101 protein-coding genes, 1 pseudogene, 1 riboswitch and 1 other annotated feature (2 of these 104 running past the window's edge) are annotated in these 115,343 nt (G+C 35.7%); of the genes and pseudogenes, 90 read left to right on the top strand and 12 right to left on the bottom strand.

What is annotated here, in order from left to right; all coding sequences use genetic code 11:
- The 30 genes and pseudogenes from tig to LQE94_RS04570 all read left to right on the top strand — a co-directional run.
- On the top strand, nucleotides 1-19 hold the 3' portion of the coding sequence (tig, locus tag LQE94_RS04710) for a trigger factor (RefSeq protein ID WP_022075569.1). It extends 1,268 nt beyond the left edge of the window; only the last 19 of its 1,287 coding nucleotides appear in the window; the start codon falls outside the window, past its left edge; its stop codon occupies nucleotides 17-19.
- A 31-nt stretch (nucleotides 20-50) separates the two neighbouring features.
- Nucleotides 51-632, top strand: coding sequence for an ATP-dependent Clp endopeptidase proteolytic subunit ClpP (gene clpP, locus LQE94_RS04705; protein WP_022075568.1), 582 nt, complete (start codon nucleotides 51-53; stop codon nucleotides 630-632).
- Nucleotides 633-662: 30 nt separating this feature from the next.
- A complete protein-coding gene (gene clpX, locus LQE94_RS04700) occupies nucleotides 663-1,934 on the top strand; it encodes an ATP-dependent Clp protease ATP-binding subunit ClpX (protein ID WP_117989267.1) in 1,272 nt (423 codons plus the stop codon).
- A 198-nt stretch (nucleotides 1,935-2,132) separates the two neighbouring features.
- Complete coding sequence (gene lon / locus LQE94_RS04695) at nucleotides 2,133-4,445, top strand: endopeptidase La (RefSeq protein WP_240577137.1); 2,313 nt, start codon at nucleotides 2,133-2,135, stop codon at nucleotides 4,443-4,445.
- Nucleotides 4,446-4,471: 26 nt separating this feature from the next.
- Entirely contained in the window at nucleotides 4,472-5,080 is a 609-nt protein-coding gene (gene yihA, locus LQE94_RS04690; RefSeq protein WP_118723541.1) for a ribosome biogenesis GTP-binding protein YihA/YsxC, read from the top strand.
- 65 nt (nucleotides 5,081-5,145) lie between these two features.
- On the top strand, nucleotides 5,146-6,276 hold the full coding sequence (gene ytvI / locus LQE94_RS04685; protein ID WP_240577136.1) for a sporulation integral membrane protein YtvI: 1,131 nt from the start codon (nucleotides 5,146-5,148) through the stop codon (nucleotides 6,274-6,276).
- A 74-nt stretch (nucleotides 6,277-6,350) separates the two neighbouring features.
- Nucleotides 6,351-6,716 carry a BMC domain-containing protein gene (locus tag LQE94_RS04680; protein ID WP_022075563.1) on the top strand — a complete coding sequence of 122 codons (366 nt, stop codon included), beginning with the start codon at nucleotides 6,351-6,353 and terminating at the stop codon, nucleotides 6,714-6,716.
- A gap of 11 nt (nucleotides 6,717-6,727) precedes the next feature.
- Nucleotides 6,728-7,156: a BMC domain-containing protein gene (locus LQE94_RS04675; RefSeq protein WP_022075562.1), complete on the top strand. Its 429-nt coding sequence runs from the start codon at nucleotides 6,728-6,730 to the stop codon at nucleotides 7,154-7,156.
- Nucleotides 7,157-7,181: 25 nt separating this feature from the next.
- Nucleotides 7,182-7,703, top strand: a complete 522-nt coding sequence (locus tag LQE94_RS04670; protein WP_022075561.1) for a EutP/PduV family microcompartment system protein — start codon at nucleotides 7,182-7,184, stop codon at nucleotides 7,701-7,703.
- A 53-nt stretch (nucleotides 7,704-7,756) separates the two neighbouring features.
- Nucleotides 7,757-8,512 carry a DNA alkylation repair protein gene (locus LQE94_RS04665; protein WP_330638866.1) on the top strand — a complete coding sequence of 252 codons (756 nt, stop codon included), beginning with the start codon at nucleotides 7,757-7,759 and terminating at the stop codon, nucleotides 8,510-8,512.
- A gap of 176 nt (nucleotides 8,513-8,688) precedes the next feature.
- Entirely contained in the window at nucleotides 8,689-9,450 is a 762-nt protein-coding gene (locus LQE94_RS04660) for an SDR family NAD(P)-dependent oxidoreductase (protein ID WP_118737362.1), read from the top strand.
- Nucleotides 9,451-9,599: 149 nt separating this feature from the next.
- The gene (locus LQE94_RS04655) at nucleotides 9,600-11,111 is read left to right on the top strand and encodes a CoA-transferase (protein WP_240577135.1); all 1,512 of its coding nucleotides are present in this window, start codon (nucleotides 9,600-9,602) and stop codon (nucleotides 11,109-11,111) included.
- A 512-nt stretch (nucleotides 11,112-11,623) separates the two neighbouring features.
- Entirely contained in the window at nucleotides 11,624-12,127 is a 504-nt protein-coding gene (gene rhuM, locus LQE94_RS04650; RefSeq protein WP_330638865.1) for a RhuM family protein, read from the top strand.
- An 88-nt stretch (nucleotides 12,128-12,215) separates the two neighbouring features.
- Nucleotides 12,216-12,425, top strand: a pseudogene (locus tag LQE94_RS04645) (DEAD/DEAH box helicase family protein); the annotation flags it as partial.
- Between the two features lie 467 nt (nucleotides 12,426-12,892).
- Nucleotides 12,893-14,662 carry an AIPR family protein gene (locus LQE94_RS04640; protein ID WP_240577134.1) on the top strand — a complete coding sequence of 590 codons (1,770 nt, stop codon included), beginning with the start codon at nucleotides 12,893-12,895 and terminating at the stop codon, nucleotides 14,660-14,662.
- Between the two features lie 130 nt (nucleotides 14,663-14,792).
- Nucleotides 14,793-15,620, top strand: a complete 828-nt coding sequence (locus LQE94_RS04635) for a ParA family protein (RefSeq protein WP_240577133.1) — start codon at nucleotides 14,793-14,795, stop codon at nucleotides 15,618-15,620.
- Nucleotides 15,574-16,509 (top strand): ParB/RepB/Spo0J family partition protein, encoded by a 936-nt coding sequence (locus LQE94_RS04630; RefSeq protein WP_240577132.1) that lies wholly within the window; start codon nucleotides 15,574-15,576, stop codon nucleotides 16,507-16,509. Before LQE94_RS04635 ends, LQE94_RS04630 begins: the two co-directional genes overlap by 47 nt.
- A 265-nt stretch (nucleotides 16,510-16,774) precedes the next feature.
- Nucleotides 16,775-19,843 carry a VaFE repeat-containing surface-anchored protein gene (locus tag LQE94_RS04625; RefSeq protein ID WP_240577131.1) on the top strand — a complete coding sequence of 1,023 codons (3,069 nt, stop codon included), beginning with the start codon at nucleotides 16,775-16,777 and terminating at the stop codon, nucleotides 19,841-19,843.
- A complete protein-coding gene (locus LQE94_RS04620) occupies nucleotides 19,815-20,129 on the top strand; it encodes a hypothetical protein (protein ID WP_330638863.1) in 315 nt (104 codons plus the stop codon). Before LQE94_RS04625 ends, LQE94_RS04620 begins: the two co-directional genes overlap by 29 nt.
- Nucleotides 20,113-20,238, top strand: a complete 126-nt coding sequence (locus tag LQE94_RS16190; protein ID WP_276312695.1) for a hypothetical protein — start codon at nucleotides 20,113-20,115, stop codon at nucleotides 20,236-20,238. The genes LQE94_RS04620 and LQE94_RS16190 overlap by 17 nt, the downstream gene beginning before the upstream one ends.
- Nucleotides 20,228-20,701, top strand: a complete 474-nt coding sequence (locus tag LQE94_RS04615; RefSeq protein WP_240577130.1) for a JAB domain-containing protein — start codon at nucleotides 20,228-20,230, stop codon at nucleotides 20,699-20,701. Before LQE94_RS16190 ends, LQE94_RS04615 begins: the two co-directional genes overlap by 11 nt.
- A gap of 231 nt (nucleotides 20,702-20,932) precedes the next feature.
- The gene (locus LQE94_RS04610; RefSeq protein WP_240577129.1) at nucleotides 20,933-22,288 is read left to right on the top strand and encodes an AAA family ATPase; all 1,356 of its coding nucleotides are present in this window, start codon (nucleotides 20,933-20,935) and stop codon (nucleotides 22,286-22,288) included.
- Nucleotides 22,289-22,290: 2 nt separating this feature from the next.
- A complete protein-coding gene (locus LQE94_RS04605; RefSeq protein WP_055290367.1) occupies nucleotides 22,291-22,992 on the top strand; it encodes an RloB family protein in 702 nt (233 codons plus the stop codon).
- 36 nt (nucleotides 22,993-23,028) lie between these two features.
- Nucleotides 23,029-24,621 carry a KAP family NTPase gene (locus LQE94_RS04600; protein ID WP_240577128.1) on the top strand — a complete coding sequence of 531 codons (1,593 nt, stop codon included), beginning with the start codon at nucleotides 23,029-23,031 and terminating at the stop codon, nucleotides 24,619-24,621.
- A 340-nt stretch (nucleotides 24,622-24,961) separates the two neighbouring features.
- A complete protein-coding gene (locus LQE94_RS04595; RefSeq protein ID WP_240577127.1) occupies nucleotides 24,962-27,073 on the top strand; it encodes a penicillin-binding transpeptidase domain-containing protein in 2,112 nt (703 codons plus the stop codon).
- The gene (locus LQE94_RS04590) at nucleotides 27,063-27,257 is read left to right on the top strand and encodes a hypothetical protein (RefSeq protein WP_226866039.1); all 195 of its coding nucleotides are present in this window, start codon (nucleotides 27,063-27,065) and stop codon (nucleotides 27,255-27,257) included. Before LQE94_RS04595 ends, LQE94_RS04590 begins: the two co-directional genes overlap by 11 nt.
- The gene (locus LQE94_RS04585; RefSeq protein WP_028087876.1) at nucleotides 27,254-27,463 is read left to right on the top strand and encodes a DUF6070 family protein; all 210 of its coding nucleotides are present in this window, start codon (nucleotides 27,254-27,256) and stop codon (nucleotides 27,461-27,463) included. The genes LQE94_RS04590 and LQE94_RS04585 overlap by 4 nt, the downstream gene beginning before the upstream one ends.
- A gap of 55 nt (nucleotides 27,464-27,518) precedes the next feature.
- Nucleotides 27,519-28,358: a hypothetical protein gene (locus tag LQE94_RS04580; RefSeq protein WP_021740685.1), complete on the top strand. Its 840-nt coding sequence runs from the start codon at nucleotides 27,519-27,521 to the stop codon at nucleotides 28,356-28,358.
- 197 nt (nucleotides 28,359-28,555) lie between these two features.
- The gene (locus LQE94_RS04575) at nucleotides 28,556-29,794 is read left to right on the top strand and encodes a DUF6070 family protein (protein WP_240577126.1); all 1,239 of its coding nucleotides are present in this window, start codon (nucleotides 28,556-28,558) and stop codon (nucleotides 29,792-29,794) included.
- Between the two features lie 8 nt (nucleotides 29,795-29,802).
- A complete protein-coding gene (locus LQE94_RS04570) occupies nucleotides 29,803-31,035 on the top strand; it encodes a DUF6070 family protein (RefSeq protein ID WP_240577125.1) in 1,233 nt (410 codons plus the stop codon).
- A 64-nt stretch (nucleotides 31,036-31,099) separates the two neighbouring features.
- On the opposite strand, the gene LQE94_RS04565 is transcribed toward LQE94_RS04570, so the two are convergent.
- Together LQE94_RS04565 and LQE94_RS04560 are read right to left on the bottom strand one after the other, a co-directional pair.
- Nucleotides 31,100-32,899 (bottom strand): BlaR1 family beta-lactam sensor/signal transducer, encoded by a 1,800-nt coding sequence (locus LQE94_RS04565; protein ID WP_240577124.1) that lies wholly within the window; start codon nucleotides 32,897-32,899, stop codon nucleotides 31,100-31,102.
- Between the two features lie 18 nt (nucleotides 32,900-32,917).
- Entirely contained in the window at nucleotides 32,918-33,286 is a 369-nt protein-coding gene (locus tag LQE94_RS04560) for a BlaI/MecI/CopY family transcriptional regulator (protein ID WP_240577123.1), read from the bottom strand.
- Nucleotides 33,287-33,516: 230 nt separating this feature from the next.
- On the opposite strand from LQE94_RS04560, the gene uvrB reads away from it, so the two are divergent.
- The 12 genes from uvrB to LQE94_RS04500 all read left to right on the top strand — a co-directional run bounded on the left by uvrB (nucleotide 33,517) and on the right by LQE94_RS04500 (nucleotide 48,024).
- Complete coding sequence (uvrB, locus tag LQE94_RS04555; protein WP_240577122.1) at nucleotides 33,517-35,505, top strand: excinuclease ABC subunit UvrB; 1,989 nt, start codon at nucleotides 33,517-33,519, stop codon at nucleotides 35,503-35,505.
- A gap of 19 nt (nucleotides 35,506-35,524) precedes the next feature.
- Nucleotides 35,525-38,374 (top strand): excinuclease ABC subunit UvrA, encoded by a 2,850-nt coding sequence (uvrA, locus tag LQE94_RS04550; RefSeq protein ID WP_240577121.1) that lies wholly within the window; start codon nucleotides 35,525-35,527, stop codon nucleotides 38,372-38,374.
- 88 nt (nucleotides 38,375-38,462) lie between these two features.
- Nucleotides 38,463-39,452: a rod shape-determining protein gene (locus tag LQE94_RS04545; RefSeq protein ID WP_022075950.1), complete on the top strand. Its 990-nt coding sequence runs from the start codon at nucleotides 38,463-38,465 to the stop codon at nucleotides 39,450-39,452.
- Between the two features lie 19 nt (nucleotides 39,453-39,471).
- Nucleotides 39,472-41,682, top strand: coding sequence for an SF1B family DNA helicase RecD2 (recD2, locus tag LQE94_RS04540; RefSeq protein WP_240577145.1), 2,211 nt, complete (start codon nucleotides 39,472-39,474; stop codon nucleotides 41,680-41,682).
- Nucleotides 41,676-42,371, top strand: coding sequence for a ComF family protein (locus LQE94_RS04535; protein WP_334301594.1), 696 nt, complete (start codon nucleotides 41,676-41,678; stop codon nucleotides 42,369-42,371). Before recD2 ends, LQE94_RS04535 begins: the two co-directional genes overlap by 7 nt.
- Before the next feature lie 55 nt (nucleotides 42,372-42,426).
- Complete coding sequence (locus LQE94_RS04530) at nucleotides 42,427-42,819, top strand: hypothetical protein (RefSeq protein WP_240577120.1); 393 nt, start codon at nucleotides 42,427-42,429, stop codon at nucleotides 42,817-42,819.
- 3 nt (nucleotides 42,820-42,822) lie between these two features.
- Nucleotides 42,823-43,902, top strand: a complete 1,080-nt coding sequence (locus tag LQE94_RS04525; RefSeq protein WP_240577119.1) for a hypothetical protein — start codon at nucleotides 42,823-42,825, stop codon at nucleotides 43,900-43,902.
- A 33-nt stretch (nucleotides 43,903-43,935) separates the two neighbouring features.
- Entirely contained in the window at nucleotides 43,936-44,808 is an 873-nt protein-coding gene (gene cdaA, locus LQE94_RS04520; protein WP_240577118.1) for a diadenylate cyclase CdaA, read from the top strand.
- A complete protein-coding gene (locus LQE94_RS04515; protein ID WP_240577117.1) occupies nucleotides 44,795-46,120 on the top strand; it encodes a CdaR family protein in 1,326 nt (441 codons plus the stop codon). The genes cdaA and LQE94_RS04515 overlap by 14 nt, the downstream gene beginning before the upstream one ends.
- 35 nt (nucleotides 46,121-46,155) lie before the next feature.
- Nucleotides 46,156-46,431, top strand: a complete 276-nt coding sequence (locus tag LQE94_RS04510; protein WP_118723561.1) for an HPr family phosphocarrier protein — start codon at nucleotides 46,156-46,158, stop codon at nucleotides 46,429-46,431.
- Between the two features lie 49 nt (nucleotides 46,432-46,480).
- Nucleotides 46,481-47,389 (top strand): nucleotidyltransferase family protein, encoded by a 909-nt coding sequence (locus LQE94_RS04505; RefSeq protein WP_240577116.1) that lies wholly within the window; start codon nucleotides 46,481-46,483, stop codon nucleotides 47,387-47,389.
- A gap of 23 nt (nucleotides 47,390-47,412) precedes the next feature.
- The gene (locus LQE94_RS04500) at nucleotides 47,413-48,024 is read left to right on the top strand and encodes a GerMN domain-containing protein (protein WP_022075941.1); all 612 of its coding nucleotides are present in this window, start codon (nucleotides 47,413-47,415) and stop codon (nucleotides 48,022-48,024) included.
- An 89-nt stretch (nucleotides 48,025-48,113) separates the two neighbouring features.
- Here LQE94_RS04500 and LQE94_RS04495 read toward each other — a convergent pair whose 3' ends face one another.
- Nucleotides 48,114-49,094 (bottom strand): glycosyltransferase family 2 protein, encoded by a 981-nt coding sequence (locus tag LQE94_RS04495; RefSeq protein ID WP_240577115.1) that lies wholly within the window; start codon nucleotides 49,092-49,094, stop codon nucleotides 48,114-48,116.
- A 260-nt stretch (nucleotides 49,095-49,354) separates the two neighbouring features.
- Between LQE94_RS04495 and LQE94_RS04490 the strand changes: the two genes are divergently transcribed.
- The 5 genes from LQE94_RS04490 to LQE94_RS04470 all read left to right on the top strand — a co-directional run bounded on the left by LQE94_RS04490 (nucleotide 49,355) and on the right by LQE94_RS04470 (nucleotide 56,056).
- Nucleotides 49,355-50,758, top strand: a complete 1,404-nt coding sequence (locus LQE94_RS04490; protein ID WP_240577114.1) for an undecaprenyl-phosphate glucose phosphotransferase — start codon at nucleotides 49,355-49,357, stop codon at nucleotides 50,756-50,758.
- A 62-nt stretch (nucleotides 50,759-50,820) separates the two neighbouring features.
- Nucleotides 50,821-51,744: a glycosyltransferase gene (locus LQE94_RS04485; RefSeq protein ID WP_240577113.1), complete on the top strand. Its 924-nt coding sequence runs from the start codon at nucleotides 50,821-50,823 to the stop codon at nucleotides 51,742-51,744.
- A gap of 67 nt (nucleotides 51,745-51,811) precedes the next feature.
- Nucleotides 51,812-53,158 carry an LCP family glycopolymer transferase gene (locus LQE94_RS04480; protein ID WP_240577112.1) on the top strand — a complete coding sequence of 449 codons (1,347 nt, stop codon included), beginning with the start codon at nucleotides 51,812-51,814 and terminating at the stop codon, nucleotides 53,156-53,158.
- A 40-nt stretch (nucleotides 53,159-53,198) separates the two neighbouring features.
- The gene (locus LQE94_RS04475; protein ID WP_240577111.1) at nucleotides 53,199-54,590 is read left to right on the top strand and encodes a cohesin domain-containing protein; all 1,392 of its coding nucleotides are present in this window, start codon (nucleotides 53,199-53,201) and stop codon (nucleotides 54,588-54,590) included.
- 182 nt (nucleotides 54,591-54,772) lie between these two features.
- A complete protein-coding gene (locus LQE94_RS04470) occupies nucleotides 54,773-56,056 on the top strand; it encodes a S1C family serine protease (protein ID WP_240577110.1) in 1,284 nt (427 codons plus the stop codon).
- An 81-nt stretch (nucleotides 56,057-56,137) separates the two neighbouring features.
- Here LQE94_RS04470 and LQE94_RS04465 read toward each other — a convergent pair whose 3' ends face one another.
- The 4 genes from LQE94_RS04465 to glf all read right to left on the bottom strand — a co-directional run bounded on the left by LQE94_RS04465 (nucleotide 56,138) and on the right by glf (nucleotide 58,448).
- Nucleotides 56,138-56,731 (bottom strand): manganese catalase family protein, encoded by a 594-nt coding sequence (locus tag LQE94_RS04465; protein WP_022075934.1) that lies wholly within the window; start codon nucleotides 56,729-56,731, stop codon nucleotides 56,138-56,140.
- Nucleotides 56,732-57,001 (bottom strand): spore coat protein CotJB, encoded by a 270-nt coding sequence (locus LQE94_RS04460; protein ID WP_022075933.1) that lies wholly within the window; start codon nucleotides 56,999-57,001, stop codon nucleotides 56,732-56,734.
- Complete coding sequence (locus LQE94_RS04455; protein ID WP_240577109.1) at nucleotides 56,998-57,249, bottom strand: spore coat associated protein CotJA; 252 nt, start codon at nucleotides 57,247-57,249, stop codon at nucleotides 56,998-57,000. The genes LQE94_RS04460 and LQE94_RS04455 overlap by 4 nt, the downstream gene beginning before the upstream one ends.
- Nucleotides 57,250-57,341: 92 nt before the next feature.
- The gene (glf, locus tag LQE94_RS04450) at nucleotides 57,342-58,448 is read right to left on the bottom strand and encodes a UDP-galactopyranose mutase (protein WP_240577108.1); all 1,107 of its coding nucleotides are present in this window, start codon (nucleotides 58,446-58,448) and stop codon (nucleotides 57,342-57,344) included.
- A gap of 165 nt (nucleotides 58,449-58,613) precedes the next feature.
- On the opposite strand from glf, the gene LQE94_RS04445 reads away from it, so the two are divergent.
- From LQE94_RS04445 to folK, 20 genes are all read left to right on the top strand, one after another.
- Nucleotides 58,614-59,903 carry an O-antigen ligase family protein gene (locus tag LQE94_RS04445; RefSeq protein ID WP_240577107.1) on the top strand — a complete coding sequence of 430 codons (1,290 nt, stop codon included), beginning with the start codon at nucleotides 58,614-58,616 and terminating at the stop codon, nucleotides 59,901-59,903.
- Nucleotides 59,900-61,066 carry a cobalt-precorrin-5B (C(1))-methyltransferase CbiD gene (cbiD, locus tag LQE94_RS04440; RefSeq protein WP_240577106.1) on the top strand — a complete coding sequence of 389 codons (1,167 nt, stop codon included), beginning with the start codon at nucleotides 59,900-59,902 and terminating at the stop codon, nucleotides 61,064-61,066. Before LQE94_RS04445 ends, cbiD begins: the two co-directional genes overlap by 4 nt.
- Nucleotides 61,063-61,812 carry a precorrin-2 C(20)-methyltransferase gene (gene cobI / locus LQE94_RS04435; protein WP_240577105.1) on the top strand — a complete coding sequence of 250 codons (750 nt, stop codon included), beginning with the start codon at nucleotides 61,063-61,065 and terminating at the stop codon, nucleotides 61,810-61,812. Before cbiD ends, cobI begins: the two co-directional genes overlap by 4 nt.
- Before the next feature lie 13 nt (nucleotides 61,813-61,825).
- Nucleotides 61,826-62,587 (top strand): precorrin-4 C(11)-methyltransferase, encoded by a 762-nt coding sequence (gene cobM, locus LQE94_RS04430; protein WP_240577104.1) that lies wholly within the window; start codon nucleotides 61,826-61,828, stop codon nucleotides 62,585-62,587.
- A gap of 3 nt (nucleotides 62,588-62,590) precedes the next feature.
- Nucleotides 62,591-63,325: a precorrin-3B C(17)-methyltransferase gene (gene cobJ, locus LQE94_RS04425; protein ID WP_022075926.1), complete on the top strand. Its 735-nt coding sequence runs from the start codon at nucleotides 62,591-62,593 to the stop codon at nucleotides 63,323-63,325.
- Nucleotides 63,326-63,336: 11 nt separating this feature from the next.
- Complete coding sequence (cbiT, locus tag LQE94_RS04420; protein WP_240577103.1) at nucleotides 63,337-64,572, top strand: precorrin-6Y C5,15-methyltransferase (decarboxylating) subunit CbiT; 1,236 nt, start codon at nucleotides 63,337-63,339, stop codon at nucleotides 64,570-64,572.
- Nucleotides 64,573-64,580: 8 nt separating this feature from the next.
- The gene (locus LQE94_RS04415) at nucleotides 64,581-65,984 is read left to right on the top strand and encodes a cobyrinate a,c-diamide synthase (RefSeq protein ID WP_240577102.1); all 1,404 of its coding nucleotides are present in this window, start codon (nucleotides 64,581-64,583) and stop codon (nucleotides 65,982-65,984) included.
- A 22-nt stretch (nucleotides 65,985-66,006) separates the two neighbouring features.
- Nucleotides 66,007-67,074, top strand: coding sequence for a nicotinate-nucleotide--dimethylbenzimidazole phosphoribosyltransferase (gene cobT / locus LQE94_RS04410; RefSeq protein ID WP_240577101.1), 1,068 nt, complete (start codon nucleotides 66,007-66,009; stop codon nucleotides 67,072-67,074).
- A gap of 2 nt (nucleotides 67,075-67,076) precedes the next feature.
- On the top strand, nucleotides 67,077-67,850 hold the full coding sequence (locus LQE94_RS04405; RefSeq protein ID WP_240577100.1) for an adenosylcobinamide-GDP ribazoletransferase: 774 nt from the start codon (nucleotides 67,077-67,079) through the stop codon (nucleotides 67,848-67,850).
- Between the two features lie 11 nt (nucleotides 67,851-67,861).
- Entirely contained in the window at nucleotides 67,862-68,473 is a 612-nt protein-coding gene (locus tag LQE94_RS04400; RefSeq protein WP_022075921.1) for a histidine phosphatase family protein, read from the top strand.
- Nucleotides 68,470-69,432, top strand: coding sequence for an adenosylcobinamide-phosphate synthase CbiB (gene cbiB, locus LQE94_RS04395; protein WP_240577099.1), 963 nt, complete (start codon nucleotides 68,470-68,472; stop codon nucleotides 69,430-69,432). The genes LQE94_RS04400 and cbiB overlap by 4 nt, the downstream gene beginning before the upstream one ends.
- A 67-nt stretch (nucleotides 69,433-69,499) precedes the next feature.
- Nucleotides 69,500-70,570, top strand: coding sequence for a threonine-phosphate decarboxylase CobD (gene cobD, locus LQE94_RS04390; RefSeq protein WP_240577098.1), 1,071 nt, complete (start codon nucleotides 69,500-69,502; stop codon nucleotides 70,568-70,570).
- Nucleotides 70,552-72,057, top strand: a complete 1,506-nt coding sequence (locus LQE94_RS04385; protein ID WP_240577097.1) for a cobyric acid synthase — start codon at nucleotides 70,552-70,554, stop codon at nucleotides 72,055-72,057. Before cobD ends, LQE94_RS04385 begins: the two co-directional genes overlap by 19 nt.
- A gap of 65 nt (nucleotides 72,058-72,122) precedes the next feature.
- Nucleotides 72,123-73,127, top strand: coding sequence for a bifunctional adenosylcobinamide kinase/adenosylcobinamide-phosphate guanylyltransferase (locus tag LQE94_RS04380; RefSeq protein ID WP_240577096.1), 1,005 nt, complete (start codon nucleotides 72,123-72,125; stop codon nucleotides 73,125-73,127).
- Nucleotides 73,128-73,150: 23 nt separating this feature from the next.
- Nucleotides 73,151-73,792, top strand: a complete 642-nt coding sequence (locus LQE94_RS04375; protein WP_186865635.1) for a precorrin-8X methylmutase — start codon at nucleotides 73,151-73,153, stop codon at nucleotides 73,790-73,792.
- Nucleotides 73,793-73,906: 114 nt separating this feature from the next.
- A complete protein-coding gene (locus LQE94_RS04370; protein WP_118723582.1) occupies nucleotides 73,907-75,289 on the top strand; it encodes a bifunctional folylpolyglutamate synthase/dihydrofolate synthase in 1,383 nt (460 codons plus the stop codon).
- A gap of 10 nt (nucleotides 75,290-75,299) precedes the next feature.
- A complete protein-coding gene (gene folE, locus LQE94_RS04365; RefSeq protein ID WP_022075300.1) occupies nucleotides 75,300-75,854 on the top strand; it encodes a GTP cyclohydrolase I FolE in 555 nt (184 codons plus the stop codon).
- A gap of 9 nt (nucleotides 75,855-75,863) precedes the next feature.
- On the top strand, nucleotides 75,864-76,391 hold the full coding sequence (locus LQE94_RS04360) for an HD domain-containing protein (RefSeq protein ID WP_022075301.1): 528 nt from the start codon (nucleotides 75,864-75,866) through the stop codon (nucleotides 76,389-76,391).
- Nucleotides 76,388-77,206, top strand: coding sequence for a dihydropteroate synthase (gene folP, locus LQE94_RS04355; protein WP_240577095.1), 819 nt, complete (start codon nucleotides 76,388-76,390; stop codon nucleotides 77,204-77,206). Before LQE94_RS04360 ends, folP begins: the two co-directional genes overlap by 4 nt.
- A gap of 250 nt (nucleotides 77,207-77,456) precedes the next feature.
- Entirely contained in the window at nucleotides 77,457-78,275 is an 819-nt protein-coding gene (gene folK / locus LQE94_RS04350) for a 2-amino-4-hydroxy-6-hydroxymethyldihydropteridine diphosphokinase (RefSeq protein ID WP_118723798.1), read from the top strand.
- 106 nt (nucleotides 78,276-78,381) lie between these two features.
- Here the strand turns inward: folK and aroA are convergent, their stop codons facing one another.
- Together aroA and LQE94_RS04340 are read right to left on the bottom strand one after the other, a co-directional pair.
- A complete protein-coding gene (aroA, locus tag LQE94_RS04345) occupies nucleotides 78,382-79,674 on the bottom strand; it encodes a 3-phosphoshikimate 1-carboxyvinyltransferase (RefSeq protein ID WP_118723585.1) in 1,293 nt (430 codons plus the stop codon).
- A 19-nt stretch (nucleotides 79,675-79,693) separates the two neighbouring features.
- The gene (locus LQE94_RS04340; protein ID WP_118723586.1) at nucleotides 79,694-80,791 is read right to left on the bottom strand and encodes a prephenate dehydrogenase; all 1,098 of its coding nucleotides are present in this window, start codon (nucleotides 80,789-80,791) and stop codon (nucleotides 79,694-79,696) included.
- A gap of 229 nt (nucleotides 80,792-81,020) precedes the next feature.
- On the opposite strand from LQE94_RS04340, the gene LQE94_RS04335 reads away from it, so the two are divergent.
- The 4 genes from LQE94_RS04335 to LQE94_RS04320 all read left to right on the top strand — a co-directional run bounded on the left by LQE94_RS04335 (nucleotide 81,021) and on the right by LQE94_RS04320 (nucleotide 87,768).
- On the top strand, nucleotides 81,021-83,096 hold the full coding sequence (locus tag LQE94_RS04335) for an elongation factor G (RefSeq protein WP_240577094.1): 2,076 nt from the start codon (nucleotides 81,021-81,023) through the stop codon (nucleotides 83,094-83,096).
- Between the two features lie 213 nt (nucleotides 83,097-83,309).
- Nucleotides 83,310-84,668, top strand: coding sequence for a Trk system potassium transporter TrkA (gene trkA / locus LQE94_RS04330; RefSeq protein ID WP_240577093.1), 1,359 nt, complete (start codon nucleotides 83,310-83,312; stop codon nucleotides 84,666-84,668).
- An 8-nt stretch (nucleotides 84,669-84,676) separates the two neighbouring features.
- Nucleotides 84,677-86,122 (top strand): TrkH family potassium uptake protein, encoded by a 1,446-nt coding sequence (locus LQE94_RS04325; RefSeq protein ID WP_022075097.1) that lies wholly within the window; start codon nucleotides 84,677-84,679, stop codon nucleotides 86,120-86,122.
- Between the two features lie 47 nt (nucleotides 86,123-86,169).
- Complete coding sequence (locus LQE94_RS04320; protein ID WP_240577092.1) at nucleotides 86,170-87,768, top strand: CvpA family protein; 1,599 nt, start codon at nucleotides 86,170-86,172, stop codon at nucleotides 87,766-87,768.
- A 97-nt stretch (nucleotides 87,769-87,865) separates the two neighbouring features.
- Here LQE94_RS04320 and LQE94_RS04315 read toward each other — a convergent pair whose 3' ends face one another.
- Nucleotides 87,866-88,288: a hypothetical protein gene (locus LQE94_RS04315; protein ID WP_022075099.1), complete on the bottom strand. Its 423-nt coding sequence runs from the start codon at nucleotides 88,286-88,288 to the stop codon at nucleotides 87,866-87,868.
- 167 nt (nucleotides 88,289-88,455) lie between these two features.
- A riboswitch (glycine riboswitch) is annotated at nucleotides 88,456-88,562 on the top strand.
- A 2-nt stretch (nucleotides 88,563-88,564) separates the two neighbouring features.
- Here LQE94_RS04315 and LQE94_RS04310 point away from each other — a divergent pair.
- The 4 genes from LQE94_RS04310 to LQE94_RS04295 all read left to right on the top strand — a co-directional run bounded on the left by LQE94_RS04310 (nucleotide 88,565) and on the right by LQE94_RS04295 (nucleotide 96,443).
- Nucleotides 88,565-89,968, top strand: coding sequence for an alanine/glycine:cation symporter family protein (locus LQE94_RS04310; protein ID WP_240577091.1), 1,404 nt, complete (start codon nucleotides 88,565-88,567; stop codon nucleotides 89,966-89,968).
- Between the two features lie 51 nt (nucleotides 89,969-90,019).
- Nucleotides 90,020-90,255, top strand: a binding site (T-box leader).
- A gap of 48 nt (nucleotides 90,256-90,303) precedes the next feature.
- Nucleotides 90,304-92,736, top strand: coding sequence for a leucine--tRNA ligase (gene leuS, locus LQE94_RS04305; protein WP_276312694.1), 2,433 nt, complete (start codon nucleotides 90,304-90,306; stop codon nucleotides 92,734-92,736).
- 244 nt (nucleotides 92,737-92,980) lie between these two features.
- On the top strand, nucleotides 92,981-94,267 hold the full coding sequence (locus LQE94_RS04300) for a hypothetical protein (RefSeq protein ID WP_022075102.1): 1,287 nt from the start codon (nucleotides 92,981-92,983) through the stop codon (nucleotides 94,265-94,267).
- Nucleotides 94,268-94,601: 334 nt separating this feature from the next.
- Nucleotides 94,602-96,443, top strand: a complete 1,842-nt coding sequence (locus LQE94_RS04295; protein WP_240577090.1) for a DUF975 family protein — start codon at nucleotides 94,602-94,604, stop codon at nucleotides 96,441-96,443.
- A gap of 18 nt (nucleotides 96,444-96,461) precedes the next feature.
- Here the strand turns inward: LQE94_RS04295 and LQE94_RS04290 are convergent, their stop codons facing one another.
- Nucleotides 96,462-97,031, bottom strand: a complete 570-nt coding sequence (locus LQE94_RS04290; RefSeq protein WP_240577089.1) for a TetR/AcrR family transcriptional regulator C-terminal domain-containing protein — start codon at nucleotides 97,029-97,031, stop codon at nucleotides 96,462-96,464.
- A gap of 280 nt (nucleotides 97,032-97,311) precedes the next feature.
- On the opposite strand from LQE94_RS04290, the gene LQE94_RS04285 reads away from it, so the two are divergent.
- Together LQE94_RS04285 and LQE94_RS04280 are read left to right on the top strand one after the other, a co-directional pair.
- Nucleotides 97,312-97,887: a manganese efflux pump MntP gene (locus LQE94_RS04285; protein ID WP_022075966.1), complete on the top strand. Its 576-nt coding sequence runs from the start codon at nucleotides 97,312-97,314 to the stop codon at nucleotides 97,885-97,887.
- A 58-nt stretch (nucleotides 97,888-97,945) separates the two neighbouring features.
- Nucleotides 97,946-99,319: a radical SAM protein gene (locus LQE94_RS04280; RefSeq protein ID WP_022075967.1), complete on the top strand. Its 1,374-nt coding sequence runs from the start codon at nucleotides 97,946-97,948 to the stop codon at nucleotides 99,317-99,319.
- 91 nt (nucleotides 99,320-99,410) lie between these two features.
- Here the strand turns inward: LQE94_RS04280 and LQE94_RS04275 are convergent, their stop codons facing one another.
- The gene (locus tag LQE94_RS04275; protein ID WP_118737227.1) at nucleotides 99,411-100,637 is read right to left on the bottom strand and encodes an argininosuccinate synthase; all 1,227 of its coding nucleotides are present in this window, start codon (nucleotides 100,635-100,637) and stop codon (nucleotides 99,411-99,413) included.
- A 260-nt stretch (nucleotides 100,638-100,897) separates the two neighbouring features.
- Here LQE94_RS04275 and LQE94_RS04270 point away from each other — a divergent pair, with 260 nt between their 5' ends.
- The 13 genes from LQE94_RS04270 to LQE94_RS04210 form a co-directional block, all read left to right on the top strand.
- Nucleotides 100,898-103,618, top strand: coding sequence for a translation factor GTPase family protein (locus tag LQE94_RS04270; protein WP_240577088.1), 2,721 nt, complete (start codon nucleotides 100,898-100,900; stop codon nucleotides 103,616-103,618).
- Nucleotides 103,619-103,750: 132 nt separating this feature from the next.
- Nucleotides 103,751-104,731, top strand: a complete 981-nt coding sequence (gene proB, locus LQE94_RS04265; protein ID WP_240577087.1) for a glutamate 5-kinase — start codon at nucleotides 103,751-103,753, stop codon at nucleotides 104,729-104,731.
- Nucleotides 104,703-105,953 (top strand): glutamate-5-semialdehyde dehydrogenase, encoded by a 1,251-nt coding sequence (locus LQE94_RS04260; RefSeq protein ID WP_240577086.1) that lies wholly within the window; start codon nucleotides 104,703-104,705, stop codon nucleotides 105,951-105,953. The genes proB and LQE94_RS04260 overlap by 29 nt, the downstream gene beginning before the upstream one ends.
- A gap of 210 nt (nucleotides 105,954-106,163) precedes the next feature.
- Nucleotides 106,164-107,204: an N-acetyl-gamma-glutamyl-phosphate reductase gene (gene argC / locus LQE94_RS04255; RefSeq protein WP_118723606.1), complete on the top strand. Its 1,041-nt coding sequence runs from the start codon at nucleotides 106,164-106,166 to the stop codon at nucleotides 107,202-107,204.
- Nucleotides 107,205-107,215: 11 nt separating this feature from the next.
- Nucleotides 107,216-107,665, top strand: coding sequence for a GNAT family N-acetyltransferase (locus tag LQE94_RS04250; protein ID WP_240577085.1), 450 nt, complete (start codon nucleotides 107,216-107,218; stop codon nucleotides 107,663-107,665).
- A 28-nt stretch (nucleotides 107,666-107,693) separates the two neighbouring features.
- Nucleotides 107,694-108,917, top strand: a complete 1,224-nt coding sequence (gene argJ, locus LQE94_RS04245) for a bifunctional glutamate N-acetyltransferase/amino-acid acetyltransferase ArgJ (RefSeq protein ID WP_240577084.1) — start codon at nucleotides 107,694-107,696, stop codon at nucleotides 108,915-108,917.
- A gap of 16 nt (nucleotides 108,918-108,933) precedes the next feature.
- The gene (gene argB / locus LQE94_RS04240; protein WP_240577083.1) at nucleotides 108,934-109,836 is read left to right on the top strand and encodes an acetylglutamate kinase; all 903 of its coding nucleotides are present in this window, start codon (nucleotides 108,934-108,936) and stop codon (nucleotides 109,834-109,836) included.
- A complete protein-coding gene (locus tag LQE94_RS04235; RefSeq protein ID WP_240577082.1) occupies nucleotides 109,823-111,004 on the top strand; it encodes an aspartate aminotransferase family protein in 1,182 nt (393 codons plus the stop codon). Before argB ends, LQE94_RS04235 begins: the two co-directional genes overlap by 14 nt.
- Nucleotides 111,005-111,070: 66 nt before the next feature.
- Nucleotides 111,071-111,502, top strand: a complete 432-nt coding sequence (locus LQE94_RS04230) for a DMT family transporter (RefSeq protein WP_022075977.1) — start codon at nucleotides 111,071-111,073, stop codon at nucleotides 111,500-111,502.
- Nucleotides 111,503-111,594: 92 nt separating this feature from the next.
- Entirely contained in the window at nucleotides 111,595-112,221 is a 627-nt protein-coding gene (locus LQE94_RS04225; protein ID WP_240577081.1) for a helix-hairpin-helix domain-containing protein, read from the top strand.
- Nucleotides 112,222-112,298: 77 nt separating this feature from the next.
- Nucleotides 112,299-112,988 carry a response regulator transcription factor gene (locus tag LQE94_RS04220; RefSeq protein WP_022075979.1) on the top strand — a complete coding sequence of 230 codons (690 nt, stop codon included), beginning with the start codon at nucleotides 112,299-112,301 and terminating at the stop codon, nucleotides 112,986-112,988.
- Nucleotides 112,918-114,420, top strand: a complete 1,503-nt coding sequence (locus LQE94_RS04215; RefSeq protein ID WP_330638847.1) for a sensor histidine kinase — start codon at nucleotides 112,918-112,920, stop codon at nucleotides 114,418-114,420. The genes LQE94_RS04220 and LQE94_RS04215 overlap by 71 nt, the downstream gene beginning before the upstream one ends.
- Before the next feature lie 29 nt (nucleotides 114,421-114,449).
- A protein-coding gene (locus tag LQE94_RS04210; protein ID WP_240577080.1) for a GerMN domain-containing protein crosses the window boundary here: on the top strand, nucleotides 114,450-115,343 show its 5' portion. 36 nt of this gene lie beyond the right edge of the window; 894 of the gene's 930 nt are visible here — the first part of the coding sequence; its start codon is at nucleotides 114,450-114,452; the stop codon falls past the right edge of the window.

Here is a 115,343-nt window from a genome sequence, read left to right as displayed (position 1 = left end):
TGCATCAGTAGAAGGCTAAGATGCGAATATAGAAGGGAGCTGACAGTCTTATGAGTTTAGTACCATATGTCATTGAACAGACAAGCCGAGGAGAACGCTCCTACGACATCTATTCTAGACTGTTAAAAGATAGAATTATCTTTTTGGGAGAAGAAGTAACAGATGTGTCTGCAAATATTATTGTGGCACAGCTTCTTTTCCTGGAAGCAGATGATCCAAATAAAGACATCCAGCTGTATATCAACAGTCCAGGTGGATCTGTGACAGCCGGGATGGCAATTTATGATACAATGCAGTATATCAAATGTGATGTATCTACAGTATGTATCGGCATGGCTGCAAGTATGGGTTCATTTCTTCTTTCAGGAGGTACAAAAGGAAAACGTTTTGCACTTCCAAATGCAGAGATTATGATCCATCAGCCATCAGGCGGAGCGCAGGGACAGGCAACAGAGATTCAGATTGCCGCAGAACATATTTTGCGCACACGTCAGAAATTAAATGAGATTTTGGCAGCCAATACAGGACAGCCTTTAGAAGTTATCCAGAAAGATACAGAAAGAGATAACTTTATGTCTGCACAGGCAGCGAAAGAATATGGATTAATTGATGAAGTAATTGCAAATCACTAAGAAGTGAGTGCAATATGAGGTGAGAGTAGTATGGCAGGAAAAATCGGTGATGATACAGTCAGATGTTCTTTCTGTAATAAAACACAGAACCAGGTACGCAAGTTAATTGCAGGTCCAAATGGCTCCTACATCTGTGATGAGTGTGTTGAAGTTTGTTCTGAGATTATCGAAGAAGAATTTGAATATGAAGAGAGAAACAGATTCTCTGATATTAATCTTTTAACACCGGAAGAAATTAAGGCGTTTTTGGATGATTATGTAATCGGTCAGGATGAGGCGAAAAAAGTGCTGGCAGTATCTGTTTATAATCATTATAAGAGGATTATGGCAGGTCAGGATTTAGGAGTAGAACTTCAAAAGAGTAATATTTTAATGCTTGGACCAACTGGGTGTGGAAAGACACTTCTTGCACAGACCCTTGCAAAAATATTAAATGTTCCATTTGCAATAGCAGACGCAACTGCATTGACAGAGGCCGGATATGTTGGAGAAGATGTTGAGAATATTCTTCTCAAAGTCATTCAGGCAGCGGATGGAGATATTGAGCGTGCAGAGCATGGAATTATTTATATCGATGAGATTGATAAGATTACAAGGAAATCTGAAAATCCGTCAATTACCCGAGATGTATCGGGAGAGGGAGTACAGCAGGCACTCTTAAAGATTATTGAAGGAACAGTTGCTTCTGTACCACCACAGGGAGGAAGAAAACATCCTCATCAGGAATTGATTCAGATTGATACTACAAATATACTTTTTATTTGTGGCGGAGCATTTGAAGGAATTGAGAAGATCATTGAGACTCGTCTGGATAAAAAATCTATTGGATTTAATGCAGAGATTGCATTACAGCACGAATACGATGTAGATGTCTTGTTGAAGCAGATTTTACCGCAGGATTTAACAAAGTTTGGTTTAATTCCAGAATTGGTAGGTAGATTACCAATTACAGTTTCATTAGATATGCTTGATCAGAAAGCATTGGTTCGTATTATGACAGAACCGAAGAATTCTATTGTTAAACAGTATCAGAAATTACTGGAGCTGGATGGCGTGAATTTGGAATTTGATCGTGAGGCTCTGAATGCAATTGCGGAAACATCAATGGCTAGAAAAACAGGAGCCAGAGGTCTGCGTGCAATTATGGAAGATATTATGATGGATACAATGTTTAAAGTTCCATCAGATGAAACCATTAAAGAATGCAGAATCACAAAAGATGTTGTTAATGGGAAAAGCAAGCCGTTGTATCAACGTGACGGAGAAGAGCGTCAGTCATTTTTGACATCTGAAAGTGCATAATATTGTTGCTTGTAAGGTGATTCTGGCAACAACAGATGAATCAGAATTTAGCAGCTTGACTGCAAAAAGATAACGAGAGGCGGGTAACTAGGTGAATACTGGGTATCCGCTTTCTTTTTATATAGATGAGAGTTATAATAAATACGAAAATTAACCAGATACTGGTTTATAAATAGAGATACATAAGGAGATATTAAGATGGCAGAACAAAGATTAAATCTTCCTATGGTACCCCTTCGAGGGCTTACCATTATGCCGGAAATGATAGTACATTTTGATGTGAGCAGAGAAAGCTCTATCGCAGCTGTACAGGAGGCAATGGCAGAGGAACAGAAAATTTTTCTGGTTTCACAAAAAAGTATAGAGACAGAGAAGCCGACGCAAGAAGACGTATTTGAAATAGGTACAATTGCAACAGTAAAACAAATTATGAAATTACCAAAGCAAATAATGCGTGTTCTTGTAGAAGGAGAAGTGAGGGGCCGTTTGATAAATATGAGTGATGATGCACCTTATTTACAGGCGGAAGTAGAAATAATAGAAGATGACGAAGCTATGCCTGAAACTTTGGATGATCAGGCTATGTTACGAGGATTGAAAGATATTTTCGTAGAATACGCAGCAAAGAATGGTAAATTTTCAAAAGAATCCATCGGAGAAATATTAGAGATTCAAGATGTAAAAAAACTGGTGGATGAGATTGCTGCAAATGTTCCATTGCCATATATGGAGCTTCAGGACATTTTAAATCAAACAGAGTTTGAGCAACGTTATGAGACGCTTTGTTTTAAGCTTGTAAACGAAATACAGATTATTGCGATTAAAGATGAGATACGCACAAAAGTAAAAGAACGTGTAGATAAGCATCAGCGCGAGTATATTTTAAGAGAACAATTAAAGTTGATCAGAGAAGAACTTGGCGAAGATTCCACAATTTCAGACGCGGAAGAATTTGAATCAGCAACGAAGAAATTGAATGCACCGAAAGAAGTGAAAGAAAAATTATTTAAAGAAATCAAAAGATTCAAAAGCTCTATGAATTCTCCGGCAGAAATTGGTGTTATACGCACATATATTGAAACACTGTTGGAAATGCCGTGGAATAAGACAGTGAAAGAAAATACTGATTTGGCCTATGCGGAAAAAATATTAGATACAGATCATTATGGACTTGAACAAGTAAAGGAAAGAGTATTAGAGTTTCTGGCGGTGCGGACATTGACAAAAAAAGGTGAAAGCCCGATACTTTGTTTGGTTGGACCTCCGGGAACCGGAAAGACTTCCATTGCAAGATCACTTGCAAGAGCACTTCAGAAACCTTATGTGCGGATTTCACTTGGGGGTGTTCGTGATGAGGCAGAAATCCGTGGTCATCGAAGAACTTATGTTGGAGCAATGCCTGGTAGAATTGCGAACGGTTTAAAAACTGCAGGTGTCAAAAATCCGGTTATGTTGCTGGATGAAATTGATAAAGTCAGTTCAGACTATAAAGGAGATACATTTTCTGCATTACTTGAAGTATTAGATAGCGAGCAGAATAGTAAATTCCAGGATCATTACATGGAAGTGCCATTGGATTTGTCAGAAGTACTGTTTATTGCTACGGCAAACTCACTTCAGACGATTCCACGTCCATTGTTAGACAGAATGGAAATTATTGAAATCAGCAGCTATACAGAGAACGAAAAACTTCATATTGCGGAAGAACATTTGATTCCTAAACAGTTAGAGAAACATGGATTGACCTCAGATACATTATCAATCAGTAAACGAGCAATCTGGAAGATTGCTGAAAATTATACAAAGGAAGCCGGAGTCAGACAGATGGAGCGAGAAATCGGCAACATTTGCAGAAAGACGGCGAAAGAACTTCTGACGACGGATAAAAAGAAAATATCTGTAACAGAGAAGAATCTGCATAAATACCTTGGAAAAGAGAAGTATAAATATCAGATGGTTAATCCGGCAGATGAAGTAGGTATCGTGCGAGGACTTGCATGGACCAGTGTTGGGGGCGATACACTTCAAATAGAAGTAAATGTAATGCCTGGAAAAGGAGAAATTGCATTAACAGGACAGCTTGGAGATGTAATGAAAGAATCGGCTGGGGCAGGAATCAGTTATATTCGTTCAGTCAGTGAAAAATACGAGATTACAGCAGATTTCTTTGAAAAACACGATATTCATGTACATATTCCGGAAGGAGCAGTGCCAAAAGACGGTCCTTCAGCGGGAATTACAATGGCAACAGCTATTTTATCTGCAATTACAGCAAGAAAGGTACGTGCAGATCTGGCAATGACAGGAGAAATCACCTTAAGGGGAAGAGTACTTCCAATTGGTGGACTGAAAGAAAAACTACTTGCTGCAAAGAATGCCGGAATTAAGACTGTGCTTGTTCCAAAAGAAAATCAAGTGGATGTGGAGGAACTAAGTTCTGAAATAACAAAAGGCTTAGAAATTATTCCGGTAGAATCTATGGATGAAGTTTTGAAAGAAGCATTGGTGTAAAACAGAAAATGATATAGGAGAACGTTATGGTAATTAAAAATATTAACCTGGAAACAGTATGTGGTATTACAAGTAAACTCCCGGAAAATGAACTGCCAGAAATTGCATTTGCAGGTAAATCAAATGTTGGTAAATCTTCCTTGATCAATGCGTTAATGAACAGAAAATCTTATGCAAGAATTTCTGCAACGCCAGGAAAAACGCAGACGATTAATTTTTATAATATCAATGAAGAAATGTATCTTGTAGACCTTCCGGGATATGGTTATGCGAAGGTTTCCGAGAAAGACAAAATCGAATGGGGAAAATTAATTGAAAGATATCTTCATGGTTCAAAACAGTTAAGAGCAGTATTTTTGTTGATAGATATCCGTCATGACCCATCTGCAAATGATAAGATGATGTATGATTGGATTGTCGAACAGGGATTTGAACCGATTATTATTGCCACAAAGTTAGATAAATTGAAAAGAAGTCAGGTTCAGAAACATGTGAAAATGGTAAAGACGGGATTGAATTTAGTTCCGGGAACAAAGATTATTCCATTTTCTTCTGTAACAAAACAAGGTCGGGATGAAATTTGGGAACTTGTGGAGACAGAATATCTTGGCAACGAGGATGAGACGGAGGAATAAGATAAACTAATATAGCAACATGGGGCAGATAATAGCAGATTATGAAAACGAGGTGACGTGTCTGTATGGAAAAGAAACGCCCGTATTGGCAAGTAGCAGTAAGCTTATTATTTAGCATATTAGCGACGGTTGCATTTATATTTATTGGAGTAAAAGCCGTTTTGTTTTTTATGCCATTTGTAGTTGGATGGTGCATTGCATCGATTGCGGTGCCGGTAGTAAATTGGCTTGAAAAGAAATTTAATATAGTAAAAAAATTGGGATCCGCATTAGTTGTAATCGTGGTTATTGCGATTATTGTAGCCATATTTTATTTTGCAATCAGCAGATTGATACTTGAAATTGGAGATTTGATACAAAACGTACCTGACCTGTATAGTCAGTTAGAAAACGGATTGCGCCAGATAGGAGGAACCTTATCAGGTTTATTTTCACGCCTTCCGGAAAGCGTGCAGGATGGTTGGAATACAGCGATAGTGAATCTGGATCAGATGATGGGGGATTTAGTGAAAAAAGCAAGCGAACCAACAATGGAAGCAGCAGGAAATTTCGCTAAAAAATTACCTTCATATGTGATATACTTAATTATGGCATTGATGTCTTCATATTTTTTTACCGTACAGCGTGAAGATGTGATACAATGGTTGTGTAAGATTGCACCGCCATCGGTAGAGAAGAGGATGAAACTGGTTATGGATAATCTGCGATATGCAGTAGGAGGATATTTTAAAGCCCAGTTTAAAATAATGGGGATTGTATTCTTAATATTAGCTGTTGGTTTTGCAATGCTTCGGATTAATTATTTTGTTCTTGTTGCATTTTTTATAGCATTTTTGGATTTCCTTCCATTCTTCGGAACAGGAACAGCGATGATTCCATGGGCAGTGTATAAATTCTTTATGGGTAATTATACAATGGCTATTATGTTAATCGTAATTTATGCGATTACTCAGGTATCCAGACAATTATTACAGCCCAAGTTGGTAGCAGACAGTGTCGGGCTTAATCCTCTGGTCACATTGATTTTATTGTATATCGGATATCGTGTGAGCAGCGTGATTGGAATGATCGTTGCAGTGCCAATCGGAATGGTTATAATCAATATGTGTCAGGCAGGTGCGTTTGATTACATTTTTGATGATGTGAAGATTTTAGTAGAAGGTATATTGGGGCTTCGAGAAGAATCAAATAAATAAACATTTAACTTGCAAAACAGCAATTAGATAGAAGATGTGTATGAAAGAAACTTAAGAAGGAGAGGTACAAAGAGATGGCAAATGAGCATGAAGAACAGATTCGTATCGTACAGGAAACTGTATGTGGAAAGGAAATTACATTTGCACATGTGATGGGAGGCCCGTCACCAATTATTTATCAGAAATTAGGATTGAATCCACAGGTGGATTATCGTTCATCTGCAATTGGAATTATGAATATGACACCACCGGAGTCTGCAGTTATTGCATCAGATATCGCAGTAAAAAGTGGAAATGTATATCTGGGATTTGCAGATCGTTTTACCGGGACTTTGATCATTACCGGAGAAATTTCTGATGTGACATCAGCATTGACAGAAATTGTAGATTATTTTAGAGATTCTCTTGGATATGTAGTCTGCAATATTACAAAGAGATAGGAAGTGCAGCAATGGCTCGAATGACAAAAGAGGAACTGTTAGAAAAATTGTTCCATGATGATTATCAAGATTTAAAAGGAAAACGGCTTCGCATGACACGTGTTCGTGTTCCGGGAAGAGAAGTTTGTATGGCGCATGTCTTAAATCCGGCAGATCCATGCATTTATCATAATCTTGGCTTACATATCGGGGTGCATCAAGGTGAAGATCATAATGGAGAGACAATAGGGCTTCTTCGATTTACACCATGGGAAGCTGTTGTAGTGGCTGCTGATGTGGCAATGAAGAGTGCACATGTTGAAATCGGGTTTATGGATCGATTTTGTGGGACATTAATCCTGCTCGGCCGTTTATCAGAAGTAGAGACTGCGGTAGGGGAAGTTGTCCGCTTTTTTAAAGAAGAGTTAGGCTTTGCAGCTTGCGAAGTATACCGAAGCTAAAAGAGTAAGAGAATCAGGTGAAAAGATGAAAAAAATATTTTTAATGGGTAGAAGTGAAGCAGGAAAAACCTCTTTGACACAGGCATTGAAGGGGGAAGAACTTCACTATATTAAAACACAATATACGAACACAGAAGATGACACGATTGATTCTCCGGGAGAGTATGCAGAGTCAAAGCATTTTAGTGTAGGATTGGCATGTTTTTCATTTGAAGCAGATGTAATCGCAATGGTACAAGCTGCGGATGAGCCGTTTAATTTGTTTGGACCAGGAGGCCGCTCTTTTATCCAACGTCCATTAATCGGAATTATTACAAAAGTTGACTCACCATATGCAAACATTCCTATGGTAAGACAATGGATGGAAAATGCCGGATGCGAGCGGATTTTTGAAGTAAATAATGTAACTCGTGAGGGAATCAGAGAATTGATGGAATATCTGGAAGATGATTTACCAAAACTGACTTTGGAGCAGGCAAAGTTTAAGCAACATCTTGGGTTAAATGAATGGGATGAACTGCCGGAAGGTGTAGAATATCCAGAATAGTAAAAAGATAATCTATTAGAAAGTAATAACACTTTTTAATAGGTTATTTTTCTATGAAAAAATGTGAAAAGAAGGTAAAAAATTTGGAACAGGAATGGGTAATTAAAGAAGTGGAAGAGCAACTCTTTGAGATGCAGGATTTAAAGTACAGGGATTTCCATGCAGGACTGATGCCGAATATTGATAAGAACCGAATCATAGGAGTGAGAACTCCGCAGTTACGGACATTTGCAAAAGAATATGGAAAAACGGAAGAAGCAAAAGAATTTTTAAAGGTACTTCCACATCAATATTATGAAGAGAATAATTTGCATGGATTATTGATAGAGCAAATCAAAGAATATGATAGTGCTCTGGATGAATTAGAATATTTTCTGCCATATATAGATAATTGGGCAACGTGCGATATGCTTGCAATGAAAGTTGTCAGGAAACATTTGGATATATTTATAAAGAAAATCTATCAGTGGCTTGAATCAGAACATACATATACAATTCGATTTGCTATCGGTATGTTGATGAGATATTATCTTGAGGACACATTCCGGATAGAATATGCCAGGAAGGTTGCAGAAATTCGTTCAGAAGAATATTACGTAAATATGATGCGTGCATGGTATTTTGCTACAGCATTGGCAAAGCAGTATGAACAGGTGATTCCGTTTCTAGAGGAAAGACAACTGGATGTGTGGACGCATAACAAAACAATACAAAAGAGCAGAGAGAGTTATCGGATAACTCCCAAGCAGAAAGAATATTTAAAAACGTTGAAAATAGATCAAAGAGAGCCTTTGTCCCCATGTAAATAAAATTTGCATTTTTTCATCGAAATTGTGTAAAACAAATTTATAAAAGTGCAGTATTTATTAGGCGATTGGTGAAAATCTATAAATAGAATATCAAATTCAAGAAAAATCTATTGCATAATACACAAAAAATGTTATAATTGTCCTATTGAGTATTGTACGTATAGGAGGATTTTGAGATGAAACAGTTAAATGAAAAAGTGGCTATCGTAACAGGAGCCGGACAGGGAATTGGAAAAGGAATTGCACTTTGTCTTGCAAAGAGAGGAGTAAAGATTGTTGCAACAGGACGACGTCTTGAACCAATCGAGCAGACAATCGCTGAGATTAAAGAACTTGGTGGAGAAGGCTTCGCTATGTCTTGTGACTCAGCAGATAGAGCAAGAGTAGAAGAAGTTGTTAAAGCAGCAGCTGATACATATGGAACAGTAGATGTTATTGTAAACAATGCACAGGCAATCGTTCCATCGGCTTCAGTTGAAGATACTACATATGATAATATGCTTAAAGCCTGGGAAAGTGGTGTGATTGGTTCTCTTAACTATATGCAGGCAGCATTTCCTTATATGAAAGAACAGCACGAAGGAAGAGTGATCAACTTTGCTTCGGCAACAGGTATGTTTGGTATAGCAGGACAGTTAGCGTACGGCTCTAATAAAGAAGCATTACGAGGTATGACTAAGATTGCAGCAAAAGAATGGGGACAGTATGGAATCTGTGTAAATATCGTACTTCCAGGAGCAGAATCACCGGCAGCAAAAGCATGGGCTGAGAAATTTCCGGAGGAGTATGCAAAACAGGTAAACTTAAACCCTATGAAACGTTTTGGAGATCCTGAAACTGATATTGCTCCAGTCATTGCATTTCTGGCAGGACCAGATTCATGCTATTATTCAGGTCAGAGCGTAATTATTGATGGTGCAAATTCAATTATGCCATAATTCAATTACATTATAGAGTATAACAAAAAAGCTCACAGCTGGTTGCAGATAATCAGTCGTGAGCTTTTCTTGTTAATTTATGATGATTGATTTCCTGAGATAGTGTATAATGAACGATAAGAATATTTGGGATAAGGAGAAATTACATCATGTATGAAATAATGACTGCCGATGAGGCAATCCGGCTGATTCGGGACGGAGACTGTATCTGCGTGAATTCATTTGTTGGAATAGAGAATCCAATTGAACTTCACGAGGCAATTTATAGAAGATATCAGAAGATGCAGTCACCAACACATCTGACAATGATTTCCAGTGCTGGATTTGGTGTCTGGGATGATGAACATAATGCAGAAGGGTATATCAGAGAAGGTGCCGTAGACAAGCTTATTTGCGGGCATTTTGGGGCAATGTTAAGTACAAAAAAACTCGTTTTAGAAGACCGGTTTGAAGCATATAATTTGCCACTCGGATGTATTTCACACGCTATTCGCGCTCAGGCAGGCGGGCTTCCTGGCGCACTCTCAAAAGTTGGTCTGGATATTTTTGTGGATCCAAGAAAAGAAGGCCCTGGAATCAACAGAATTTCAATTGATGATTCGTTGGTTAAGCATGTGCAAGTGGATGGGGAGGAATTCCTTTATTATAAATTACCAAAGATTAATATTGCATTGATCAAAGGAACAGCAGCAGACAGAAAGGGAAATATCACCTTTGATGATATGTTTATGTCTGGTGATGCGCTGTCTATTTGTCAGGCAGTTAAGGCAAATCGTGGAAAGGTAATTGTTCAGGTAGATCGTTTGGTTGATACTCCGTCACGACCGAGAAATGCAATTATTCCGGGATGTCTGGTAGATGCAATTGTTGTAGTAGAACCAGAAACAAGAAATGAAGCCTATACAGCATTAACCGGAAGCTTTGAGATTCCATATGAAGAATGGAATACATGGAGTGAACGTTTGGATTCAGTTTCAGTGAAGCAGTCAAAGAACAATACAGTAGCGAATATAATCGGAAAACGTGCATCAAAGGAATTGCGAGTGGATGATATTGTAAATATTGGAATCGGAATTCCGGAGATGGTTTCCCGTTTTGCAAGAAAGAGCGGGATGCTTGACATGGTGACATTGACAGTTGAGTCAGGAGGAATCGGCGGATTTCCGGTTTCCGGTGAGGCGTTTGGGGCAATGATCGGTGCGGCATCTGTCTATGATATGGCAAACCAATTCGATCTTTATGACAATGGCGGATTGGACGTCTGCTTTATGGGTGCTCTTGAAGTAGATAAAGAAGGAAATGTGAATGCACATCGTGGACCGGGAGCATTTGCAGGAATCGGCGGCTTTGCGAATATCACATCTAAGACACCGACGGTTGTTTTCTGTTTTAGTTTTACTGCAAAAGGACTTGAGGTTTCACAGACAAAAGGAATTGTAACGGTTGAGAAGGAAGGAACAATTTCTAAATTCGTGGATCAAGTCAAGAGTATCAGTTTTTCAGCCAGACGTGCAATTGAAAATGGTCAGAAGGTGCTTTACGTGACAGAACGCTGTGTATTTCGCCTGACACCGAAGGGACTGAAACTGATAGAGGTTTATCCGGGAATTGATGTGCAGAAAGATATTCTGGATCTTCTGCCATTTGAGGTGGAAGTGTAGGTGCATTGTTATATCCATAAGGGTGATGCCCAGATGCGGAAACTCGGACTATGTGGGAATCGTGGAGAAATGTGAAGGAGGAACGACTATATTCTACATTCAGGAAGGGGTTGCGACTATGTGTAGATTAATGGAAGATATGAGAAATGAGACTGCGAGAGAAGAACGAATAGCAAGGGCACAGCGATTATTGAAGTTAGGAAAACTGTCATAAGAAGAGATTGCAGAAAAAGCAGTACTGACAGTAGAAGAAGTCTAAATCTACATAGCCGGATGGTTTCCAATAAAGGAATCATCTGGCTATTTCCATACAGCCTGATGAAAAATAGAATAGTAGTGAAAGAAAAAGTACAAACAACAATCGAACATTTGTACTTTTTTCTTGCCTTCCTCTATATACTTTTAAAAATTTCTTTGATATAATAGGGACTGTTAATACTGTTTAATCTGGAAAAATCAGTTTTCGCACAGGCGATTGCAGTGCTTGTGAAAGGTTTCAAGGAAGGCAACCAATGTCAGACTTATTTGATTGCACAACAGATAATATTTCTTTACATTTAAAAAATATATACAAAGAAGAATTGGATGAAAATGCAACTACCGAGTTATTCTCGATAGTTCAAAATGAGGGACAGCGTAATGTTAAAAGAAAAGTAAAATGTTATAATTTGGATGCGATTATAGCTGTTGGATATCGAGTTAATTCTAAGAAAGCTACACGTTTTCGGCAGTGGTCTACCAAAACATTAAAAGAATATATTACCAAGGGGTTTGTGCTGAACGATGATATGCTTAAAAATGGGAAGCCTTTTGGAAAAGATTATTTTGATGAATTATTAGAACGTATTCGTGAGATTAGGGCAAGTGAGAGAAGAGTTTATCAAAAAATTACTGATGTTTTCGAACAATGTAGTTACGATTATGATAAAAATAGTGATATTACAAAGAATTTTTATGCTTTTGTTCAAAATAAATTGCATTTTGCAGTTACAGGAAAGACGGCTGCAGATTTCTGAATTTGATCGCGAAGTAGAGAAATATCTTAGAGGTTAGGAAAAAAAGAATGTTGTCCAGAAGTAGAAAATATAAAGGAGAGAATCTATAATGGATCATTTTGAATTAGTATCAGAATATAAACCAACAGGAGACCAGCCACAGGCAATCAAAGAACTAGTCGAAGGTTTTAAAGAAGGCAATCAGTGTCAGATATTGCTTGGCGTCACCGGATCTGGTAAGACATTTACGATGGCGAATGTCATCCAACAATTGAATAAACCAACGCTGATCATAGCACACAATAAGACACTGGCTGCGTAGCTTTATGGGGAATTTAAAGAGTTCTTTCCAAATAACGCAGTGGAATACTTTGTCTCCTAGCATGAGAAAGTCACAAAACGGGTAGTATTTTGTGGTATGTGGGTGGTTGAACATCCAGATGTTGTGGAAGCGGTAGTGGTGAGAGTATAGGTGAAAAGCGGGTGGATGAAGAGGTTTTGTGACTTTTCATCGCCTGCTTTTTTGTTAAAGAATTTGAAAAAATTAGTGTATAAGAGTTGAATAGTATAATTAAAATAAAGAAAAATTGATTTGATAGAAACGGTCTAGGATAAACAAAAGTTTGAATCACATTTTTGATTTGAGAGCGGTACAATTTTCGAATATTTTTATTATTATGGAAAAATTTGTTGATTGATGAAATGAAAATGGAGGGTTATAATAAAAAGAGAAATAGAACCAATATAGATTGTATTGGATGAACTCTTAAAACAGGAGGATGAAATATGGCATTAAATAAAGTATTAGAAGGAATGCTTAATGATTTTAAAAAAGATTTTTTACTTGAGATACCAGAGATTTCCAAACAATTTGAATATTTGGTAAATTATCTGGTTGTTTCTAAATTTCATCCAGATGCTTTTAGTGATAAAGGTGATTTGGAAAGAGTGGTTGTAGATGAGAAGGGACAATTTGGATTAGATGCTATTGCATTTATTGTAAATGGAAACCTTGTATTAGGAAAAGATGATATTTCAATATATGCTAAATCAAAAAAACTGGATGTGGATATACTATTTATCCAAACAAAAACTGAAGAGAAGTGCGACACAGGTAATTTGTTAAAAACTATTCAGGCTACAAAAAATTTTCTTGAAAATTTTGAGGCAATAACAGAAAAAAATTCAAATGTATTAAATGCAAAAGAAATTTATGATGAACTGTTTAAATATGAAAATTTTAGACTTTGTACCAGTCAGTCACCCAAATGTCATATTTTTTATGTTACTGCAGCAAATGAGTGGGATGGAGGTTTGGTTAAAAGCATTTGTGAATCAAATGAAAAAGAATTATCTTCAAGTATGAAAGATATAAAAAGTGTAGATATTCAGGTTTTAGGAAGAGAATATGTTATGGAGACTTATAGTGAAGTTAAAAATAACATTACTGTTCAGATTAACTTAAAAAATAGTATAACATTGGATAAGATTGAAGGGGTAAAAGAGGCATATATAGGATATTTAACAGGCAATGATTACTTAAAAATTATTTGTGATAATACAGGAGATCTTAGAAGACGTATATTTTATGAAAATGTTAGAGATTATCAGGGTACTGAAAATAATGTTAATAAGGAAATTAGGAGCACTATTGCTAATGAAAATACAAGAGGGCAATTTATTCTATTAAATAATGGAGTGACCATAATAACGAAATCGGTGACGTCATTAGGTGCAAATATGTATGAATTAGCAGATTTTCAAATTGTAAATGGATGTCAAACAAGTAATGAGATTTTTAATTGTAAGGAATTTGCTTCAGATATATTAGTACCAGTGAAAATCATATATACTACAGATAGTGATATTATAAGTAGTATTGTAAAAGCAACTAATAGGCAAAGTCCTGTACCAGAAGAAGCATTTATAGCATTAGGAAAATATCATAAAGAACTTCAATTGCTGTTTAGTGAATATTCAAAAGAGATGCCTATAGAAATGTTTTATGAGAGACGTTCCGGGGAAGAAGATGATATTAAAGAAAAGCAAGGAAGTTATCAAGTTGTGACATTACATGGAATGGTAAGAGCTTTTGAAAGTGTATATTGTCAAAATCCTAATGTAGTGTTTGGTACTAATCCTGCTAATATTTTGAAGAGTAAAAAAGAAAAAATATTTTGTAAGGATCATAAACCAGAGGTGTATTATTTGGCATCATACTTATTTGTTAAGTTTGTCAATATGCAACAAAAAGGTAAATTTTCAAAGCATGATTATACATTAAGATTTTATATAATTATGATAGTAAGAGTTCTGATGGTTGGATCATTAAATGTACCGGAGTTAAGTAGCTCCGCAATGGGAAAAGAAAATAAGAAAATGTTAAAATTATTAAAGGGTGATGTGGATTCTTATTTTATTGAAGCAAAGGAAATACTGGTAGATCTTTTAAATCAGCAGGAATATGCAGAGAAAAAGCAATATGATGTATTAAGAAGTGCTGAATTTTGCAGGAAAACAAAGACACGGTTAAAAGAAATAATAGAAAATCAATAATTGTGAAAAAATATTACATAGCCGATTGGTTCACCAAGAATCCGTCGGCTTTTTTCATGCTCATTTTTATACATAGCCAGTCCTGTAAAAAGGATTGGCTATTAAATTTTTCGAGGAAGGAGGAAACCATATGACCAAGTGTAAAGTAATCGCCCTTGCAAATCAGAAGGGAGGAACAGCAAAGACCACAACAACATTAAATCTAGGAATTGGTCTTGCACATCAAGGGCGGAAAGTATTATTGGTTGATGCTGATCCGCAGGGGGATTTAACAACTGCATTGGGGTGGACAAATGCAGACAGTCTTCCTATTACATTGGAAACACAAATGAAAAAGATATTACAAGACGAACCGTTTGTGTATAATGAAGGCATTTTGCACCATAAAGAAGGAGTAGATATTATTCCGACCAACATTGAATTATCGGGAATGGAAATCTCATTGGTAAATGCCATGAGCAGAGAGCAGACTTTAAAGCTGTATCTGGCAGATTTGAAAAAGGATTATGATTATATACTGATTGATTGTATGCCTAGTTTGGGAATGTTGACCATCAATGCATTAGCTGCCGCAGACAGTGTAATTGTTCCAGTGCAGGCTCATTATCTTCCACTAAAGGGCATGACACAGTTAATGAAAACAATCGGTAAGGTACAAAGACAGCTAAATCCTAATCTGAAGATTGATGGAGTCTTACTGACGCTTGCAGATATGCGGACAAAGCTTGCAAGAACAACAGAGGATAGCCTAAGAGAAAATTACGGGAAACATATCCGAATTTTCAAAACGGTTATTCCAGTGGCTATCACAGCGGCAGAAAGCAGTGCAGCAGGACAGAGCATTTATGAGTATGACAAGAATGGAACTGTTGCAAAGGCGTATGCAGAATTTACGAGGGAGGTGATTCAGTGTGGCGAAAAGCAAAGAAATAAACATGAATCTTCCCTCAGCCGATGACCTTTTTACCACGCAGGAAGAAAGAGACCAGAAGAATCAGGAGCATGTAAAAAATATTTCTGTTTATGAAATCAGTGATTTTCCGAATCATCCATTTAAAGTAAAAATGGATGATAAAATGGTGGAGACCATTGAAAGTATTCGAGAACATGGTGTATTGGTTCCTGCTCTTGTCAGAGAGAAGCCAACAGGTGGGTATGAAATGATTTCTGGACACCGTAGAAAAATGGCAAGTGAACTGGCAGGGTTAGAAAATATACCTTGTATTGTAAGAAATCTCAGTGATGACGAAGCAGTTATTGTCATGGTTGACAGCAATCTTCAAAGGGAAGAAATATTACCATCAGAAAAAGCATTTGCTTACAAAATGAAGTTAGATGTCATGAAAAGACAGGGACAAAGAACTGATTTAACTTCGTCGCCACTGGCGACAAAGTTGAAAGGAAAACGTTCTGATGAATTATTGGGTGAGGAGGTTGGAGAAAGTAAAGACCAAATCAGAAGATATATTCGATTAACCTACTTGATACCGGAAATTCTTGAAATGGTCGATAACAAGAAAATTGCCATGCGTCCGGCGGTGGAGCTGTCTTATTTGCCAAAAGAAGAACAGGAGATATTGTACGATACCATGGAATCGGAAGATTGCACTCCAAGTCATGCACAGGCAATCAAAATCCGCAAATTTTCAGCAGAGGGCAGGTTGAATGAAGATGTTTTGCTGTCGATTATGTCAGAAGAGAAGCCAAATCAGGTAGAGCAGTGGAAAATCCCGAAGAACCGACTGAAAAAATACTTTCCATCGGGAACTACACAGCAGAAAATGGAAGAAACCATTATCAAAGCACTGGAATTATACCGGAAACGGGAAAAAAGCAGGGAACGATAGGCATTTTGACACCAAGGGAAAAGTCTACCCGTTGGTGGTCAATGAGAAATCAGCCTTTTTCTGTTTTCCCCTCCCCACACCTTACCCCTTTGGTTTACCAGCAGATTACCAGCCGAAAAGACAATAAGGAGCCGGGAACCTCTTCTCTTTCGGCAGGTCAGAGATTCCCATACCCTGCATGACAGCAGGGAGCAAACAGCATAAAGCAACAACAGGCGTTCCAGATGGACGTCTTTTTTGATTGAAAAGAAAGGAATTGTAGAAAATGAAGAAGATATGGAAACGAGTGTGTACAGGACTTCTTACCCTGACCACGATTTTAACTGCATTACCGACTACATCGGCTTACGCAGCAGAAACACAGTATTGGACAGAGTCCTCAGAGCGAGTCGGATATATTGAACATGTGATGAATGATGGAACCATTCATTCGACATTCAATGAAGGTCACATGAAAGTGGAGGGCGAAACAGCCTATTGTGTAGATATTAACACCGGATTTAAAAATGGGTATAAAATCAGACACGATGCGAGTTCCAGTATGAGTGCTGCACAGATTGAAGATGTGGCATTGTCGCTGGAGTATGTAAAGCAGTATAGGGGCAGTCACAGTAACCTAAATGCGAATCAGGGATATCTGCTGGAACAGTGTGTAGTATGGCAGAGACTCAGTGAACAGTTGGGCTGGAAGTGTGATAATGTCCGAGCTGCATATTCTGAGATTTCACAGGATATTCAGAATGAAGTGTATGCAGGAGCGAGAGCATTTGTACAGGCAAACAAAGGTCGCTATAAATGTGGCGGATATATCTATACTGGTGAAGGACAGGATCTTGGACAGTTTTGGGCAGAACTGAATGTCGGAAATGCGAAGGTAAAAAAGACAACTGCAAATGAGATTGTCACAAATGGAAATGCGATGTATTCCATTGTTGGAGCAACCTTTGGCATATTTTTAGACCAGAATTGTAGTAATCAGATTGGAACACTTACAACAAATGAAAATGGCGATACGAATGAAGTTGAAGTGACTGCAGGGATTGTTTATATCAAAGAGCTTTCTGCACCGAAAGGATATAAGCTGGATACGACAGTACGCAGTCTGAAAGTTGAAGCCGGAAAGACAGCCGTATTAAATGTTTCCGATGTTCCGAAAGTAACAGAGACATTGGTAGATCTGTTCAAGATTGATATGGAAACAGGAAAAGCAACCGCACAGGGAAATGCAGCACTGTCAGGAGCAGAGTTTACCTGGCATTATTATGACGGATTTTATACAAAAGATAACTTACCAGAGAAAGCAACACGTACCTGGGTTACAAAAACGGTGGCAGAAAAGAGCAGTGACGGAAGTATTCATTATGTGACAAAACTGTCAGATGCTTACAAAGTATCGGGAGATGCATTTTACATTCAGAATGAAAAAAGCGTATTACCACTTGGAACACTGACTGTTGAGGAGACAAAAGCACCAGACGGATATTTACTGGACGGAGCTTATATGCAGGCAGGAGACAGTACAGAACAGATAAAAGGAATGTATCTGACACAGATCACAGAGGACGGAGAACTTGCAGTTCTTTCCGGAAGCAACCAGTATTCCGTATCTGACCAGGTAATCCGAGGTGGTGTGAAGATTCAGAAACGTGATTTAGAGACAAAAGATACCAAAGCACAGGGAAGTGCCACATTAAAAGATACTGCATTTGCAATTATTTCTTTGAACGAAAATTCGGTTCTGGTAGAAGGAAAACTGTACAAAAAAAATGAGACAGTTAAGACAATTCAGACAGGGATTGACGGAGTAGCAACAACATCGGCAGATTTACTTCCATATGGTAAATACAAACTGGAGGAAACAAAAGCACCGGAAGGATATCTGACAGACGGTGCAAAAGAGATTGAATTTTCGATTACGGAAAATGGAAAAATCGTAGATTTAACAGACGAAAGCCATTCCATTTACAACCAGATTAAACGTGGAGATCTGGAAGGCGTAAAGATTGGAGCAGGTACACATAAGAGACTTGCAAATGTTCCTTTTAAGATTACCAGTAAAACAACCGGAGAGAGCCATATCGTAGTGACAGATAAAAATGGTCAGTTTTCAACAGCTTCCGATTGGGCATCTCATAAGAGAAATACAAATACCGGGAAATCCAGTGAGGACGGAATCTGGTTCGGAACTTCTGAGCCGGACGACAGCAAAGGTGCATTACTTTATGACACTTATGAGATTGAGGAGTTAGCTTGTGAATCCAACAAAGGTATGAAATTGATTCCAGCATTTGAAGTTGTTGTCAGCAGAAATAAAGTAACAATCGACCTTGGAACACTGACCGATGAGTATGAAAAAGAGATTACTATTCATACAACAGCAACGGATAAAGAAACGGGCGAAAAAATAATTGTTGCAGGAAAGAAAGTAACGATTGTAGATACGGTTACTCTGGACGGTCTGGAAGAAGGAAGAAAATATCAGTTAAAAGGCTGGCAGATGCTGAAAGAGGAAAATGCAGAACTGCTCATTGATGGAAAGCGTGTGGAGAGTGCTTACACTTTTGTTGCTGACAGCGAGAAAATGAAAGTAGAGATTTCTTATACGTTTGATGCATCAGAACTTGGTGGACAGAATCTGGTTACATTTGAAGAATTATATGACCTGAAGAGTCCGGAAGAACCTGTAAAAGTTGCAGAGCATAAAGACATTGACGATGAAGGTCAGACTGTTCTGATTACGGAGCGAAAGATTTCGATTCATACCACAGCAACTGATAAGAATGGCAAGAAAGAAATCGAAGCCGGAAAAGATCTGACGATTGTGGATACGGTTACTTTAGAAGGACTGGAAATCGGTACGAACTACAAGTTGTCTGGTTGGCAGATGGTTAAGGCAGAAAATGCAAAGCTGCTCATTGATGGCAAAGAAGTTACCAATGATTATGAATTTACAGCGGACAAGGAAAACATGGAAGTGCAGATTGAGTTTACTTTCGATGGCAGCACTCTTGGAGGAAAGCCGTTTGTAACCTTTGAAGAACTGTATGATATGACAAATCCGGAAGAACCGAAAAAGGTAACAGAGCATAAGGACATCAACGATGAAGGTCAGACTGTAACCATCAAAGAAGTACCGGAAACACCAACCCCAGAGACACCGGGTACTACTACAAAGACCAGTAACCCTCCGAAAACAGGAGATACGGAAAAGGTAGCTTTATGGATAGCCATTCTGGTATTGTCAGCAGCCGGAATCACCGGAGTTCGTATCTGGAATAAAAAGAAACAGGTTAAGCAATTAGGAATTGAAGAAAAGAAAGAAGGGGAGGAGTAAAACAAAGGGCGGCGATAAGCTGCCCTTTGATGATGAAATGGGAAAAAATCAGAAAGCAGTAAAAGTATTACAGCGTTTATTTGATGCTGGGTATGGAACGGAAAAAGAGATTGTCAATATGGCGATGGATGAAATGCTTGCTTTGCCGGGAGTGAATGTAGCAGATCTGTGCATTATCAGTGAGATGCAGAAAAGCATTAAGGCAAACAAAGTGATAAGCTATTTGTCAGGGAAAAAAGAAGTAAAGGAAGAAACGAAAGGAGCAGATTATGGTGGAACAACCTAAATATTTGGAAATGACATTATCACAATTGAAAGCATATGTGGAATCTTCAGAGAGTAATATTTTTTTGGTTGTAGAATTTCCAAAAGGAGATCAGAAGGATGGAGAATGAATTGGAAGTTGTGAATATCCGTCTGGTAAAAGAGCCGTCTCTTTATAGTGAGCAGACGTTGGACAGTCCACAGGCTGTTGTAGAATTGATGGCGAAGGAGTTATCGCAATATGACAGAGAAGTATTTTGCATCCTGAATATGAAAAATAATGGACAGGTAATCAATATGAATCTGGTCAGTGTTGGAACAATCAATGCATCTTTGGTAATTCCCAGAGAAGTTTTTAAGAGCAGTATTCTGGCAAATACTTCTGCAATCATTGGACTTCATAATCATCCCAGTGGCAATGTGAAACCGTCAAAAGAGGATATGATTGTTACGAGAAAGCTGCAGAAGTGCGGACAGCTACTGGGGATAGAATTGCTGGATCATATCATTGTCGGTGGAACTAATGGAAAGATGCTCAGCTTCCGAGAAGAAAAGATGTTGAATGTGACAGGAAGGACGGACTGGGAGAGATAGAAGAAAAAAGAATTAGAAGTTTTTATTTATTGTAATATTTCATGTAGCGGCATTAGTAAAATAGTGTCGCTACAAAAAGCTGACTTATACATTGATATTATATGCATAACTCAAAATAAAATTGTTAAAAATAGAAAAAGAAACAATATATAACGAAAAAATCTCTAAATAAGAAATTCACATTGACTGAGAGAAGAGTAAAACATATAATAAAGGTGGAGGTGTATAAGAATGTTAGTAAAAGTAAGTGTTGAAAATTTTAAATCTTTTGATAAAGCAGCAGAGCTGACAATGATTTCCTCAAATAAAATACGAACAAATGCAAATCACAGGTTAAAGATAAAAAGTACTCAGTTATTAAAATATGCAGTAGTTTATGGAGCAAATGCATCTGGAAAGACCAATTTGGCATTGTTCTTTAAATTTTTTAAAGATAGTGTCTGCAATGGTATTCCGATAGAAGCTACACAGATGTTTTGTAAGAATCGGAAGGAGAATAAGGAACGAGAAAGTAGTTTTGAAATTCAGATTACTGTAGGTGACAAATTTTATGCCTATGGTTTTTCTGCAGTTTTAAGCAGACGAAAAGTAACCGGAGAATGGTTATATGAATTATATCAGAATGGTTCAGCAAAATGTCTTTTTGAACGAGAAGGAAGCAAACGTCCGGTGTTAAATGATGGCATTACGCTGACAAACACAGAAAAAAATAAATTTGAAACCTATGCAGATGATTTTGAAGGAAATGAAACATCTTTGTTCCTGACAGAAATGAATCGCGGGAAAAAATATAGCACACAATCTAAATTATTGTTCTTCCGGGATGTATATGATTGGATTCAGAATCATATTTCGATTATCACACCGGATACGCCATTGATTGATTTGGAATATTATTATGATGATAATTCGCTGAAGCTGATTAACAAATTGATCAAAACATTTGATACGGGTATCAGTCAGGTGAAAATTGAAGAAATTACATTGGATGAGTTATCAAATGCATTGCCAAAATCAGTATTTGATAAGATGATGCAGCATGTAAAAAATAGAATGGAAGAGCAGGAAGAACCATCATTCAGAATGACGATGAGGTCGAAGGAAACTTTCTTTAATATCGAAGTTGAAGGACATTCTGAACCGAAGGTCACAACAATCCGGTTGCATCATAATAAGTCATTTTATGAGTTCGGTTTTGATGAAGAGTCTGATGGAACAAGAAGATTATTCGATTTGATGGATATGCTGTTGAATAAACGAGAAGATGTTCTTTATGTTGTGGATGAATTAGAGAGAAGCTTACATCCGAAGCTGACAGAACGATTTTTGCAATTGTTTATGCAGCTACATGATGAGCAGCGTATGCAGCTATTGTTCACTACACATGAATCATCCATTATGGATCAGGCTATTTTCAGAAGGGATGAAATCTGGTTTGTAGAACGTAATGCAGAAAATGCAAGCTCTATTTATTCCCTAGATCGTTTCAAGGAGAGGTATGATAAGGTGTTGAGCAAGGCATATCTGGAAGGAAGATATGGTGCGATACCGGTATTTTCAACATTCGACTTTAGAGAGGAGGAGTAGCCTTGGCTCCAGTAAGAAGTTATACGAATTGGAATAGCAGAACTACAGATGAAGAAGAACAGATTGAGCCTTATCGTAAGTACTTTTTCATATGTGAGGGTGCAAATACTGAAACATGGTATTTCAAAAAGTTAATTGATATCCGAAAAGAGTTAAATATTCATCCATTGATTGATATCCGGTTACTTGAAAAAACAGAGGGAGACAGGGACATTTCATTTCCAAGACGTTTGATTGAATTTGCAGAAAATCAGAAAGAAAATCCGGAAATAGCGTTTGATAAAGAACGTGATAAGATGATTGTTGTATTTGATGGAGATATTTTTGAAGAAAAAGTACTTGATTATGATGAACTAGTAGCAGAAGGTGAAAAGAATAATATATTAGCGGTTAGCAATCCAGCATTTGAATTGTTCTTGCTGTTACATTATGAAAATTCATATGAAGATGATATTGAGCCGAATGCTGAACAGATTATCCAGAATGAAAAAGATGGACATCAGACATTTATCTATAAGTTGTTACTTGCCAGAACAGGAATCAATCCCAAAAAGAATTCTGCAATTGGAGAACTGGCGAAGAATATAGAGATTGCTATTGAGCAGGAAAAGAAAATCAATGAGGATATTCATCAGTGTAAGGGACAGATTACATGTAATATTGGTCGGATTATTGATGATATTCGGAATGATGATGGAAAATAAGTTGTTAGATGAAAAATAGGGGTGGAAAGATACAGTATGAAAGCAGATAATATAAAAAATATAATCAGTGACATAGATCATCTACCGTATAGAGCAATTTTATTTGATGGAACATGGGGAATTGGAAAATCTTATGCGGTAAATGAGGCATTAGAAGCAAATCCCAATGTTTGTAAAATATCAATGTTTGGTTTGAAAGACACTAGGCAAATATATCATGAAGCTTTATTTCAATTGGCTTTAAAGAATAATATTGGTGGGAAAATAGGTGAAATAGCTAATAATATTTTAGATGGCGCATCAAAAATCTGGGATAAAGTTGGTCAGGCAAAGGAAGCAGTACAAAGTATAGTCAATGAAAGAGAAATGTTTCTATTATTGTCAAAAGAGTTTACTTCTGTTCATATTATTGTAATAGATGACTTGGAAAGAATGAGTGATGACATAAATTTGGAAGATATATTTGGAATTATAGAAGAACTCAAGCAATGTAATTATGTAAAAGTTATTGTGATTGCGAATACAGATGAAATACAATCGGACAAAAAAGTTGTATTTGAAAAGTATAATGAAAAGGTCATTGAAAGAATATATCATATTACAGAACGTGCAGAGAAAGTGACATGGAGTAAAATGAATATCCATGCAGACTTTGTTGAAAAATTCTTGGAAATCCATAAAGTCAAAAATTTACGGACGCTCGAAAAGGCGCAACGTTTTTTTGAAGATGTAAAATTGTTTTGTAATAGTGACATGAGTGAGCAATTTAAAGAAGAATTAAGGTTAATATGCTTTGCTGTTGTTGTGGAGAGTATAGAAAACTTGTACTATAAAGAAATTGATTCTGATAATACTAATACTGATTCTGTAGAAAAAATGACAAATACGATTGGAAATATGCTTCAGCATAGAATTGGCAGATATCTTTATGGAATAAAGTGTAGTACAAATTTGGTAGAAATGATACTGAAATATTATGAGGAAGGGGTACTAAATGAAGAACAATTGGAGGCTGAATACAAGTTATTTCTTAATTCAGGAGATAAGCCTAACTATTATAAGTCAGATGAGGAAATAAGGAGTGTATTACCTATTTTAAGAGAGAAAATGCTTGAAGCAAAGAGTTTAGCAGAATTAAATGAATTTGCAGATGCGTATGTTGTTTGGAGTGATGTTTTAGAGGAAAATAATGAAAGTGTTTTATCAGAATATAGAAATATTTTAGAAGAAATGCTGGAAAAAACTGTCTTAGATGGAAAAGAGGAAATGCTATCGTATTCATATGATTTGTTTCACATGTCAGCGGAAAAGATAAAAAGAATATATCAAGAAGAAAATAAAGAGATGATGAAATTTTTAATAGAGACATATGTGGGATATTTGAAAAAAACAACTCATGGGAAAAAGGCTTATGATTATTCATATAAACTTAGAAATAATTTTGATAGTAGTTATTATCATGATATTATCATATCAGAGATAGACAATTTGTATAATAGAATTTCTTTTCCAGTAGACAATGTGGATGAAGATAGATATCATACGTGTTATAATATTATGTATGTTTTGTATCATTCGGATGCTGAAAAATTCTTGCAGTATTGTAAAAAAAATAAAAGAAGATTGTGATCATATGTCAAGACATAGAATAGAAGTTTTGGTCGAAGAAATAGTGAAAAAATAGAAATAAAATCTACATAGCCAGATGGTTCCAACTCAAGGAATCACCTGGTTATTTTCATGCCCGGATATTATCCCCAATAATATTAATCTAAGGCAAGAAAGGAATTCAGAAGATAAAGAATTATTAAAATCGTATGGATTTGTTAATGGTGAAGATTTGATTTAATATAAAAGTCAAAAAATTATGTAAGTAAGTATTCTTTTAAAACATAATATTTTACTTGACTTTTAAATATTACAGGTGTAAGATTTTGAAAAATAAAATAATTAGAAGAAAGGGGTATCTATGAAAAGAAAACGGAAAAAGCAAAACACCCAAAAATCTTACATTTGTAAGATTTTTGGGCTGATAGTAGCTATAACAGTAATTGCTGTTTCAGGAGGTGTTTTATTAAAAAGGACGATAACGGAATCACCAGAAGACACACTTATGGAATATATGAACCATATTGAAAAAAAGGAATATGAAGTAATGTATACTATGATAGATTCAGATAAAAAAGTTTATCTGACAAAAGAAGAATACATACAACGAAATTCTAAGATATACGAAGGAATAGAGGTCAGTGACATTAAAATCAGTCATATAGCTGTGAAAGAGAAAAAAGCAGATACAGTTACGCTTTCGTATGAAACATCATGTAATACAATTGCCGGAACAATACAATTTGACAATATGGCGGAACTGAAGAAGACGAAACAGGGATATAAATTAGTATGGCAGGATAGCCTGATTTTTCCAGATTTAGAGAGTGATGATAAAATAAGTGTTACTACATCAAAAGCGGAGAGAGGAGAAATATTAGACCGAGATGGTAAAATGCTTGCAGGAAAAGGAGTAGCAACATCAGTTGGCATTATACCGGGAAAGCTGGAAGACAGGAATGTATCTATTGAAAAAATAGCGGAGTTATTAGAGATAGATGTAGAAACAATAAATAACAAACTCACAGCAAAGTGGGTAAAAGAAGATTCTTTTGTACCAATTGAAACTATTCCGAAAGTAGAAGAAATAGATTTAATGAAAATACAGCCAGAAGAAAAGACACTTGAGGAGCAGGATTGCCAGAATAAACTTTTGGAAATTCCAGGGGTTATGCTATCAGATGTGGAAGTTAGAACCTATGAGTTAGGGGAGGCAGCAGCTCATTTAATTGGTTATGTACAGTCTGTAACAGCAGAAGATTTAGAAAATCATCCAGGGGAAGGATATTCAACAGAAAGTGTAATCGGAAGATCTGGGGTGGAAAAGTTATACGAAAAGCAATTAAAAGGAAAAGATGGTTGTGATATAAAGATTTTGGATAGTGATGGGGAAGTAAAAGAGGTTCTTGCAAGTATTTTTAAAGAAGATGGTATGGATATAAGATTAACGATAGATTCCGATTTGCAAAAATCATTATACGAGCAGTTTAAAGAAGATCCGGGGTGTTCTGTCGCAATGAATCCTTATACGGGAGAAGTATTGGCTTTGGTAAGTACCCCATCTTATGATAATAATGAATTTATACGGGGCTTATCATCAGAGAAATGGACATCATTGAACGAAGATGAAAAGAAACCATTATATAATCGTTTTCGTCAAGTATGGTGTCCTGGCTCAACATTTAAACCAGTTGTGGCAGGAATTGGGTTGAAAACGGGAAGCATAGATCCAAAAGAAGATTTTGGAAATGAAGGTTTGGCATGGCAGAAAGATTCGTCTTGGGGATCTTATCAAGTGACAACACTTCATGAATATGAACCGGTTATTATGAAAAATGCAATTATCTATTCTGATAATATTTATTTTGCAAAGGCAGCTCTTAAAATTGGTAGTGAGAATTTTATGAATACTTTAAATGAAATAGGATTTAATCAGAATATGCCGTTTGAGATTGCGATGCAGGAATCAACATATTCCAATACAGATAAAATAGAAACAGAAATACAATTGGCAGATAGTGGTTATGGGCAAGGGCAGATTCTTGTAAATCCATTACATCTGGCAAGTATTTATACTTCATTTTTAAATGAAGGGAATATGATAAAACCGTATTTGAAATACAAAGAAGAAGCATCTGGTGAAACATGGATAGAAAATGCGTTTAGCGAAGAAAATGTAGAAGAAATTATGCAAGGGGTGGAAGGTGTTGTAAATGATCCGGAAGGAACCGGATATGCTGCACATCGTGACGATATTTTGCTTGCTGGAAAAACAGGGACAGCCGAGTTGAAGGCAACGAAAGAAGATACTTCTGGCAAAGAAATCGGGTGGTTTTCGGTGTTTACGGCAGATAAAAGCGTGGACAAACCAATTCTTCTTATCAGTATGGTTGAGAATGTGAAAGGAATCGGTGGAAGTGGTTATGTTGTTAAAAAGGATGCAACCGTATTGGAGGAATATTTTGAAAAATAAAAAAATTTTTACGGGGAATTATTACATATGTAAGAAATTTGCGATGATATTGATAGTTCTTATTGTTTTTACAGGGTGCGGACAAAATCGAATTACGGAAAAAGAAGAAAAGAAAGAAACCGTAGAATCTGAAATGAATGCAGAAGTAAAAAAACAGCGCAAACTTTTCGGTCTGTTTATATGAAGGAGAAGTCGGAGTTAAATACATTAAAGGTGAAAAGAAAAATTATCAATTGTCTGGAAGAAAAAGGATATGCGGCAGTAGATTGTGATAATCAGATTGATATGGTCAATCGTGAAAAAGTGGAAGATTTTTGCAAAACAGCGGAGAAAGAAGAACAGGCAGCAGTAGATATTGTACAACCGAACAGAGATTCGCTACAATATTAATTTATGTATAATTATGTTGTAGGTACAAAAATAGTGTGACAGCGAGGTAGAGAAAATGGAAGAGCAGATAAAAAAGATTTATGAAAAGCAGAAAAATGGACGCATCAGGATGATACGGAATGTGCTGTTGATTTATGCAGCATTGATTTGTGTGGTGAGTATTTTCAAAGGAAATCCGTTCCCGCATCAGGAGACAGTACTCTTTTTCGATGTGAAGCAGCCGGGCTGGGTCACGACAGATCCCTGGCTTCTGTGGATTTGCGTGGTGGTTGATCTGATTGCAGGTATATTCATTTTAATCAGGGACATTCTCAGAGATTTTTCAAAAATTGACCGGATTCTGTCACAGCAATGTGATGCAGAAAAATATTCAGAAATGCTGGAAGAGTTGGTAAAGTACGGAAAGAGCTTGGATTATCATGGATTTCAAAAAAGTGTCATGCTGATAGCTGAGTCTAAATATGTAGTTGCACTGATCATAAATGGGCAGTTGCAGAAGGCAGAAGAGTATATAAAGAATGAATGGGAAGGAAAAAGAGAGGGACGTTCCTGGCAGCAGGTCATGACGAATCTCGAACTGTCGAAGAAATATCAGGAGAAAGATGCGGCAGGTTATTCGGCTACATTAGAAAAAGCAGGGAAAGTATTTCAAAAGAATCCACTGTTTATGGCAAAAAATTTGATGCTGAAAGGTGAAGATGAGGCAGCAGTAAGATTACTGGAAAATGATACGGAAAAGCTGCCTTATTATGAGGTTACACGCAGATTCCTGCTGGGAGTATGTTACTACCGAATCGGAAAAGAAGAGCAGGGAAAAGAATGTATGGAATATGTAATTGGGCATGGAAATACGTTGAAGTGCAAAGAAGAAGCGGAAAAATATGTAACAGTGTAAGTAAGGATGTTCTTTAAAATGACAGGGTAACAAAAATGGAGAAGATATAGAGGATGGTAATAAAATAGGATATATCGCACATAAAGATGGTGAATCTGGAGTATACAATTCCTGAAAATAGACTTGGTTTTTAAATATTACAAGTGTAAGATTTAAGGAACAAAAAAATTAGAAGAAAGGAATCGGTGGAAGTGGTTATGTTGTTAAAAAAGATGCAACAGTATTGGATGAGTATTTTGAAGGATAAAAAAATTTTTATGGGGAATTATTACATATGTAAGATATTTGCGATGATATTGATAGTTCTTATTGTTTTTACAGGGTGCGGACAAAATCGAATTACGGAAAAAGAAGAAAAGAAAGAAACCGTAGAATCTGAAATGAATGCAGAAGTAAAAAAAACAGCACAAACTTTTCGGTTTGTTTATATGAAGGAGAAGTCGGAGTTAAATACATTAAAGGTGAAAAGAAAAATTATCAATTGTCTGGAAGAAAAAGGATATGCGGCAGTAGATTGTGATAATCAGATTGATATGGTCAATCGTGAAAAAGTAGAAGATTTTTGCAAAGCAGCAGAGAAAGAAGAACAGGCAGCAGTAGATATTGTTGTTGTATTTGATGAAGGGGAAATTATACAATATCATTTAGAGTCAATGAATGGAAAGATAAATGTTCGATTATGTCAGGTTAAATGGAAGGATAATAGCCCACAGGCTAATTATTATGATGAATATGAAGCATATGAGTGGAAATATACAGAAAAAGGATACTTGTTTCTGGAGGAATATCACCCACCGGGATTTGATGGAGCACCGGGTGAAACTGGATTCAGAGTGCAGCCATTAGATAAAACATGCCGAGAATTGAATCGAAAATATGTTATGCCGTTGGGGTATGCACTTAATAATCTGTTGATTACAAATTGGGATAACCAGAATTATACGGAACTTGATTTTTATGATCTTTATGAAAAAATGTATTATATGAAATATGGAAAGCAAGTTCCATATGAAGCAAATTATGGTGGAGCAGAATATGAAGTTCCAAAAGATGAGTTTGAAGAGGTTATAAAGACCTATTTACCATTTAGTAATAGCGAGATTGAAAAAGGAACTTTTTATAACTCTGATAATAGAACTTTTAGATACAGACCGCGAGGGTTATATGATTGTGAATTCCCATATGAGCCATATCCGGAAGTTATCTCATATGAAAAATTACAAGATGGAACATTAAAACTTACGATAGAAGCAGTATGGGAAATCAGAATGTTAGATCAGGCAATCACCAGTGAATTGATGATAAAACCTATGGAAGACGGAAGTTTCCAGTATTTATCAAATAAGGTAATCAGGTCAGATCAAAATGCAAATGCAGGGTGGTATATGCCAAGGTTAACAGAAGAAGAGTGGGAAGAGAATTACAGTAATAATTAGGGGGCAATATGAAAAGAAAAAGTATTTTGTTAGTACTTTGTATAGGAATGATTCTGACTTCCTGTGAAAGTAAGATATCGTTAAACAGCACAGATGGAAAAAATGAGAAGAATCAGAAAAACACTATCATGGAAAATCTGGATAAGGGATATAATCTACCAATCGATGGAGACAAGAAAAAGGAAGTTGTGACCGATTGTAAAGAAATTATGGGCATTATCCGAGACATTTATTCTGAATATAATGGAATACAAGAAGTAGATCAGAACACTGCTGAGCAAATGATGAATCGGATGAAAGAAATTATCAAACAAAATGGGAATCCGGTCATTGGTTCCGATCATTATTCTGTTATGGATAATTACCAGAAGATGGAACAATTTTTAAAATCTGCAGAACAAGAAGAAAAAGGAAGTGTAATTTTATATGAAGCAGATACAGATGGTGGAATTACTAGAAAAGAATATAGTTATGATGGAAAAGAAATGAGTGTGATGTCTGCAAAAATGATCTGGAGTGAGGATACAGAGCCTGTACTTACATACATATCGCTATCAAAAATAAAAGAATGGGCATATACTGAAAATGGGAATTTCTGTTATGAATTATGCGTACCTGAACCACCGGAAGTGACAGAGATTGTAGATGGAAGTTGTATTATCCGGGTAAAGCCTTTGAGTGAGGAGTGTCGGGAATATTCAAAAAAATATGTGAGTACGTTCGGCTATCAGGGAAACAATCTGTTATGTTCAAACTGGAATGCGGGGGATATGCAGGGGTTGGATTATAATGGACTTTATGAATATTTTTATCAAATGAAATATGGAGAAAAATTTACTGCAGAAAAAGAGGTTGTGGGAATTCCAGCAGAAGAGTTCGAAAATGTAATTATGACATATCTTCCTGTTACAAAAGAAGAATTGAAAGAATGGGCGGTCTACGATGAACAAAGTAATATGTTTATCTGGGAACGATTGGGATGTGGTAATTATTCACCAACACATTTTGGCTTGTCTTTACCGGAAGTAACAGAAGTCAGGCACAATGAAGATGGAACCATTGTTTTGACAATTCATGCAGTATGTGATTCTGTTGTATGTAATGATGCTGTTATTACACACGAACTTACGATGAAAATTCAGGATGATGGAACGATTCAGTATGTTGGAAATAGGATTTTAGATAATGGTATTGATAATATACCGAGGTATCAGTACCGGTTAGGTAATTTGCAGAATTGATCAGTAGAGAAGAAATAAATAAAGAGAACTGATAACGGGAAATTATGCTATCAGTTCTCTTTATTTATTTCCAAATACCAAGATTAGAAAGTACAGATTCTGTTATTTCGGTAGCCTGACTTCCAGTTGCACCAGAAGAGGATTGAATATTTGTTGCGAAGTAGTAAGTATTATTCGCTGTTTCAATGTATCCGATAAACCAGCCATTGACATCTTTACCATTGACACGCCCGGTTCCTGTTTTCCCGTAAAGAGAACCGGAAGAAGTAGTGGAAAGCAGCAAGGCTTTTTTTACTGCCTGGATATTTTTACTGTCAAAATGAAAATTATTTTGATAGAAATCCTGTAACAATTCCACCTGTTCTATGGGTGATATCTTCAGAGAGAAATCTGTCCAATAGAGATTTAGATTTGTTCCAGTATTCTGATTCCCATAGTTTATTGTCTGTAAAAATGTTCTTACGGCTTCAAAACCTGCCTGTGAATCAATCACCTGAAAATACCAGTTTACGGAATTATGTATAGCCGAGGTTAAATCTTGATCGGCTTCCCATGAATTAAAGGGATATGGCTCTCCATTCCATGTGAAAGTGGAATGTTCTGGTGTAATAATTCCAGATTCCAAGCCAAGTAATGCATCATATATTTTATAAGTCGAATTCGGTGATACACGTGTGGAAGCATGATCCATATTATAAATATTCCATCTATCAGCAGACTGATCATATAAAACAAAACTTCCGGTGTAGTCCCCAAAATTGGAAGAAAGATTTAGCTGAGTAATATTCTTTTCGGTTGTGTCAAAATGATACCCAGTCTGATCAGAAGCATAAACAGAAAGTATGGGAATGCATCCAATGATGATAGTAGAGACGAATATGCATATAAGATATCCACGAATTTTTTGTTTAAAAGTAGGTTGGTGGAATGATGCAATATTTAAAATGCGTCCTTTTAACTGTTTTATATTTTCACTGATTCCCATAGTAAGAGGAAATGGAGACAGAGCTATTGTTTCGGCAAAGTTAATCAGTGTATTTCCATATGACTTGTATTCTGTTTCTTTCAATAATTGTAATACAGCACTGTCGCAGGCAAGTTCCCGTTCCTGCCGTATTCTTTTTAGAAAATACCAGATTAGGGGATTGAACCAGTAGAAAACATTTACTGTATTTATCAAATATCCAATTAGAATATCTTTATGCTTGTAGTGCTGCAGTTCATGAAGAAGCATATATCGAATATCAGTTGCGCTTATAGTTCCAGCGTTAAAATCTGAAATCAAGTGAATTGGAAGATAAATGCGAGGATGCAGGAAACCAGCCAAAACAGGAGATTTCAAAAATGCTGTACTATAAATCGGAATGGTATGCTTGCTGTTCACTTCGTTTAAACATTCTATATAAAGAGCGTTTAGTTCTTCATTTTGAAGAGGTAAAGCAGAACTATGTAAGGCTTTTACTTGTTTTACTGAGCGGTAGAGAAGAAAAAACATTATGAATATACCGATACTCCAGAAAAATACAAGTAATGTGTGAATAAAAGTTGGTATTTGGGTGCTGACAGAGACAGCAAAATCATTTATTTTATCCAAATTATAACCATTACCAGAAAGAAAAGTGGTTTGAATGTCACCATTGGTACTTGAACTGGCTGTCAGCAAATGTCTCCACGATATAGAAGATGGGGCAGAGTTTATCGGTAAAAAGGGAACAATTAGAACGGCAAGAAATATAATCGAAAGATTATATTGCATACGTGCGGATAATTGCCTTTGCAATAAATTTTTTAATCCCAGTAAACTACCTAAAAAAATACAAATGATGGCATTACAGAGTAAAAATCGAAAACTAAAATATATCAAAATATGCTCCTCCCATGGTTAATGATTGGAAAGAAGATTCCGTAAGCTGGCAATGTCTTCTTCAGACAATTTATCATCCTCAATGTAAGAGGCAAGCATAGAAGTGATATTACCATTATAATATCGCTTTAAAAAAGAATTACTTTCCTGCTGAATATATTCGTCTTCCTTGACCAATGGAGTATAGACAAAAACCCGGCTTTGTTTTTCGTAGGTTAGTGCTTTTTTAGAAACGAGACGTTTAATCAATGTCTGAATTGTTTTAGGACTCCAACGGGAAATTTGTACTAATTTTTCAGTAATTTCATTGGTGCTGATTGGTGCGTATTTCCAAACGATTTTCATAACTTCAAATTCAGCTTCTGAAATTTGAGGCAGATTGCTCATGTGATATTCCTCCAAATCTTACAAATGTAATAAAAATATTATATATCTTAAAAGGTTATTCTGTCAACGCGAGAGTGAACAGCAACACAAATACAAAAGTACAGTACAGAACAAACATTCGGTTTTGTTCTGTACTTTTTTTATATTGAATGATATACTAGACAAGTAACAATACTAGAAATAATATTACTACATTCCAAAATAAATTAGATTCAATCAGGAGAAATCATATGGATCATTTTGAATTAGTATCAGAATATAAACCAACAGGAGACCAGCCACAGGCAATCAAAGAACTAGTCGAAGGTTTTAAAGAAGGCAATCAGTGTCAGACATTGCTTGGCGTCACCGGATCTGGTAAGACATTTACGATGGCGAATGTCATCCAACAATTGAATAAACCAACGCTGATCATAGCACACAATAAGACACTGGCTGCGCAGCTTTATGGGGAATTTCAAGAGTTCTTTCCAAATAACGCAGTGGAATATTTTGTCTCCTATTATGACTACTATCAACCAGAAGCTTATGTTCCGTCTTCAGATACTTATATTGCTAAAGATTCAGCAATTAATGATGAGATAGATAAATTGCGTTTATCCGCAACAATGGCACTGACAGAACGAAGAGATGTTATTATAGTAGCCAGTGTTTCTTGTATTTATGGTCTTGGTAGTCCATTAGATTATCAGAATATGGTTATTTCATTGCGTCCGGGCATGGAGAAGGACAGAGATGAATTGATTTCAAAATTAATAGAAATTCAGTACAATCGTAATGATATGGATTTTCATAGAGGTACATTTCGTGTCAGAGGAGATGTTGTGGAAGTGATACCGGCTAATGCTGAAAGCACTGCTATCAGAGTGGAATTTTTTGGAGATGAAATTGATAGAATTGTTGAAGTTGATGTTTTAACCGGTGAAATTAAGGGCGAATTAAAACATGCTGCAATTTTCCCGGCTTCACATTATGTTGTTGATAAGGAAAACATAAAACGTGCTGTAGGTGCGATTGAAGATGAATTGGAAGAACGTGTGAAGGAATTCAAACGCCAAGATAAATTATTGGAGGCACAGCGTATAGCAGAGCGTACAAATTTTGATGTTGAAATGTTAAAAGAAACAGGTTTTTGTTCCGGTATTGAAAATTATTCCAGACATTTATCCGGATTGCAACCGGGGCAGCCTCCATATACATTGATTGATTATTTCCCGGACGATTTTATTATGATGATTGACGAATCACATAAGACAGTTCCGCAAATAGCGGGGATGTATCATGGAGATCAGTCAAGAAAGACAACGTTGGTTGATTATGGATTCCGTCTGCCTTCTGCTAAAGATAACAGACCTCTCAATTTTGAGGAGTTTGAAAGCAAGGTGAATCAAGTGCTGTTTGTCTCAGCTACGCCTGGTGTGTATGAGGAAGAACATGAATTATTACGTGCTCAGCAGGTGATCCGTCCAACAGGTCTTCTAGATCCTGAGGTTGAAGTGCGGCCGGTTGAGGGACAGATAGATGATTTGCTAGGTGAGATTAACAAAGAAGTTGCGAAAAAGAACAAAGTATTAATCACAACATTGACGAAAAGAATGGCAGAAGACTTAACAGACTATTTAAGAGAAGTCGGTGTACGTGTAAAATATTTACATTCCGATATTGATACATTAGAACGAACAGAGATTATACGTGATATGCGTATGGATGTTTTTGACGTATTGGTCGGGATTAATTTGCTGAGAGAAGGATTAGATATTCCGGAGATTACACTTGTTGCAATTTTAGATGCAGATAAGGAAGGCTTTTTGAGATCAGAGACTTCGTTGATACAGACGATAGGACGTGCGGCGAGAAATGCAGAAGGTCATGTTATTATGTATGCTGATACGGTGACCGATTCTATGAGAATGGCAATAGAAGAAACAAAAAGACGTCGAGAAATTCAGATGAAATATAATGAGGAAAATGGAATCACACCTCAGACAATTAAAAAAGCAGTTCGAGATTTGATCAGCATTTCTAAGAAAGTGGATACTTCAGAATTGCAGATGGAGAAAGATCCAGAATCTATGAGCAAAGAGGAACTGGAGAAATTAATCGGAAGTATTACAAAGAAGATGAAAAAAGCAGCAGCAGAATTGAATTTTGAACTTGCAGCAGAGTTGCGAGATAAACTTATAGAGTTAAAAAAAGCATTCAATGAGATAGATGATTAATGATGGTAGGAGACAGAATATGGGTAAAAAGATGGACGCCAGACAGTATATTAAAATTCGAGGCGCAAAAGAGAATAATTTAAAAAATATTGATGTAGATATTCCGAGAAATGAGCTTGTTGTATTGACTGGTTTGAGTGGATCGGGTAAATCTTCTCTTGCATTTGATACGATTTATGCAGAGGGACAACGTAGATATATGGAGTCTTTGTCATCTTACGCACGTCAGTTCTTAGGACAGATGGAAAAACCGGATGTAGAAAGTATCGAAGGCTTATCCCCTGCTATTTCAATTGATCAGAAATCTACAAACCATAATCCACGCTCTACAGTTGGAACAGTGACAGAAATTTATGATTATTTTCGACTTTTGTATGCAAGAATCGGGATTCCACATTGTCCAAAATGTGGAAAAGAGATAAAAAAGCAGTCAGTAGATGAGATGGCAGATCAGATTATGGCGTTGCCGGAGAAAACGAAAATTCAGTTATTGGCACCGGTTGTAAGAGGACGTAAAGGGACACATACAAAATTATTTGAACGTGCAAAAAAAAGCGGATATGTCCGTGTCCGTGTTGATGGTAATATGTATGAATTATCAGAAGATATAGTCTTAGATAAAAATATAAAACACAATATTGAAATTATAGTAGACCGTCTTGTTGTAAAACCGGGTATTGAAAAGCGGCTGACAGATTCGATTGAAAATGTGTTAAACTTGGCAGAAGGTTTATTGGTTGTAGATATCATTGACGGTGAAACAATGAATTTTAGTCAGAGTTTTTCGTGTCCGGATTGTGGGATAAGTATAGAAGAAATCGAGCCAAGAAGTTTTTCTTTTAATAATCCATTTGGGGCATGTCCGGCTTGCTTTGGACTTGGATATAAGATGGAGTTTTCGGAAGAATTGATGATTCCTGACCCTTCACTTAGTATTAATGAAGGGGCGATTACAGTAATGGGATGGCAGTCATGCGCAGATAAGAATAGTTTTACGAATGCAATTCTTGTCGCATTATGTAAAGAATATGATTTTGATTTAGATACACCATTCGACAAATATCCAAAGAAGATTCATGATATTCTAATCTACGGCACCAATGGAAAAACTATAAAAGTATACTATAAAGGTCAGCGAGGAGAGGGAATTTATGATGTTGCATTTGAAGGTTTAATAAAGAGTGTTGAGAGAAGATACCGTGAAACACATTCTGAAAACAGTAAAGCAGAATATGAAACATTTATGAATATTACTCCGTGTTCAGAATGTAAAGGGCAACGTTTGAAAAAAAGTGCATTGGCAGTAACTGTAGGCTATAAAAATATTGCAGAAGTAACATCGTTATCTATTGATTGTCTGCAGGAATTTATGAATAATTTAGTCTTAAGCAAGACACAACATATAATCGGGGATCAAATATTAAAAGAAATCAAAGCTCGCATACAATTTTTAATGGATGTCGGATTAGAGTATTTAACATTGTCAAGAGCAACAGGAACACTTTCAGGAGGTGAGGCACAGAGAATCCGTCTTGCAACTCAAATTGGCTCGGGCCTTGTAGGAGTTGCATATATTTTGGATGAACCAAGTATCGGTCTGCATCAAAGAGATAATGATAAATTGCTGGCAACGTTAAAACGATTGCGTGATTTGGGTAATTCTCTTATTGTTGTAGAACATGATGAGGATACAATGCTTGCAGCAGATTGTATTGTGGATATCGGACCAGGAGCAGGGGAACATGGCGGCCAGGTTGTTGCAATAGGGACGGCGAAAGAATTAATGAAATGTAAAAATTCTATCACGGGAGATTATCTGAGTGGGAGAAAGAGAATCCCTGTTCCAACAGAAAGAAGAAAGCCAACAGGATATTTGAAGGTTATTGGTGCACAGGAAAATAATTTAAAAAATATTGATGTCAAATTTCCATTAGGAGTTATGACATGTGTAACCGGAGTGTCTGGATCGGGTAAAAGTTCTCTTGTAAATGAAATTTTGTATAAAAAACTTGCAAAAGAACTCAATCGTGCGAGAACAATTCCAGGAAAACACAAAAGAATTGAAGGATTGGAGCAGGTTGATAAAGTAATTAACATTGATCAGTCTCCAATTGGAAGAACGCCGCGTTCTAATCCTGCAACTTATACCGGAGTATTTGATTTGATCCGGGATTTGTTTGCGGCCACCCCGGATGCAAAAGCAAGAGGATATAAAAAAGGTCGATTTAGTTTCAATGTAAAAGGAGGCCGATGTGAAGCTTGTTCCGGAGATGGAATCTTAAAGATTGAAATGCATTTTCTGCCGGATGTATATGTTCCATGTGAAGTATGTGGAGGAAAGCGTTACAATAGAGAAACGTTGGATGTGAAATATAAAGGAAAAAATATTTATGATGTGTTGAATATGACAGTAGAAGAAGCAGTAACATTTTTTGAAAATATTCCTAGTATCCGTAGGAAAATGGAAACTTTGAACGATGTTGGTCTGTCTTATATCAGATTAGGACAGCCTTCTACGGAATTATCCGGAGGAGAAGCACAGAGAATTAAGCTTGCAACGGAACTAAGTAAGAGAAGTACTGGAAAGACAGTATACATTTTGGATGAACCAACGACAGGGCTTCATTTTGCAGATGTTCATAAATTAACAGAAATATTACAGAGATTGACTGCGGAAGGGAATACAGTTATTGTTATAGAACATAATTTAGATGTGATTAAAACAGCAGATTATATTATTGATATCGGACCGGAAGGTGGAGATAAAGGTGGTACAGTAGTTGCCTGTGGAACTCCGGAAGAAATAGCATTGAGTGAGAAATCTTACACAGGAAAATATATAGATGCAATACTTAAGAAAAATAAATAAGAAAGAGCTGTTCTTCTACAGCTAATTACGTTATTATAGAAAGATACGAAAGAATATAAATATTAAATGTTCGAAAGGGAGTTATTGCATGGCTGTAGATATTGGAATTGATTTAGGAACAGCAAGTGTTCTGGTTTATGTAAAAGGAAAAGGGGTTGTATTAAAAGAGCCTTCTGTTGTAGCCTATGACAGAGAGACAAATGAAGTAAAAGCAATTGGAGAAGAAGCAAGATTGATGCTTGGTCGTACACCGGGGAATATTATAGCTGTTCGTCCGCTTCGGCATGGTGTGATTTCTGATTATACAATAACAGAAAAGATGATTAAATATTTTATATTAAAAGCACTGGGACGAAGAACTTTTAAAAAGCCACGAATTTGTATATGTGTTCCAAGTGGAGTTACTGAAGTGGAGAAGAAAGCGGTGGAAGAAGCTACATTTGCAGCCGGAGCAAGAGAAGTTCACCTGATAGAAGAACCAGTTGCAGCGGCAATTGGAGCAGGAATTGATATTTCCAAGGCATGTGGAAATATGATTGTTGATGTCGGAGGCGGAACATCTGATATTGCTGTTATTTCTTTAGGTGGAACTGTAGTTAATACTTCTATAAAAATTGCAGGGGATGATTTTGATGAAGCTATTGTGCGTTATATGAGGAAAAAACATAATTTACTGATAGGAGATCGTACAGCAGAAGAAATAAAAATCAAAATTGGTACAACGTATCCTCTGGCAGAAATTGAAAAATTGGAAGTAAAAGGAAGAAATCTAGTGACGGGATTGCCAAAAACAGTTTTAGTAACATCTTCCGAAACAGAAGAAGCCTTAAAAGAGATAAGCGGTCAGATTGTAGAAGCTGTTATTTCTGTATTGGAACAGACGCCACCGGAACTATCCGCAGATGTTCTGGACAGAGGGATACTTCTTACCGGAGGTGGCTCTATGTTAAGAGGATTGGAAGAGTTGATTGAAGAAAAAACAGGGATTCATACAATAACAGCTGAAGATCCGTTGAAGGTAGTTGCGGTAGGAACGGGTCAGTATGCTGAATATATTGGTGGAAGCAGAGAATTATAAGAAGAGAGTAACGAAAGAAATGGAAATAGTAACCGGGTATGTGGAGCATATTGTATTTCGCAATAATAAAAATGGATATACGGTATTTAATTTAGAAGGAACAGATGGAGAAGTGACATGCGTTGGCACTTTTAACTTTATTAATGAAGGCGAGCTGCTGGAAATTGAGGGTGAGTTTGTGACGCATAATGTGTATGGCACACAATTGAAGGTCAGCAGTTATAAAGTAAAAGAACCAGAGGATTTGATGTCAATCGAAAGATATCTTGGTTCAGGAGCAATAAAAGGTCTGGGGGGTGCACTGGCAGGCAGGATTGTTCGAAAATTTAAAGAGGATACATTTCGGATTATAGAGGAAGAACCGGAGCGATTGGCCGAAATCAAAGGAATCAGTGAGCGTAAAGCACGAGAAATTGCAATACAAGTAGAAGAAAAGAAAGACATGCGAAAAGCAATGATATATTTGCAAAAATATGGGATTTCTACTACGCTTGCGGTGAAGATATTTAAATTTTATGGGACAAAACTCTACCAGGTTTTGGAAGAAAACCCATATCAATTAGCAGACAATATTGAAGGGGTAGGATTTAAAACTGCAGACGAAATCGCAACAAGAGTAGGTATTTCGGCAAATTCAGATTTTCGTATAAGAAGCGGTCTTTATTATGTTTTGCAGCAAGCAACAGCCGAAGGACATATTTATCTGCCGAAAGAAGTATTGACAAGAAAAGCAATTCAAATTCTTGGAATTGAAATCGACAGTATTGAGAAATATATTATGGATTTATGTATAGAACATAAGACTGTCATGAAAGAAAAAAATGGAGAAATAAGAGTTTATCCGGCACATTATTACTATTTGGAATTAAATGTTGCAAGGATGCTGAGTGAGTTAGCAATTGACTGTCCTATGCCGGAAAGTATGATAGAAAAAAGACTTAAGAAGGTGGAAGAACGAGAGAATCTTGTATTAGATACAATGCAGCATCAAGCAGTGATTGAATCAATCAAGCATGGTCTGATTGTATTAACAGGTGGTCCTGGAACTGGAAAGACAACTACAATCAATACCATGATACAGTTTTTTGAAAGTGAAGGCATGCAGATTTTACTTGCGGCTCCAACAGGTCGTGCGGCAAAACGTATGACAGAAGCAACCGGATATGAAGCACAAACGATTCATCGCTTGTTAGAGGTGAGCGGAAATCCGGAAGAAGAAGGTAATATTAATGGCTTTATGAGAAATCGTGAGAATCCTTTAGAGGCGGATGTGATTATCATTGATGAGATGTCGATGGTAGATTTACCATTGATGAATGCGTTACTATCAGCAATTGTTGTGGGAACGCGTTTAGTATTAGTGGGAGATGTGAATCAGTTGCCATCGGTTGGAGCAGGAAGTGTGCTAAAAGATATTATTTTATCTGAACGCTTTCGTGTAGTTACATTGACTAAAATTTTCCGCCAGGCCGGAGAAAGTGATATTGTAGTTAATGCACATAAAATAAACGCAGGACAGCCAGTTGTTCTTGATAATAAAAGTCGCGATTTCTTCTTTTTGAAACGCCAGGACGCAGATACGATAATCCGTGTAATCTTGACATTGATTCAGAAAAAATTACCCAAATATGTGAATGCATCACAAAATGATATACAGGTAATGACACCAACCAGAAAAGGACTTCTTGGGGTTGAAAGATTGAATATTATTTTGCAGAAATATTTAAATCCATCTGAGCCGGGAAAAACAGAAGAAGAGATTAATGGACGTATTTTCCGTGTGGGAGACAAGGTGATGCAGATAAAGAACAATTACCAACTAGAATGGGAAGTACGAACAAAATATGGAATTGCAGTTGATAAAGGGCAAGGCGTATTTAATGGAGATATGGGAATTGTAACAGAAATCAACACTTTTAACAGAACAGTGGAAGTTGAATATGATGAACATCGAACGATAAATTATCCATTTGAGTTAACAGAAGAATTAGAACTTGCATATGCAATCACAGTTCATAAATCACAAGGAAGCGAATATCCGGCAGTAATTATCCCATTATTGCAAGGACCAAAATTGCTATATAATCGAAATTTATTATACACTGCAGTAACCAGAGCAAAAAAATGTTTGACGATTGTTGGGAGTGAAGACGTATTTCAATATATGATACAAAACAAAAGCGAGCAGAATCGCTATACAAGTCTGGCAGAGCATATCCAGGAATTTTAAAATTTCTGGATATCGTCTATCCGCCTAGATGTCCTTTCTGTGGTAATATTACCAATCAAAAAATTTGTGATCTTTGTAAAATGAAAATCCACTATATTAAAGAACCAAGATGCATGAAATGTGGCAAGCCTGTTGAAACAATGGAGCAAGAATATTGTCAAGATTGTGCAAAACAAAAGCATATATTTGACCAGGGAAGAGGATTGTGGATTCAGAAACAACCTGTTTCAAGAGGGATTTATCAATTTAAATTTCATAATAAGAGATATTATGCAAGTGTCTTTGCAGAAGAGATGATGAAAAGATACGGGGAATGGATATATAGAAATGAAATTGAAGAAATAATCCCAATTCCACTATATAAAGCAAAACAAAGAAAAAGAGGATTTAACCAAGCCTTATTGATTGCAAAAGAACTCAGCATTTTATCAGGAATTCCAGTAAATGAAAATGCTGTATTTCGCATTCGCAATACAAAACCGCAAAAAATATTAAATCCAATGGAGCGGAGTAGAAATCTCAAAGGTGCATTTGGGGTTAAAAAAACATGGGAAGTAAAAAATAAAGTATTATTAATTGACGATATATATACAACCGGAAGTACGATGGATAGGGTTGCAAAGGTATTGAAAAAGGCCGGAACTCAAAAAGTTTACTTTTTAACGATAAGCATTGGACAAGGACTCTGAGTATATGCTATACTTAAAATGATGTTTTGGAATAGTTTATATCGGAGGGTGTAAAATGCTGGATAAGAAAAGAATACGATTAATGGTTCGTATGGCTTCGTATGAAAAGACAAATGCGAAACAAGATCAGAAAATCAGCAGTTATTATAAAAAAGACTATATCAGTTTAAATACATTGATTACGATTTTGTGGATAACGATAGGATATGCAATTATTGTTGGTTTGGCTGCTGTATGTGGAATGGATATTCTTTTTGAAAATCTTACTATTGTCAGAATGCTTATTTTAGGCGGTCTTGTTATTGTGGGATATATCATAGTTCTTGTGATTTATGGCGTATGTGCAAGTAGTTATTATAAATCGAAACATAATCGTGCAAAACAACGAGTGAAAAGATATTACAGAGATATGTCCAAATTAGAAAACTATGGAAAAAAAGGAGCGTAGGTCATGAGTACAGTTTTGGTATGGAGAGAACAATTTCAAAAATTATATGCAAAATATTCTTTTTATATTATCAGAATATTACAATTTGCTTTGGGAATAGCAGTATTTGGGATGATTAATTCAAATATAGGGTTCTTGAAAATAGCTTCTACTTCAATTTGTACAATTGGGTTGGCACTTATATGTGCATTTTTGCCATTGGGAGTGATGACTCTGATAGCTACAATACTTATTTTAGCACATATGTATACTTTGTCATTAGGACTCATGTTAATAACAGGTGTGTTTTTTCTTTTGATGTACATATTTTATTTGCGGTTTGTGCCAGACCAGGCTTGGTTAATTTTGTTAACTGCAGTTGGGTTTGCATGTAAAATTCCATTTGCAATAGTAATTGGGATTGGATTGTTAGGGACACCATTGTGTTTAATTTCAGCAGTATGTGGAACTTTTACATTTTACATGGTTCATATTGTTAAGATCAGTTCAACTTCTTTTAAAGGGGAAGCGGCACATAATCTGTTAGTAATGGTGATGAAATTTGTTAAACAGTTTTTTTCTAACAAAGAAATGATATTAATGATGGTAATAGTTATAGTCTGTGGACTCCTTGTATATGGGCTGAGAACTCGTTCGATTGATCATGCATGGAAAATCGCAACTGTAACAGGAGTACTTACAGCAGTAGCACTCAGTGTAATTGGAAATGTCGTGTTTAATATCCATATCGCATACCCATCTATGCTGATTGATGGGATACTTGCAATAATAGTAGGGCTGTTGTTTGAAGTTCTATTTTTGTCCGTGGATTATAGCAGAACAGAATACTTGGAATTTGAGGATGATGAGTATCATTATTATGTAAAAGCAGTTCCAAAAGTAGCAGTTACCGCACCAGAAAAAAACGTAAAACAAATTACAGGACAGACAAATGATGCAAAAAATGATGAGATGAAGTCCATAGAGCAGAATGATAAACAGGAAACAACAAATAATTATGGTAGAAATGAACGAGCAGAGGATTTACTTTTAACAAGAAGTTTAAACAAAGAATTGGGAATTGACGATACTGCCAAAAAGTAGTAGCTAGTCAAGATAATTCTGGGAGGTGATGTTGTGCAGCGCTGGGTAACCCTTTTTTTTGACAAATATATACATGAATCTTATTTTCCTTCCGTTGGCATCACAGATATTGTGGAAATTTTAATTATAGCAGTTGTTGTTTACGAGATTATGCTGTGGATAAAAAATACAAAGGCATGGATGCTGTTACGTGGAATGCTTATGTTAGGATTTTTTATTCTGTTCGCAGCTATTTTTCAGATGCATACAATTCTATTCCTAGCAAAAGAGTCAATCAATGTACTTGCTATTGCAGCTGTAGTAGTGTTTCAACCAGAGTTAAGAAGAGCGTTAGAAAAGCTTGGGGAGAAAAATCTTCTAAGTAATATTAATTTATTTGATAAGAATAAAGAAAATCAACGTTTTTCTGATGAAACCGTGAATGGTATTGTAAAAGCTTGTTTTGATATGGGACGCGTTAAAACAGGTGCATTAATCGTAGTAGAGCAGGCAATTCATTTGACAGAATATGAAAAAACAGGAATAGAGTTAGATTGTAAGGTTTCACCGCAAGTTTTAATTAATATTTTTGAACATAATACACCGCTTCATGATGGAGCAGTGATTATCAGAGGAAATCGCATTACATCAGCAACATGTTATTTGCCACTTTCTGATAATATGCAAATAAGTAAAGATTTTGGAACAAGACATCGAGCTGCACTCGGTATGAGTGAAGTGTGTGATGCTCTTGTGATTGTAGTTTCAGAAGAAACAGGACAGGTATCAGTTGCAATGGGAGGACAATTAGTACGCGGAGTCACTCCGGATTACTTAGGTACTCGACTGTCTCAGATTCAGTACAGAAATGGTGATTCTAAAAAGTTCTCTCTGCGGAAAGGACGGCGTAAAGATGAAGATGCATAATATAACCAAAAATATAGGCTTGAAAATTATGGCGTTTTTATTTGCAGTCTTGTTGTGGGTTATTGTTGTCAATGTAGATGACCCAGTTGTGAGTGCTGTATACAGAGATATTCCAATTACTGTAATAAATGACGATGTTGTTACAAATAAAGGAAAAGTATATCAAATTGTAGATGATGTTCAAAAAGTAAATGTAACAGTATATGCAAAACGTTCTTTGGTTTCAAAAATTAGCGGAGAGTCGATTTCAGCGACTGCTGATTTAAGTCAGATGGATGTGAATACTTATATGGTTCCGATAACGGCAACAGTAAAAGGGTATGAAGCAAACATACAATCTGTAGATACGAATCCGAGAAATATAGAAGTTAACATTCAAGATGTTACCGGAAAAAAATTCCCGATATCTGTCAGTACAAGTGGAACACCTAGGGATGGATATGTAGTTGGAGAAATGACAACAAATCCGAAAGAGGTAACCTTGCGAGGATCTGAAACTTTAATTGATAGTATTGAAAAGGTAGTTGCCAAGATAGATATATCAGGGATGTCAGACAGCGGTGTTGTAGATGCAGAATTGGTATGTTATGATTCAAATGGAAATGTTGTAGATCAGACAAAACTAAGTAATAATCTTGGAGATAAAGGAATCAGCGTAAATGTTCAGATGCTGAATACCAAAAATGTCGGATTGAACTTTGCAGTGTCAGGGGAACCGAAAGTAGGTTATATTTATACCGGAATGACTGTAGAACCGGAAAGTGTACAGATTTGTGGGACAGAAGATGTTTTGGCTGAGATAGATAGTATTAATATTCCGGCAAATCAGATAGATATAACAAATGAACATGGTAAAAAAGAATATACAATTGACATTACACCATTTCTTCCAAAAGAAGTATCTTTGGTTGATGAAACAGCTAATAATGTAGTTGTAACAATTCTAATTGAACAAGAAGGAACAAAAACCATAGAATTACCGGTGGAATCAATACAAGTCAAGAATTTATCTGATGAATTTAAGGTCTCTTTTGAGGCAGAGAAAGATTTGATACTTACATTTACTGGCTTAGAGCAGGAACTTGCAACATTAGATATAAAAAATGCAGCATCAATTGATTTGAAAAATTATACAGCTGAAGGAGAGTATGATGTCCCAGTGACAATAGAAACCGCAACAGGAGTAACATTGACAGAGCAACCAAGTGTAAGAATTATGTTAAAAGAAAAGACGGATGTATCTGATCAAAGCGGAGTTGAGAAATCAAGCAGCATAGATAATAAGACGACAGATAGTTCAAAAAAAGATTGATAATAAGACAAAAGAGAAAAATAGGGAGGCAAAAAATGGTAAGCGGAAAAGTGATAATTAAAAATCCAACAGGATTGCATTTACGCCCCGCTGGTTTATTTTGCAAAACAGCCATGCAATTTGGCGCAAAAATTACAATTGAAAAAACGACTAGGACTGGTGAACTGACAGCAAATGCAAAAAGTGTATTGAGCATATTAGGAGCCTGTATTAAAAGTGGAGATGAAATTACAATTGTTTGTGATGGAGAAGATGAAGAAAAAGCATTAGATGAAATGATAGCAATTGTGCAGGCTGGCTTGGGAGAATGATAAGCTTGTCAAATTAAAAATCATAAAGGAAGTAGGAGGAAGAAGACAAATGTGTAAAGCAACATTAGTAATTATGGCTGCAGGAATTGGGAGCAGATTTGGCGGAGGAATTAAACAGTTAGAGCCGGTGGGACCAAATGGTGAAATTATTATGGATTATTCTATCTATGATGCAATGGAAGCCGGCTTTGATAAGGTTGTATTTGTAATTAGAAAAAATCTTGAAAAAGATTTTAAAGAAGTTATTGGAAATCGTATTGAAAAAGTCATTGATGTTGACTATGCATATCAAGAATTAGACGATATTCCGGAGAAATATCAAGAAACATTTGCAGAAAGAACAAAACCATGGGGAACAGGACAGGCGATTTTGTGTTGTAAAGATGTTGTGGATTCACCGTTTTTGGTAATCAATGCAGATGATTATTATGGAAAACAGGCATTTAAAGAAGCATACGATTATTTAACAAAAGAGAGCGTGAAAGATGAAATCTGCATGGTGGGCTTCGTACTGAAAAATACATTGAGTGACAATGGAAGTGTAACAAGAGGAGTGTGCAAAGTTAATGAATCTAATATGTTGGTAGAAATTAATGAAACGCACGATATAGAGAAGACAAAAGATGGAGCTGTTGTTAAATGTGAAAGCGGAGATAAAAAAATAGATGTAGACTCTCCGGTTTCCATGAATATGTGGGGATTACGTCCAGATTTCTTTACTATTTTAGAAAATGGATTTGTAGAGTTTTTAGAAAATATGGATGCAACAGATTTGAAATCTGAATACTTACTTCCAACAATTATAGGGGGGCTTTTGGAAGAAAAGAAGTTATCGGTTCGTGTGCTGCAATCTAAAGATAAGTGGTTTGGAGTGACATACAAAGAAGATAAAGTGGATGTAGTTAATGCAATTAATAATTTAATTGAAACAGGAGTATATCCTAATAAATTATTTTAATCATAGTTAAGGGGCGATAAATAGTGAAAAAAGGGAAACTTATAATTATAGGTCTTGTTGTGATGGCATTAATTTCAGGATGTGGAAAAACAGCAGATTCAAAAGAAAATAAAGCCAATTCAACAGAACAGACAAAAGATATCGAAACAGCTAATGAAACAGAACAAAATAAAGACGTGCAGACGGAAGAAAATGCTGATAAACAAGAGGGAGAGGAACAGCAAATTCCAGATGAACAAAATGTTTCTGTTCAAACAGGTGACAATATAAAAGTATATTATAGTAATGCTGATGCTTCTGGATTTGAAAGTGAAGAGGTGGCAGTAGAATCATTATCGTCAAATGAAGTGTTAAAAGCATTGGTCGATAAGGGAGTGCTTCCTGTAGATGTTTCGCTTTTAAGCTTTAAAGAATTTGAAAAAGATAATGAAAAATTATTAGAGTTGGATTTTTCTGATAAATTTAATACTTATATTAAAACGTTAGGTACTTCAGCAGAATACTATATTGTAGGAAGTATTTGTAATACATTTTTGGATGCATATGGAAGTGATAAAATCCATATTACAGTAAATGGAGATGTCTTTACAACCGGACATGCGGAATATCCGGGATTTATGGGAAAATTTAATTAATAAATAAAAATCAGTACACGGAGATATTTGATTCGTGTACTGATTTTTGTTTTGCCTGGAGGGAATATATAAAACCAAATTTGCGTTAGTTAGTTTTTTAATAGTTTCCTTTGAATCCAGTCAGAAATATAAGAAAAAGTATTTTTTATAAGCTCCAGTTCGATTCTTATATAATTGCCAAGATGTCTCATGCGGAAAGGAACTTTATTGCAAGATTTACGTTTTTCCCAACCTTCTTTTAATCCTTCTTTATAGTCGTTGCCGAAATCGATTTTGCAGAAAAATAAATATTTAACGAAATAACCGACAACAAGAGGTATAAAATTTAGTAAGAGCTGAAAGAATGGCATATTTTTATAATTTAGCCAAATACTATTTCTTGCAGATAACTTCACTTTAAATGTATTGTATTTAGAACCGCTTGTTCCGCTTCCAACATGATATACAAGAGCTGTAGGGCAATAAGTGTTTTGATAGCCATATATTTTCGCGCGATATCCCACATCAATATCTTCTAAGTAAGCGAAATGTGACTCATCAAAATAACCAATCTTTTCAAAAACTTTCTTGCGGTAAATGGCAGCTCCGGCGCAAGCTGAAAAAATCTTGTCTATATTCTGGTAATTCTGAACAGAACGACCTGCACCTCTACATACGCCCCAACCAAGAACGGTATACAAATCGCCTGCACTGTCAATAAGATCAGGATGATACATTTGAATCATCTTACTACTAACAGAAAAAATAGAAGGAGATTCTTCTATGGACTGAATCATAGCTTCTACATAATGGGTGTCAACAGTAGTGTCGTTATTTAAAAGAATCACGTAAGGCGTTTGTGCATGACGTATACCTGTATTGACAGCAGTACTGAATCCATAGTTTTCCTTTAAAGCAATCACTTCAATATCAGGATAATATTGTGCCATATATTCAAGACTGCCATCTGTTGAATGATTATCAACAACAAGAATTTTAAAATCTTTACATGTTTGTACTTCTAAAGATTTTAAACAGGGCTCCATAAAATGTTTTCCATTATAATTTGGAATAATTATTGTGACTTTCATAATATCCTCACTTTTAAGCATAATCTTATTGCATTATAACAAATCTCTTTTTTAGAATCTATAAAAAAGCAAAATTATTTATAAAAACTATATTTTTTACATAAATGTTACAAAATAATGAAGAAATGTGTGTAAAATTAGTGTTTTTACTTGTTCAATAGAGTAAAATGTTGTATTATATAGCAGATAATGTAATTAAAAAATTGAGTGAATGCTTTATTGAATTATATATTATGCAAAAAATAAGAGGTTAAAATAAAATGATTAAAGAAAATCAAAAATTACTGAATCAAATTCAGGTTGTGCTAGATGGAATTGTAATCATATTAGCTTATGCGTTGTCATGGTATATCCGTTTTCGAAGTGGTATATTTGAGTTAGATGAATGGTATCTGTCTTTGCAGGAATATATGAAATGGTTATGGGGGATTGTTCCTGGTTTCCTGATGCTATATTATATTTTTAAACTGTATGTTCCTAAGCGAGTCCTTGGAAGACGGCTGGAAGCATGGAGAATTCTGCAAGCAAATATAATTGGTGTTATGGCATTGATTGTTGTATTATACGTTATAAAACAGCCTAATGTATCTCGAACAATGCTTTTTGTGTTCGGTGTAGTTGATGTATTCGGAGAAGTTCTGGAAAGAAATCTGGTTCGTATAATATTACGTAAAATACGAAAAAATGGATATAATCTAAAACATATTATTTTAGTGGGATATAGTAATGCGGCAGAAGAATATATAGATCGAATCAAAGCAAACCCTGAATGGGGATATCAAATAAGAGGTATTTTGGATGACAGTATTGAAATAGGTTCAGAATACAAAGGAATTAATGTAATTGGCTGTACAGACGATTTAAAAATTATCCTTCCTGAAAATAAACTTGATGAGATTGTAATTACATTAGGATTGGACGAATATAACAAACTAAAAAAAATTGTCAATATGTGTGAAAAATCGGGAGTTCATACAAAGTTTATTCCTGATTATAATAATATTATTCCCACAAAACCTTATACAGAAGACATTCAAGGACTTCCGGTTATTAATATCAGACACGTGCCTTTAAATAACTGGATTAATCGTTTTATGAAACGGTCGATGGATATATTTGGAGCGTTAGTTGCAATTATTTTGTTCTCTCCGGTTATGTTAGTTGTATCAATTATTATCAAAGTAACCGATCCAGGTCCATTGATATTTAAACAGGAACGTATTGGACTAAAGAATAAGCCATTTTATATGTATAAATTCCGTTCTATGGTTGTACAAAAGGAAAAAGATGAGAAAAAAGGTTGGACCGTTAAGAATGATCCACGTGTGACACCTATAGGAAAATTTATTCGCAAAACAAGTATTGATGAACTACCACAATTGTTCAATATATTAAAAGGTGATATGAGTCTTGTCGGACCGCGTCCGGAGAGACCACTATTCGTAGAAAAATTTAAAGAAGAGATTCCACGATACATGATAAAACATCAAGTCAGACCAGGATTGACAGGCTGGGCACAGGTGAATGGATACCGTGGGGATACATCTATCCGTAAACGTATAGAATATGATTTATATTATATTGAAAATTGGACATTGGGATTTGATATTAAGATAATCTTGTTAACGTTTCTTAAAGGATTTATTAATAAGAATGCATATTGATAAACAAAAATCAATTACACATGAGTAATGTTATAATGTAAGATATTGTGAAAAGGTGCAAAATGAATAAAAGTGTAGATATAATTATTCCGACATATAGACCAGACGAATCAGTTGTCTATTTGATAAAAAAATTATTAAAGCAAACGTATCCGATTCATGAAATTCATATTATTGATACAGAAACGGGTATATTCCCTAAGAAATTAAAAAATTTAAGTGATAAAATCCGAATTTCAAAAATAAAGCCGGAACAGTTTGATCATGGGGGAACCAGACATGAAGGTGCAATGCAATCCCATGCAGATATTATTGTTTATATGACCCAGGATGCTATGCCGGTAAATGAATATTTAGTTGAAGAATTAGTAAAAGCATTTGATAATGAAAAGATTGCAGCTGCTTATGCAAGACAATTACCGAATAGTAAATGTAATGTGATTGAGCGATACACAAGAGCATTTAACTATCCAGAACAGAGCAGAATAAAATCATTGGAAGATTTGGAAACGTTAGGGATTAAGACATATTTTTGCTCAGATGTATGTGCAGCATATAGGAAATCGGTTTATGAATCATTGGGAGGATTTGAAGAAAAAACAATTTTTAATGAAGATATGATTATGGCTGCAAAAATTATTCAATCCGGCGGGCTAGTAAAATATGTTGCAGAAGCGAAAGTGATTCATTCACATAATTATAATTGTAAACAGCAATTCCAGAGAAATTTCGATCTTGCTGTTTCGCAAGTTGAGCATCCGGAAGTATTTCAAAACATTAAATCTGAGTCAGAAGGAATGCGTCTGGTTAAAAATACAATGATTTATTTAATTAAAATTAAAAAGCCGTGGCTTATTATTAAATTGATTTTGCAGAGCGGATTTAAATATATGGGTTACTGTCTTGGAAAAAAATACGGTCAGTTACCGATGTGGTTGATTAAAAAATGTACAATGAATCAGAGATATTGGGAGAAAACGGATTGATGTTTTAAATAAAATCATGTATGATATCAATCAGCGGAGTACAAACGGTAAGAAGAAAGGAAATAGTATGTCAAAGCGAAATAATCGTTCTGTGTCAAATCAGAAAATGAGAAAACAAGCGAATAGAAAAAAAGCTCAAAATGCAAAAAGAACTCAAAAGAGAAGGGGCATGACAACCGGTAAGAAAATTTTAGTTGGAATTTGCGTTGTGCTTTTGATTTTTGTTATTGTTGCAATTGTTGGCGTGGCTTATTTTGGAAGCAAGATGGGAAAACTCAATGTTGCAAAATTGGATGTTGATGCCCTTAGTATTTCAGATGAATTGTCATATGATGAATCCGGATATTTGAATGTCGCACTGTTTGGTCTGGATAAAAGAGCAAATAATGATGAAATGGGTGAACGAAGTGACACGATTATGGTTGCTAGTTTAAATAGAGAAACAAAAGAAGTAAAGATTTCATCTGTATATCGAGACACTTTATTACAACAAAAAGACGGAACATACAATAAGGCAAATTCAGCATATTCATTTGGTGGGGCAGAACAGGCTATCGCTATGTTGAATAAGAATTTGGATTTAGATATACAACATTATGTTACAGTTGATTTTGCTGCTTTGGTTGATGTGATTGATGCGTTGGGTGGAATTGATATTGATGTAACAGATGAAGAGGTTGAATATTTAAATGGATATATAATGGAAATAATTGAAAATACTGGTGTTAATACAGTTGCAGTAGAACATTCAGGTCTTCAGACTTTAAGTGGAGTACAGGCTACAGCGTATGCTAGAATTCGTTATACCTCAGGGGACGACTTTAAACGTGCAGAGCGTCAAAGATTAGTATTGGCTAAAATAGCAGAAAAAGCCCAGAAGGCAGATTTAGCAACAATAAATAAGATTATTGATAAAGTATTTCCTAAAATAGAAACAAACTTCACTTTAAAAGAGATTTTGGCTTATGCAAAAGATGCCATGAAGTATCAGTTGGCAGATACTACTGGTTTTCCAGAAGTAAAAGATACTATGGATTATGAAGATGCAGGAAATGTTGTTGTTCCTCTAACATTAGAAAGTAATGTTAGAACTTTGCATCAATATTTATTTGGTGAAGATGGATATACACCATCATCTACATTATCAGCTATTAACAGTGAACTTGAAAGTATAAGTCAAAATGGCAGTATGGGTACGACAGATAGTTCGGATTCTTATTATAATGACGGATATACTGATTATAGCGACCAAGGTTATGATGGATCAAATCAAGGTTATGGTGATGGAATTAACTATGATGATAGTACAACATATGATCCGGGGCAAACGGATTATAATGATTCAAATAACTATGGTGGTGACTATAATTACGGCGACGATTCTAGCCAAAGTGATACAGGTGCTGGATATTAAATAATCTGTTTAAAATACTTAATGAGAGGATGAAAAGGTGATGAAAAAATTTGTTAGCCGAGTGTATACGACTTTAATAACAGCACTTGCTGTATTTCTTGCATATGGGATTATAAGTTTTGCTGCTGAAGGAACAGTACAAATTACAGATACTACTGGTAAGGTTGGAGAGGAAATTACAATTCCGGTTTCTATTAGCACAGCGGGAGAACCGATAGGAGATGGAAGTCTGACATTGAATTATGATAGTGCTATGTTAGAGTTTGTCGGTGGCGATAATGCAAGCGGTGGAGATGGAGTGGTTTCTTTAAACGCATCAGGAACAGGTACAGAAACAAGTTTAAATTACACAATAGTATTTAAATGTATAGGTGAAGGAAATACCGTGCTTCAAAGTACTGGATCTACGGCATATCTATTTTCAGATGAGACGTTATATTTACCGGATGTTTCAACTAATATTACAATTGCAGCTGCAGGAACATCGGAACAAGTACTGGCAAGCGGTGGAGATGGACTACTTGAAATCTCAGGAGTGCAGTATACAATTTATAATGATTTTACAGATGCTTTAATCCCTGTAGGATTTTCTAGAACGACTGTGAATTATAATGGCGCAGATTATAATGCAGTTGTGCAGGATGCATCAGGAGTTAAATTTGTCTTTGTGAAATCTGGTGACAGTGATCCGATTTATGCAATGTATAATGAATCAGATAATCATTTTGTACTGGCTAAACAGATACAGTTAATAAATGATCAGTATATTTATGTTTTAGGAGAAGCTTCTAATACAGATAAATTGCCTAAAACATTTGGAGAAACAACATTAGATATGAACGGACTTGTTTTTCCAGTTTGGCAGGATAGCGAAAATAAAGAATTTTATCTAGTAAATGCATTAGGACCTTCTGGACAGATTGCTTTTTATCAATACGATACAACTGATAAAACATACCAAAGATATGTAGAGCGTACTTCTGAGAAAATAGCGGAGACAAAAGAAAAAGGACAGCTACTAGACCAGATTAAGAATGAAGTGTCAGACAATCTATTAAAAATTGCAATTATAATTGTGGCAATTATTATAATTATGTTGATCATAATTATTGTTATAGCATCCAAATTAAGAAATGTAACGGACGAACTTAATCAATTATATGATGATTACGATGAAAAAAATGATTTGCCAAAGAAGAAAACGCGCGAACAATTTATACGCAAAGACGACGACTATGAGATAGAATATGATGATTACATGGAAGAAGACCATGATGCTTTTATGGATGATGAGTATGACGATTATGATGAATTCGATGATTATGATGATGAATCATATGAAACAAAACCATTACCACAAACGAAAAATAAAAAATCAGCTAATAAAAAATCTTCTAAGAAAAAATATGATATAGAGTTTATTGACTTGTAGAAAAAATAAGAAAGTATATAAAAACTCCTTTTCTAATAACAAGAGTACAATATAGGGTTGTTTCTTGTTATTGGAAAAGGAGTCATTTAGTTAAACAAAGTTTTTTTATACATTGAACACAAAATCATCACAAAGAATGATTATTATATCATTATAAAATACAAGAGAAAGAGGGAACTGATATGGAAAATCAATATAATTATTATAATCCGGATGATAACCAGTTTCAAAATAATTATTCACAGGGAGAACCTAATCACCAAAAAAATTCGAAAAAAATAACAAAAGTTATAGCAGTGATTGGATTAGCAATTATCTTTGGAATTGTTTCTTCAGGTGTATTCTTATCAACAAGTTATATTGGAACAAATATATTAGGATTAAATAAGAACTCGAATAGTGATGTAAAAGCAACGACAACAGCTGTTACAAAATCGTCCAGTGTTGTAACTTCAGATGTTTCTTCAATTGTCAATGATGTAATGCCATCAGTCGTTGCAATTACGAATATGAGCGTTCAGGAAGTACAGAATTTTTGGGGTCAAACATCCCAATACCAGAGTGAAAGTTGCGGAACCGGAATCATTATTGCGAAAACAGATAATGAGCTTCTTATGGTAACAAACAATCATGTAATTGCAAATAATGAATCTTTAACGGTTACATTTGATGATGATACAAGTGTGGATGCAGATGTAAAAGGAACTGATTCAGAGCATGATCTTGCTGTAATTGCTGTTCCATTGGATCAGATTTCTTCGAAAACAATGGAAAAAATTGCGGTTGCAACATTAGGAGATTCGACAGCTCTCCAGGTTGGTGAGCCAGCTATTGCAATTGGAAATGCTATGGGATATGGACAGTCAGTTACAACAGGTGTTATCAGTGCAGTAAATAGAGAAAGTACTACAACTGATGAGCAAACAGGTGAAACTGAAGAAACCGGCGTAAAATTAATTCAGACAGATGCTGCAATCAATCCAGGAAATAGTGGCGGTCCTCTTGTAAATGCAAATGGCGAAGTGATTGGTATTAATTCTTCTAAGTTAGCAAGTACAACAGTTGAAGGAATGGGGTATGCAATACCAATTAGTGATGTTTCTGACATTATTGATAATCTGATGAATCAAGAAACAAAACACAAGGTTTCTGAAGAGAAAAAAGGATACCTTGGTGTAAAAGGATATGATGTAACAGAAGAAAGTGCTGAAAAATATAATATGCCTACAGGTGTTTATGTCGCTGAAATAGTCAAAGGCGGCGGGACAGAAGAAGCTGGTATTACAAAAGGCAATGTTATTACAGCACTGAACGGAACAACAGTTAATAGTATGGAGGAACTACAGAAAGAGTTGGGATACTATGAGAGTGGTAAAACGGTATCTGTAACTATTCAAGTTCCTGAAAACAATGGAGAATGGACTGAAAAGACAGTAGATGTAAAACTTGGAAAATCTTCTAAATAAGAAAAAGTAGCTCTTACAAATGTCGATTTACAGACGACAGAAGTAAGGGCTACTTTTCTTATTTAGATTAGAGTTGAAGCATTAATCAAATTCTGGATTAATTGCATAGAAATTTTTACTATCTAAATTATCCTGCACAATTCTTAAACTTTCACCAAAACGTTGATAATGAACAATTTCTCGCTCTCTTAAGAAGCGTATAGGGTCACATACTTCAGGGTCTTTCACAAGGCGTAAAATATTATCATAAGTAGTACGGGCTTTTTGCTCAGCTGCCATATCTTCGTGCAAATCAGTTATCGGATCTCCTTTAGATTGAAAATAGGTAGCGGTCCAAGGGGCTCCGCTGGCAGCTTGTGGCCAAAGAGCTAATGTGTGATCAACATAATACTTATCAAATCCTGATTCTTTTAACTGTTCTGGAGTTAAATCTCTGGTTAATTGATGCACTATAGCACACACAATTTCCATATGAGCCAGTTCTTCCGTTCCAATATCAGTCAATATGCCTGTTACTTCCTTATACGGCATAGTATATCTTTGAGACAAATATCTCATAGATGCAGCCAACTCTCCATCTGGACCACCGAATTGTGATATTATAACTTGTGCGATCTTTGGGTTAGTTTGAGTTATTTTAACAGGATACTGCAATCTTTTTTCATAATTCCACATTTAGCATCCTCCTTCCTGCCATGGCCAAGGTTCATTTATCCAGTTCCATTTTTCACAATCAGATTGTACAGCAGTATCAATTGTTAGTGGTCCATAATATTTGGCATACTCTTTTAAAGCTTCATTTCTCATATAACTATATTCTCTAAAATAAGACAAAGCTTCTTCATCCCATGGATGTGTATCTAAATATAACTTTACATCATCAACTGCAAAACTGACTTCATAAATTTTATTTAATAAATCTCTTCTACATGGACAGGTTGTCATCGATTACATCCCCCTTTCCCTCGAAAAGGTTTGTCTAATTGTTCAAATATTGTTCCTCGGTGAAATCCTTTTTGAATATCATATATCTTTTCCCATTTTTGCCAAGGAACATATGCCATCGCAATTGGTAAATCAAATAAAACATCTTGTTCTCTTTGACAAGGACACGCCTGATTTACACAAGAAGTGTAATTTGAATTAAAATATCCTTGACGTTGATAACGCATATTATTGGAAGTATTTATCAATTTAATTCTCCCTTCAACATTTTCCAATATTAAGATATGAGAATAATGAAAAAAGGTTACGAAAGCAAGATGCTTTTCGTAGCCTTTTTTTATTACATCAATTTACTCACATCATCCAGTGCAGCAGCTATTACTTTATCCATATCATAATATTTGTAATGTCCTAAGCGACCGCCAAATATAATGTGTTCTTCTTTATCTGCCAGTTCTTTATATTTTTGGTAAAGAGCACTGTTTCTTTCATCGTTTACCGGATAATAAGGTTCCATGCCAACAGTCCATTCGGAAGAATATTCTTTAGAAATTACAGTTTTTTTCTGCGTTCCGAATTCAAAATGTTTATGCTCAATGATTCTTGTATAAGGGACTTCTCGATCTGTATAATTTACAACAGCATTTCCTTGATAATTATCACAATCTAAAGTTTCTGTTTCAAATCTAACAGAGCGGTATTCGAGTGCGCCAAATTGATAATTATAATATTCATCAATCATGCCGGTATAAATGATGGTAGTAGCGATATCGGGATGAGATTTATGAAATTCAAAAAAATCAGTATTGAGTTGTACATCTATACCTTCTAACATTTTTTCAATAATTGCTGTATAACCACCAATAGGAATACCTTGATATCTGTCATTAAAATAATTATTATCATATGTGAAACGAACTGGGAGGCGTTTTATAATAAATGATGGAAGATCTTTACAATCGCGACCCCACTGTTTTTCAGTGTAACCTTTTACAAGCTTTTCAAATACATCACGACCAACAAGAGATAATCCTTGTTCTTCTAAATTTTTAGGCTCTTTAATACCTGATTCAGAAACTTGTTTGGCAATCATTTCTTTTGCCTCTTGAGGAGTACGTATTCCCCACATTTTACTGAAAGTATTCATATTGAAAGGAAGATTATACAGTTCATCCTTATAAATAGCAACAGGTGAATTAATATAGTTATTAAATTCAGCAAATTGGTTTATATAATTCCATATTTTTTTGTCTGAGGTATGAAAAATATGAGCGCCATATTTATGTACGTTTATTGCCTCGATATTCTCGGTATATATATTTCCGGCAATATGCTCACGTTTATCTATAACTAGACATTTTTTGCCTTTTTTCTTCAATTCATTAGCTGCAACAGAACCATATAAACCGGCTCCAACAATTAAATAGTCATATGTTGTCTGATTCAATTTTAAATCCTCGTCTTTCTTGAGTAATACTATAATATTGTATCATGTAATTAGGAAACTGCATAGTGTGGGAGAAAAAATGTCAAGGAATATAAGTTGAAACTTAATAAAAATCATGATAAACTCATGTTGATTATATAAAATAGAAATGTTGAAGGATGTAATATGGATAATAAAAATATAAATACAATAGAAAAGAACTGGCTAAATACAATATTTTGCCTTTATATATTGAGTTATGTATTACCGATAGGTAAAATTTTTAACATTCCGGTTCAAAAAATATGTATCTGTTTATTTGTGGCTGTAAGTGGCTATATATTTATTAAATTGAATGATTGGAAAAGCATAGTTAGGACTTCAAAATTGGAGATTGTGGTTTTAATAAGCGGGGCATTATGGTGTGTGGTTAGTTGGTTGCAAGGTTGTGAATATAGTGTAGAGTGTGCTTCGCTTTTATATTTTTCTTTTATTATGTTTTTGATCATCTTGCATTTAATAAAAGAAAATTTACTGGATTTACACAAGATAATGAGATGCTTATTTTGGATGATGCTGGCAAAAATAATTGCAAAAATAATATTAGAAGTTATCTTTTTATGCAAGTTAATTCAATATGAAGTTTTGTATCAGTTATATATACAAATTTTTAATGTAGAAGCAATTATGATGACAATGAAGTTAGGAAGTCTGACATTTGTTAGAGTTCAAAGTACTTCAGATATTCTTGTTATTGGATTATTGCCATTTTTTTTATTACTTCCAGAAATAAGACGAAGTAAAAAGTTTTGGCTTACGGTATTATTAGCAATTTATACAATGATTGTATATTCAAGATTGTATATGGTAGAATTTGCCAGTTTTATGGTGTTATTATTGCTTTTCGAATGGAAATATATTTCCAAAAAAGTGCGATATATTGGAATAGGGGGAGCAGTTTTAACTTCTTTTATTTGGTTTAAACCTATATTTAAAATAGTGCAATATCGTTTTTTCTCTGCAAAAGTAGTTGAGTCAGATTCGATTCGGCAGATTCAAATACAAGAATTGACCAAAGGAATTTCAGAAGCCCCTCTTTTTGGTCATGGTATGGGAAGTTATCTTCCAAATTTGATTAGAAGTATGACAGCTCCTTTTTCCTATGAAGCAGAATACCTTTCTTTTCTGTATCAGTTCGGCTTAATTGGATTTGTTATGATAATTTTAGGGATTATTAGCGTGTATATCAAGGAGATTTGGCAGTATGTAAAATATAATAATATTCAAATAAAATTATTTACTTTATTGTGCTTAGCATGGATGTTGGCAAGACCGATATTTAATCCGTCTTTTTATGGTATACAAAATGGTTTCTATGTAATAGGATTACTTTTAATAAATGCTTACTTTAATATAGAGAATAATAATTCCAAAATGGTACAGGTTCAGGATAATCTAGGAGCACAAATTAGATGACAGGACAAAATAGCACAGAAATATGGTATGAACAAAAAAAATTAAAAACTGGATATACAACCGGCAGTTGTGCAGCAGCAGCTACGAAAGCAGCTTTGGAAATGTTATTGTCTGGAAATGAAATACAAAATATTTCTTTGCTCACACCAAATCAAACAGAACTCTATTTAGAAGTAAAAGATATTTCAATAGCGAGAGATTGGGTGAGTTGCTGCATACAAAAAGACAGTGGAGATGATCCGGATGTGACAAATGGCATTTGCGTGTATGCAAGAGTTGAAAAGCAATCCGGAACAGAAATTATCATTGATGGTGGCATCGGTGTAGGGCGTGTGACAAGGAAAGGGCTGGAACAAAGTATTGGTCAGGCAGCAATTAATAAAGTTCCTCGTGAAATGATAATTAAAGAGGTAAAAGAACAATGTGCAAAATATGGTTATCATCAAGGCTTGTCCATTGTTGTTTCTGTACCGGAGGGCGTTGAACTTGCAAAAAAAACGTTTAATCCAAGATTGGGGATAGAAGGAGGAATTTCCATATTAGGAACAACAGGAATTGTGCAGCCTATGAGCGAAAAGGCATTAACAGATACGATTTTTCTTGAAATGAAAATGTTAAAGGAAAATGGTTTCGATTGGTGTTATGCAGTACCAGGAAATTATGGAATTGACTTTTTAAATGATTCATTAGGATTTGATGCGGATATAGCAGTGAAATACAGTAATTATGTAGGAGACGTTATTGATGATGCAGTAAATTTGGGTATGAAAGGACTGTTATTTGTCGGACATATCGGAAAATTGATAAAAGTTGCAGCAGGCGTAATGAACACCCATTCTAGACAGGCCGATTGTAGAATGGAAGTTTTGTCTGCACATGCAGCATTATGCGGCGCTGATAGAGCGGCTATACATGAATTAATGAATTGTATTACAACAACGGAAGCAATTGATATATTAAAAAGAGAAAACTTATTAGAGACAGTTATGGAATCTGTTATGAAACGGGTTGAATTTTATTTGCAAAATCGAGCCGGAGAAGAGTTGAAAATTGGTGCAATCCTCTTTTCTAAGGAAGAGGGGGTTTTAGGAGAGACAACACAGGTGTCAGAACTTCTTAAACATATACAAGAACAGAAACGACAGGGGTATAAACTAGAATGAAAGGAAAATTTTATGGAGTAGGTGTTGGTTCAGGTGATCCAGAATTATTGACAATAAAAGCACTTCGTGTAATGAAAGAATGCGAAGTAATTGCGATTGCTTTGTCAAAGGAATATATAGAAAAACCTACAATCATTAATTTCGATGAACAAGCGGAATATGAGGCGGCTTTACAAGATTGTGTAGCCTACCAAATAGCTTTGGAAGCCATACCTGAGTTAAAAGAAAAAGAATTATTGTTGCTTCCGATGCCGATGATTAAAGATATGCAGAAATTAAAATTGATACATGAAGCAGATGCAATAAAAGTTATAGAAAATCTAAAAAAAGGAAAATCTGTCGCTTTTATTACATTAGGAGATCCTACTGTTTATTCAACGGTTTTATATGTTCACAAACATCTTCAGGATAAAAATTATGAAACACATTTAATTCCTGGGGTCCCTTCATTTTGCAGTGCTGCGGCAAGGTTGAACATAGGCTTGGTTGAAAATAGAGAGGAGCTTCATATTCTTCCGGCATCCTATGAAATTGAGCAAGAACTACGATTACCAGGAACAAAAATATTGATGAAAACCGGAAAACAGTTAGCAAAAGTAAAACAGTTATTAAAGAATGAAAATTATCAGGTTGAAATGGTAGAAAATTGTGGTATGAAAAATGAAAAAATATATCGAACCATAGACGATATACCAGAAACGACAGGGTATTATTCATTGATGATTATAAAAGAAGCGAAAGAATAAAGGAGGAAAATACGTGATAACATTTGTAGGAGCAGGTCCGGGAGCGGAAGATTTGATTACAGTTAGAGGATTGAAACTTCTTCAAACAGCAGATATTATTGTATATGCGGGCTCACTTGTCAATCCAGAGCTGTTGAATAACAAAAAAGAAAATTGTATTGTCTATAATAGTGCAAAAATGACATTAGAAGAAGTTATGGATGTTATGGTTAATGGAGATCACGAAGGAAAAGAAATTGTGCGTTTACATACAGGAGATCCATGCCTTTATGGTGCGATTAAAGAGCAAATGGATTGGCTTATGAGGGAACAAATTAAATACGAAGTATGTCCCGGAGTAAGTTCTTTCTGTGGAGCAGCAGCAGCATTAAATGCGGAATATACATTGCCCGGTATTTCACAGTCTGTGATTATTACAAGAATGGCAGGGCGTACACCTGTTCCGGAAAGAGAATCAATTCGTTCCTTTGCATCGCATCAGGCGACGATGACGATCTTTTTAAGTACAGGCATGCTTTTGGAACTACAAAAAGAACTTATAGCAGGCGGCTATTCACCGGATACATCTGCGGCAATTGTTTATAAAGCAACATGGCCGGATGAAAAAGTGTACCATTGTACAATAGACTCATTAGCAAGAACAGCAAAAGAAAACGGAATCAAAAAAACAGCACTTATTGTTGTTGGCCGTATATTAAACAGTGAATATCAACGCTCCGAGTTATACCACCCTGATTTTACAACTGAATTTAGAAAGGGAAGAAAGGAGTCTTGATATATGAAAAAAATTTATGTGGTTGGTCTTGGACCAGGGGCCGGAAAGCAGATGACAGGAGAAGCTTATACCGCTTTAGAACAAAGTGAAGTAATTGTTGGCTATCCAGTGTATTTAGATTTAATTCGGGATACATTTCCAGATAAAATATATAAAAGTACTCCGATGAAACAAGAAGTTGAACGATGTCGTATGGCATTTGGGGAAGCAATGCAAGGGAAAACAACAGCCATGGTATGCAGCGGCGATGCAGGAGTTTACGGAATGGCCGGGCTAATGCTTCAGATAGGTTCAGAATTTCCAGAGCTTGATGTAGAAATCGTTCCAGGTATTACTGCAGCAATTGGCGGAGCAGCAGTTTTAGGAGCACCGCTGATGCATGATTTTGCTGTGATCAGTTTAAGTGATTTGATGACCCCATGGGATAAAATTGAGATTCGATTAAGAGCAGCTGCAATGGCTGATTTTGTTATCTGTCTTTATAATCCTTCCAGCAAAAAACGTAGCGATTATCTGAAAAAAGCTTGCAAGATTATGAAAGAATTCAAGAAACCAGAGACTATTTGTGGTTTGGTCCGAAATATAGGAAGAAAGGAAGAAACAAGCCAGATTCTTACACTGGAAGAGTTAGAACATACGGAGACGGATATGTTTACAACGGTGTTTATAGGAAATGTCCAAACAATGTGTTTAAATCATAAAATGGTCACACCTAGAGGATATAATGTAACAAGATAAGGATTATAAAAATGAATATAACAAGACAGATTTATTTGATTGGGATAGGAATGGGTTCGAGAAATACACGAACATTATTAACAGAGAGCATTTTAGAGCAGTGTGATTGTATTATAGGAGCATCCAGAATGCTGGAATCCGTTCAAGAATATAAGAAACCTCAATTTTGCTCTTATAAACCAGATGAAATTTGTCAGTGGCTGGATACACATTTACAATATCAGAATATAGGGATTGTTTTATCTGGAGATACAGGATTTTATAGCGGAGCAAAGAAACTGGAAAATGTAATTAAAACAAAATTGAGAAATGATGAGCAGTGTATACAGGTATATCAGATTCCTGGTATTTCGTCTGTTGTATATCTGGCAGCAAAGTTGCATACATCATGGGATGATGCCAAAATTATAAGTGTGCATGGTGAAAAGCAAAATTACATCCAGACTATTGCAAATCATAATAAAACCTTCTTACTTCTTGGTGGAAATGATATTGCAGAAGAAGTTTGTAAGAAAGTAAAAAAATATCATTTGGACGATACTCTATTTTATATAGGTAAAAATTTGTCTTATGAAAATGAATTAATAGTAATTCGGAAAGGTTCTGAATTAACAATAGAAGATTTATCAGGCCTATGTACTGTAATGATAAAAAATACAAGACCACAAAGTTGGAAGTATAAGGGAATTCCAGAGGAAGAATGGGTACGTGGAAAAGTTCCTATGACCAAAGAGGAGATACGAGAAATCAGTCTTCATAAATTAGGGTTGACAGAGGATGCTGTATTGTATGATATTGGAGCAGGAACAGGTTCAGTTTCAATTGAGGCAGCGTTATGTTCAGAAAAAATCCGGGTGTATGCAATAGAAAAGAATCCAGAAGGAATATCATTAATAGAAGAAAATAAGAAAAAGTTTTGTACAGACTGGGTTACAACTATTGAGGGAGTAGCGCCGGATGTACTGAACAAATTAGAAAAACCAACGCATGTCTTTATTGGAGGAACGTCAGGAAATTTAAAAGCTATATTAAAAGCTGTGAGAGATAGAAATCCCGAAGTAACCATCGTATTGAATGCAATTACATTAGAAACAATTAAAGAAATAATGGAGGCAACGGATGAACGGCTGTTACTAAATCCTGAAATCATACAGGTCTGTGTATCAAAAGCAAAGACACTTGGACAATATCATATGATGCTTGGACAGAATCCGATTTATGTTGTGACGGATAGAAAGGAAGGCTAAAATAGCTTATGCAAATACCGAGAATAATGATAGCCGGTAGTTCCAGTGGAAGTGGTAAAACTGCAATTACATGTGCAATTTTATCCGCACTGAAGCAGAAAAATATAGATGTGGCCGCATGTAAGTGTGGACCGGATTACATAGATCCAATGTTTCATAGGGAGGTACTTCAAGTGCCTTCCGAGAATCTGGATCTTTTTTTCAGTACGAAAGACTCTCTGCAGGAGTTATTTGTAAAACATGGGGAAAATAGAGATATTGTTGTGACAGAAGGGGTTATGGGGTATTATGACGGCCTTGCACTGGAGTCTGATCAGGCAAGTTCCTATGATGTTTCGAGAAGCTTATCTATGCCGACTGTTTTAGTTGTTCCCTGTAAAGGAATGGCGTTATCCGTTGTTCCTGTTATTCTGGGAATGTTAGAGTTTCGAAAAGATCAGCAGATAAAGGGAATTATTTTAAATCGTATATCAGGAATGTTATATCCACGTATGAAGCAACTTATTGAAAGTGAATTGAAGAAACGCGGTTATGATATACCTGTAGTTGGATATGTTCCGGAACATGAAGCTTTTCAATTGGAAAGCCGTCATTTAGGATTGAAGCTACCAGAACATATGATCCATATTCAGAAAAAGCTACGTGAAGCTGGTGAGCTTATTAAAAGTACTGTAGATTTGGAACAGATTTTACAAATAGCATGTCAGGCACCACAGATAGAAACAATAATAAAAAATTCGTTGGATGAAAAGAGTATTGTAAAAAATAGAGTTCGAATCGGAATAGCCAGAGATGAGGCATTTTGCTTTTATTATGAAGAAAATTTACGAATGCTTCGCGAAAAAGGATGCGAATTGGTAGAATTTAGTCCATTGGTAGAAAAAAAACTGCCTGAAAATATAAAAGGATTGATTATAGGCGGGGGATATCCGGAACTGTATGCAGAAAAATTGTCAGCAAATATATCTATGAGAAAAGATATTCAAAGCAAAATAGATGCGGGTATGCCAACAATTGCAGAATGTGGAGGGTTTTTATATTTGCATGAAACACTGGAAAATCCAGAGAGGATGAAAATTAAGATGACAAATGTAATAAAAGCCGAAGCGTTTAAAACGGACAGATTAAGAAGATTTGGATATATTACTTTAAAGGCAGAGAAAAACGGAAATTTTTTAAAAAAGGATGAAATAATGAAAGCTCATGAATTTCATTATTGGGACAGTACACAGAATGGAACAGATTGTCTTGCAGTAAAGCCGGATAAAAAAAGAAGTTGGAATTGTATTCATATGCGAGATAATTTATTTGCAGGATTTCCACATCTTTATTTTCGGTCTAATCCAAACTTTGTAGAGCGTTTTATAGATGCCTGTAAAGAATGGGATATTACAGTGAATCAGACGAACTAGATAGAGGAAGTAAGATAAAAAAATGACAACGCTAACAATAGAAAAATTAAGAAAACAAATAGATAAAGCAGATAAAATAAGTATGGAAGCTGCAAAAGCGAGATGGATGTCCGTTGCAAAACCATTGTTCAGTCTTGGTAAACTGGAAGATGTAGTGGTACGTATGGCTGGAATGAAAAAGACAGCAGAATATCAGTTGGATAAAAAGGGATTGATCATTATGTGTGCGGATAACGGGGTGGTTGCAGAGGGCGTAACCCAGACCGGGCAGGAAGTGACAGCAATCGTAGCGGATAATTTTATGCATCATGCGGCAAGTACAAATATTATGGCCGATATAGCAGGCGTTGATTTAATACCGGTTGATATCGGAATGATCACAGATGTAAGCTCCATAACTGTTTCAGAAAAAAAGGTCAGATATGGTACAAAAAACTTTGCAGTAGAACCTGCTATGAGCAGAGAAGAAGTATGGAAAGCAATTCAGATTGGTATTGATACAGTCAAAGAGTGTAAGCAAAAAGGCTATGATATTCTGGCAACTGGTGAAATGGGAATAGGAAATACAACTACAAGCAGTGCTGTTACGGCAATATTATTGCAAAAACCAGTGGAGAAAGTAACTGGGAAAGGAGCTGGTCTTTCATCTGTTGGATTACAACAAAAGATTACTACGATTGAAACAGCAATCAATAAATATAAACCTGATTCACAAAACATAATAGAGGTATTAGCTTGTGTAGGCGGCCTTGATATTGCCGGATTGACAGGAGTATGTCTTGGAGGTGCAATGTATCATGTACCAATTGTTTTAGATGGCTTTATTTCTACAACAGCTGCTTTATGTGCGGTGAAAATGATTCCGGAAACCAGGGATTATATAATTGCGTCACATGTTTCCAATGAACCTGCCGGACGAATGCTTCTTAATGAGTTGAAATTATCTCCGTTTTTAGATTGTAATATGTGTTTGGGAGAAGGAAGCGGTGCAGTAGCAGCAATGCCTTTACTGGATATGGGCTTGCAGGTATATCGACAAATGGGAACATTTTCAGATATTAAAGTAGAACAATATGAGGTTTTGGAATAGGTATGAAAAATTTGTTTGAATCAATGCTCATTGCATTTTCCATGTATTCTAAAATTCCGATGCCGAAGGTAGAATGGAATGATAAAAATATGAAATATGCAATGTGCTTTTTCCCAGTGATTGGAGTTGTGATTGGTATATGTGTGCAGATAATCGGTACATTACTTATAAAAAGTACATTTGGCAGTTTGTTTTTTTCTGTAATCATGACTTTACTGCCAATAATGATAACTGGAGGAATTCATCTTGATGGCTTTTTGGATACAATAGATGCACTTAGCTCCTGGGGGGATAAAGAAAAGAAACTACAAATATTGAAAGACTCGAATTCAGGTGCATTTGCAATTATTGGGATGGGATGTTATCTATTGTGTAATATTGCATTGTGGAGCGAAGCCAGTGTTGAGATGCTGCCATTGATTTCTTGCGGTTACGTGCTATCCAGAGCATTGAGCGGTTATTCTGTTGTGACATTTCAAACTGCAAAAAATAGCGGGTTAGCCAAAACCTTTCAAGATACGGCACAAAAAAAACGTGTTAAAATGACGATGTATTGCTGGATAATGATAAGTACTGGGTGTATGCTGGTATACAATTTTAAAAATGCGATATCTCTGTTTGTGGCAGGAGCACTTTTCTTTCAATATTATAAACGCTTATGCAAGAAACAATTTGGAGGCATTACGGGAGATTTGGCAGGGTATTTTTTACAAGTCTTTGAATTGCTCATGTTGGGAGTAATTGTATTAGGAACAAGATTATATGCTTTAGTATGACAGGAGAAAAAATGGAAATTTATTTAATTCGTCATTTGAAGACAAAAGGAAATGTAGAACATAGATATATTGGAACAACCAATGAATCTTTGATAAAAAAAGAAGCACAGCTTGTTATAATTGAGCAAATGCAAAATAAATTAAAAAAATGTCAGTTACCGGATATGCTTATTTCAAGTCCATTAAAGAGATGTGTAGAAACCGCAAAAATATATTTTTCGGATATTGCATTACAATTACAGCCTAAGCTTAAAGAAAGTGATTTTGGGTTATTTGAAAACAAAAATCATGAAGAATTACAAGCATTTCCGGAATATCAGGCATGGTTGGAATCAAATGGGACTTTACCTTTTCCAAAAGGAGAAAGTCGTGAAAGCTTTTTAAAGCGATGCAGAGACGGATTTGAAGAATCCATATTTCAGGCGATAGAACAACATAAAAAATGTGTCTGTTTTGTTATTCATGGTGGTTCTATTATGGCTGTTCTTTCGCAATTTTCAGAACAAGCTTCTGAGTTTTACGATTGGTTATTAAAAAATGGAGAAGGTTATCAGATGTATTTGGATGAAAAAGAATGGAAAGAGGGGCGAAAGAAAGTGCTGAGGGGGATTAAAAAGCTATGATTTCATTGGCAGCCTGTATTGGAGGATTTTGTTTAGATTTTCTGTTTGGAGATCCGGTATGGTTGTACCATCCGGTTCGTATTATGGGTAATGTTATTTCATTACTGGAAAAAGCAATCCGTAAAATAAGCCGAAATTCAAAATCTGGATTATTGATAGGTGGGGGATTGTTGTGGGGGCTAGTTATAATTTTATTTACGGGAATCCCATATGGATTGTTGGAAATTTTGAAAAGCAAAAATGAAATTGCAGCATTTTTGCTGGAGATGTTCTGGTGTTATCAATTGCTTGCAGCTAAATCGTTGAAAGCAGAAAGCATGAAAGTATATAAGAAATTGAAAGAGAGTGATTTAGAGGGAGCAAGAAAAGCGGTATCAATGATTGTTGGGCGAGACACAGCAAAGTTAGATTGTGAAGGAGTAACAAAAGCAACTGTTGAAACAATAGCAGAAAACACATCTGATGGCGTGATTGCTCCCCTCCTTTATATGTTAATAGGCGGTGCCCCTCTTGGAATGTTATATAAAGCAATCAACACAATGGATTCGATGCTGGGCTATAAAGATGAAAAATATTTATATATAGGAAGAATAGCAGCAAAAATGGATGATGTTGTAAACTATATTCCGGCTCGAATTTCGGCAATTATGATGGTTTTGGCAGCATTTTTATGCGGATTAGATTGGAAAAACGGATGGAAAATCTTTTTAAGAGATCGTTACAATCACAGTAGTCCGAATTCGGCACAAACAGAAGCAGTATGTGCGGGAGCGTTGGATATACAATTGGCCGGTGATGCGTGGTATTTTGGAAAGTTATATAAAAAACCATATATTGGGGAACCAATTCGTTCAATACGTATTGAGGATATTTGTCAAACAAATCGTTTGATGTATGTTACAGCAATTGTTACAATGATAATATTCGGAACAATTAAATTATTATTCTATATAATCTAGAGTATAATTGCATAGAAGATGGTTGTATACAATTATACAAAAGAAGACAAGCTAAGAGGAAATAAAAATGCAATATGTACACGGAGGAGACATTTACAACTATAAAGAATATGATAAAATATTGGATTTTTCAACGAATATTAATCCATTTGGTGCTAGTAAAAATGTAATTGCAGCTGCACAAAGTGCTTTAAAAGAGATTCATCATTATCCGGACAACAAGTGCCGTGCATTGGTTAGAAAGATAGCAGATTATTTGGAATTGCCAGAGCCATATATACTGTGTGGAAATGGGGCTGCAGATTTAATCTTTTCCTATGTACTCGCAGAAAAACCAAAAAAGGCATTAGTTACAGCACCAACATTTTCAGAATATGAGCAGGCACTACGAACAGTTGAGTGTGATGTACAGCATGTATACTTGTATACAGAGGATGGTTTTGAAGTAAACGAGAACATTCTTTTGAATTTGACTTCGGATTTAGATGTTGTATTTTTATGCTCTCCAAATAATCCGACCGGGAAAAAAATTCCTAAAAATTTACTAATGCGGATATTAGAAAAATGCGTAAAATTCCGGATTCGTTTGATATTAGATGAATGTTTTTATGAATTTTTAGAAAATCCCAAAGAATCAACTATGCAAGCAGAGGTAAAAAATTATTCTCAATTAATTATTTTACGTGCATTTACTAAAATGCATGCAATACCCGGACTAAGATTAGGATACATATTGTGCAGTGATAATTCTCTGTTGGAAAGAATACAGAGGGTACGTCAACCCTGGAGTGTATCGACAGTAGCTCAAGCGGCAGGACTTGCTGCAATTGAGGATGAAGAACGTGTTGAAAAAACCAGACAATATATTACAAAAGAGCGTAAAAGAATGGAATTGGAGTTAGAATCCATTGGAATATCCTATATTCAATCGGACGCAAATTACATTTTAATATATTATGGAGGAAAAGAGTCTTTGTATGAAAAATTGCTTGAAAAAAATATTTTGATCCGTGACTGTCAGAATTATATCGGATTAAAAAAAGGGTATTATCGAATAGCAATAAAAAGAAAAGAAGAAAATGATCGATTACTAACAGCTTTAAGAGAAGAGGTAGAGAAATGGCAAAACCTATTATGATACAAGGAACGATGTCGAATGCAGGAAAAAGTATTCTTGCAGGAGGATTATGCAGAGTGTTTGCACAGGATGGATATAAAGTGGCTCCGTTTAAATCACAAAATATGGCTTTGAACTCGTATATTACAGAAGAAGGTCTTGAAATGGGAAGAGCACAGGTGATGCAGGCTGAAGCGGCTGGGATTAAGCCCTCTGTTTTGATGAATCCGATTTTATTGAAACCTTCCAGTGACACAGGCTCTCAGGTTATCATAAATGGAGAAGTGATGGGGAATATGTCTGCCATAGAATATTACCGCCATAAAAAAGAATATGTTCCTGCAATTATGCAGGCCTATGAGCAACTCAACAAAGAATATGATATTATCGTGATTGAAGGGGCAGGAAGTCCGGCAGAAATAAACTTAAAACAAGAAGATATTGTAAATATGGGAATGGCAAAGCTTGCAGATGCGCCAGTAATATTAGTTGGAGACATTGACCGTGGAGGTGTTTTTGCACAGATTGTTGGAACTATTGAACTTCTGGAAAAAGAAGAACAAGAGCGAATTGTAGGGACTGTTATCAATAAATTCCGCGGAGATAAAAAAATATTAGATCCAGGATTAAAAATGTTAGAAGACAGAACAAATAAACCGGTACTCGGGGTAATTCCATATTTTCATTTAGATATTGATGAAGAAGACAGTCTGTCAGAAAGAATCCAGAATAAAAAAGAGGTGTCGTTAATTGACATTGCAGTAATCCGTTTTCCAAGGTTATCAAACTTTACAGATATGATGGCTTTAGAATGTATGGATATGGTTTCTGTCCGTTATGTAAATAGTGCGGCAGAATTTGGGAACCCGGATGCAGTAATTCTTCCAGGAAGTAAAAATACAATGGAAGACATTTTATGGATGCGACAAAATGGTCTTGAGATGAAAATCCAGAAACATGCAAAGCATGACAAATTGGTATTTGGTATTTGTGGAGGCTACCAGATGCTTGGAGAAGAAATAGAAGATCCAAACGGGGTTGAGAAAGCCGGAAAACTCAGAGGACTTGGATTGCTTCCGACAAAAACGGTATTTCAAAAAGAAAAGAAAAGAACTCGTGTGAAAGGAACATTTCAAGAAGTTCCCGGAATGCTTTCAGAATTAAAAGGAATTGAAATTGAAGGATATGAAATTCATATGGGAAAAACGAGTTATTTGAATGATACACATGGTATTTTGAAATTAAATGATATCGTGCAGAATACTGAAATAATAGATGGGGCTGCAAAAGGAACAGTATATGGAAGTTATGTACATGGGATTTTTGACAAACCAGAAGTTGCAAGGCAACTTATCATTGCATTATTGAAACAAAAAGGATTAAATATCAATGAAGTAGAGGCTGTGGATATGTCTGCATATAAAGAAGAGCAGTATGATAAACTTGCAGCTATTATTCGTGAAAATCTGGATATGAGTGCAATATATAAGATTTTAAATAAAAAATAATATTATGAAAATAGTGAAATCATACTAATAGATGGAATTATCAAATAAATCAGGAGCAAAATGTTATGTTATACCTTATAACAGGAGGAAGTGGAAGCGGAAAATCAGAATATGCAGAAAACAAACTTTGTGAATTAAGTAAAAAAACAAACAGTTCGAAAGTTTATCTTGCTACAATGATTCCATATGGAAGGGAAACCGAAGAAAAAATAAACAGACATAGACAAATGAGAGCAAAGAAAAATTTCCAGACGGAAGAATGTTTTACAAATTTGTCAGAATTTGTTAAGAATATGAAACTTCAAAAAAACTCGGATAAAAAAGAAGTTGTGCTATTAGAATGTATGTCAAATCTTGTTGCAAATGAGTTGTTTGATGAAACAGGTGTAAATACAATTTTTAAAAAACAGTATCCTGCATTATCTAATAACGAAGTAGTTGAAAAACTCACGGATTACATTTTAAATGGCGTGGAAAAGTTAAACGATATTTACGAAAATATTGTTATTGTAACAAATGAAGTTTTTTCGGAATCAACAGTTTATTCAAATGAAATGCGGATGTATAAGCAGGTTTTAGGAAAAGTAAATTGCGAACTGGCTAAAGCAGCAGTAGAAGTAGAAGAAGTAATATATGGACAAGCAGTTTTATATAAAAATGAAAAGGTGAAGTGTATGAACAAAAAAGCAGGATTGCATTTAATTATTGGTGGTGCATATCAAGGAAAACTAGAATATGCAAGAAAACTTTATCCTCAAATACAATGGGCAGACGGAGAAATAGATTCTTTTGAAAAAATTCAAAACGCAATTGGAATTTATCACTTTGAAATTTATATAAAACGAATTTTAAAGAATGAGAAATTAGATATCAAAGAAATAATAGAACAAATTTTTGCGAAAGATATACAAAAAGTAATAATTTGTGACGAAGTTGGATATGGGCTTGTGCCGGTGGATTCGTTTGAACGTTATTATAGAGAACAGGTTGGAAGAATCTGTACCACTCTTGCAAAACAGGCAGACAAAGTAACGCGAGTAGTTTGTGGTATTGGCGAAAAGCTGAAATGATCAGAAAGAAAACAGGTGAAAAAATGGCTATAGAACTAGAACAGGTACTACCAAAAGATATTGAAAGAAGAAGTTTTGAGATTATCACAGAAGAACTTGGAGATACACAATTGATTCCTGGAACAGAACCAATCGTGAAACGATGCATTCACACAAGTGCGGATTTTGATTATGCGAAAAATTTAGTTTTTTCAAAGGATGCTGTTCAAAAAGCGTTAGATGCAATCCGACAGGGCGCATCCATAGTAACAGATACACAGATGGGAAAATCGGGGATCAACAAAAAACGACTTGCAAAATATGGTGGAGAAGTATTTTGCTTTATGTCGGATGAAGACGTTGCAATACAGGCAAAAACGAACGGTACTACGAGAGCTGTTGCAAGTATGGAAAAGGCAGCAAAGCTTAATAAAAAGTTGATATATGCGATTGGGAATGCACCTACAGCACTGATACATTTGTATGAACAGGTCGAAAAAGGAATCGTTGATCCCGAACTGATTATTGGTGTTCCGGTTGGTTTTGTAAATGTAGTTCAATCGAAAGAGTTAATCTTAAAATTAGAAGATACGCCTTATATTATTGCCAGAGGAAGAAAAGGTGGAAGTAATATTGCAGCATGTATTTGTAATGCACTTATTTATATGTTAGATGAGGATTTGTGAGATAAAGCAAAAAACAGATAAGATTAGCTGAAAAATTCTACTTGTTAGAATATGGTATAAGTGATATGATGAACAACAGCGAAAGCAATCATAAATTGAAAGGAAACAAGAAACGTGACCTACGAAGAAGCAAGGGTATATTTGGACGAAGTGTCGAAATACGGAAGTGTACTTGGCTTGGATACGATTCGAGAGCTGTTGTATGAACTGGGAAATCCACAGAATGATTTGAGGTTCATACATATTGCGGGAACCAATGGAAAAGGGTCTGTGCTTGCATATATTTCTACAATATTAAGTGAGACCGGATTTCGTGTTGGCAGATATGTTTCACCAACAGTAATTGGTTATCTGGAAAAAATCCAGATAAATGGAAATTGGATCTCGGAAAAAGTATTTACAGAATTAGTTGAAGAAGTTCAGAGAGCTATTGTGCGTATGGAGACAAACGGAAAGGCTAGTCCGACCGTATTTGAAGTTGAGACCGCAATAGCTTTTTTATATTTTCAGAGAGAGCATTGTGATTATGTAGTATTGGAAACTGGTCTGGGCGGTATTTTAGATGCAACAAATATTATTTCCAATACAAAAGTGGCTGTGTTTACCAATATAAGCAGAGATCATATGGGATTTTTGGGAAATACATTAGAAGAAATCACAGAAAATAAAGCGGGAATCATAAAGCCTGGATGTGTTGTTGTTTCAGCAGCACAAGAAGAAGCAGTAAGAAAAGTATTAAAAAAAGCAGCAGATAAAAATCATGTACCGATACAATTCGCAGAGCCTGATAAAGTACAAGTTTTAGATGAATCTTATCATGGACAGACATTTTCTTATAAACAATTTGAAAATATTCATATTCCGCTGGCGGGATTGTATCAGATTCAAAATGCCGCAACTGCATGTGAGGTTCTACTGGCATTACAAAGAATTGAGCAGACAGAAAATAAATGTGAGAAAACATCGAAAAAAAGTGTATATTCGATGGAAGCTATTAGAAATGGCTTTCTGAAAACGAAGTGGAAGGGTAGATTTACTTGCATACATGAAAATCCGGTGTTTATTGTTGATGGGGCACATAATGAAGATGCTGCAAAGCAATTGAAAAAAACATTAGAAAGATATTTTCCTCAAAAACAGTTTATCTTTATAATGGGAGTTTTCAAAGATAAAGAATATGAAAAAATTGTACAAATTATGTTGCCGTTAGCAAAAAGGGTATATACAATTAATCTTCCGAATAAGGATAGAACATTGGATGCAGACTTATTAAAACAGGTAATTGAAAAAAATTGGGAGGCAACTGCCACAAAAGAAGAATCTTTAAAAAAATCAGACGAATCATATGAAGTTTGCAGTATGCCGTCATTGAAAGATACAATTGATACTGTCATGTGTCAGACAAAAGAAGATGATATTATTGTTGCATTTGGATCATTATCGTATCTTGGAGATGTAATGAGACTTGTTGGAAAAGAAGAAAAGATTGAAAAATGAGGATGAGTAAATGATAGATCACGAAAAGGTAAAAGAAGGAGTTCGTCTATTACTGGAAGGAATCGGAGAAGACGTGACTCGTGAAGGATTAGTGGAAACACCAGATCGTATTGCAAGAATGTACGAAGAAATATATGGTGGAATGGAAGAAGATGCTTCAGAACATTTAAAAAAACGTTTTCATGTAGATAATGATGCAATGGTATTAGAAAAAGATATTACATTTTATTCTACTTGTGAGCACCATTTACTTCCATTTTATGGGAAAGCACACATCGCATATATTCCAAACGGTGAAGTTGTAGGGTTGAGCAAGCTAGCCCGAACAGTAGAAGTTTTTGCAAGAAGACTTCAGTTGCAAGAACAATTGACAGGGCAGATTGCAGATGCACTGGAAAAGGAATTGAATCCAAAAGGTGTTATGGTGATGATTGAGGCTGAGCATATGTGTATGACAATGCGTGGAATTAAAAAACCGGGAAGTCAGACGGTAACAATTGTTAAAAGAGGAATTTTTGAAAATAACCAAGAATTAGAAGATACATTTTTTAGAATGTTACGGTAGGCTTTGAAAATGGAAAAATTAATAGAAATAGAATACATTCGAAAGCATTCATTATACCAAGAGTGTTACATACGTCTGCAAAAAGCGGAAGAAGGAAGAAAATTTTGCCGACACACAATGGAACATTTTATTGATGTTGCTCGCATTGCGTGGATATTGAATTTAGAGCAAGATTTTAGAATTCGTAAACCGGTTATTTATGGAATGGCTTTATTGCATGATATTGGGAAATACAGACAGTATGAAGAAGGATATCCACACGAAAAAGCATCCGTAGAAATTGCGAAAATCATATTCCGTGATCTTCCAGAATTAAGTTTTACAGAAGAAGAGAAACAAGGAATTCTCACAGCAATCCAAAATCACAGAGTTCAACAAAACGTGTGTATAGACCAAGCAAAAAATACAAATCTATCCGATATATTAAGTTGGCTGTTATATACTGCGGATAAAAAATCAAGAGCATGCTATAGCTGTCTTGCAGAAAAAGAATGTAATTGGACAATAGAAAAAAAGAATATGGAGATTGAAATATGATTATAGGTCAAAAAACGTTTGATACAGAGCATCATACATATATCATGGGAATTTTAAATGTAACACCAGATTCATTTTCAGATGGTGGAAAATATAATTCGTTAGATTCGGCACTATATCATGCCAAGGAAATGGCAGAAAATGGTGTAGATATTTTTGATATCGGAGGAGAGTCTACAAGACCGGGACATATACAGATATCAGATGAAGAAGAAATCGAACGTGTTGTACCGATAATTGCAAAATTAAAGACTGAATTTGATATTCCGATATCAATAGATACTTATAAAAGCAATGTGGCTGAGGCAGCAATTCAGGCAGGAGCAGATTTAGTTAATGATATCTGGGGACTAAAATACGACGAGAAAATGGCAGGAGTGATTGCTAAAAATCAGACTACTTGTTGCCTGATGCATAATCGCGATAATACAGAGTATAGCAATTTTATTGAAGATGTTCTGGATGATTTGAAAGAAACCATTCGACTTGCAAAACAGGCAGGGATAGAAGACGATAAGATTATGTTAGATCCGGGTATCGGCTTTGGAAAAACATATGAGATGAATCTAGAGATGATGAAGCATGTAGATTCCATTCAAACATTAGGATATCCTGTTCTTCTTGGGACGTCTCGAAAGTCTATGATTGGTCTGACACTGGATCTTCCGGCAGATCAAAGAGAAGAGGGCACTCTTGCGACAACCGTTATTGGAATGATGAAGGGATGCTCCTTTGTAAGAGTCCATGACGTAAAGGCAAATTATCGCGCAATCAAAATGACAGAAGCAATTATGAGAAAACATGAAATTAATTAAAATTCAAGTCGAACGTCCGTGAGACTTGGCGCGTGATTCTGGTCAGCGAAGCTGACATATTCCTATCAGAATCACTGCGCATCATCGCGGAGCGTTTATCTCAGTCGGAGATTGGACTCCCACTGAGACTAATTTGCTATTACTCACCACCTAAAGAGGTGGGAGCCTTCTCGACTGAGATAAATTGCTTCAGTCATGTGTGGAAATAGAAAAGATTAATTATAAAATTAACGGAGATTATTTAAACATAATGGACAAAATAAAAATTGAAAATTTGGAAATATTTGCAAATCATGGAGTGTTTCCAGAGGAAAATAAGTTAGGACAGAAATTTCTTGTATCAGTAGTTCTATATACAGATACACGCGAAGCAGGAAAAACGGACGAGCTGACAGCGTCTATTCATTATGGCGAAGTAAGTCAGTTTATTGATAAATATGTAAAAGAGCATACATTTCAATTGTTAGAACGATTGGCAGAAAGTTTAGCAGAACAATTACTTCTTCAAGTGACTCATCTCGAAAGGGTAAAAATTGAAATAAAGAAACCGTGGGCACCGATTGGACTGCCTCTTGAAACAGTGTCTGTAGAGATTGACAGAAGCTGGCACACAGTATATATTGCGTTGGGGTCTAATATTGGAAATAAACGGCAATTTCTTGATGACGCAGTTACTGCATTAGATCTGCTGGAAAACTGCAAGGTGACAAGGGTTTCAGAGTATCTCGTTACAGAACCATATGGGGTCACAGATCAGGATGAATTTTTAAATGGCTGTTTAAAGATGCGTACTTTGCTTACTCCACATGAATTATTAGATGAATTGCATCGAATTGAACAAAATGCCGGTCGCGAGCGGAAAATACATTGGGGTCCTCGTACTTTAGATCTGGATATTTTATTTTATGATGATTGCGTGATACAGGAATCTGATTTTTGCGTTCCACATGTTGATATGCAAAACAGAGATTTTGTCTTAAAACCATTATGTGAGATTGCTCCGTACAAGAGACATCCTGTATATGGATGGACAGTAAGTGAAATGCTATCAAAACTATCTTTAAAATAATAGTTTGATTTAAACTACGGCTAAAAAAGAGAATCATAATTTGCCTGGCAAAAAATGATTCTCTTTTTATGTGCTATTTTATATCGAAAGGCTATAAAATAAGAAATTATAATAAATTTTCGAATGAATCATAAAAAGTAGGATAAGAGACATCGACACATTTGCTGTCAAGAATTCGAGTGGTATCTTCTGCAATTAATGCTGCAATGCTAAATGCCATTGCAATACGATGATCCAGTAAGGTATGAATGGTTGTGCCATGAAGTGTTTTCCCCCCATGAATGATCATTCCATCATCTGTGGCAATAATATCGCATCCCATAGCTTTTAAATTGTCAACAACAGTTTCGATACGATTTGTCTCTTTTACTTTTAACTCGGCTGCATCTTTTATTATAGTTGTACCTTCTGCAGCAGCTGCCATTATGGCAATAATCGGAATTTCATCAATTAGTGTTGGGATAATATCCCCTGAAATAGTAGTACCATGAAGCTTGCTTGTCCGAACCAGGATATCTGCAATTGCTTCACCACCTTCTGTACGCTCATTTAACAAAGTAATATTTGCGCCCATATTTTCACATACTTTTAAAATGCCCGCCCGGGTTGCATTGATTCCTGTGTTTTTTATCAGAATTTCTGAATCTGGTACAAGAAGCCCGGCTGCAATAAAGTAAGCAGCGGAAGAAATATCTCCCGGGACCATAATTTTTTGTCCATAAAGTTCACTGCAAGGCCGAATAAATGCAGTTGCTTTACTTGTGTTTAAATCAAATTGAGAACGAATATCTGCACCAAATTCTTTAAGCATTAATTCTGTATGATTGCGAGAAAGAGAAGGCTCAGTGACAGAAGTTTCTCCGTCAGCATACAATCCAGCTAATAAGATGCTTGATTTTACCTGGGCAGAAGCAACAGGAGAATCATAATGTATTCCGTGAAGTTTTCCGGGAGCAATATAGAGGGGAGCGCAACCATTTCTTAAGATGCTTGAAATATGCCCTCCCATTTTTGTTAAAGGTTCAATAATACGTTTCATAGGTCTGGAATTCAATGAATTATCACCAGAGAGTTTGGATTCAAAAGGTTGTCCAACCAAAATTCCAGAGATAAGACGAGTTGTAGTTCCGCTGTTTCCGACATCCAGAATTTCCGTTGGTGCAGTTAATCCATGAAGTCCCTTTCCATGTACAATGATCTTTTCTTCTTGATTTTCAATTTCGATTCCCATTCTACGAAAACAATTAATCGTTGCAAGACAATCTGCTCCTTGCAAGAAGTTCGAAATTTCTGTAGTCCCACTGGCAATAGAACCAAACATAATGCATCTGTGAGAAATAGATTTATCCCCAGGAATATTTACTTCTCCTCGAAGTCCCGTGATTTTAGCTAACTCCATATTGTAATACCTCCCTTGGCTAAACTTCATATACGATATAATGATATTTCTTCAGTAGTGCCGCAGCTTGCACAGAAGAATCCTGATCATAAAATTCAATTAATAAAACACCTTCTTCAAATTCTCGGTTATGAATAATACCAATATTTTTAATACTGATGTGATTCGTCGCTAAAATCGTTGCAATTGTTGCAATTCCACCGGCTTCATCCACAATATCACAATACAATAAAAATTGACGCTTGATAGGTCCCGCTGAACTATTAGGCATCGAATTGCGATAATCTCTGGAACTTTCAAACATACAATATAATTCCCGTTCAGAAGACTGGTCAATTAATTTTTTCGTTTCAGATAAAGAATCAATAAAACCACCGAGGATTTTCGAAATTGGTTCTTTGTTTTTTAAACAAATCTGCTGCCACATAATTGGTGACGAGGACGCGATTCTTGTAATGTCTTTAAATCCTCCGGCTGCAAGCATCTTCATTAACTCATCATCTGTGTCAGTTTTTTTAACGAAATTTACAAGATTCGAAGCAATAATATGCGGAAGATGGCTGATAGTTCCGGTAAGCATATCATGCTGGTGATAATCGAGTTCAATAGGCAATGCCTTTAATGAAGAGACAAATGTCTTATAGGCTTCCACTTTTTCTCTTGAAACATTTGCTGAAGGGGTAAGGATATAGTAAGCATTCTCAATAAGAATTGCTTTTGAATTTACAAAACCACTTTTTTCAGAACCTGCCATCGGATGTCCTCCGATAAAATTTTCTTCTAATCCAAGTCGAATGATTTCTTCGTGGATAGATGTTTTTACGCTTCCAACATCTGTTAAAATACAATTTGGTGAGATATAATCCTTTAATTGGCTTAAATAAGCATTGTTAAAAGAAATTGGTGCACATAAAAAAATATAATCACAATCTCTAAAATTATCATCAATAGAAGAAGAAACAGTATGGATAATTTCTTCTTGAACAGCAAGTGCAAGTGTTTCTTTATTTTTGTCAAAGGCAAGAAGTTCATAGTCAGGATAATATTGGCGAATTGCTTTTGCAATAGAACCACCAATCAACCCAAGACCAACAAAACCAATTTTTTTTGCTTTCATAATAGCTCTCCTTCTTTATATGTATGCATATATTTAAGTATATTATCATTTTAACGCGTAAAAGTAAAGAAGAGTAGAACTTAAAAAAAGAAGAACGGAAAAAACATTGTGTAAAATATATAAAAAGGTTGTAATATCGAAAAAAGTTTAGTACAATATTCACATATCATATGTATGCGGAATAAGAACGAGAAAAGACATGCATAAAAACATACAAGGAGGCAGCAACATGAAGGTTTACAGAACAGACGAGATTAGAAACGTGGTATTACTCGGACATGGAGGCAGTGGAAAAACAAGTCTTGCGGAGGCAATGCTTTATGTATCAGGAGCAACAACTCGCATGGGAAAGGTTTCAGAATCCAATACAGTAAGCGATTTTGATAAAGAAGAACAGAAGCGTGGTTTTTCAATCGGAACAAGTTTGATTCCAATCGAGTGGGAAAAAGCAAAGATTAATATTTTAGACACTCCGGGATATTTTGATTTTGTAGGTGAAGTGGAGGAAGCTGTCAGTGCAGCAGACGCAGCAGTTATTGTTGTATCAGGTAAAGCGGGCGTACAGGTTGGCACTGAAAAAGCATGGGAACTTTGCGATAAATACAATCTTCCACGAATGATTTATGTAACAGAGATGGATGTGGACGATGCAAGTTTTCGACAAGTAGTAGAAGATCTTACATCACGGTATGGTAAAAAAATCGCACCACATTTCCAGCCGATTCGTGAAAATGAAAAATTAGTAGGTTATATTAATGTAATTAAGAATGCAGCAAGACGTTACACAGAAATAGGTCAGAGAGAGGAATGCGAGATTCCAGATTATTGTCTGCCAAACCTTCAGATATTAAGAGATTCCTTGATGGAAGCTGTTGCAGAGACAAGTGAAGAATTTATGGATCGTTATTTTAATGGAGAAGAGTTCTCTATCGAAGAAATTCGTGCAGCTATGCGTACAGAAGTAATGGACGGAACAATTGTACCGGTAGCGATGGGATCAAATATACAGGCCCAGGGTGTTGCGAATCTTTTGTCTGATATTGTTCGCTTCTTCCCAAGTCCGGATAAAAGAACTTGTGTTGGTATTAATCGTACAACGAATGATATTTTTGAGGCTAATTATGAATTTTCAAAAGCAAAAACAGCTTATGTATTTAAAACTATGGTAGATCCATTTATTGGAAAATATTCATTTATTAAAGTATGCTCCGGAGTATTAAAAGGAGATGATGTATTATATAATCCTAATTCAGACGCAGAAGAAAAACCTGGTAAGCTTTACGTTATGTGTGGAAATAAACCAACTGAAGTATCAGAATTGTTTGCAGGCGATATAGGAGCGGTTGCAAAGCTTTCTAATACAGCTACAGGAGATACACTTGCTACAAAAAATACACAAGTACTGTATCCGAAGACAGATTATTCTGTACCTTATACATATATGAGATATCGTGTAAAAAATAAAGGTGATGAAGACAAAGTATCTCAGGCAATATCCAGAATGATGGCAGAGGATGTAACATTAAAAGCTGTTAATGACAGTGAAAATCATCAGTCTCTGTTGTATGGTATGGGCGAGCAGCATTTGGAAATTGCTGCAAGCAAGATTGCTGCAAGATATAAAGTGGAAATCACATTAGAAACGCCAAAAGTAGCATTCCGAGAGACAATCAAAAAGAATTCTGATGTGGATTCAAAATACAAAAAACAATCTGGTGGACATGGTCAGTACGGACATGTAAAGATGAGATTTGGCCCATCTGGAGATCTTGAGACACCATTCATATTTGAAGAAGAAGTTGTAGGAGGAGCTGTTCCAAAGAACTTCTTCCCGGCAGTAGAAAAAGGATTGCAGGAATCTGTATTAAAAGGACCTTTGGCAGGATATCCTGTTGTTGGAGTGAAAGCTGTTTTATATGATGGATCTTATCATCCTGTAGATTCATCAGAGATGGCTTTTAAAACAGCTACGATCCAGGCATTTAAGAAAGGATTTATGGAAGCCGGCCCGGTTCTTCTTGAGCCAATTGCATCCTTAAAAGTAACAGTTCCTGACAGCTATACAGGAGATGTTATGGGAGATTTGAATAAACGAAGAGGAAGAGTGCTTGGTATGAATCCTGTTGCAGGAGGTAAACAGGTAATCGAAGCAGATATTCCGATGACAGGGCTGTTTGGTTATTGTACAGTGCTTCGTTCCATGACAGGCGGAAGAGGAAATTACGAATATACATTTTCTAGATATGAGCAGGCTCCTTCAGATGTTCAGGAGAAAGAAATTGCAGCAAGAGCACAGGAAGCATAATATAAAAGAAAATCATAAAATAGTAGAAGGGAGTGGCGCTATGGAAGCGAGCCACTCCCTTCCATAGTGTAAAAAATTTTATAAAATAAGATTGTACATTTATAAATACGTTTTATCTGTACAAAATCATTGTACTTTCAATATAAAAGTGCTATAATTCATCTACTGTTCAGATAGATGAAATCTAAAGAAAAAAGTAGAGGAAAAGAAAAAATGAAGATTGTCATTATTGGTGATGGGAAGGTTGGATATAAGCTTGCAAAAGCTCTTTCCGCAGAAGATTATGATGTTGTTTTGATTGACAATAATGAAGAAAAACTAATGGAGGCGATGAACCGACTGGATATTATGTGTATCCCAGGTGAAGGTGGAAGTGCAGAAGTGCAAAAAAATGCAGGTGTGCCGGATGCAGATTTGGTGATTGCCTGTACTTCAACAGATGAGTGTAATATGCTTAGTTGTCTTATTGCAAGAAGGATTGGTGCAAAACATACAATTGCGCGAGTGAGAAATCCAATTTATTATAAACAAATTGACTTGCTTAAAGAAGACTTGCGATTAAGTATGGCAGTAAATCCAGAACTTGCAGTAGCCGGAGAGGTTTCACGTGTACTTTTGTTCCCGGATGCCAGTAAGGTTGAAACATTTGTAAAAGGCAGAGTAGAGCTTGTTGAATTTCTTATCAGTAAAGGAAATAAGCTTGCAGGCATGTCTCTTGCAGAGATTAATAATCAGTATCAGATTAAAGTATTAGTCTGTGCGGTAGAACGCGGGGACGATGTGTTTATTCCAGACGGAGAATATGTAATTCAAGAAGGAGATCGTCTTCATGTGGCAGCTTCGCATAAGGAAATTGGACTGTTTTTTAAAGTGTTTGGAAGTCGAAGAACCAAAATTAAAAAAGTCCTGATCTGTGGCGGCGGAAGTGTAAGCTATTATCTTGCATTACAATTATGCGGATTGGGAATGCAGGTGAAGATTATTGAATTGAATAAAAAAAGATGTGAAGATTTGTGTGAGATGCTTCCAAAAGCTACTATTATTTGTGGAGATGCAACAAATCATGATCTGCTTATGGAGGAAGGCGTTCAAGATGCAGACGCATTTGTAGCTCTGACGGGTATGGATGAAGAAAACATCATTTTGTCATTATTTGCAAAGAGTCAGAATGTAGGGAAAATTATTACAAAAGTAAATGAAGATCAACGTGCACAGATGGTAGAGGACTATGGAATTGACAGTATTGTGTCTGCTAAAACAGTGACTGCAGATGTTATTTTAAGTTATGTTCGGGCACGAAAGAATTCACAGGGAAGTGTGAATGTAGAAACAATGTATCGGCTTATTGATGAAAAAGTTGAAGCATTGGAGTTTATCGTTAAGAAAGAAACTCGTTATACAAATGTTCCATTGAAAGAATTACAATTAAAGAGTAATAACCTAATTGCATGTATTGCACGTAAACGAAACATTATTATCCCTAACGGAGATGATTCTATTCAGGTGGGAGATAATGTAATCGTAATTACAATGGAAAGACAAATTCGCGATATTGAGGATATTTTGTTGTAGGTGTTGATATGAATAAGAAAATGATAATATATATATTAGCAAAAATGGTGGGCGTAGAAGGTCTTGTGCTATTGCTCCCAGCAATTGTATCTTTAATATACAGAGAAAAAAGTGGTTTTTGTTTTCTGATAGTAAGTGCAGTGTTGATATTGATATATTTTTTACTGGGAAGAAAAGTTCCTAAGAACAAAAGAATATATGCAAAGGACGGATTAGTAATTGTTGGTGCGGCATGGATTTTATGGTCACTCTTTGGTGCTGTTCCATTTTATATAAGCGGAAGTATTCCAAATTATCTGGATGCATTTTTTGAAACAGTATCTGGCTTTACAACAACAGGTTCTACGATATTAACAGATATTGAAGTTCTTCCAATGGGAATGTCTTTCTGGAGAAGTCTGACACATTGGATTGGCGGAATGGGTGTTCTGGTCTTTGTTATGGTACTGACATCTCTTGATGATGATGATTCTATGCATTTAATGAGAGCAGAGGTTCCAGGTCCAGAAGCAGATAAGCTTGTGCCAAAGGCAAGATATACTGCAAGAATTTTATATGCAATGTATTTTGTATTGACAGCGGCAGAAGTTATATTTTTAATGTTCGGAGGAATGAATTTCTTTGATGCATTATTACACGCATTTAGTACTGCTGGAACAGGTGGCTTTTCCAATAAAAATAGCAGTGTTGCGCATTATGACAGTGCTTATATTGATGGTGTAATTACAGTGTTTATGATTTTATTCGGAGTTAATTTTAATTTATATTTTCTCCTTCGCCTAAGAAATTGGAAAGAAGCATTAAAAAACGAAGAGCTACATGCATATCTTGGAATTATTGCAGGCTCTATAGCTATTATTAGTTTAAATATTGTAGGAATGTATGGAAATATTTTACATGCATTCCGATATGCATCATTCCAGGTAGCATCAATTATCACTACAACAGGATTTTGTACAGCAAATTACAATCTGTGGCCAGAACTGTCTAAGACAATATTATTGTGTCTTATGATTATTGGTGCATGTGCCGGATCTACAGGCGGTGGAATTAAAGTTTCACGATTATTAATTATGTTAAAAAGCATAAAAAAACAAGTAAAAAACATGTTGCATCCAAAAGCAATTACGATTGTAAAAGTAAACGGAAAGAGAATAAATGAAAGTACCATGAAAGGTGTATATATTTATTTTATATGTTATATAATGATAACGATGGTATCAGTATTACTTGTCTCTATTAATAATTTTGATTTTGCAACAACATTCAGTTCTGTGCTTACAACATTAAATAATGTTGGTCCGGGTATTTCACAGATCGGTCCAGTTGAAAATTTCTACAAGTTTTCGGCATTATCTAAAATCGTTTTTTGCATGGATATGTTACTGGGAAGATTAGAAATATTCCCATATTTATTGTTATTATCGCCAGAACTTTGGAGAAGACGATTCTAATAGTAATTAAAAAACAGGCTTAAGTGGATAAAGGCAGGAGAGAAGAAATGAAAAAAGGAAAATGGAAGCTGGCATCGGTAATAGCAGTACTGATTCTGGCAGGATTATATTATTATATAGCATTACCGGCAATTAATATTCATGCAACAGAGATATGGATATTCATGCTGATCGTAGTAGTTTTAATAGGAGCAGTTTATCTTGCAAAGAAAAAGCCTACAAAATTTGAAATGAAAAGATTATTAGGCTTTAAGATTATTGCTGGAATTTTGATTTTGCTTATCGCAATTTATTTGATTGGCAGTTTGTTGTCTTCGCCAATTATAAATGCAAAGAAATATCAGAAATTATTGAACGTAGAGACCGGAAAATTTACTACAGATGTAGAAGAATTATCATTTGATCAGATTCCGTTGTTAGATAAAGACTCTGCAACGATTCTTGGAAACCGTAAAATGGGAAGTATGGTGGATATGGTTTCACAGTTTGAGGTTGATGATCTTTATAGCCAGATTAACTATAAAGATCAGCCTGTTAGAGTATCTCCGCTTCGTTATGCAAGTTTAATTAAATGGTTTACGAATCAAAAAGAAGGAATTCCGGCATATATTCGTATCGATATGGCAACACAAAACACTGAGCTTGTCAAATTAAATGAAGGTATGAAGTATACGACCAGTGACCATTTTAACAGAAATATTTATCGTCATTTGCGTTTTAATTATCCGACTTATATTTTTAATGAATTAAGTTTTGAAGTAAATGATGAGGGAGTTCCATATTGGATCTGTCCTGTTAAACAATATAACATTGGGTTGTTTGGTGGCGTAACAGTAGGAAGGGTTGTGCTTTGTAACGCAATTACAGGAGAAACACAGGATTATGCAATAGAAGATGCACCAGAATGGATAGACCGTGCTTATTCTGCAGATTTACTTGTGGAATTATATAATTATCATGGAACTCTAAAGCATGGATATTTTAATAGTATTTTAGGACAGAAAGATTGTCTGATGACAACAAGTGGATATAATTATCTGGCAATTGATGATGATGTCTGGGTATATACTGGTGTAACATCTGTCAGCGGAGATCAATCTAATGTTGGTTTTGTTCTTATGAATCAGCGTACTATGGAAACAAAATTTTATGAAGTGGAAGGCGCAACAGAAGATTCGGCAATGTCTTCTGCTGAAGGGCAGGTACAGAATCTGAAATATAAGGCTACATTTCCGTTGCTTTTAAACATTTCCAGCGAGCCGACATATTTTATTGCATTAAAGGATGATGCCGGACTTGTAAAAAAATATGCGATGGTTAATGTTCAAAAATATCAAATTGTTGCAATAGGAGATACAGTAAGTGCCTGTGAAGAGGCATATGTTCAATTAATGTATGAAAATGGTATTAAAGTGAAAGATGAAAGCGTTAAAGAAACAGAAGTTATTTCTGGGAAAATAACAAAAATCGTACAAGGCGTAGTAGATGGAAATTCTCATTACTATATGATGTTGGAAAAATCAGATGAGATTTTTGATATTTCAGTTATAGATTATATTGATGTGATTAAATATAACGTTGGAGATGAAATTACATTGGAATATCAAGAAGGAAAGAAAACAAATACTGTAATCAATATTAAATAAAAATAACAATGAAAAATCCTGCAGGAAAAATTCTTGCAGGATTTTTTTGACCGATTAGCTGGTCATGATAAATTGTAATTCATTTTATCCGAAAGGATTAACATAAAACCTTATATGCCGGATCATCAATATTAGGAATGTCTTCTTTGGATGCACTTACACTTACAAAGAACTCAATGTTGTTTGTAGTAGCAATTTTATCCAGTTTCTGAAGAAAATCTGGAAGACTGTTAAGTGTAATATCTGCCTGTTTCAATGCTCCATCAATGAAAATCGTATCAATATCATGATTACCTGCAACCATACCATATAAGAATCCAACAAATTCTTCTAGTGTCTCGATATCTTTGTAATCATCCATACAAATTGCACGAACATTAAAGTCTACGCTGTATGTATCTCTGTGACTTTTTTTGATTAATACAACGTTACCGTTAGAAGTCTTAACCTTCTCGTTTGCAAGTTCAATGATCTGCTGTGTTTTTCCGCTACCTTTCGGACCTGTGATTAAATTTACCATGGCAATTCTCTCCTTTATGTAGAAAAATTTTTGAGTATTAATCTGCTCAAATCTCTTATAACTATTATACACCAAAGGGGTATTATGAACAACAAAAAAACAGAAAAGTTCAAAAAAATCTTGAAATATTTATCGACGAGTGGTATGCTTGTCTACAGTGTTGTAAAGCACTAAACTCAGGAGAGTCTCTTCAAAAAAATCTAAAGGAAGAGCGCCGAAGGTGTACGCAGCAATTTGCTGTTAATCTCTCAGGCAAAAGGATGGAGGAATATTAACATGTTTGAGCAAATCAACAACTTTATCACATGGTTTGATGGAGTCGTATGGGGACTTCCATTAATCATTCTAATCCTGATCACAGGATTTCTATTAACAGTTCGATTAGGGCTATTACAAGTACGACATCTTGGAAAAGCCTTAAAATTCATGGTGAAAAATGAAGAAGACGGACATGGAGAAGTAACAAGTTTTGGAGCTTTGTGTACTGCATTGTCAGCAACTATTGGAACCGGTAATATTGTCGGTGTAGCAACAGCAATTGCAGCCGGAGGACCCGGAGCATTGTTTTGGATGGTAGTTGCAGCCTTTTTTGGAATGGCTACAAAGTATGCAGAAGGCCTGCTGGCTATTAAATATCGTACGATAGATGAAAATGGTCATGTCCTGGGTGGACCATTTTACTATATCGAAAATGGTATGGGAAAACAGTGGAGATGGCTAGGTAAGATATTTGCCTTTTTCGGAGCAGGTGTTGGATTATTCGGAATCGGAACTTTCACACAGGTAAATGGTATTGCATCCGCAATTAAGAATTTCTTTGACCCGGATATGCTTCATACAGTCAATTTGTTTGGTGGAACATATTCTTGGGCAACAGTTATTTCATGCCTTGTGCTTACAGTTTGTGTAGGTTTGGTTGTAATCGGAGGAATCCAGCGTATTTCAAAAGTTTCACAGGTTGTTGTTCCATTTATGGCAGTATTATATGTGGTACTTGCTTTGATTATTATGGTTACACACATTACAGCTATTCCGGGTGCAATTGTGACAATAGTAAAATCAGCATTTACAGGAAGTGCACTTGCAGGTGGAGCAATGGGTACAATGGTTGTAGCAATGCAGAAAGGAATCGCAAGAGGTATCTTTTCAAATGAATCAGGTCTTGGTAGTGCACCAATCGCAGCAGCTGCAGCACAAACAAAAGAACCTGTACGTCAGGGACTTGTTTCCATGACAGGAACATTTATTGATACAATTGTAATTTGTACAATGACAGGTCTTTCTATTGTAATAACAGGAACTTGGAATACAGGTCTTGAAGGTGTCGAAATTACAACGGCTGCATTCCAGCAGGGCTTACCATTTCCATCTGTATTTGCATCCTTTTCATTAATGCTTTGTCTTGTATTCTTTGCATTTACAACAATCCTTGGATGGGACTATTACGGTGAAAGATGTTTGGAGTATTTATTTAACCGTAACCAAAAAGCAGTGAAAACTTATCGCTGGTTATATATTTTATGTGTATTTTTCGGACCATATATGACAGTTGCAGCGGTATGGAATATCGCAGATATTTTCAATGCATTAATGGCATTTCCAAACTTAATTGCACTTTTAACATTAAGTGGAGTTGTTGTGAGGGAAACAAAAGACTATTTCAATCGAATGAATGCCTAGATAAATGACTTGACTTCTATATAAATAGTTCTTATAATAAAGAAGAATATTGCAAAAACGAAGATAAGAATTAGTAGAAGAAGAAAGTCTTACAGAGAACTGCCGGTTGGTGCGAGGCAGAAGATGGAATTCTTTGAACTCATCTTGGAGTTCTTCTGTTGAATCACCTAGTAGACAGAAGCGGGTATTCCCGTTATAGAATATAATGAGTGCATCTGACATGACATTATAGAGAGTGTTGGATGAATAAGAGTGGTACCACGGAAGTAAGCCTTTTCGTCTCTTGATGATAGAGATGAAAAGGCTTTTATTTTATATGAAAGGTAGGAATAATAATGTCACAGAAAATTGTGTACAATCACAAAGCCGTTGAGAAAAAATGGCGTGAAAAATGGGAAGAAAATCCGGTAAATCCTAGAATGGATGATAACGGAAATAAAAAGCAAAAATATTACTGTCTGGATATGTTCCCATATCCATCAGGAAATGGTCTTCATGTAGGACATTGGAGAGGATATGTGATCTCTGATGTATGGAGCCGTTATAAACTGCAGCAGGGATATTATATCGTTCATCCAATGGGTTGGGATGCATTTGGTCTCCCGGCAGAAAATTATGCAATTAAAATGGGAACTCATCCAGCAATATCAACAGAGGCAAATATTACAAATATCAAACGCCAGATCAATGAAATTGCTGCATTGTATGATTGGGATATGGAAGTAAATACAACAGATCCTAATTTCTACAAATGGACACAGTGGATTTTTGTTCAGATGTTCAAAAAAGGTTTGGCATATGAGAAGGAATTTCCAATCAACTGGTGCCCTTCATGTAAAACAGGTTTAGCAAATGAAGAAGTGGTTAATGGTAAGTGTGAGCGTTGTGGATCAGAGGTAACAAAGAAAAATCTGCGTCAGTGGATGCTGAAGATTACAGCTTATGCAGATCGTCTTCTGAATGATCTTGATAAACTCGATTGGCCTGAAAAAGTAAAGAAGATGCAGGCTGACTGGATTGGAAAATCTTACGGAGCAGAAGTTGATTTTCCAATTGATGGAAGAGACGAGAAAATCACTGTTTATACAACAAGACCAGATACTCTCCACGGAGCAACATTTATGGTACTTGCCCCAGAACATGAATTAGCTGCATCATTAGCTACACCTGAAACAAAAGAAGCAGTAGAGAAATATATTTATGACTCTTCTATGAAATCAAATGTAGATCGTATGCAGGACAAAGAAAAAACCGGAGTATTTACAGGAAGCTATGCAATTAATCCATTAAATGGAGCAAAGACACCAATCTGGTTGTCAGATTATGTTCTTGCAGATTATGGTACTGGTGCAATTATGTGTGTACCTGCACATGATGATCGTGATTTTGCATTTGCTACAAAATTTGGTATTCCAATTGTTCAGGTTATTGCAAAAGATGGACAAGAAATTGAAAATATGACAGAGGCATATACAGAAGCTGTTGGAACAATGATCAACTCTGGAGAATGGAATGGCATGGAATCAGCTGTGCTGAAAAAAGAAGCTCCACATATCATTGAAGAGCGCGGTATCGGACGGGCTACTGTGAACTTCAAATTACGTGACTGGGTATTCTCACGTCAGCGCTATTGGGGAGAACCTATTCCGATCATCCACTGTCCAAAATGTGGTAACGTTCCAGTTCCAGAAGAAGAACTTCCACTTCGTTTGCCTGATGTAGAATCTTATGAACCTACAGGAACAGGTGAATCACCACTGGCAGCAATTGATGAGTGGGTAAACTGTAAGTGTCCTGTATGTGGTGCAGATTCAAAACGTGAAACAAACACTATGCCTCAGTGGGCAGGTTCGTCATGGTATTTCCTTCGTTATGTAGATAATCATAACGATAAAGAACTGGTTTCAAGAGAAAAAGCGGATGAAATGCTTCCGGTAGACATGTATATCGGAGGAGTAGAGCATGCTGTATTACACTTGTTATACTCCAGATTCTATACAAAATTCTTAAATGATATCGGAGTTGTTGATTTTGATGAACCTTTCCATAAATTATTTAACCAGGGAATGATCACAGGTAAGAATGGAATCAAAATGAGTAAATCAAAAGGTAATGTCGTATCACCGGATGATCTTGTGCGTGATTATGGATGTGACTCATTAAGAATGTATGAACTGTTTGTAGGACCACCTGAGTTAGATGCAGAATGGGATGATAGAGGAATCGATGGTGTAAACCGTTTCTTGAAACGTCTCTGGAATTTATTGATGGATAGTAAAGGAGCCAATGTTGAAGCTACAAAAGAGATGGTAAAACTTCGTCACAAACTTGTATATGATATTACATCTCGTCTTGAAACATTTAGCTTAAATACTGTTATTTCAGGATTTATGGAGTATAATAACAAATTTATCGATCTTGCCAAGAAAACAGGTGGAATTGACAAAGAAACATTAGAAACAATTGCTGTATTACTTTCACCATTTGCACCACATTTTGCAGAAGAAATGTGGGAGCAGCTCGGACATACAGAAACAATCTTCAAAGCAGGTTGGCCTGTATATGATGAAACAGAAATGGCAGACGACGAAATAGAAGTTCCTGTACAGATTAATGGAAAAACAAGAGCGGTTATTTCAATTCCGGCAGATGCATCTAAGGAAGACGCAATTGCAGCTGGTAAAGAAGCTGTTGCAGATAAATTGACAGGAACAATTGTAAAAGAAATTTATGTTCCTAAGAAAATCATTAACATTGTACAAAAATAAATAATAAAAACAGACAATACCTACAACTCTCACTTGTATAAAGTGAGAGTTGTTTTTATCTATAGAAATGCAAAGGTGTAACATAAGGCGAAAAATTGAATATAATCATCTTAAAAGCTTCATAAATCTTGTCAAATACACCGAAAATGTAAAAAAACAATATTTTTTTGCAAGAAAAGGTTGAAGAAAAATCAAAAATCGTATACACTACTATTTAGTTAGTGAAAAATTGGAGGATACAAAGATGGCGGCGTACAAAAATTTAAGCGTAGAAGAATTAAAAGAATTAAAAACAAAGTTGGATGCAGAATTTGAAGAGGTAAAAGCCAGAGGATTGAATTTGGATATGTCTCGTGGTAAACCGTCTGCAGAACAGTTGAACCTGTCTATGGGAATGATGGATGTACTGACAAGTGATACCGATTTAATCTGTCAGGAAGGTGTTGATTGTAGAAACTATGGAGTATTAGATGGAATCACAGAAGCCAAACAGCTTCTTGCTGATATGATGGAAGTACCAAAACAAAATATTATCATCTTTGGAAATTCTAGCTTGAATGTTATGTATGATCAGATTGCACGTGCAATGACTCACGGAGTTCTTGGAAGTACACCATGGGCAAAATTAGACAAAGTAAAATTCCTTTGTCCAGTACCAGGATATGACAGACATTTTGCAATTACAGAACATTTCGGAATTGAGATGATTAATGTTCCTATGACTGCTACTGGTCCAGATATGGACATTGTAGAAAAGCTGGTTGCAGAAGATGATGCAATCAAGGGAATCTGGTGTGTACCAAAATATTCTAATCCACAAGGAATTACATATTCAGATGAAACGGTACGTCGTTTTGCAAGATTAAAACCAGCAGCAGAGGATTTCCGTATTTATTGGGATAATGCGTATGGTATTCATCATTTATATGAGGATAAACAGGATCAGCTGATTGAAATTTTGGAAGAGTGTGAGAAAGCAGGAAATCCAAACCTTGCATATAAATTCTCATCTACATCAAAAATCAGTTTTCCTGGATCAGGAATTGCTGCAATTGCTTCATCAGATGAAAATCTTGCAGAAATCCGCAAACAGATGCAGGTTCAGACAATTGGTCACGATAAGGTAAATCAGCTTCGTCATGCCAGATTCTTCGGAGATATTAATGGGATGGTAGAGCACATGAGAAAACATGCTGATATACTTCGTCCAAAATTTGATGCAGTACTTGAAACTCTTGATAGAGAACTTGGCGGATTAGAAATCGGATCATGGATCGCACCACGAGGCGGTTATTTTATCTCCTTTGATTCAATGGAGGGATGTGCAAAAGCAATTGTCGCTAAAGCAAAAGAAGCTGGTCTTGTTATGACCGGAGCAGGAGCAACATTCCCATATGGTAAAGATCCAAAAGATAGCAATATCCGTATTGCCCCTTCATACCCAACACTTGAAGATTTGAAAGTGGCCGCAGAAATCTTTGTATTGAGTGTTAAGATTGTCAGTGTTGATAAATTACTTGGCAATTTATAAAATATTGTTTTATCTCAGTCGAGAAGACTCCCACCTCTTCAGGTGGTGAGTAATAACAAAATTGTCTCAGTGGGAGTCCAATCTCCGACTGAGATAAACGCTCCGCGAGGATGCGCAGTGATTCTGATAGGAATATGTCAGCTTCGCTGACCAGAATCACGCGCCAAGTCTCACGGACGTTCGACTTGAATTATGTAAGCCAAATTTATTTATTGTTGAAAAGCAGTTCTTAAGTCGCAGAACTGCTTTTTCTTTATTTTATGATATTCTTTTAAAATAATGAAGAAAAGTGGTTAAGAATATGATAATATAAGAATATTGGAGGCACGATAATATGCTTAAGAGAAAAGAAATGAAAAAGCGTGCAAAGCAGGTTGTAAAGAAACACTATTGGCTGTTACTTATCCTTTGTCTTGGAATGGCACTGTTTGGCACCGAATTTTCATCTACATTAAATTTTGTTCGAACAGAACGAACAGAAATGGATAGCAAAACAAAAGAAAATAAAAACGCTATTCAATATAATTCAAGATTAGCATTAGATGATATATTAAATGATGCATTAGATGGACATATTGATGAGGCCTATAGACTGGCAAATAATCTTAAATTAGAAGAAATTACGCAAAACAGTACAGTTCAAAAAGGAATTGTGCTTGGAAGAAGCAGGGGAATACTGGCTGATTTAGTAAATAATATTACTTCAGGTTATTTCCTTGTAGTATTGCTTAGTGCAATAGAAAGTCTTGGATTGTCAAAAAATATTATAATTGCACTTTTTATAATATTATCCGCTATTGTGCTATTTTTAGTATGGATGTTTATCAAAAATGTACTTCAGACAATTCTTAGAAGAATGGTTCTGGAATGCAGATTATACGATAAAGTACCTTTTCAAAGAATTTTATTTCTGGCAAAAGTAAAGAAATGGTGTAAAGTAGCGGTAACATTGGCGATGAAAGTATTATTTCAGACTCTTTGGGCATGCACTATTATCGGAGGCGTTATCAAACGATATTCGTATTATCTGGTTCCCTATATTGTAGCAGAAAATCCAGATATTGGTTGGAAAGAAGCAATTACATTATCTCGAAAAATGATGGGTGGATACAAGTGGGAATGCTTTAAATTAGAAATGTCTTTCTTATTATGGGATATGGCAGGCTTTTTGACATTAGGAATATCGGATTTGTTTTATACAAATGCATATAAGATTGCAACGTATACAGAGTTTTATATCCAAGTAAGACTTTTGGCAAAAAAGAATTGTGTTAAGGGAATAGAATTACTTAATGACTTATATTTATATGAAAAAGCGGATGCATTAACATTGGATGAAGCGTATATAGATGTTTTATTTATGGATTATTATTTGCCAAAGAAGACGGAGCATTTGAACGGAATTAAGGGATTTATGGCGCGAAATCTTGGAATTACACTTTATCCAAGAAAAGAAGAGCTTCAACTTGAGAAAATGCAATATGAGGATGCAAAATTCCGATTGATGCAGGACGCTTTGACAGGAAAAGGATATCCATCAAGATTGTTTCCTATTCCTGAAAAGGAAAAAGATGTAAAGGCCGGACATATTAACTATATGCGAAGATATTCACCAATCTCTTTGGTATTGATATTTTTTGTTTTTTGTGTCACAGGATGGGTGTGGGAAGTAAGCCTTCATTTGGTAGCAGACGGAACATTTGTAAATCGCGGAATGTTGCACGGACCATGGATTCCTATCTATGGGGCCGGAAGCTTATTGATTCTTACATTATTATATCGCTTGCGCAGGAAACCGATATTGGAGTTTACAGCAATTGTAATACTTTCGGGTGTAATTGAATATATGACATCGTATTATACAGAATGCTTGTTTAATGGGAAAAAATGGTGGGATTATCAAGGGTACTTTTTAAATCTAGATGGTAGAATTTGTGCAGAGGGTCTTTTAACTTTTGGTATAGGGGGAATGATTCTTGTATATCTGATAGCTCCAATGTTAGATAATTATTTAAGAAAAATGAAAACACAAATTGCAGTTCCGTTATGTGTTATTCTTTTAAGTTTGTTTATGATAGATCAAGTATATTCTTTTATAAACCCGAATACCGGTCATGGAATTACCGATTATATCAGTAAAATATACATAGAAACGAATAGCTCAGTCAGAGGTTAAAACCTGACTGAGCTCATTTTATCTAAGCGGATACTCTAATAAATCTAATACAGAGTTACGAATAATATAATTATAAGCGGCGTGAACCTCTTCACCTGAAAAAAGTGTGTCCTGACAAATCCAGTATTTCAAAGAATCTGCTAATCCAAAAGTATAGAAACGAGCGATAGCTTCAATAGTAAGAATAGCCAGCTTGTCAGGGGCTTTTAATGGATATTTTGATAAAATTTGTAAGAATAAATGATAAATATAGTCGCTCATTAATTCTTCAAACGAATTCTGTCCTGTTATTTCGTATGCTTTTCGATAAAAGGCATAGTCTTTTTCCAGACAGTTGCATAATAAACGAAAGATATCTTCTTCCATATTATTATCCATCAATACTTGAATCTTATCTTTAATTTCTGTTTTTAATATCCATTCCAAAACTTCATATTTATCTTGAAAATGTTTATAAAAAGTAGGACGGATAACACCAGCTCCATCAGTGATCATTTTAATTGTAATTTTTTCAAAAGGAATCTGAAGAACCAGCTCTCTGAAGGATGCAGTAAGCAGGTCTTTAGTCAGTTCTTTCTTGTCTTCCATATCAAATAACTCTCCTTCGAAAATATCAAATTTCTAATAATTCAGCCCTTTAATGTTTTCATCTGAAACATAAGTATAACACATTTCTCTTAAAATAAAAATCCTGTTTTTTCAAAAATCAATTATAAAATGAGGATACAAATATTTCAAAATGTACCTTGATTTATAACAGTTTTAAGAAAATTGTCCTTTCTGTGTTACATATTTAAAGGACTGGATATTACATGTGGATAATATCTTCTGATACAATAGGCACATCAAGAAGAAGGGAGCGAAAATTGTGAGTCTACTAGAGATTATTCTGATTTCGATAGGGTTAACAATGGATGTTTTCGCATATGCTTTATTGAAAGGTGCGATGATGTCAGAAATCAGAAAAAAGAATTTATTGAAGATCTGCAGTATATTTACTTTTTGGCAGGTTATCAGTATGATACTGGGAAATCTGTTGACAAATATTCCTTTCACAGCAAAATTGGGAATGGATGTAGGTCATGATTCAAATGCATTTTCCGTTTTAATTTTTCTTGGTCTTGGAATCTATATGATTGTGAAAGCAATTAAAGAAAAACCAGTCGAAGAAAAAAAAGATGAGATAATTTCAGCAAAACAAATCATTGTATGGGCTTGTATTACAAGTATAGATGCCTTTATTGCAGGAATTGGGTTTGGCTTTCTAGAAACAGATTTCTTATTACTGGTATTTATTATTGGGATTGCCACAATATCAATGGTCATTATCGGTATGTATATTGGTTATTGGATGGGATGTCAGTTTAGAAGGACTGCTGTAACAATCGGGGGCTGTATTTTACTTTTTGGTGCTGTTGAATTTATTATTCGCACACTGTATTAATGTAAAAGTAATATTTTTAATTGGTTTTATACTAAAAGATAAAGGAAAGGTGAAAGAAATGGCAACAATTAAACATCAGGCAGCAAGAGCTGCATTTGGAGCTGCAGCAGACGTAACATTAAAATATTTGAATAAAGATCCTGAAAAGCGAGAGAAGAGTCTTTTGAAAATTGTAGATTTAACAGAGAGCTTCGCAAAAGATCGTTTCAAACCAGAATCATATGAGGCAGCAAAAGCAATGATTCGTGACAAGGACAGTAAATGGATGCAGTATGTTAATCGGATTTTTGACGAAGTAAGTCCAAATGTAATCAAAAAAACAGCAATGAATCTTGGATTTGAAGCAATGTTGAGCGGAACAAAGATTATGCATGAAATGCGCGAAAAATATCAGTGCAATATTCCATGGCTCCTTTTAATAGATCCAACAAGTGCTTGTAATTTACATTGTACCGGATGTTGGGCAGCTGAATATGGTCATACAATGTCTTTAACTTATGATGAACTGGACAGCATTATTACGCAAGGAAAAGAGTTAGGAATTTATCTCTATATGTATACAGGTGGAGAGCCGCTTGTGCGTAAAGCAGATATTATTAAATTATGCGAAAAACATAATGATTGTGCTTTCCATGCATTTACAAATGGTACTTTAGTCGATGATGCATTTTGTGAAGAAATGGATCGAGTTGGTAATCTTTCATTATCAATCAGTCTGGAAGGTTATGAAGAAGTAAATGATGGAAGACGTGGACAAGGTGTGTTTGATAAAGTTATGAAAGCCATGGATACTTTGAAAGCCCACGGACAAATATTCGGTACATCTATATGCTATACAAGAGCAAATATTGACACTGTTACATCCGATGAATTTCTTGATATGATTATCGACAAAGGGTGTCGTTATGCATGGTATTTCCATTATATGCCAGTTGGAAATGATGCAGCAGTAGAATTACTTCCAACAAAAGAACAGAGAGAATATATGTATCATAGAATTCGAGAAATTCGAGGTAAGGAGGGTGGCAAACCGATTTTTGCATTTGATTTCCAAAATGATGGCGAATTTGTAGGCGGTTGTATCGCAGGTGGCCGTAACTATTGCCATATCAATCCAAACGGGGATGTTGAACCATGCGTATTTATTCATTATTCAGGTGCAAATATTAAAGAAGTAAGTCTTCTGGATGCATTGAGACAGCCATTATTTATGGCATATCGCGAGGGTCAGCCATTTAATAATAATCATCTTCGCCCATGTCCAATGCTGGAGAATCCGGAGAAGTTAAGAGAAATGGTAGAAAAGACAGGCGCAAAATCGACAGATATGCAGTCTCCTGAAAATGTGGAACATCTATGTGCAAAATGTGATGCTTATGCAGCAGAATGGAAAGAGAAGGCAGAAGAGCTTTGGAATAACAACAAAAAGTAATTTGAAAAATAAGCCGTTATAGAAAAAGAGAGCACTGATATCCGGATGTTTTAACTGGATATCAGTGCTCGTCTTTTAATATTGGATATTATTATTTATTCTTTTTTAACTCCTGCATTTTCATAGCACGAACTTTCAATGGAAGTCCGAATAATGTAATGAATCCATCTGCATCATGGTGGTCATACAAATCACCTGTTGTAAAGCTTGCAAGAGACTCGCTGTACAGAGAGTATGGAGATGTCTCACCGGCTTTGATGATATTACCTTTATACAGTTTGAATTTTACTTCTCCTGTTACATATTCTTGTGTAACATCCATGAATGCCTGGATAGCTTCACGAAGTGGCGTGAACCATTTTCCCTCGTATACAATCTGTGCAAATTTATTTCCAAGATCTTTCTTTACTTCATATGTAGCGCGGTCAAGAACAAGCTCTTCTAACTGCTCATGTGCAGCCATCAGGATTGTTCCACCTGGTGTCTCGTATACCCCACGAGATTTCATACCTACAACTCGGTTCTCTACGATGTCGATGATACCGATACCATGTTTTCCACCGAGACGGTTGAGTTCTTTGATGATGTCAGAAACCTTCATTTCTTTACCGTTTACAGATTTTGGTACACCTGCCTCGAATGTCATAGTTACATATTCGCCCTCGTCCGGAGCTTTCTCTGGAGAAACTCCAAGTACAAGCAGGTCATCGTAATTTGGCTCATTAGCAGGGTCTTCAAGTTCCAGACCTTCGTGACTGATGTGCCATAAGTTACGATCACGGCTGTAGCTGTGTTTTGCATCGAACGGAAGGTCGATACCATGCTGCTGGCAGTATGCAATTTCATCTTCACGAGACTGCATTGTCCAAACATCTGTCATTCTCCAAGGAGCGATAATTTTGATATCCGGAGCAAGTGCTTTGATACCAAGCTCGAAACGAATCTGGTCATTACCTTTACCTGTAGCACCGTGACAGATTGCAACAGCACCTTCTTTACGTGCAATCTCGACAAGTTTCTTAGCGATTGCAGGACGAGCCATAGATGTTCCGAGAAGATACTTGTTCTCATATACAGCACCTGCTTTTACGCAAGGTACGATATAGTTATCGCAGAAGTCATCTACGATATTTTCGATATATAATTTAGAAGCTCCGGATAATTTTGCGCGTTCTTCCAATCCATCCAATTCTTCGCCCTGCCCACAGTCGATGCAGCAGCAAATAACTTCATATCCGAAGTTCTCCTTTAACCAAGGGATAATAGCGGTCGTATCAAGACCACCAGAATATGCTAATACAACTTTTTCTTTACTCATTTTTCATTGCCTCCTAATGCTTCTTCAGTAAACTAAAATTTACTATACACCTATTTTTATATTTATGCAATAGGAAATGTTAAAAAATTCGTTTTATGCACATATTATACATGTAAATGTATATTTAATGACGGCAATAGTATGATTATACACTAGAACAAATAGATTTTTGACCTATGGGCACGATGCGAGATATTGTTCATAAAATTGTTCTATGATAAAATCATAAAAGGGAATAAAAAAGGAAGGGATAATACCTTATGAATAAAAAACTTGTGATTGGAATTTTAGCACATGTAGATGCAGGCAAAACAACGCTTTCGGAAAGCATGCTTTATCAAAGCGGTAGTATTCGAAAACTTGGACGAGTAGATAAAGGAGATGCTTTTTTAGATACCTACGAACTGGAACGTGAAAGAGGGATTACAATATTTTCCAAACAGGCACAGCTTTCCATTGATGATTTACAGATTACGCTGTTGGATACTCCGGGGCATGTGGATTTCTCTGCCGAGATGGAACGAACACTGCAAGTGTTGGATTATGCAATTCTTGTTATCAGCGGAGCTGACGGAGTGCAGGGACACACGGAAACCTTGTGGAAACTATTAGAACGTTATCACATTCCGGTTTTTCTTTTTATCAATAAAATGGACCAGAACGGAACAGATGAAGCAGCATTAATGAACGAATTGAAAAAACGTCTGGATGAAAATTGCGTGGATTTTAGTCAGACAGATACAGACGAATTAAATGAATCCATCGCAATGTGCAGCGAAGCTTTGTTGGAACAATACTTGGAAAGCGGAGAAATTGAGGATACACAAATCAGAAATTTAATCCGAAAAAGAAATTTATTTCCATGTTATTTCGGCTCAGCATTGAAAGTAACCGGTGTAGATGAATTTATGCGGGGAATTATGAATTATACAGAAGTAGCTACTGAATCAGAGGAAGCCAAATTCGGTGCGAAAGTATATAAGATCAGCAGAGACGATCAGGGAAATCGGCTTACCTATATTAAAGTGACCAGCGGATGTCTAAAAGTAAAAGACCTATTATCGGGGCGGGATAGACGAAAAGAAAAAGACTGGGAAGAAAAAATCAATCAGATCCGAATCTATTCTGGTGCAAAGTTTGACACTGTAAATCAGGCAGAACGGGGGATGATTTGTGCGGTTACCGGACTTAGTCAGACCTATCCCGGAGAGGGACTGGGAATTGAAAGGGACTCGGATATTCCGATTCTGGAACCGGTACTTACATATCAGATTCAACTTCCAGAGGACTGTGACGTACATTCCATGCTTGAAAAACTCCGTCAGTTGGAGGAAGAAGAACCTCTTTTACACATTATATGGAATGAAAAACTTGGAGAGATTTATGCACAGATCATGGGTGAAGTTCAGATAGAAGTATTAAAAAGCCTCATCTGGGAGCGCTTTCATGTACGCATAGAATTTGGCAAGGGAAACATAGTATATAAGGAAACAATCCGTCAGCCAGTAGAAGGCGTTGGTCATTTTGAACCATTGAGACATTATGCAGAAGTACATCTATTATTGGAACCGGCAGAGGCTGGAACCGGACTTCATTTTTTCAGCAATTGTAGTCAGGATACATTGGATTTGAACTGGCAACGTTTGATTTTGACTCATTTGGAAGAAAAAGAACATTGCGGCGTGCTTACCGGCTCTGCAATTACGGATATGCACATTACATTAACCACTGGAAAAGCACACCAGAAGCATACCGAGGGTGGTGACTTCCGTCAGGCAACGTATCGTGCAGTGCGTCAAGGACTCAAGAAAGCCGAAAGCATTTTGCTTGAACCATATTATAGCTATCGTTTGGAAGTACCTGCCGATATGGTCGGTCGTGCAATGACAGATATCCAACGTATGAGCGGAAGCTTTGATACCCCGCTTCAGGATGGGGAGATTGCTATTCTGACAGGGAGTGCGCCTGTTGTGACTATGCGGGACTATCAGACAGAAGTGATCAGTTATACAAAAGGGCGTGGTCGTTTATCTTGTACTTTGGAAGGATATAAACCATGTCACAATCAAGAAGAAGTAGTAAAAGAAGTTGGATATGACTCAGAACGAGATTTGGACAATCCGACAGGTTCAGTATTTTGCGCACATGGAGCCGGGTTTGTTGTAAAATGGGATGAAGTAGAAAATTATATGCATCTGCAAAGCACTCTGGAATCAAAGGAAACGGTTGATGAAGAATTTGTTTTCCCGACTGCGGCGGCACGTCGTGCATCGACATATCTGGAAATGACAGAAGAAGATCAAAAAGAGCTTGATGCGATGGTAGAAGCTTCACAACGTAAAAGAGAAGCGGCACGGAAAAGTTATGCTTATCGAAAAGATTTTTCAAATGAGAAAATAGCAGTAAATGGCAGTACAAAATCGTATTCTAATAAGAAGAAACAAAAGGAATATTTATTAGTAGATGGATACAATATTATATTTGCATGGGAAGAACTCAATGAACTGGCACAAGTAAATATGGATGCTGCCAGAGGGTGTTTACAAGATGTGTTGTGTAATTATCAAGGAATCAAAAAATGTGAATTGATATTAGTATTTGATGCTTATAAAGTAGAAGGTTTTTCTGGTGAAATACAGAAATATCATAATATACATGTTGTGTATACAAAAGAAGCTGAAACTGCAGATCAATATATTGAGAAAGTAGCTCATGAAATTGGAAGAAAATATCTTGTCACCGTTGCTACTTCAGATGGCACAGAACAAGTGATTATAAGAGGACAAGGCTGCCATCTTCTGTCTGCGAAAGAGTTAAAAGAAGAGGTTGAATTTGCTAATAAGGAATTAAGACAATATTATTCTGAAGATACATCACTCGAGAGAAACTATTTGTTTCAATATCTGGATAAAGATACAGCCAGGCAAATGGAAGAGGTTCGATTGGGAATCAATATTTCAGAGCAAAAAAAGAAAAAATAATACAACTACTTGACAAATAGAGAAATGTGAGTAAGAATTTGTAAGAGTAGAGTTTAACAGAGTAAAGTACAAAAGAAGTAGAATATAATATAGAAGGAATGGATGTTGGAAATCCACAAACGGAGAATTGGTATGGATAGAAAGCAAATACTGGATGAGAAAAATCGAATCGTAATTAAAGTCGGGACAACAACAATTACCTATGAAGAAACAGGTAATATAAACCTGGATAAATTGGAAAAATTTGTAAGAATATTAATTAATTTGAGGAATAAAGGGAAAGAAGTAATCGTTGTATCTTCCGGTGCAGTCGGAGTTGGTCGAAAGGCCCTTGGTATGGAACACAAGCCTGAAACGGAGGCAGCAAAGCAAGCTTGTGCGGCAGTAGGACAAGGAAGATTAATGATGATTTATGAAAAATTATTTAACGAATATAGCCAACTGACAGCACAGGTTCTGTTGACGAAAGAATCTATCACAAATAAAGAATGTCGAAAGAATGCAAGGCAGACTTTTGATGAATTACTTCGAATGAATGTTGTACCAATTGTAAATGAAAATGATGCTATTTCAGTAGATGAGCTGGCATATGGTAATTTTGGAGATAACGACACGCTTGCAGCAAATGTAGCGGAACTTGTTGATGCGGATTTATTAATTCTTATGTCTGATATTGAGGGCATGTATACAGCGGATCCAAAAAAGAATCAAAATGCAAGGTTTATCCATACAGTAGTTGAAATTGATGAGTCATTGGAAGCAATGGCAGGAGGTTCTGCAAGTGATTTTGGAACTGGGGGTATGATGACAAAGGTGAATGCAGCTAAAATTGCAACCAGTGCCGGAGCAGATATGATTATTGCAAATGGGGATAATATTTATGCAATTAATGATATTATGGCAGGGAAAAAAATAGGAACTCTTTTTCTTTCAAAAGAGCATGGAAAACAGATGGAAAATGAACTAGCTCCAGAAAGGGCGAAGTTTCGTCGGCAAGTAAAGAATCTTAAGAAATCAGAAGGAAAGTCAGAGGAGCATAAAACTACAGAGTTCATTCAAAACGAAGAGCACATGGGAGGTAATTATGGAAAATTATATGGAAATACTTGGTAGACGTGCAAAATTTGCATCAAGAGAAGGGGCTAAATTAGGAACAGATGCAAAAAACCGAGGACTCATTACTGTAGCTGAAGAACTGATCCGACAAAAAACATATTTGTTGGAAGAAAATACAAAAGATGTAGAAGCTGCAAAAGAAAAAGGCGTAAAAGAATCTTTAATAGATCGTTTGCAGTTAACTGAATCGAGAATAGAAGCAATGGCAGAAGGTTTGTGCCAGATTGCAGCATTAGAAGATCCTATCGGAGAGGTTTTGGGCATGAAAACACGACCAAACGGACTTCAAATTGGAAAGAAAAGAGTGCCTCTTGGAGTTGTCGGAATTATTTATGAATCCCGGCCAAATGTGACAGCTGATGCATTTGGTTTATGCTTTAAAACTGGAAATGCGGTGATTCTTCGAGGCGGAAGTGATGCAATCCATTCGAATCTCGCAATTGTAAAGGTAATTAAAGAAGGCTTGATGAAAGAAAAACTGCCACAGGATTTGATTTTGCTTGTTGAAGATACAAGTCGAGAAGTTGTTTCAGATATGATGAAATTACATGGTCTGATCGATGTATTAATTCCTCGTGGTGGTGCCGGATTAATAGCAAATGTTGTTAATAACAGCACTGTTCCTGTTATCGAAACAGGAACAGGAAATTGTCATATATATGTAGATGAGAGTGCTGATTTAAATATGGCAACAGAAATCATTGAAAATGCAAAAACTCAGAGAATGGGTGTATGTAATGCATGTGAATCACTTGTGATCCATGAGAAAGTTGCAGAACTTGCTGTCCCACAAATTGTGCAGTGCCTGAAAAATCATGGTGTTGAAGTGCGTGGAGATGAGCGTGCACAAAAAATCAGTGATGATATTTGGCCGGCGACAGAAGAAGATTGGGGAACAGAATATCTGGATGCTATCATTTCAATGAAGATTGTGGATTCAATGGATCAGGCAATTGAACATATAAACCGCTACAATACAGGACATTCAGAATCAATCATTACGCAAAATTATGAACATGCTTTACAATTCCAAAATGAAATTGATGCTGCAGCTGTTTATGTAAATGCATCTACCAGATTTACAGATGGATTTGAGTTTGGGTTTGGAGCAGAAATTGGAATCAGCACGCAAAAATTGCATGCACGCGGACCTATGGGATTAGAAGCATTAACTACAACAAAATATATTATTTTCGGAAATGGACAAATTCGAAAATAACGAAAAAAAGGGGGAAAGTTGGATTTATTGTTTAGTCATTATATATAAAACAATAAATCTGATTTTTCCCCTTGCATATTATACATAACAGGTGTATACTTATGCATAAATTCAAAATAAATATGCATATAATAATGTTTTCATTTGCTTGGAAATGAGACGAGAGATAAATATCTGAACATTATAGGATAAAGGAAGGAAGGTTGATTCATGATAAAAGTAGGAATTATTGGTGCAACAGGATACGCAGGCGGAGAATTAGTTCGAATTTTGACAGGACATAAAGAGGCGGAGATTAAATGGTTTGGTTCAAGAAGTTACATTGATCAAAAATATGCGTCTGTTTATCAGAATATGTTTCAGATTGTTGATGCAACTTGTATGGATGATAATATGGAGAAACTTGCAAGCCAGGTCGACGTCATTTTTACAGCAACACCGCAAGGCTTATGTGCATCGTTAGTAAATGAAAATATACTTTCAAAAGTAAAAATTATTGATTTAAGTGCAGATTTCCGAATCAAAGATGTTGCTACATATGAAAAATGGTATGGAATTGAGCATAAAAGTCCGCAATTTATTGAAGAAGCAGTATACGGGCTCTGTGAAATTAATCGAGAAGACGTCAAAAATGCAAGACTGGTAGCAAATCCAGGATGTTATACAACATGTTCCATTTTAACTGCTTACCCACTTGCAAAAGAGGGAATTATTGATATGAGCACATTAATCATAGATGCAAAATCCGGAACATCCGGTGCAGGAAGAAGTGCGAAAGTCGCAAATCTGTATTGTGAAGTTAATGAAAATATGAAAGCCTATGGCGTTGCCACACATAGACATACACCTGAGATTGAAGAACAACTTGGATATGCATCTGGTGAGAATGTTGTCTTGAATTTCACACCGCATCTTGTTCCAATGAATCGTGGGATTCTTGCAACAGAGTATGCAAAATTAACGAAAGATGTAACTTATGATGAAGTGAAGGCAATATATGATAAATATTATGCAAATGAAAAGTTTATCCGAGTGTTGGAAAAAAATGTATGCCCTGAAACAAAATGGGTAGAAGGAAGCAATTATGTAGATATTAATTTCAAAATCGATCCGCGAACAAACAGAATTATTATGATGGGAGCAATAGATAATCTGGTAAAGGGAGCCGCTGGACAGGCGGTTCAGAATATGAACCTGATGTTTGGTTTAAAAGAGTCAGAAGGACTGGAACTTGTTCCAATGTTTCCATAGGAGGTACGAAGATGACGATCCGCACAATGACAATAGAAGATTTTGAGCAGGTTCATGCACTTTGGATGACAATTAAAGGTTTTGGAATACGAAGTATTGATGATTCAAAAGAAGGGGTAGAACGTTTTTTAAAACGTAACCCGACTACAAGTGTCGTAGCAGAAATAGACAACAAAATCGTGGGTAGTATTTTATGTGGGCACGATGGACGACGTGGTTGTCTTTACCATGTTTGCGTGGATGAAAAATATCGTCGCCATGGTATCGGGAAAGCGATGGTTGTATATGCTATGCAGGCTTTAAAAAAGGAGAAGATTAATAAAGTCTCATTGATTGCATTTACAGTTAATGATATAGGAAATGCGTTCTGGAATACGATAGAGTGGACTGAACGAAAAGATTTAAATTATTATGAATTTGTATTAAATGAAGAAAATATAACGGCATTCAATGAACAGTAAATGCACTTATATAGGAGGAGAAAAACACATGAAGATTATAGATGGCGGTGTAACATCTGCAAAAGGATTTGAGGCTGCTTCTGCAGCAGCAGGAATTAAATATCAGGGAAGAACAGATATGGCTATGATCTATAGTAAAAAGCCATGTAAAACAGCAGGTGCATTTACAACGAATCTGGTAAAGGCAGCTCCGGTTATCTGGGATAAAACGGTTGTGGAAAGTGGTGTGAAATCATATGTTGTTGTGGTTAATTCAGGAATTGCAAATGCATGTACCGGCGAAGAAGGTCTTCGCTATTGCAGTGAAACAGCTAAAAAAGCAGCAGAAGTTATGGGCGTAGATGCAAATGGAGTTCTGATTGGTTCTACCGGGGTTATAGGAATGCAGATGCCGATGGATAAAGTAACTGCTGGAATTGAAAAACTTGCAGATACAAAACAAGCGACCCGAGAGGCAGGACATTTGGCAGCAAAAGCAATTATGACGACGGATACAAAAGAAAAAGAGATTGCCGTCACAATTGAAATTGGTGGAAAAACAGTCACAGTCGGTGGCATGGCAAAAGGTTCTGGTATGATTCATCCGAATATGTGTACAATGCTATCTTACATTACAACAGACGCTGCTATTACAAAAAAAGCCCTGGTAAAGGCATTAAAGACAGATGTAAAAGATACCTACAATATGATTTCCGTAGATGGAGATACATCTACAAACGATACCGTTCTTGTACTTGCAAACGGAATGGCAAAGAATCCCAAAATCCATTGTGGTACAGCAGAGTATCAGTTGTTTTTAGAAGCTCTTCATTTTGTAAATGAAACCCTTGCAAAGAAAATGGCCGGTGATGGAGAAGGTGCCACAGCATTATTTGAAGTCAAAATAGTTGGTGCAAAATCAAAAAAACAGGCAAAGGTACTTGCGAAATCTGTTGTATGTTCCAATCTGACCAAAACAGCTATTGCAGGACATGATGCAAACTGGGGAAGAATCTTATGTGCAATGGGATATTCCGGTGAAAATTTTGAACAGAATAAGGTTGACTTGTTCTTTGAAAGTGCGGCAGGAAAAATTCAGCTTATCAAGGATGGCGTAGGACTTGATTTTGATGAAGAAAAAGCGACCATGATTCTTTCTGAGCCGGAAGTAACCGCAATTGCAGACTTAAAAGAAGGAAATGAACAGGCAACAGCCTGGGGCTGTGATTTAACACATGGTTACATAGACATCAATGCAGATTACAGAAGCTAAAAGGAGAAAAACCATTATGAATGAAAATATGAATCAATATTTGGAAAAAGCAAGCGTATTAATTGAAGCACTTCCATATATCCAACGTTTTAACCGTAAAATCATTGTTATTAAATATGGTGGAAGTGCAATGGTAGATGAAGAGTTAAAAAAGAAAGTCATCGAAGATGTTACACTTTTGAAATTAGTTGGTTTCAAACCAATCATCGTACATGGTGGTGGGAAAGAAATCAGTAAATGGGTCGGAAAAGTAGGAATGGAGCCTAAATTTATCAATGGATTGCGTGTGACAGATAAAGATACAATGGAAGTAGCTGAAATGGTTCTTGGAAAAGTAAATAAAAGCCTTGTTCAGCTTGTCGAAGAACTTGGTGTACGTGCAATTGGAATCAGTGGTAAAGATGGCGGCCTGTTAAAAGTAGAAAAGAAATATTCAAATGGAGAAGATATTGGATTTGTAGGTGATGTTAAAGAAGTAAATGCTGATATCTTATACGACCTTTTAGAAAAAGATTTTCTTCCAATCATCTGTCCGATTGGTCTGGATGATGAATACAATACGTATAACATTAATGCTGATGATGCTGCATGTGCAATCGCTCGTGCTGTCAAAGCAGAAAAACTGGCATTTTTAACAGATATTGAAGGTGTTTATAAAAATCCTGAGGATCCTAAAACATTGATATCTGAATTAACAGTAAGTGAAGCAAAAAAATTAATCTCTGATGGGTATATCGGAGGCGGTATGCTTCCAAAATTAAATAACTGTATTGAAGCAATTGAAAATGGTGTATCCAGAGTACATATTTTAGATGGAAGAATCCCACATTGCGTTCTTCTTGAGATATTTACGAATAAAGGAATTGGTACAGCTATTTTGAGTGAGGAGGAAGGCAAGTATTATCATGGTGAACAATAAAATAACAGAAGCAGAAGAAAATCTTTTACATGTATATAATCGTTTTCCAATCGTATTAGATCACGGAGAAGACGTTTATTTATATGATGCAGAGGGTAAAAAATATCTGGATTTTGCTGCCGGGATTGCAGTTTGTGGTCTTGGATATAGTAATAAAGAATTGAAAGATGCCTTAAAAAAACAAATAGATTTGTTATGTCATACGTCTAACTTATATTTCCATGAAAGTTGTGGTGAAGCTGCAAAGAAATTAAATGAAATTTCCAGAATGGATCGTGTGTTTTTCACTAACAGTGGAACAGAGGCAATTGAAGGAGCTTTAAAATCCGCACGAAAATATGCATATACAAAAGAATCAGGAAGATATGAAATCATAGCAATGCAGAATTCTTTCCATGGACGTTCCATAGGAGCAGTTTCAGTGACAGGGACTAAACATTATCGCACCCCATTTGAACCATTGCTTCCGGGAGTTAAATTTGCAGAATATAACAATCTGGAAAGCGTTAAAGCTTTAGTAAATGATAAAACATGTGCGATCATTCTTGAACCACTGCAAGGAGAAGGCGGAATTTATCCAGCGACAAAAGAATTTATGGAGGGTATCCGTGAAATTTGTAATAAGAATGATATTTTGATGATCTGCGATGAAATTCAATGCGGAATGGCAAGAACAGGATATATGTTTGCATGGCAGGAGTACAATATTAAACCTGATATCATGACAATGGCGAAAGCAATTGGAAACGGAATACCGGTAGGAGCATTTGCTATGACTGAGGAAGTTGCAAAATACTCCATGGAAGCTGGAGATCATGGTTCTACCTATGGCGGAAATCCACTTGCCTGTACAGCTGTAAAAACAGTTATTGATATTTTCCAGAAAGAACAGATTGTTGATCACGTGAAGGAAATGGGAGAATATCTTTCAACTTGTCTGGAAAAATTAGTCCAAAAATATGACTTTGTAAAAGAATGCAGAGGAAAGGGATTGATTCAGGGGATTGAATTAACAAAACCAGTCGGAGATATAATAACAAAAGCTCATGAAGCCGGACTATTGATCATTACAGCAAAGGGAAATACAATTCGTTTTGTACCGCCTCTTATAATTACAAAAGAACAGATAGATGAAATGATTGAAAAATTAGAAATTGCATTTGCTTAATAGTGCATAAAAACCAATTATCAGGACATACCATGTAAGAAAGAAGATAGTGGAGGTATGTTTTTGATGATTGGTTTTTTAATTGCGCTATTGTCGGGAGCTTTAATGAGTGTACAAGGGGTATTTAACACCAAAGTAACGGAAACTACAGGAATGTGGGTTTCTAATGCATGGGTGCAATTAACAGCATTTCTTGTATGTATTCTTGGCTGGTTTATTGCAGGAAGGGATGATATTCTGTCAATTGGAAAGGTTGAGCCTAGATATCTGTTACTTGGAGGTGTGATTGGAGCAGGTATAACATTGACAGTTATAAAAAGTGTGGATGCATTAGGCCCGGCTAAGGCAGCACTTCTGATTGTAATCGCACAATTGTTCGTTGCATATTTAATAGAATTATTTGGACTGTTTGGGGTAGATAAAGAACCCTTCAGCTGGCGGAAAATAGGAGGATTAGTTTTAGCTTTGATAGGAATTTCTATTTTTCAATGGAAATAAAAATGAAAATGCTATTGTAATTTGTTTTCTGATTAGATACAATATTATTATCTGACATAAAGGGGCTTACGGCATTAACGTAAGGAGAATATATGAAAGTCAGAAATTTATGGAAACGACAATTACTAATTACTTTCTGTTTATTTGTATTCTGTTTTGGAACGGGATGTGGGCAAAAAGGAGAAGCTTTTCAAGAAGTTACAATTCAAGAGACAGAACAATCTTTAAATGAAACTGAAAAGAATAAGGAAACAGAAGAAATTCATGATGCGCCAAAAACTACATCTGTTTGTGTCTATGTATGTGGTGCTGTAAATAACACGGGAGTGTATGAATTAAAAAAAGATGCCCGCATATATGAAGCAATTGAATGTGCGGGTGGATTACGTGAGGATGCAGCACTTTCTGCAGTTAATCAGGCAGAGTATGTAAGTGACGGACAGCAGATTTATATTCCGACACAGGAAGAGTATAATGCAGGTGGTTTTTCTGAAACGATGGCTTCATCATCGGCGGATTCTTCTGATGGAAAAGTACATCTGAATACTGCGACAAAAGATGAGCTAAAAACGTTATCCGGCATTGGAGAATCCAGAGCAGAAAGCATTTTGGCATATCGGGATTCACATGGTGCTTTTCAGAGTATTGAAGAGTTGATGAATGTAGAGGGAATCAAGGAAGGCATCTATCAAAAAATTAAAGATCAGATAGCATTATAGAAAACAGGGTAATAATATATTTTGCAATATATGAAAGTAGAATAAGACAGGAAGTAAAAGGAAAGAGTAGAAGTAGCATGAGCAAGAAAAAAATCTTAGTAGTTGATGACGAAAAGTTAATTGTGAAAGGAATCCGTTTTAGCCTGGAACAGGATGGAATGGAAGTGGATTGTGCATATGATGGTGTAGAAGCACTAGAATATGCAAAAAATTGTGAATATGATCTGGTTCTGCTGGATGTAATGCTTCCGAAGCTTGATGGATTTCAAGTATGTCAGCAGATTCGTGAATTTTCGGATATGCCGATTGTTATGCTGACTGCAAAAAGTGAAGACATGGATAAAATTCTTGGGTTAGAATATGGTGCCGATGATTATATTACAAAACCATTTAATATTCTGGAAGTAAAAGCAAGAATTAAAGCCATTATGCGACGGACATCAAAAAGAGAAGAACCTGCTCCGAAAACTTTATTAGTAAAGGGAACTATGAAAATAGATTGCGAAAGCAGAAGAGTATTTATCGGTGAACGCGAGATTAATCTTACCGCAAAAGAATTTGATGTGTTAGAATTACTCGCAATGAATCCAAATAAAGTATACAGTAGGGAAAATTTATTAAACTTAATTTGGGGAGCAGATTATCCGGGAGATGCAAGAACAGTAGATGTACATATCCGTAGACTACGTGAGAAGATTGAAAAGAATCCAAGCGAGCCGCAATACGTACATACAAAGTGGGGAGTTGGTTATTATTTCCAAGGGTAAATTTCGAAACAAACTAAAAGAAAAAGTAATAAAAAGTCTGAGATTTCGTATTATTCTAATCATTGTATGTGCAGGTCTTATACCATGTACAGTCGCACATGTAGCGATTATTAAGGCGTACGAATCGCGTGCAGTATCTCTGCGAACAGCAGAGATACAGAATCAATGCACGATTCTTTGTGATCAATTGAACAATTATAATTATCTTGAGGATAATTCATCCGAAGTAATCAATGCAAATTTAACCCAACTTACCAATATTTATAATGGACGAGTTATGCTTGTAAACGCAGAATTAAAAGTCATGACGGATACATATGCTTTGGATGAGGGAAAAACGATTGTATCAGAAAATGTAATTCGTTGTTTAAAAGGTGAAAGTACAAATTACTATGATAAAAAAAATCATTTTATAGAGGTGACATCTCCGATTACAGATAAAAATACCGGAAAAGCCGTTGGAGTGATACTTGCAAGTGTTTCTACGGATTCAATCGAGGATAGCTTGCATATCTTTCATACAAAAGGCGGTGCAATCATTGGAATGATTATGACAATTGTTATTGCATTGGCAATTTTACTGGCCGATTGTATCGTAAGACCGCTCAGAAAAATTGCAGCTGATATTGAAGGGGTAACAGAAGGATATGTTGTAGAGGTACTGCATGAAAATACATTTACAGAAACAAAGAATATTTCAGATGCTTTTAATAAAATGTTAGGTCGGATGAAGGTACTTGATGATTCAAGAGAAGAATTTGTATCTAATGTCTCACATGAATTAAAAACTCCATTGGCATCAATGAAAGTGCTGGCAGATTCTCTTGTTACACAGGATCAAGTTCCAATCGAGTTGTATCAGGAATTTATGGGAGATATTGCAAAAGAGATCGATCGTGAAAATGATATTATAAACGATCTTTTAACCCTGGTTAAAATGGACAAAACAGCACAGAATTTAAACATTTCGCAAGTAAACGTAAATGATCTGCTTGAATTGATTTTGAAAAGGCTTCGACCAATTGCTGAAAAGAAGCAGATTGAGATTGTTTTGGAAAGTTTTCGTCCAGTGACGGCAGAAATTGATGAAGTGAAGATGACACTTGCGATATCCAATCTGGTAGAAAATGCAATTAAGTATAATCACGATGAAGGCTGGGTTCATGTTTCATTGAATGCAGACCACAAATATTTTTATGTAAAGGTATCAGATTCAGGCATTGGAATTCCAAAAGAAGATCAAGATCATATTTTTGAAAGATTTTATCGTGTAGATAAGTCTCATTCCAGAGAGATTGGGGGAACAGGCCTTGGTCTTGCAATTACAAGAAATGCTGTCATTATGCATCGTGGGTCAATCAAAGTTTACAGTGAGCCAGAAGAAGGTACAACATTTACGGTTCGAATTCCACTTATATATGTATCTACTTGATAGATGTAAACATTGGCAGGGAGGATTTTATGTTGAAAAAAAGTAAGGTATATATCACAGTTCTCCTGTTTGTTTTATGTATGTTGTGCGGATGTGCTAAACGTACAGAAGTAAAAAATGATGATTCGTTCATATACAGCGTAAACGGAGAAAGAAACGGATTAGTAAAAATCAATTATGATTTTCGAGGAAAAACGACGGAAGAGCAAGTGAACAATGTTATAAAAGAATTACAAAAACCGGCTGAAGAGATTAATTATTCCACTACAATTCCGAAACAAATAAAAATACAACAATGTGAAATCAGACATATGATCGTATATATAGATTTGAATGATGCATATTTGAAATTACCTGTTGTAGAGCAAAAATTAATTCTTGCATCAATGACACAGTCTATCGTAAAAATTCCTAAAATCAGTGCTATTTACGTTACAGTGGATGGAGAAGAATTGAAAGATGATGAAGGAAATCCAGCTGGAATTATAAATGAAGATGATTTTGTTCAAAATAACGGAAGTTCATTGAGTTCATATGAAGAAACAGAGCTCGCATTATATTTCGCAAATGAATCCGGTGATAAGCTTGTAAAACAAAATGTACAGGTGAAATATAGTACAAATACTTCAAAAGAAAAACTGATTGTAGAGAAATTGATGCATGGTCCTCAGGATGAGAGTGTGCATCCAACAATATCTTCTACTTGTACACTATTAAGCGTGACAGTAAAAGATAATATTTGCTATGTGAATTTTGATTCAGAATTTCTGGCAAGTGCTCATGACATAAAACCGGAAATAACAATTTATTCCATTGTAAATTCGCTGATTGAGGGAACAGCGGTAAATAAGGTGCAAATTATGGTGAATGGTGAAAAAAATGTTTTATACATGAATACAATTGATTTATCTCAGCCATTACAA

Source organism: Mediterraneibacter sp. NSJ-151 (assembly GCF_022487435.1).
In the GTDB taxonomy this organism is placed as follows: domain Bacteria; phylum Bacillota; class Clostridia; order Lachnospirales; family Lachnospiraceae; genus Schaedlerella; species Schaedlerella hominis.
The sequence above is the reverse complement of the archived record's forward strand: the minus strand, read 5'-3'. Positions and strand labels throughout refer to the sequence as shown.

Coding starts and splice junctions, on each gene's coding strand:
- clpP (WP_022075568.1), top strand. CDS start 51: ATGAGTTTAGTACCATATGTCATTGAACAGACAAGCCGAGGAGAACGC.
- clpX (WP_117989267.1), top strand. CDS start 663: ATGGCAGGAAAAATCGGTGATGATACAGTCAGATGTTCTTTCTGTAAT.
- lon (WP_240577137.1), top strand. CDS start 2,133: ATGGCAGAACAAAGATTAAATCTTCCTATGGTACCCCTTCGAGGGCTT.
- yihA (WP_118723541.1), top strand. CDS start 4,472: ATGGTAATTAAAAATATTAACCTGGAAACAGTATGTGGTATTACAAGT.
- ytvI (WP_240577136.1), top strand. CDS start 5,146: ATGGAAAAGAAACGCCCGTATTGGCAAGTAGCAGTAAGCTTATTATTT.
- LQE94_RS04680 (WP_022075563.1), top strand. CDS start 6,351: ATGGCAAATGAGCATGAAGAACAGATTCGTATCGTACAGGAAACTGTA.
- LQE94_RS04675 (WP_022075562.1), top strand. CDS start 6,728: ATGGCTCGAATGACAAAAGAGGAACTGTTAGAAAAATTGTTCCATGAT.
- LQE94_RS04670 (WP_022075561.1), top strand. CDS start 7,182: ATGAAAAAAATATTTTTAATGGGTAGAAGTGAAGCAGGAAAAACCTCT.
- LQE94_RS04665 (WP_330638866.1), top strand. CDS start 7,757: ATGAAAAAATGTGAAAAGAAGGTAAAAAATTTGGAACAGGAATGGGTA.
- LQE94_RS04660 (WP_118737362.1), top strand. CDS start 8,689: ATGAAACAGTTAAATGAAAAAGTGGCTATCGTAACAGGAGCCGGACAG.
- LQE94_RS04655 (WP_240577135.1), top strand. CDS start 9,600: ATGTATGAAATAATGACTGCCGATGAGGCAATCCGGCTGATTCGGGAC.
- rhuM (WP_330638865.1), top strand. CDS start 11,624: ATGTCAGACTTATTTGATTGCACAACAGATAATATTTCTTTACATTTA.
- LQE94_RS04640 (WP_240577134.1), top strand. CDS start 12,893: ATGGCATTAAATAAAGTATTAGAAGGAATGCTTAATGATTTTAAAAAA.
- LQE94_RS04635 (WP_240577133.1), top strand. CDS start 14,793: ATGACCAAGTGTAAAGTAATCGCCCTTGCAAATCAGAAGGGAGGAACA.
- LQE94_RS04625 (WP_240577131.1), top strand. CDS start 16,775: ATGAAGAAGATATGGAAACGAGTGTGTACAGGACTTCTTACCCTGACC.
- LQE94_RS16190 (WP_276312695.1), top strand. CDS start 20,113: ATGGTGGAACAACCTAAATATTTGGAAATGACATTATCACAATTGAAA.
- LQE94_RS04615 (WP_240577130.1), top strand. CDS start 20,228: ATGGAGAATGAATTGGAAGTTGTGAATATCCGTCTGGTAAAAGAGCCG.
- LQE94_RS04610 (WP_240577129.1), top strand. CDS start 20,933: ATGTTAGTAAAAGTAAGTGTTGAAAATTTTAAATCTTTTGATAAAGCA.
- LQE94_RS04600 (WP_240577128.1), top strand. CDS start 23,029: ATGAAAGCAGATAATATAAAAAATATAATCAGTGACATAGATCATCTA.
- LQE94_RS04595 (WP_240577127.1), top strand. CDS start 24,962: ATGAAAAGAAAACGGAAAAAGCAAAACACCCAAAAATCTTACATTTGT.
- LQE94_RS04585 (WP_028087876.1), top strand. CDS start 27,254: ATGAAGGAGAAGTCGGAGTTAAATACATTAAAGGTGAAAAGAAAAATT.
- LQE94_RS04580 (WP_021740685.1), top strand. CDS start 27,519: ATGGAAGAGCAGATAAAAAAGATTTATGAAAAGCAGAAAAATGGACGC.
- LQE94_RS04575 (WP_240577126.1), top strand. CDS start 28,556: ATGTTGTTAAAAAAGATGCAACAGTATTGGATGAGTATTTTGAAGGAT.
- LQE94_RS04570 (WP_240577125.1), top strand. CDS start 29,803: ATGAAAAGAAAAAGTATTTTGTTAGTACTTTGTATAGGAATGATTCTG.
- LQE94_RS04560 (WP_240577123.1), bottom strand. CDS start 33,286: ATGAGCAATCTGCCTCAAATTTCAGAAGCTGAATTTGAAGTTATGAAA.
- uvrB (WP_240577122.1), top strand. CDS start 33,517: ATGGATCATTTTGAATTAGTATCAGAATATAAACCAACAGGAGACCAG.
- uvrA (WP_240577121.1), top strand. CDS start 35,525: ATGGGTAAAAAGATGGACGCCAGACAGTATATTAAAATTCGAGGCGCA.
- LQE94_RS04545 (WP_022075950.1), top strand. CDS start 38,463: ATGGCTGTAGATATTGGAATTGATTTAGGAACAGCAAGTGTTCTGGTT.
- recD2 (WP_240577145.1), top strand. CDS start 39,472: ATGGAAATAGTAACCGGGTATGTGGAGCATATTGTATTTCGCAATAAT.
- LQE94_RS04530 (WP_240577120.1), top strand. CDS start 42,427: ATGCTGGATAAGAAAAGAATACGATTAATGGTTCGTATGGCTTCGTAT.
- LQE94_RS04525 (WP_240577119.1), top strand. CDS start 42,823: ATGAGTACAGTTTTGGTATGGAGAGAACAATTTCAAAAATTATATGCA.
- LQE94_RS04515 (WP_240577117.1), top strand. CDS start 44,795: ATGAAGATGCATAATATAACCAAAAATATAGGCTTGAAAATTATGGCG.
- LQE94_RS04510 (WP_118723561.1), top strand. CDS start 46,156: ATGGTAAGCGGAAAAGTGATAATTAAAAATCCAACAGGATTGCATTTA.
- LQE94_RS04505 (WP_240577116.1), top strand. CDS start 46,481: ATGTGTAAAGCAACATTAGTAATTATGGCTGCAGGAATTGGGAGCAGA.
- LQE94_RS04495 (WP_240577115.1), bottom strand. CDS start 49,094: ATGAAAGTCACAATAATTATTCCAAATTATAATGGAAAACATTTTATG.
- LQE94_RS04490 (WP_240577114.1), top strand. CDS start 49,355: ATGATTAAAGAAAATCAAAAATTACTGAATCAAATTCAGGTTGTGCTA.
- LQE94_RS04485 (WP_240577113.1), top strand. CDS start 50,821: ATGAATAAAAGTGTAGATATAATTATTCCGACATATAGACCAGACGAA.
- LQE94_RS04480 (WP_240577112.1), top strand. CDS start 51,812: ATGTCAAAGCGAAATAATCGTTCTGTGTCAAATCAGAAAATGAGAAAA.
- LQE94_RS04475 (WP_240577111.1), top strand. CDS start 53,199: ATGAAAAAATTTGTTAGCCGAGTGTATACGACTTTAATAACAGCACTT.
- LQE94_RS04470 (WP_240577110.1), top strand. CDS start 54,773: ATGGAAAATCAATATAATTATTATAATCCGGATGATAACCAGTTTCAA.
- LQE94_RS04465 (WP_022075934.1), bottom strand. CDS start 56,731: ATGTGGAATTATGAAAAAAGATTGCAGTATCCTGTTAAAATAACTCAA.
- LQE94_RS04460 (WP_022075933.1), bottom strand. CDS start 57,001: ATGACAACCTGTCCATGTAGAAGAGATTTATTAAATAAAATTTATGAA.
- LQE94_RS04445 (WP_240577107.1), top strand. CDS start 58,614: ATGGATAATAAAAATATAAATACAATAGAAAAGAACTGGCTAAATACA.
- cbiD (WP_240577106.1), top strand. CDS start 59,900: ATGACAGGACAAAATAGCACAGAAATATGGTATGAACAAAAAAAATTA.
- cobI (WP_240577105.1), top strand. CDS start 61,063: ATGAAAGGAAAATTTTATGGAGTAGGTGTTGGTTCAGGTGATCCAGAA.
- cobJ (WP_022075926.1), top strand. CDS start 62,591: ATGAAAAAAATTTATGTGGTTGGTCTTGGACCAGGGGCCGGAAAGCAG.
- cbiT (WP_240577103.1), top strand. CDS start 63,337: ATGAATATAACAAGACAGATTTATTTGATTGGGATAGGAATGGGTTCG.
- LQE94_RS04415 (WP_240577102.1), top strand. CDS start 64,581: ATGCAAATACCGAGAATAATGATAGCCGGTAGTTCCAGTGGAAGTGGT.
- cobT (WP_240577101.1), top strand. CDS start 66,007: ATGACAACGCTAACAATAGAAAAATTAAGAAAACAAATAGATAAAGCA.
- LQE94_RS04405 (WP_240577100.1), top strand. CDS start 67,077: ATGAAAAATTTGTTTGAATCAATGCTCATTGCATTTTCCATGTATTCT.
- LQE94_RS04400 (WP_022075921.1), top strand. CDS start 67,862: ATGGAAATTTATTTAATTCGTCATTTGAAGACAAAAGGAAATGTAGAA.
- cbiB (WP_240577099.1), top strand. CDS start 68,470: ATGATTTCATTGGCAGCCTGTATTGGAGGATTTTGTTTAGATTTTCTG.
- cobD (WP_240577098.1), top strand. CDS start 69,500: ATGCAATATGTACACGGAGGAGACATTTACAACTATAAAGAATATGAT.
- LQE94_RS04385 (WP_240577097.1), top strand. CDS start 70,552: ATGGCAAAACCTATTATGATACAAGGAACGATGTCGAATGCAGGAAAA.
- LQE94_RS04380 (WP_240577096.1), top strand. CDS start 72,123: ATGTTATACCTTATAACAGGAGGAAGTGGAAGCGGAAAATCAGAATAT.
- LQE94_RS04375 (WP_186865635.1), top strand. CDS start 73,151: ATGGCTATAGAACTAGAACAGGTACTACCAAAAGATATTGAAAGAAGA.
- folE (WP_022075300.1), top strand. CDS start 75,300: ATGATAGATCACGAAAAGGTAAAAGAAGGAGTTCGTCTATTACTGGAA.
- LQE94_RS04360 (WP_022075301.1), top strand. CDS start 75,864: ATGGAAAAATTAATAGAAATAGAATACATTCGAAAGCATTCATTATAC.
- folP (WP_240577095.1), top strand. CDS start 76,388: ATGATTATAGGTCAAAAAACGTTTGATACAGAGCATCATACATATATC.
- folK (WP_118723798.1), top strand. CDS start 77,457: ATGGACAAAATAAAAATTGAAAATTTGGAAATATTTGCAAATCATGGA.
- aroA (WP_118723585.1), bottom strand. CDS start 79,674: ATGGAGTTAGCTAAAATCACGGGACTTCGAGGAGAAGTAAATATTCCT.
- LQE94_RS04340 (WP_118723586.1), bottom strand. CDS start 80,791: ATGAAAGCAAAAAAAATTGGTTTTGTTGGTCTTGGGTTGATTGGTGGT.
- LQE94_RS04335 (WP_240577094.1), top strand. CDS start 81,021: ATGAAGGTTTACAGAACAGACGAGATTAGAAACGTGGTATTACTCGGA.
- trkA (WP_240577093.1), top strand. CDS start 83,310: ATGAAGATTGTCATTATTGGTGATGGGAAGGTTGGATATAAGCTTGCA.
- LQE94_RS04325 (WP_022075097.1), top strand. CDS start 84,677: ATGAATAAGAAAATGATAATATATATATTAGCAAAAATGGTGGGCGTA.
- LQE94_RS04320 (WP_240577092.1), top strand. CDS start 86,170: ATGAAAAAAGGAAAATGGAAGCTGGCATCGGTAATAGCAGTACTGATT.
- LQE94_RS04315 (WP_022075099.1), bottom strand. CDS start 88,288: ATGGTAAATTTAATCACAGGTCCGAAAGGTAGCGGAAAAACACAGCAG.
- LQE94_RS04310 (WP_240577091.1), top strand. CDS start 88,565: ATGTTTGAGCAAATCAACAACTTTATCACATGGTTTGATGGAGTCGTA.
- leuS (WP_276312694.1), top strand. CDS start 90,304: ATGTCACAGAAAATTGTGTACAATCACAAAGCCGTTGAGAAAAAATGG.
- LQE94_RS04300 (WP_022075102.1), top strand. CDS start 92,981: ATGGCGGCGTACAAAAATTTAAGCGTAGAAGAATTAAAAGAATTAAAA.
- LQE94_RS04295 (WP_240577090.1), top strand. CDS start 94,602: ATGCTTAAGAGAAAAGAAATGAAAAAGCGTGCAAAGCAGGTTGTAAAG.
- LQE94_RS04290 (WP_240577089.1), bottom strand. CDS start 97,031: ATGGAAGACAAGAAAGAACTGACTAAAGACCTGCTTACTGCATCCTTC.
- LQE94_RS04280 (WP_022075967.1), top strand. CDS start 97,946: ATGGCAACAATTAAACATCAGGCAGCAAGAGCTGCATTTGGAGCTGCA.
- LQE94_RS04275 (WP_118737227.1), bottom strand. CDS start 100,637: ATGAGTAAAGAAAAAGTTGTATTAGCATATTCTGGTGGTCTTGATACG.
- LQE94_RS04270 (WP_240577088.1), top strand. CDS start 100,898: ATGAATAAAAAACTTGTGATTGGAATTTTAGCACATGTAGATGCAGGC.
- proB (WP_240577087.1), top strand. CDS start 103,751: ATGGATAGAAAGCAAATACTGGATGAGAAAAATCGAATCGTAATTAAA.
- LQE94_RS04260 (WP_240577086.1), top strand. CDS start 104,703: ATGGAAAATTATATGGAAATACTTGGTAGACGTGCAAAATTTGCATCA.
- argC (WP_118723606.1), top strand. CDS start 106,164: ATGATAAAAGTAGGAATTATTGGTGCAACAGGATACGCAGGCGGAGAA.
- LQE94_RS04250 (WP_240577085.1), top strand. CDS start 107,216: ATGACGATCCGCACAATGACAATAGAAGATTTTGAGCAGGTTCATGCA.
- argJ (WP_240577084.1), top strand. CDS start 107,694: ATGAAGATTATAGATGGCGGTGTAACATCTGCAAAAGGATTTGAGGCT.
- argB (WP_240577083.1), top strand. CDS start 108,934: ATGAATGAAAATATGAATCAATATTTGGAAAAAGCAAGCGTATTAATT.
- LQE94_RS04235 (WP_240577082.1), top strand. CDS start 109,823: ATGGTGAACAATAAAATAACAGAAGCAGAAGAAAATCTTTTACATGTA.
- LQE94_RS04230 (WP_022075977.1), top strand. CDS start 111,071: ATGATTGGTTTTTTAATTGCGCTATTGTCGGGAGCTTTAATGAGTGTA.
- LQE94_RS04225 (WP_240577081.1), top strand. CDS start 111,595: ATGAAAGTCAGAAATTTATGGAAACGACAATTACTAATTACTTTCTGT.
- LQE94_RS04220 (WP_022075979.1), top strand. CDS start 112,299: ATGAGCAAGAAAAAAATCTTAGTAGTTGATGACGAAAAGTTAATTGTG.